General features: G+C 72.2%; 108 protein-coding genes, 1 tRNA gene and 3 pseudogenes (1 of these 112 only partly in view). 56 read left to right on the top strand and 56 right to left on the bottom strand.

Annotated elements, in window-relative coordinates; genetic code table 11:
- A protein-coding gene (locus SM418_RS15560; RefSeq protein WP_371941393.1) for a serine/threonine-protein kinase crosses the window boundary here: on the top strand, positions 1–1,159 show its 3' portion. Its footprint begins 65 nt before the window's first position; the window shows 1,159 of its 1,224 coding nt (coding positions 66–1,224); its start codon lies off the left edge, out of view; it ends in the stop codon at positions 1,157–1,159.
- 13 nt (positions 1,160–1,172) lie between these two features.
- Here the strand turns inward: SM418_RS15560 and SM418_RS15555 are convergent, their stop codons facing one another.
- Positions 1,173–2,291 (bottom strand): PP2C family protein-serine/threonine phosphatase, encoded by a 1,119-nt coding sequence (locus SM418_RS15555; protein ID WP_371941395.1) that lies wholly within the window; start codon positions 2,289–2,291, stop codon positions 1,173–1,175.
- Positions 2,292–2,453: 162 nt separating this feature from the next.
- On the opposite strand from SM418_RS15555, the gene SM418_RS15550 reads away from it, so the two are divergent.
- Positions 2,454–2,672 carry a hypothetical protein gene (locus SM418_RS15550; RefSeq protein WP_371941397.1) on the top strand — a complete coding sequence of 73 codons (219 nt, stop codon included), beginning with the start codon at positions 2,454–2,456 and terminating at the stop codon, positions 2,670–2,672.
- Positions 2,673–2,684: 12 nt separating this feature from the next.
- Here SM418_RS15550 and SM418_RS15545 read toward each other — a convergent pair whose 3' ends face one another.
- From SM418_RS15545 to SM418_RS15510, 8 genes are all read right to left on the bottom strand, one after another.
- On the bottom strand, positions 2,685–3,161 hold the full coding sequence (locus SM418_RS15545) for a ribose-5-phosphate isomerase (RefSeq protein WP_371941399.1): 477 nt from the start codon (positions 3,159–3,161) through the stop codon (positions 2,685–2,687).
- A 54-nt stretch (positions 3,162–3,215) separates the two neighbouring features.
- Positions 3,216–4,181: a hypothetical protein gene (locus SM418_RS15540; RefSeq protein ID WP_371941401.1), complete on the bottom strand. Its 966-nt coding sequence runs from the start codon at positions 4,179–4,181 to the stop codon at positions 3,216–3,218.
- A gap of 45 nt (positions 4,182–4,226) precedes the next feature.
- Positions 4,227–5,186 carry an ATP-binding protein gene (locus tag SM418_RS15535; RefSeq protein WP_371941403.1) on the bottom strand — a complete coding sequence of 320 codons (960 nt, stop codon included), beginning with the start codon at positions 5,184–5,186 and terminating at the stop codon, positions 4,227–4,229.
- 263 nt (positions 5,187–5,449) lie between these two features.
- Positions 5,450–6,238: an energy-coupling factor ABC transporter ATP-binding protein gene (locus SM418_RS15530; protein ID WP_371941405.1), complete on the bottom strand. Its 789-nt coding sequence runs from the start codon at positions 6,236–6,238 to the stop codon at positions 5,450–5,452.
- Entirely contained in the window at positions 6,223–6,987 is a 765-nt protein-coding gene (gene cbiQ, locus SM418_RS15525; protein WP_371941407.1) for a cobalt ECF transporter T component CbiQ, read from the bottom strand. The genes SM418_RS15530 and cbiQ overlap by 16 nt, the downstream gene beginning before the upstream one ends.
- Positions 6,987–7,376, bottom strand: a complete 390-nt coding sequence (locus SM418_RS15520) for a PDGLE domain-containing protein (RefSeq protein WP_371941409.1) — start codon at positions 7,374–7,376, stop codon at positions 6,987–6,989. Before SM418_RS15520 ends, cbiQ begins: the two co-directional genes overlap by 1 nt.
- Before the next feature lie 11 nt (positions 7,377–7,387).
- Complete coding sequence (locus SM418_RS15515; protein ID WP_371941410.1) at positions 7,388–8,104, bottom strand: energy-coupling factor ABC transporter permease; 717 nt, start codon at positions 8,102–8,104, stop codon at positions 7,388–7,390.
- Positions 8,105–8,330: 226 nt separating this feature from the next.
- The gene (locus tag SM418_RS15510; protein ID WP_371941411.1) at positions 8,331–8,945 is read right to left on the bottom strand and encodes a mycothiol-dependent nitroreductase Rv2466c family protein; all 615 of its coding nucleotides are present in this window, start codon (positions 8,943–8,945) and stop codon (positions 8,331–8,333) included.
- A gap of 180 nt (positions 8,946–9,125) precedes the next feature.
- On the opposite strand from SM418_RS15510, the gene pepN reads away from it, so the two are divergent.
- Both pepN and SM418_RS15500 read left to right on the top strand, forming a co-directional pair.
- Entirely contained in the window at positions 9,126–11,660 is a 2,535-nt protein-coding gene (pepN, locus tag SM418_RS15505; RefSeq protein WP_371941412.1) for an aminopeptidase N, read from the top strand.
- 90 nt (positions 11,661–11,750) lie between these two features.
- Positions 11,751–12,818, top strand: a complete 1,068-nt coding sequence (locus SM418_RS15500) for a hypothetical protein (protein ID WP_371941413.1) — start codon at positions 11,751–11,753, stop codon at positions 12,816–12,818.
- Here SM418_RS15500 and malQ read toward each other — a convergent pair whose 3' ends face one another.
- Complete coding sequence (gene malQ / locus SM418_RS15495) at positions 12,819–14,834, bottom strand: 4-alpha-glucanotransferase (protein WP_371941415.1); 2,016 nt, start codon at positions 14,832–14,834, stop codon at positions 12,819–12,821.
- A gap of 28 nt (positions 14,835–14,862) precedes the next feature.
- Entirely contained in the window at positions 14,863–16,287 is a 1,425-nt protein-coding gene (locus tag SM418_RS15490; protein ID WP_371941417.1) for an amidase, read from the bottom strand.
- Between the two features lie 224 nt (positions 16,288–16,511).
- On the opposite strand from SM418_RS15490, the gene SM418_RS15485 reads away from it, so the two are divergent.
- The 3 genes from SM418_RS15485 to SM418_RS15475 all read left to right on the top strand — a co-directional run bounded on the left by SM418_RS15485 (position 16,512) and on the right by SM418_RS15475 (position 19,943).
- On the top strand, positions 16,512–17,369 hold the full coding sequence (locus SM418_RS15485) for a nuclease-related domain-containing protein (RefSeq protein ID WP_371941419.1): 858 nt from the start codon (positions 16,512–16,514) through the stop codon (positions 17,367–17,369).
- 268 nt (positions 17,370–17,637) lie between these two features.
- Entirely contained in the window at positions 17,638–19,500 is a 1,863-nt protein-coding gene (gene ilvD / locus SM418_RS15480; RefSeq protein WP_371941424.1) for a dihydroxy-acid dehydratase, read from the top strand.
- A 95-nt stretch (positions 19,501–19,595) separates the two neighbouring features.
- Positions 19,596–19,943 carry a DUF1330 domain-containing protein gene (locus SM418_RS15475; protein ID WP_371941425.1) on the top strand — a complete coding sequence of 116 codons (348 nt, stop codon included), beginning with the start codon at positions 19,596–19,598 and terminating at the stop codon, positions 19,941–19,943.
- On the opposite strand, the gene SM418_RS15470 is transcribed toward SM418_RS15475, so the two are convergent.
- Positions 19,940–20,158, bottom strand: a complete 219-nt coding sequence (locus SM418_RS15470; RefSeq protein WP_371941426.1) for an FmdB family zinc ribbon protein — start codon at positions 20,156–20,158, stop codon at positions 19,940–19,942. The genes SM418_RS15475 and SM418_RS15470 overlap by 4 nt on opposite strands.
- 22 nt (positions 20,159–20,180) lie before the next feature.
- Positions 20,181–20,690, bottom strand: a complete 510-nt coding sequence (locus SM418_RS15465) for an HNH endonuclease (protein WP_371941428.1) — start codon at positions 20,688–20,690, stop codon at positions 20,181–20,183.
- Positions 20,691–20,964: 274 nt separating this feature from the next.
- On the opposite strand from SM418_RS15465, the gene SM418_RS15460 reads away from it, so the two are divergent.
- Together SM418_RS15460 and SM418_RS15455 are read left to right on the top strand one after the other, a co-directional pair.
- Positions 20,965–23,070 (top strand): prolyl oligopeptidase family serine peptidase, encoded by a 2,106-nt coding sequence (locus SM418_RS15460; protein WP_371941429.1) that lies wholly within the window; start codon positions 20,965–20,967, stop codon positions 23,068–23,070.
- Positions 23,067–23,834: a class I SAM-dependent methyltransferase gene (locus SM418_RS15455; RefSeq protein WP_371941430.1), complete on the top strand. Its 768-nt coding sequence runs from the start codon at positions 23,067–23,069 to the stop codon at positions 23,832–23,834. Before SM418_RS15460 ends, SM418_RS15455 begins: the two co-directional genes overlap by 4 nt.
- 38 nt (positions 23,835–23,872) lie before the next feature.
- Here the strand turns inward: SM418_RS15455 and SM418_RS15450 are convergent, their stop codons facing one another.
- Both SM418_RS15450 and SM418_RS15445 read right to left on the bottom strand, forming a co-directional pair.
- Positions 23,873–24,463 carry a GNAT family N-acetyltransferase gene (locus SM418_RS15450; RefSeq protein ID WP_371941432.1) on the bottom strand — a complete coding sequence of 197 codons (591 nt, stop codon included), beginning with the start codon at positions 24,461–24,463 and terminating at the stop codon, positions 23,873–23,875.
- A 6-nt stretch (positions 24,464–24,469) separates the two neighbouring features.
- Positions 24,470–26,107, bottom strand: coding sequence for an NsdA family TPR-like regulatory protein (locus SM418_RS15445; RefSeq protein WP_371941434.1), 1,638 nt, complete (start codon positions 26,105–26,107; stop codon positions 24,470–24,472).
- A gap of 382 nt (positions 26,108–26,489) precedes the next feature.
- Between SM418_RS15445 and SM418_RS15440 the strand changes: the two genes are divergently transcribed.
- The 4 genes and pseudogenes from SM418_RS15440 (at position 26,490) to SM418_RS15425 (ending at position 30,168) form a co-directional block, all read left to right on the top strand.
- A complete protein-coding gene (locus SM418_RS15440; protein WP_371941436.1) occupies positions 26,490–26,789 on the top strand; it encodes a hypothetical protein in 300 nt (99 codons plus the stop codon).
- 284 nt (positions 26,790–27,073) lie between these two features.
- Positions 27,074–28,120, top strand: coding sequence for a mechanosensitive ion channel family protein (locus SM418_RS15435; RefSeq protein ID WP_371941438.1), 1,047 nt, complete (start codon positions 27,074–27,076; stop codon positions 28,118–28,120).
- A gap of 61 nt (positions 28,121–28,181) precedes the next feature.
- Positions 28,182–28,547: pseudogene (locus tag SM418_RS15430) on the top strand (globin); the annotation flags it as partial.
- A gap of 37 nt (positions 28,548–28,584) precedes the next feature.
- Positions 28,585–30,168, top strand: a complete 1,584-nt coding sequence (locus SM418_RS15425; protein WP_371941440.1) for a glycoside hydrolase family 13 protein — start codon at positions 28,585–28,587, stop codon at positions 30,166–30,168.
- Between the two features lie 75 nt (positions 30,169–30,243).
- On the opposite strand, the gene SM418_RS15420 is transcribed toward SM418_RS15425, so the two are convergent.
- From SM418_RS15420 to SM418_RS15345, 15 genes are all read right to left on the bottom strand, one after another.
- Entirely contained in the window at positions 30,244–31,653 is a 1,410-nt protein-coding gene (locus SM418_RS15420) for a S28 family serine protease (RefSeq protein ID WP_371941442.1), read from the bottom strand.
- A gap of 230 nt (positions 31,654–31,883) precedes the next feature.
- Positions 31,884–32,195, bottom strand: coding sequence for a GNAT family N-acetyltransferase (locus SM418_RS15415; RefSeq protein ID WP_371941565.1), 312 nt, complete (start codon positions 32,193–32,195; stop codon positions 31,884–31,886).
- A complete protein-coding gene (locus SM418_RS15410; protein ID WP_371941444.1) occupies positions 32,188–32,619 on the bottom strand; it encodes an acyl-CoA thioesterase in 432 nt (143 codons plus the stop codon). Before SM418_RS15410 ends, SM418_RS15415 begins: the two co-directional genes overlap by 8 nt.
- 448 nt (positions 32,620–33,067) lie before the next feature.
- On the bottom strand, positions 33,068–34,732 hold the full coding sequence (gene ettA, locus SM418_RS15405) for an energy-dependent translational throttle protein EttA (protein WP_371941446.1): 1,665 nt from the start codon (positions 34,730–34,732) through the stop codon (positions 33,068–33,070).
- A gap of 147 nt (positions 34,733–34,879) precedes the next feature.
- Complete coding sequence (locus SM418_RS15400) at positions 34,880–36,169, bottom strand: sensor domain-containing diguanylate cyclase (RefSeq protein WP_371941448.1); 1,290 nt, start codon at positions 36,167–36,169, stop codon at positions 34,880–34,882.
- 386 nt (positions 36,170–36,555) lie between these two features.
- Positions 36,556–37,020, bottom strand: coding sequence for a single-stranded DNA-binding protein (locus tag SM418_RS15395; protein WP_371941450.1), 465 nt, complete (start codon positions 37,018–37,020; stop codon positions 36,556–36,558).
- Between the two features lie 84 nt (positions 37,021–37,104).
- Positions 37,105–38,814: a P-loop NTPase family protein gene (locus tag SM418_RS15390; protein ID WP_371941452.1), complete on the bottom strand. Its 1,710-nt coding sequence runs from the start codon at positions 38,812–38,814 to the stop codon at positions 37,105–37,107.
- Positions 38,811–40,805 carry a GTPase family protein gene (locus SM418_RS15385; RefSeq protein WP_371941454.1) on the bottom strand — a complete coding sequence of 665 codons (1,995 nt, stop codon included), beginning with the start codon at positions 40,803–40,805 and terminating at the stop codon, positions 38,811–38,813. The genes SM418_RS15390 and SM418_RS15385 overlap by 4 nt, the downstream gene beginning before the upstream one ends.
- Positions 40,802–42,040, bottom strand: coding sequence for a uroporphyrinogen-III C-methyltransferase (gene cobA, locus SM418_RS15380; protein ID WP_371941456.1), 1,239 nt, complete (start codon positions 42,038–42,040; stop codon positions 40,802–40,804). Before cobA ends, SM418_RS15385 begins: the two co-directional genes overlap by 4 nt.
- Positions 42,041–42,221: 181 nt before the next feature.
- Positions 42,222–43,382, bottom strand: a complete 1,161-nt coding sequence (gene cobT / locus SM418_RS15375) for a nicotinate-nucleotide--dimethylbenzimidazole phosphoribosyltransferase (RefSeq protein WP_371941458.1) — start codon at positions 43,380–43,382, stop codon at positions 42,222–42,224.
- A gap of 16 nt (positions 43,383–43,398) precedes the next feature.
- Positions 43,399–44,412: an Rv2231c family histidinol phosphate aminotransferase CobC gene (cobC, locus tag SM418_RS15370; RefSeq protein WP_371941460.1), complete on the bottom strand. Its 1,014-nt coding sequence runs from the start codon at positions 44,410–44,412 to the stop codon at positions 43,399–43,401.
- The gene (locus tag SM418_RS15365; protein WP_371941462.1) at positions 44,409–45,005 is read right to left on the bottom strand and encodes a precorrin-8X methylmutase; all 597 of its coding nucleotides are present in this window, start codon (positions 45,003–45,005) and stop codon (positions 44,409–44,411) included. Before SM418_RS15365 ends, cobC begins: the two co-directional genes overlap by 4 nt.
- A 52-nt stretch (positions 45,006–45,057) precedes the next feature.
- Positions 45,058–46,311, bottom strand: a complete 1,254-nt coding sequence (locus tag SM418_RS38025) for a bifunctional cobalt-precorrin-7 (C(5))-methyltransferase/cobalt-precorrin-6B (C(15))-methyltransferase (RefSeq protein WP_504230345.1) — start codon at positions 46,309–46,311, stop codon at positions 45,058–45,060.
- A 59-nt stretch (positions 46,312–46,370) separates the two neighbouring features.
- Positions 46,371–46,862: a hypothetical protein gene (locus SM418_RS15350; protein ID WP_371941463.1), complete on the bottom strand. Its 492-nt coding sequence runs from the start codon at positions 46,860–46,862 to the stop codon at positions 46,371–46,373.
- Positions 46,859–47,494: a GNAT family N-acetyltransferase gene (locus SM418_RS15345; RefSeq protein ID WP_371941464.1), complete on the bottom strand. Its 636-nt coding sequence runs from the start codon at positions 47,492–47,494 to the stop codon at positions 46,859–46,861. The genes SM418_RS15350 and SM418_RS15345 overlap by 4 nt, the downstream gene beginning before the upstream one ends.
- A gap of 60 nt (positions 47,495–47,554) precedes the next feature.
- Here SM418_RS15345 and SM418_RS15340 point away from each other — a divergent pair, with 60 nt between their 5' ends.
- Positions 47,555–48,193 carry a TetR/AcrR family transcriptional regulator gene (locus tag SM418_RS15340; RefSeq protein WP_371941466.1) on the top strand — a complete coding sequence of 213 codons (639 nt, stop codon included), beginning with the start codon at positions 47,555–47,557 and terminating at the stop codon, positions 48,191–48,193.
- A 42-nt stretch (positions 48,194–48,235) separates the two neighbouring features.
- On the opposite strand, the gene SM418_RS15335 is transcribed toward SM418_RS15340, so the two are convergent.
- Positions 48,236–48,823 (bottom strand): ATP-binding protein, encoded by a 588-nt coding sequence (locus SM418_RS15335; protein ID WP_371941467.1) that lies wholly within the window; start codon positions 48,821–48,823, stop codon positions 48,236–48,238.
- Positions 48,824–49,054: 231 nt separating this feature from the next.
- Between SM418_RS15335 and SM418_RS15330 the strand changes: the two genes are divergently transcribed.
- From SM418_RS15330 to SM418_RS15315, 4 genes are all read left to right on the top strand, one after another.
- Positions 49,055–49,900 (top strand): helix-turn-helix domain-containing protein, encoded by an 846-nt coding sequence (locus SM418_RS15330; RefSeq protein ID WP_371941468.1) that lies wholly within the window; start codon positions 49,055–49,057, stop codon positions 49,898–49,900.
- Positions 49,897–50,097 carry a DUF397 domain-containing protein gene (locus tag SM418_RS15325; RefSeq protein ID WP_371941470.1) on the top strand — a complete coding sequence of 67 codons (201 nt, stop codon included), beginning with the start codon at positions 49,897–49,899 and terminating at the stop codon, positions 50,095–50,097. Before SM418_RS15330 ends, SM418_RS15325 begins: the two co-directional genes overlap by 4 nt.
- A gap of 168 nt (positions 50,098–50,265) precedes the next feature.
- Positions 50,266–51,285 (top strand): LLM class F420-dependent oxidoreductase, encoded by a 1,020-nt coding sequence (locus SM418_RS15320; RefSeq protein WP_371941471.1) that lies wholly within the window; start codon positions 50,266–50,268, stop codon positions 51,283–51,285.
- A gap of 127 nt (positions 51,286–51,412) precedes the next feature.
- A complete protein-coding gene (locus SM418_RS15315) occupies positions 51,413–52,594 on the top strand; it encodes a cytochrome P450 (protein WP_371941472.1) in 1,182 nt (393 codons plus the stop codon).
- A gap of 23 nt (positions 52,595–52,617) precedes the next feature.
- Here SM418_RS15315 and SM418_RS15310 read toward each other — a convergent pair whose 3' ends face one another.
- From SM418_RS15310 to SM418_RS15300, 3 genes are all read right to left on the bottom strand, one after another.
- Complete coding sequence (locus tag SM418_RS15310) at positions 52,618–53,430, bottom strand: SAM-dependent methyltransferase (RefSeq protein ID WP_371941473.1); 813 nt, start codon at positions 53,428–53,430, stop codon at positions 52,618–52,620.
- Between the two features lie 21 nt (positions 53,431–53,451).
- Positions 53,452–54,243, bottom strand: coding sequence for a methyltransferase domain-containing protein (locus tag SM418_RS15305; protein ID WP_371941474.1), 792 nt, complete (start codon positions 54,241–54,243; stop codon positions 53,452–53,454).
- Positions 54,244–54,358: 115 nt separating this feature from the next.
- Positions 54,359–54,571 (bottom strand): hypothetical protein, encoded by a 213-nt coding sequence (locus tag SM418_RS15300; protein WP_371941476.1) that lies wholly within the window; start codon positions 54,569–54,571, stop codon positions 54,359–54,361.
- Between the two features lie 401 nt (positions 54,572–54,972).
- Here SM418_RS15300 and SM418_RS15295 point away from each other — a divergent pair, with 401 nt between their 5' ends.
- The 5 genes from SM418_RS15295 (at position 54,973) to SM418_RS15275 (ending at position 58,771) form a co-directional block, all read left to right on the top strand.
- Positions 54,973–55,929 (top strand): aliphatic sulfonate ABC transporter substrate-binding protein, encoded by a 957-nt coding sequence (locus tag SM418_RS15295; RefSeq protein ID WP_371941478.1) that lies wholly within the window; start codon positions 54,973–54,975, stop codon positions 55,927–55,929.
- On the top strand, positions 55,926–56,783 hold the full coding sequence (locus SM418_RS15290) for an ABC transporter permease (RefSeq protein WP_371941480.1): 858 nt from the start codon (positions 55,926–55,928) through the stop codon (positions 56,781–56,783). The genes SM418_RS15295 and SM418_RS15290 overlap by 4 nt, the downstream gene beginning before the upstream one ends.
- A complete protein-coding gene (locus SM418_RS15285; protein ID WP_371941482.1) occupies positions 56,756–57,481 on the top strand; it encodes an ABC transporter ATP-binding protein in 726 nt (241 codons plus the stop codon). The genes SM418_RS15290 and SM418_RS15285 overlap by 28 nt, the downstream gene beginning before the upstream one ends.
- Before the next feature lie 176 nt (positions 57,482–57,657).
- Complete coding sequence (locus SM418_RS15280) at positions 57,658–57,990, top strand: hypothetical protein (RefSeq protein WP_371941484.1); 333 nt, start codon at positions 57,658–57,660, stop codon at positions 57,988–57,990.
- Positions 57,991–58,090: 100 nt separating this feature from the next.
- On the top strand, positions 58,091–58,771 hold the full coding sequence (locus tag SM418_RS15275) for a DUF4328 domain-containing protein (protein WP_371941486.1): 681 nt from the start codon (positions 58,091–58,093) through the stop codon (positions 58,769–58,771).
- Here the strand turns inward: SM418_RS15275 and SM418_RS15270 are convergent.
- The 3 genes from SM418_RS15270 to SM418_RS15260 all read right to left on the bottom strand — a co-directional run bounded on the left by SM418_RS15270 (position 58,768) and on the right by SM418_RS15260 (position 62,762).
- On the bottom strand, positions 58,768–62,112 hold the full coding sequence (locus SM418_RS15270) for a DNA polymerase III subunit alpha (RefSeq protein ID WP_371941488.1): 3,345 nt from the start codon (positions 62,110–62,112) through the stop codon (positions 58,768–58,770). The two genes, SM418_RS15275 and SM418_RS15270, sit on opposite strands and share 4 nt — an antisense overlap.
- 1 nt (position 62,113) lies before the next feature.
- Positions 62,114–62,389 carry a DUF6504 family protein gene (locus SM418_RS15265; protein ID WP_371941490.1) on the bottom strand — a complete coding sequence of 92 codons (276 nt, stop codon included), beginning with the start codon at positions 62,387–62,389 and terminating at the stop codon, positions 62,114–62,116.
- Between the two features lie 106 nt (positions 62,390–62,495).
- The gene (locus SM418_RS15260; RefSeq protein ID WP_371941492.1) at positions 62,496–62,762 is read right to left on the bottom strand and encodes a hypothetical protein; all 267 of its coding nucleotides are present in this window, start codon (positions 62,760–62,762) and stop codon (positions 62,496–62,498) included.
- A 318-nt stretch (positions 62,763–63,080) separates the two neighbouring features.
- On the opposite strand from SM418_RS15260, the gene SM418_RS15255 reads away from it, so the two are divergent.
- The 4 genes from SM418_RS15255 (at position 63,081) to SM418_RS15240 (ending at position 68,097) form a co-directional block, all read left to right on the top strand.
- Positions 63,081–63,761, top strand: coding sequence for a TetR family transcriptional regulator (locus SM418_RS15255; protein WP_371941494.1), 681 nt, complete (start codon positions 63,081–63,083; stop codon positions 63,759–63,761).
- A 68-nt stretch (positions 63,762–63,829) separates the two neighbouring features.
- Positions 63,830–64,792 (top strand): quinone oxidoreductase family protein, encoded by a 963-nt coding sequence (locus SM418_RS15250; RefSeq protein ID WP_371941496.1) that lies wholly within the window; start codon positions 63,830–63,832, stop codon positions 64,790–64,792.
- Between the two features lie 70 nt (positions 64,793–64,862).
- Positions 64,863–66,194 carry a DUF4389 domain-containing protein gene (locus SM418_RS15245; RefSeq protein WP_371941498.1) on the top strand — a complete coding sequence of 444 codons (1,332 nt, stop codon included), beginning with the start codon at positions 64,863–64,865 and terminating at the stop codon, positions 66,192–66,194.
- Positions 66,195–66,315: 121 nt separating this feature from the next.
- Positions 66,316–68,097, top strand: a complete 1,782-nt coding sequence (locus SM418_RS15240; RefSeq protein WP_371941500.1) for a serine/threonine-protein kinase — start codon at positions 66,316–66,318, stop codon at positions 68,095–68,097.
- Between the two features lie 3 nt (positions 68,098–68,100).
- Here SM418_RS15240 and SM418_RS15235 read toward each other — a convergent pair whose 3' ends face one another.
- Complete coding sequence (locus SM418_RS15235; protein WP_371941502.1) at positions 68,101–69,063, bottom strand: alpha/beta hydrolase; 963 nt, start codon at positions 69,061–69,063, stop codon at positions 68,101–68,103.
- A gap of 137 nt (positions 69,064–69,200) precedes the next feature.
- Between SM418_RS15235 and SM418_RS15230 the strand changes: the two genes are divergently transcribed.
- Positions 69,201–70,958 (top strand): serine/threonine-protein kinase, encoded by a 1,758-nt coding sequence (locus tag SM418_RS15230; protein WP_371941504.1) that lies wholly within the window; start codon positions 69,201–69,203, stop codon positions 70,956–70,958.
- Between the two features lie 13 nt (positions 70,959–70,971).
- Here SM418_RS15230 and SM418_RS15225 read toward each other — a convergent pair whose 3' ends face one another.
- Positions 70,972–71,610 (bottom strand): LysE family translocator, encoded by a 639-nt coding sequence (locus tag SM418_RS15225; RefSeq protein ID WP_371941506.1) that lies wholly within the window; start codon positions 71,608–71,610, stop codon positions 70,972–70,974.
- Positions 71,611–71,798: 188 nt separating this feature from the next.
- On the opposite strand from SM418_RS15225, the gene SM418_RS15220 reads away from it, so the two are divergent.
- On the top strand, positions 71,799–71,984 hold the full coding sequence (locus SM418_RS15220; protein ID WP_371966075.1) for a hypothetical protein: 186 nt from the start codon (positions 71,799–71,801) through the stop codon (positions 71,982–71,984).
- Positions 71,985–72,035: 51 nt separating this feature from the next.
- Here SM418_RS15220 and SM418_RS15215 read toward each other — a convergent pair whose 3' ends face one another.
- The 4 genes and pseudogenes from SM418_RS15215 to SM418_RS15200 all read right to left on the bottom strand — a co-directional run bounded on the left by SM418_RS15215 (position 72,036) and on the right by SM418_RS15200 (position 75,909).
- Entirely contained in the window at positions 72,036–72,662 is a 627-nt protein-coding gene (locus SM418_RS15215) for a DUF1444 domain-containing protein (RefSeq protein ID WP_371941510.1), read from the bottom strand.
- Positions 72,663–72,700: 38 nt separating this feature from the next.
- A pseudogene (locus SM418_RS15210) lies at positions 72,701–74,250 on the bottom strand (cobyric acid synthase).
- Entirely contained in the window at positions 74,247–75,152 is a 906-nt protein-coding gene (locus SM418_RS15205) for a cobalamin biosynthesis protein (protein WP_371941512.1), read from the bottom strand. The pseudogene SM418_RS15210 and the gene SM418_RS15205 overlap by 4 nt, the downstream one beginning before the upstream one ends.
- Positions 75,127–75,909 carry a phosphotransferase gene (locus SM418_RS15200; RefSeq protein WP_371941514.1) on the bottom strand — a complete coding sequence of 261 codons (783 nt, stop codon included), beginning with the start codon at positions 75,907–75,909 and terminating at the stop codon, positions 75,127–75,129. Before SM418_RS15200 ends, SM418_RS15205 begins: the two co-directional genes overlap by 26 nt.
- Before the next feature lie 131 nt (positions 75,910–76,040).
- Between SM418_RS15200 and SM418_RS15195 the strand changes: the two genes are divergently transcribed.
- Positions 76,041–76,117, top strand: a tRNA-Arg gene (locus tag SM418_RS15195).
- Positions 76,118–76,532: 415 nt separating this feature from the next.
- Here SM418_RS15195 and SM418_RS15190 read toward each other — a convergent pair.
- Positions 76,533–77,285, bottom strand: coding sequence for a class I SAM-dependent methyltransferase (locus SM418_RS15190; RefSeq protein WP_371941516.1), 753 nt, complete (start codon positions 77,283–77,285; stop codon positions 76,533–76,535).
- A gap of 122 nt (positions 77,286–77,407) precedes the next feature.
- On the opposite strand from SM418_RS15190, the gene SM418_RS15185 reads away from it, so the two are divergent.
- Both SM418_RS15185 and zwf read left to right on the top strand, forming a co-directional pair.
- Positions 77,408–78,337, top strand: a complete 930-nt coding sequence (locus SM418_RS15185) for an AraC family transcriptional regulator (RefSeq protein ID WP_371941518.1) — start codon at positions 77,408–77,410, stop codon at positions 78,335–78,337.
- Between the two features lie 536 nt (positions 78,338–78,873).
- On the top strand, positions 78,874–80,244 hold the full coding sequence (gene zwf, locus SM418_RS15180; protein ID WP_371941520.1) for a glucose-6-phosphate dehydrogenase: 1,371 nt from the start codon (positions 78,874–78,876) through the stop codon (positions 80,242–80,244).
- 198 nt (positions 80,245–80,442) lie between these two features.
- On the opposite strand, the gene SM418_RS15175 is transcribed toward zwf, so the two are convergent.
- The 4 genes from SM418_RS15175 to SM418_RS15160 form a co-directional block, all read right to left on the bottom strand.
- A complete protein-coding gene (locus SM418_RS15175; RefSeq protein ID WP_371941522.1) occupies positions 80,443–82,086 on the bottom strand; it encodes an ABC transporter permease in 1,644 nt (547 codons plus the stop codon).
- A gap of 81 nt (positions 82,087–82,167) precedes the next feature.
- Entirely contained in the window at positions 82,168–83,106 is a 939-nt protein-coding gene (locus SM418_RS15170) for an ABC transporter ATP-binding protein (protein WP_371941524.1), read from the bottom strand.
- A 66-nt stretch (positions 83,107–83,172) separates the two neighbouring features.
- Positions 83,173–83,307, bottom strand: a complete 135-nt coding sequence (locus SM418_RS15165; RefSeq protein WP_371941526.1) for a hypothetical protein — start codon at positions 83,305–83,307, stop codon at positions 83,173–83,175.
- Complete coding sequence (locus SM418_RS15160; protein WP_371941528.1) at positions 83,304–84,080, bottom strand: TetR/AcrR family transcriptional regulator; 777 nt, start codon at positions 84,078–84,080, stop codon at positions 83,304–83,306. The genes SM418_RS15165 and SM418_RS15160 overlap by 4 nt, the downstream gene beginning before the upstream one ends.
- 261 nt (positions 84,081–84,341) lie before the next feature.
- Between SM418_RS15160 and SM418_RS15155 the strand changes: the two genes are divergently transcribed.
- The 6 genes from SM418_RS15155 to SM418_RS15130 are packed head-to-tail and all read left to right on the top strand — an operon-like array spanning position 84,342 to position 87,070.
- Positions 84,342–84,821 (top strand): Asp23/Gls24 family envelope stress response protein, encoded by a 480-nt coding sequence (locus tag SM418_RS15155; protein ID WP_371941529.1) that lies wholly within the window; start codon positions 84,342–84,344, stop codon positions 84,819–84,821.
- Complete coding sequence (locus SM418_RS15150; protein WP_371941530.1) at positions 84,818–85,327, top strand: hypothetical protein; 510 nt, start codon at positions 84,818–84,820, stop codon at positions 85,325–85,327. Before SM418_RS15155 ends, SM418_RS15150 begins: the two co-directional genes overlap by 4 nt.
- Before the next feature lie 18 nt (positions 85,328–85,345).
- The gene (locus SM418_RS15145; RefSeq protein ID WP_371941531.1) at positions 85,346–85,537 is read left to right on the top strand and encodes a hypothetical protein; all 192 of its coding nucleotides are present in this window, start codon (positions 85,346–85,348) and stop codon (positions 85,535–85,537) included.
- The gene (locus tag SM418_RS15140; RefSeq protein ID WP_371941532.1) at positions 85,534–85,887 is read left to right on the top strand and encodes an Asp23/Gls24 family envelope stress response protein; all 354 of its coding nucleotides are present in this window, start codon (positions 85,534–85,536) and stop codon (positions 85,885–85,887) included. The genes SM418_RS15145 and SM418_RS15140 overlap by 4 nt, the downstream gene beginning before the upstream one ends.
- Entirely contained in the window at positions 85,884–86,492 is a 609-nt protein-coding gene (locus tag SM418_RS15135; protein WP_371941533.1) for a DUF6286 domain-containing protein, read from the top strand. Before SM418_RS15140 ends, SM418_RS15135 begins: the two co-directional genes overlap by 4 nt.
- Positions 86,489–87,070: an alkaline shock response membrane anchor protein AmaP gene (locus SM418_RS15130; protein WP_371941534.1), complete on the top strand. Its 582-nt coding sequence runs from the start codon at positions 86,489–86,491 to the stop codon at positions 87,068–87,070. The genes SM418_RS15135 and SM418_RS15130 overlap by 4 nt, the downstream gene beginning before the upstream one ends.
- Here the strand turns inward: SM418_RS15130 and SM418_RS15125 are convergent.
- A complete protein-coding gene (locus SM418_RS15125) occupies positions 87,063–88,511 on the bottom strand; it encodes a serine/threonine-protein kinase (RefSeq protein ID WP_371941535.1) in 1,449 nt (482 codons plus the stop codon). The two genes, SM418_RS15130 and SM418_RS15125, sit on opposite strands and share 8 nt — an antisense overlap.
- Before the next feature lie 332 nt (positions 88,512–88,843).
- Here SM418_RS15125 and SM418_RS15120 point away from each other — a divergent pair, with 332 nt between their 5' ends.
- Positions 88,844–90,448, top strand: a complete 1,605-nt coding sequence (locus tag SM418_RS15120; protein ID WP_371941536.1) for a GMC oxidoreductase — start codon at positions 88,844–88,846, stop codon at positions 90,446–90,448.
- 346 nt (positions 90,449–90,794) lie between these two features.
- Here SM418_RS15120 and SM418_RS15115 read toward each other — a convergent pair whose 3' ends face one another.
- Positions 90,795–92,375, bottom strand: a complete 1,581-nt coding sequence (locus tag SM418_RS15115) for a hypothetical protein (protein ID WP_371941537.1) — start codon at positions 92,373–92,375, stop codon at positions 90,795–90,797.
- Positions 92,376–92,613: 238 nt separating this feature from the next.
- Here SM418_RS15115 and SM418_RS15110 point away from each other — a divergent pair.
- Positions 92,614–93,180: pseudogene (locus tag SM418_RS15110) on the top strand (MFS transporter); the annotation flags it as partial.
- A gap of 28 nt (positions 93,181–93,208) precedes the next feature.
- Here the strand turns inward: SM418_RS15110 and SM418_RS15105 are convergent.
- Both SM418_RS15105 and SM418_RS15100 read right to left on the bottom strand, forming a co-directional pair.
- Positions 93,209–94,051, bottom strand: coding sequence for a glycosyltransferase family 2 protein (locus tag SM418_RS15105; RefSeq protein ID WP_371941538.1), 843 nt, complete (start codon positions 94,049–94,051; stop codon positions 93,209–93,211).
- A gap of 13 nt (positions 94,052–94,064) precedes the next feature.
- Positions 94,065–94,952, bottom strand: a complete 888-nt coding sequence (locus tag SM418_RS15100) for a glycosyltransferase family 2 protein (protein WP_371941539.1) — start codon at positions 94,950–94,952, stop codon at positions 94,065–94,067.
- A gap of 238 nt (positions 94,953–95,190) precedes the next feature.
- Between SM418_RS15100 and SM418_RS15095 the strand changes: the two genes are divergently transcribed.
- From SM418_RS15095 to SM418_RS15050, 10 genes are read left to right on the top strand one after another with little or no spacing between them, the layout of a single operon-like run.
- The gene (locus SM418_RS15095) at positions 95,191–96,831 is read left to right on the top strand and encodes a carbamoyltransferase family protein (protein WP_371941540.1); all 1,641 of its coding nucleotides are present in this window, start codon (positions 95,191–95,193) and stop codon (positions 96,829–96,831) included.
- Positions 96,828–98,345, top strand: coding sequence for an HAD-IIIA family hydrolase (locus SM418_RS15090; RefSeq protein ID WP_371941541.1), 1,518 nt, complete (start codon positions 96,828–96,830; stop codon positions 98,343–98,345). The genes SM418_RS15095 and SM418_RS15090 overlap by 4 nt, the downstream gene beginning before the upstream one ends.
- Positions 98,342–99,361 carry a glycosyltransferase family 9 protein gene (locus SM418_RS15085; protein ID WP_371941542.1) on the top strand — a complete coding sequence of 340 codons (1,020 nt, stop codon included), beginning with the start codon at positions 98,342–98,344 and terminating at the stop codon, positions 99,359–99,361. Before SM418_RS15090 ends, SM418_RS15085 begins: the two co-directional genes overlap by 4 nt.
- Positions 99,358–100,353 carry a glycosyltransferase gene (locus SM418_RS15080; protein ID WP_371941543.1) on the top strand — a complete coding sequence of 332 codons (996 nt, stop codon included), beginning with the start codon at positions 99,358–99,360 and terminating at the stop codon, positions 100,351–100,353. Before SM418_RS15085 ends, SM418_RS15080 begins: the two co-directional genes overlap by 4 nt.
- Positions 100,350–101,582 (top strand): glycosyltransferase, encoded by a 1,233-nt coding sequence (locus tag SM418_RS15075; RefSeq protein WP_371941544.1) that lies wholly within the window; start codon positions 100,350–100,352, stop codon positions 101,580–101,582. Before SM418_RS15080 ends, SM418_RS15075 begins: the two co-directional genes overlap by 4 nt.
- Positions 101,583–101,632: 50 nt before the next feature.
- A complete protein-coding gene (locus SM418_RS15070) occupies positions 101,633–102,181 on the top strand; it encodes a D-sedoheptulose-7-phosphate isomerase (RefSeq protein ID WP_371941567.1) in 549 nt (182 codons plus the stop codon).
- Complete coding sequence (gene rfaE2 / locus SM418_RS15065; RefSeq protein WP_371941545.1) at positions 102,178–103,578, top strand: D-glycero-beta-D-manno-heptose 1-phosphate adenylyltransferase; 1,401 nt, start codon at positions 102,178–102,180, stop codon at positions 103,576–103,578. The genes SM418_RS15070 and rfaE2 overlap by 4 nt, the downstream gene beginning before the upstream one ends.
- Positions 103,575–104,252 carry an SDR family oxidoreductase gene (locus SM418_RS15060; protein WP_371941546.1) on the top strand — a complete coding sequence of 226 codons (678 nt, stop codon included), beginning with the start codon at positions 103,575–103,577 and terminating at the stop codon, positions 104,250–104,252. The genes rfaE2 and SM418_RS15060 overlap by 4 nt, the downstream gene beginning before the upstream one ends.
- Positions 104,243–105,184, top strand: a complete 942-nt coding sequence (locus SM418_RS15055) for a glycosyltransferase family 9 protein (RefSeq protein ID WP_371941547.1) — start codon at positions 104,243–104,245, stop codon at positions 105,182–105,184. Before SM418_RS15060 ends, SM418_RS15055 begins: the two co-directional genes overlap by 10 nt.
- A 10-nt stretch (positions 105,185–105,194) precedes the next feature.
- Complete coding sequence (locus SM418_RS15050) at positions 105,195–106,151, top strand: NAD-dependent epimerase/dehydratase family protein (RefSeq protein WP_371941568.1); 957 nt, start codon at positions 105,195–105,197, stop codon at positions 106,149–106,151.
- Between the two features lie 40 nt (positions 106,152–106,191).
- On the opposite strand, the gene SM418_RS15045 is transcribed toward SM418_RS15050, so the two are convergent.
- Positions 106,192–107,133, bottom strand: coding sequence for a polysaccharide pyruvyl transferase family protein (locus SM418_RS15045; protein WP_371941548.1), 942 nt, complete (start codon positions 107,131–107,133; stop codon positions 106,192–106,194).
- Between the two features lie 183 nt (positions 107,134–107,316).
- On the opposite strand from SM418_RS15045, the gene SM418_RS15040 reads away from it, so the two are divergent.
- The gene (locus SM418_RS15040; RefSeq protein ID WP_371941549.1) at positions 107,317–107,718 is read left to right on the top strand and encodes a DUF4240 domain-containing protein; all 402 of its coding nucleotides are present in this window, start codon (positions 107,317–107,319) and stop codon (positions 107,716–107,718) included.
- Between the two features lie 42 nt (positions 107,719–107,760).
- Here the strand turns inward: SM418_RS15040 and soxR are convergent, their stop codons facing one another.
- Entirely contained in the window at positions 107,761–108,249 is a 489-nt protein-coding gene (gene soxR / locus SM418_RS15035; RefSeq protein ID WP_371941551.1) for a redox-sensitive transcriptional activator SoxR, read from the bottom strand.
- Between the two features lie 72 nt (positions 108,250–108,321).
- Between soxR and SM418_RS15030 the strand changes: the two genes are divergently transcribed.
- Positions 108,322–109,836 carry an MFS transporter gene (locus SM418_RS15030; protein ID WP_371941569.1) on the top strand — a complete coding sequence of 505 codons (1,515 nt, stop codon included), beginning with the start codon at positions 108,322–108,324 and terminating at the stop codon, positions 109,834–109,836.
- A 52-nt stretch (positions 109,837–109,888) separates the two neighbouring features.
- Complete coding sequence (locus SM418_RS15025) at positions 109,889–110,482, top strand: NADPH-dependent FMN reductase (protein WP_371941553.1); 594 nt, start codon at positions 109,889–109,891, stop codon at positions 110,480–110,482.
- 131 nt (positions 110,483–110,613) lie between these two features.
- Here SM418_RS15025 and SM418_RS15020 read toward each other — a convergent pair whose 3' ends face one another.
- Entirely contained in the window at positions 110,614–111,327 is a 714-nt protein-coding gene (locus SM418_RS15020) for a transposase family protein (protein WP_371941554.1), read from the bottom strand.
- A 186-nt stretch (positions 111,328–111,513) separates the two neighbouring features.
- Here SM418_RS15020 and SM418_RS15015 point away from each other — a divergent pair, with 186 nt between their 5' ends.
- From SM418_RS15015 to SM418_RS15005, 3 genes are all read left to right on the top strand, one after another.
- A complete protein-coding gene (locus SM418_RS15015; protein WP_371941555.1) occupies positions 111,514–111,930 on the top strand; it encodes a VOC family protein in 417 nt (138 codons plus the stop codon).
- A 161-nt stretch (positions 111,931–112,091) separates the two neighbouring features.
- On the top strand, positions 112,092–112,313 hold the full coding sequence (locus tag SM418_RS15010) for a transposase (protein WP_371941557.1): 222 nt from the start codon (positions 112,092–112,094) through the stop codon (positions 112,311–112,313).
- Positions 112,314–112,337: 24 nt separating this feature from the next.
- Positions 112,338–112,556, top strand: coding sequence for a hypothetical protein (locus SM418_RS15005; protein WP_371941558.1), 219 nt, complete (start codon positions 112,338–112,340; stop codon positions 112,554–112,556).
- Here SM418_RS15005 and SM418_RS15000 read toward each other — a convergent pair.
- The gene (locus tag SM418_RS15000; protein ID WP_371941560.1) at positions 112,534–113,493 is read right to left on the bottom strand and encodes a DUF222 domain-containing protein; all 960 of its coding nucleotides are present in this window, start codon (positions 113,491–113,493) and stop codon (positions 112,534–112,536) included. The genes SM418_RS15005 and SM418_RS15000 overlap by 23 nt on opposite strands.
- Positions 113,494–113,790: the final 297 nt, after the last annotated feature.

Genomic DNA, 113,790 nt, shown 5'->3' with positions numbered 1-113,790 from the left:
GGGCCGGCTCGGATCGGGCGGCATGGGAACGGTCTACCTCGGCGCCGACCCGGTGTCCGGCGGGCGCGTCGCGGTGAAGACGATCCACCCGCACCTGGCGGGCGACCCCGTCTACCGCCGCCGGTTCAGGGACGAGGCGTACCTCGCGAGCCGGGTCGCGTCGTTCTGCACCGCGCGGGTCCTCGCGCACGGCGAGGAGAACGGCCGCCCCTACCTCGTCACCGAGTACGTCGGCGGCATCTCGCTGCACGACCGGCTGGTCGGCGAGGGTCCGCTGCCGCCCGCCGACCTGCACGGCGTCGCCGTCGGCGTCGCGTCCGCGCTCGCCGCGATCCACGCGGCGGGGCTCGTGCACCGCGACCTCAAGCCCGCCAACGTGATGCTGACGCTGTCCGGCTGCCGGGTGATCGACTTCGGCATCGCCAGCGGCCAGGACTCCCCGGACACGGTCGAGATGTCCGGCAAAGTGCTCGGCACGCCCGGCTGGATGGCCCCGGAGGTGCTCGTCGGCGGCCCCGCGACCCCGGCCGCCGACATCTTCGCCTGGGGCTGCCTCATCGCCCACGCCGGGACGGGCCAGATGCCGATCGGCGGCGACCCCGCGACGCTGCGCACCGGGGACGCCGATCTGTCCGGGCTGCCGGAGTCGCTCGTCTCCGCTGTCCGGGCCGCGCTCTCGCCCGACCCGGCCGACCGGCCCACCGCCTCCAGCCTCCTGCTCTCCCTGGTCGAGCAGCCGCCGCCCTACGTCGGCGAACGGCCCGGGGCGGGCCCGGTGCCGCGGACCCGGCGGATCCCCAGCGTCCCGGCGCCGTCCGTCCCGGCGGGTCCGGCCGACCGGACGGGGGCCGACACCAGGGCGTTCACACCGCTCGGCATGGCCGGCGCCGTGTCCTCCACCCGGACCCGGCTGCTCGCGGGCGTCGCCGCCGCCGGCACGATCCTGATCGGCGCGATCATCGCCGGGCTCGCGCAGGACAGGACCGACCCGCCGTCCGCGCCCCTCCCGTGGACGCCGCAGGCGTCGGCGACGCCGGCCAAGCGGGCGAGCGTCGTCAAGCCGGGTGCGCTCAAGCGGCCGCAGGCGAAGCCGCAGAAGTCGAAGCACAAGCAGAAGCAGAAGCACGGCGAGCACAAGGGCGGCCGCAAGCGCGGCTGAATCGGCCGCCCGGTCAGATGCGCCAGATCAGCACGAGGGCGCAGTCGTCGTCGCGGGCCGCCGCCATCGTCTCGACCAGTTCCCGCGCGCCGTGCCCGAAGCCCTGCGGGACGAGCCGCTCCGCCTCGCCGAGCAGCCGGTCGATCCCGGCGTCCAGGTCGCTGCCGGGAGACTCCACCAGCCCGTCGGTGTAGAGGAGCAGCGCGTCGCCGGGCCGCAGCGTCCCCCGCTCGGGGACGCAGTTCAGGTCGGGCACCACGCCCAGCACCACGCCCTTGGCGGAGCTGACCCGCCAGGCGCCGCTGCCCGCGTCGAACTGCACCGCCGGCGGATGCCCCGCCGACTCGACCGTGTACTCCCCCGTCTTCAGGTCGACGACGACGTGCACGGCCGTGACGAACCCCTCGTCCCAGCGCTGGCGCTGGAGGTAGTCGTTGCAGGCGGGCAGGAAGCGGTCGGACTGGATCGATCCAAGCAGGCCACCGAACGCGCCCGACAGCATCAACGCCCGGGTTCCGGCGTCGGTGCCCTTTCCGGAGACGTCGACGAGCGCCACCTCCAGCACGTCGCCCGCGCAGGACGAGACCACGAAGTCGCCGCCGAACGACGACCCGCCCGCCTGGAGCATCACGACCTGCGAGGCCCAGCCGTCCGGCAGTTCTGGCATCTCGCCCTGCCGGCGCAGCCGGTCGCGCAGCTCCAGCAGCATCGAGTCGCCGCGCAGGCCCTGCACGCCGAGCTGCTGGCGCGTCCGGGCCAGGGTGAGCGCGAGCACCGCCGTGATCATCAGCGTGGCGATCATGCCGGGGCCGATGGCGGCCACGTCCTGCCAGGCGTTGTAGGCCACCATCACGACCACGACGCCGAGCAGCGCGACCAGGCTGCGCACCCTCAGCAGCAGCCCGCCGCCGAGCACGATCAGGACCAGCGCGCCGGACGGGGCCAGGCCGCGCGAGTCGCCGCCGGTCGCGAGCCCGATCGCGATCGCGAGGATCGCGAGGGCCGCGAAGACGTACCGCTCCCGGGTCAGCTTCCCCTGCCTGGCCCACCGGTACAGCGCCACGAGCAGCGGAATCCGGCGCAGCACGGCACGCACCCGCGGCGGAAGGAGCTGCACCAGTCGTTGAAGCATGACTCCGGCACTGTATCGAGCAATGACCCCGGGCGGTCGGTATCCGCGCCAGCCATGACCCGTTGCAACGGTCCAGCTCCGTTTTATATGGGCATGTATCTATCACCGATAGGACACATGGTGTTCTGGTGAGATCGGTGTTCCGGCGAGAGGAGACGGCGCATGGTCCAGCCCGGCATGCGGATCACGGTGGATGCGGCGATGCGTGCGCGGGACGTCTCCCGCCCCAGGCCCGACGGCGCGGAACCGCCGGCCGCCTCCGGCCCCGGCCCCGGCAAGACCGCCGAGCCCGCGAAGCGGACGAAGGCCGCCAAGAACGAACGGCGCCGCCAGGGCAAGCGCGGCGCCGCCGCCCGCAAACCCCCGGAGAACGGCCTCTGATCCGGCCCGCGGTCAGCTCTCGCGCGGCAGCGGGGGAAGCTCGCCGGTGCGCTCGTAGGCGCCGAGCATCCTGATCCGGCGGGTGTGGCGCGGCTCCTTGGAGTAGGGCGTGTCGATGAACAGTTCGAGGAACCGGGTCGCGGTGGCCAGGTCGTGCTGGCGGGCGCCGAGCGCGATGACGTTGGCGTCGTTGTGCTCGCGGGCGAGCTTCGCGATGTCGTCGTTCCACACCAGCGCGGCCCGCACGCCCTTGACCTTGTTGGCCGCGATCGCCTCGCCGTTGCCGGAGCCTCCGATCACCACACCGAGCGTTCCCGGCTCAGCGGCCGTCCGCTGGGCGGCCCGCAGGACGAACGGCGGGTAGTCGTCCACGGCGTCATAGACGAACGCGCCGCAGTCGACGGCCTCGTGCCCGTTCTCCTTCAGCCAGGAGACCAGGTGCTCCTTCAGCTCGAAGCCGGCGTGGTCGGATCCAAGAAAAACGCGCATGGACGAATTCTCGCAGGCCGGTGGGCGTTGTGCGCGCGCGGGTCAGGTCAGGAGTCAGGCGTCCTCGCCGTTCCGCTTGCGGTCGATGACCGTCCGGCCGTCGAGGTCGAGATCGTCGGCCTCGGATGTGTCGCCCTTGTCCGCGTCTCCCTCGGCCTTGGCCGGCGCCCGGGGGGCCTGCTCGGGGGTCTGCTCGGGGACCTGCTCGGGCGCCGGGGCGGACGGCTGCTGCGGGACGGGCGGCTGCTGCGGCACCGGCGCCGCGCCGAACTGCTGCGGCGCGGCCTGCGGCTGCGGGTACGGCTGCTGAACGGGCTGCTGCGGCATGGGTTGCTGGACGGGCTGCTGGGGCATGGCGCCCCAGGCCTGCTGCGGCTGGCCCTGCGGCGGAACGTACGGGACGGCCTGCTGCTGCATCGGCTGCTGGGCCATCGGCTGCCCGTAGGGCGGCTGCTGCATCGGCATCCCGGGCCGCTGCGGCGCGTACTGCCCTGGCTGCTGCGCGACCGCGCCACGGGAACGGCTCAGGAGGTAGCCGAGCAGCATGCCGAGACCGGCGAGCCAGCCGTAGGCGAAGCCGAAGGACGCCCCGTGGGAGACCGAGTTGAAGACGTTGGGGCCGCGGTCACTGGACAGGTCGAATGCCCAGCTGAACAGGACGCCCTGGATGAAGCCCGCGACGCCGCCCGCGACCGTCGTGGCCCACCAGCCGGTCGCCATGGCGCCGAGCGCGCCGCGGTTCGGGTCGACGGCGCGGGCGCCCGCCAGTGCGAGCAGGATCAGCAGGACGAAGAACAGCACGGTGCTGAGGTCCATCGCGACGACGATCTTCCACGGGGGGCCGGTCAGCCCCCACCTCGGGAACAGCGCCCACCACAGCGGCGGCGCGATCCCCTCGTCGTAGCGGATCCCCGTGTCGTTGATCGCCTCGACGACCCACTGGTTGCCGAAGAGGATCGAGATGAGGGCGATCGGAACGACCGCGCCGCCCGCCATGACCAGCATCCGCCGCATCGTCATGGCGGGCAGAGTAGTGGGGATCACTGCCCTCCGGTAGGCCCGGTATCACCCCGCGTAGGCGGGGCCGGCGGCGGCCGGGAAGCGGAAGTCCGGGTCGACCTGCGTTTCCAGGTCCTCCCCGGCCGCGCGGCTGGCCCAGCTCCGCGCGTTCTTCACGTGGAACTCGACGGCCTGGCGCTGGAACTTGTCCCAGTCCTTGACGCGCGCGTCGACCTCGGCGCGCATGCGGTCGAGCGCGGCGGTGTTGCCGTCCTCCAGCGCGACGCCGTGCCGGCCCTGCTCCAGCGCCCGGACGGCGGCGGACTGGCCGAGCCACGTCAGCAGGTCGTCGCCGACGTGCTCGCGCAGGTAGGCGACGTCCTCCTCGCACTGGACCTTGTTGCCGACGACCCGGATCGCGACGTCGTAGTCGCGCGCGTACTCGGTGTACTGCCGGTAGACGCCGACGCCCTTGCGGGTGGGCTCGGCGACCAGGAACATCAGGTCGAACCGCGTGAACAGCCCGGAGGCGAACGTGTCGGCGCCCGCGGTCATGTCGACGACGACGTACTCCCCCGGACCGTCCACGAGGTGGTTGAGGTAGAGCTCCACCGCGCCGGTCTTGGAGTGGTAGCAGGCCACGCCGAGGTCGTCGTCGTTGAACGGGCCGGTGGCGAGGAGCGTGACGCCGTCGACCTCCTGGCCGGCTTCGTGGAACGGGTCGTCGCCGCGGAACCGCAGCAGCCGCGAGCCCGCCCCGGGCGGGGTGGTCTTGACCATGGCGGACGCGGAGGAGACCCGCGGGTTGTCGCCGCGCAGGTGCTCCTTGATCTCGGTGAGCCGGTCGCCCAGCGCGGGGAGCTTGGCGGCGCGGGCCTCGTCCAGGCCGAGCGCGACGCCGAGGTGCTGGTTGATGTCGGCGTCGATGGCCACCACCGGCAGCCCGCGCCCGGCCAGGTGCCGGACGAACAGCGACGACAGGGTGGTCTTGCCGCTGCCGCCCTTCCCGACGAACGCAACCTTCACGAATGCCTCATTTCGGAGATGAAAACCGTTACCAGTGTCGAGACATCCGAGTCTTGCGAAGGGCGGACGGCGAGGCAAGCGGAACGGCCGAAGACGCCGCGACTCACCGAACCGCGAGCTCCGGACCACGACTCACCGGACCGCGAGCTCCGGACCACGACTCACCGGACCGCGAGCTCCGGACCACGACTCACCGAACCGCGAGGTCCGGACCGCGAGGTCCGGACCGCGAGGTCCGGACCGCGATGAGGCGGATCAGGTCGTCAGCGGACCGCGGCGGCCGGGTCGAACCCGAACGGGAGCTCCAGGCGGTGGGCGGCCAGCAGACCGGCGTCCAGGAGGAGGTCGCGGGTGGGACGGTCCGCCGTGACGACGCCGCCGGAAAGGATCACCGAGCGCGGGCACAGCTCCGCCGCGTACGGGAGATCGTGCGTGACCATCAGGACCGTCACGTCCAGGCTGCGCAGGATCTCGGCCAGCTCGCGGCGGCTCGCCGGATCCAGGTTGGAGGACGGCTCGTCCAGCACGAGGATCTCCGGCTCCATCGCGAGGACGGTGGCGACGGCGACGCGGCGGCGCTGCCCGAAGCTGAGGTGCTGCGGCGGGCGGTCGGCGACGTCCAGCATGCCGACGCGGGCCAGCGCGTCCCTGACCCGGCGGTCCAGCTCGGCGCCGCGCAGGCCGAGGTTGGCGGGCCCGAACGCGACGTCCTCGCGGACGGTCGGCATGAACAGCTGGTCGTCGGGGTCCTGGAAGACGATGCCGACGCGGCGGCGGATCTCCCGCAGCGCCTTCTTGTCCTTCGGATCGACCGCGAGGCCGCCGACCCTGACCTCGCCCATGCCGCCGTGCAAGATGCCGTTCAGGTGCAGGACGAGCGTCGTCTTCCCGGCGCCGTTCGGCCCGAGCAGCGCGACCCGCTCGCCGCGCCCGATCGCCAGGTCGACGCCGAAGAGGGCCTGCGTGCCGTCCGGATAGGCGTAGGCGAGGCCCTGCACGTCCAGGGACCGGACTTCCGGGGACGGCTCTTCCACGATCATGACGTCATCCATGCGACCAGGGTTACCAGGGCGGCGGTCAGGGGCAGGACGGCGGCCGTCGTCCACTGCGCGCCCGTCGCGCCCACGTCGTGCATCACGGGCATCCGGCCGTCGTATCCGCGGCTCACCATCGCCAGGTGGACGCGCTCACCGCGCTCGTAGGAGCGCAGGAACAGCGCGCCGACCGACTTGGCGAGCACGCTCGTCGCACGGATGTCACGCGCCTCGAAGCCGCGGGACGCGCGCGCCACCTTCATCCGTCCGAGCTCCGCCGTGACGACGTCCCCGTAGCGCAGCATGAACGTGGCGATCTGCGTGATGAGCGACGGCATCCGCAGCCGCTCGATGCCGAGCAGCAGCAGCCGCGGCTCGGTCGTCGCGGCCAGCAGGATCGACGCGACGACGCCGAGGGTGCCCTTGGCGAGGACGTTCCAGGCGCCCCACAGCCCGCTCTCGCTCAGCCGCAGCCCCAGCACGGTGATCTTCTCGCCCTCGGCGACGAACGGCATGAGGAACGCGAACGCGACGAACGGCACCTCGATGACGATCCGCCGCGCCACCGTCCGGAACGGGATCCGGGCGGCGGCCGTGACGGCCGCGAGCAGCAGCGCGTACACGCCGAACGCCCAGATCCGCTCGCGCGGCGTGGCGACGACGAGCAGCACGAACGCCAGAACGGCGACGAGCTTGCACTGCGGCGGCAGCCGGTGCACCGGCGACGCGCCCGGCACGTAGAGCCGGTGCGCGTGCCCCGCGCCCATCAGCCCTTCCGCGCCGGCTCGGACGGCGCCTTCTCGTCCTGCCCGGGAGCCTGCCCGGAGCCGGACCCGGACCCGGACTCCGACTCGGTCCCGGGCTCGGGGCCGCGCCGCCGGACGGCCCAGAACAGCCCGCCGCCGACGAGCAGCACGAGGCCGACGCCGACGACCCCGGACAGCCCGCCCGACAGCCGGGCGTTGTCGACGCCCTTGACCCCGTAGTCGCCGAACGGGGAGTCCTTGAGCGAGTGGTCCTTCTCCTTGGCGCTGATGCCCTTGTCCTCGGCGACCTTCTCCAGCCCGTCGGGGTGGCCGGACGCGTAGTAGCTGACGATCCCGGCGAGGACGAGCGAGACGAGCAGGAACCCGGCGAAGAAACGCTTGGTGTTCATGTGGATTCCTCTCAGGCGCGGGACGGCTCGACCGGGCCGTCCGACCTCTGCTCGGCGGCGGTGCGCAGCTTCAGCGGCTGCATCAGCCCGCGCGCCCCGTGCACGAGGTCGGGACGGACGGCGAGGACGCTCGAAACGGTCACGGCGGTGATCAGCGCCTCACCGATCCCGATCAGCACGTGGACACCGATCATCGCGGTGGCGACTTTGCCGATCGACACGTCCGCCGTGCCGCCCAGCGCGTAGACGGCCGTGAACGCGAGGGCAGCGGCGGGCACCGACACGACGGCGGCGACGAACGACGCCCCGGAAACCGATGCCCTGCTCTTGGGCAGCACCCGCAGCAGCAGCCGGAACAGCCCGTAACCCACGACGACCGTGACGAGAGCCATCGTGGTGATGTTGACGCCGAGCGCGGTCAGGCCGCCGTCCGCGAACAGGAGCGCCTGCATGAGCAGGACGACGGACACGCACAGGATGCCCGTGTACGGCCCGACGAGGATGGCCGCGAGCGTCCCGCCGAGCAGGTGCCCGCTCGTCCCGGACGCGACCGGGAAGTTGAGCATCTGCGCGGCGAACACGAACGCGGCGGTCAGCCCGGCGAGCGGCGCGGTGCGGTCGTCCAGTTCCCGCCGGGCTCCCCGCAGCGCGACCGCGACCCCGGCCACCGCGACCGCACCGGCCGCGACGGACACCGGGGCGTCGATGAAACCATCCGGTACGTGCACGTCCTCACCATCCTGCCTGCTTGGTCAGCGAGACCAGTTTGGCGGCACATACCCCGTAATTGCAACATGCTCGCAATAGCAAGTCATATGTGACTCACGGGCGAGCACACCGATCGTCACCCTTCGATCACCCGTAGCCGCCCGTGCTCTCCCGCACCCGAGGCGCGGCCCGGCCGACTCGCGAGCGAGTTCGCCGAGCCCGAGCCGGGCGGCCGCGGGCTCGGGCTCAGTCGAAGATCGGGTCGCGGGTCCTGGTGCGCTTGAGCTCGAAGAAACCGTCGGTGCTCGCGACCGCGACAACGCCGTCCCAGAGCTTGGCGGCCGCTTCGCCGCGCGGGATCGGGGAGACGACGGGGCCGAAGAAGGCACTGCCCTCGACCTCGATGACCGGGGTGCCGACCTCCTGGCCGACGCGGTCGATGCCGTCCTTGTGGGAGACCCGCACGGCCTCGTCGTAGTCGGTGGAGTCGGCCGCGGCCGCGAGCGCCGGGTCCAGCCCGGCCGCGGTCAGCGCCGCCTCGTAGTAGGCGCGGTCGAACTTCTGCCTCTCGTGGTGGCGGCGGGTGCCGAGCTCGGTGTAGAGCCGTCCGAGCACCTCGGGCCCGTACTTCTGCTCGGCGGCGATGCACACGCGCACCGGCCCCCAGGCTTCGGCGAGCATCTTCCGGTAGTCCTCCGGGATGTCCTTGTCCGCGTTGAGGACGGCGAGGCTCATCACGTGCCAGCGCACCTCGATCGGGCGCAGCTTCTCCACTTCCAGGATCCAGCGGGACGTTATCCACGCCCAGGGGCACAGTGGGTCGAACCAAAAGTCCACCGGCGTGGGTGCGTTCTCAGTCAACGTCGCCTCCTAGAGCGTGGAAAACAGGCATGCGTAGTGCGACAACCAGGACACCCCCGTCCCGATTCCCGGAACGCGGGGCCGCCTAAGCCCATGCTTAGGCCGTGGCGGACGTACCGGGACGCCGTCCGGTTGGTAGACATGACTTCACCAAACGAATAGGCCGACCAAGGAGTACATGTGGCAGGCAACCTCACGCGCGACGAGGCGCGGGAACGGGCCCGGCTGCTCACCGTCGAGTCGTACACGGTCGAGCTGGACCTCACCACCGGCGTGGAGCGTTTCGGGTCCACCACGATCGTCAGGTTCGGCAGTGCCCAGGCGGGTGCGGACACGTTCATCGACCTGCACGGCGCCGTCGTGCGGGAGGTGACGCTGAACGGGAGGGCGCTCGACCCCTCGTCCTACGACGCCGAGAAGGGGCGCGTCCCGCTGCCCGGCCTCGCGGCGGAGAACGAGCTCCGCGTCGTGGCCGACTGCGAGTACTCACGGTCGGGTGAGGGCCTGCACCGGTTCGTGGACCCCGTGGACGACAGCATCTACCTCTACACGCAGTTCGAGACCGCCGACGCGCACCGCATGTACACCTGCTTCGACCAGCCCGACCTGAAGGCCGTCTTCGAGCTGACGGTCAAGGCGCCGGAGAACTGGGAGGTCGTCACCAACGAGCCGGCCGAGTCCGCCGGGGGCGGAACCTGGACGTTCCTGCCGACGCCGCAGATCTCCACCTACATCACCGCGCTCATCGCCGGGCCATACCACGTCGTCCGGGACGAGTACCGCCGCGACGACGGCACCGTCGTCCCGCTCGGGGTGTACTGCCGGGCGTCGCTGGCCGACCACCTCGACGCCGCCGCGATCGTGGACGTGACCCGCCAGGGCTTCGCCTACTTCGAGAAGGTCTTCGGCCGCCCGTACCCGTTCACCAAGTACGACCAGCTGTTCGTCCCCGAGTTCAACGCCGGCGCGATGGAGAACGCCGGCGCCGTCACCTTCCTGGAGGACTACGTCTTCCGGTCGCGGGTCACCGACGCCGCCTACGAGCGGCGCGCCGAGACGATCCTGCACGAGATGGCGCACATGTGGTTCGGCGACCTCGTCACCATGCGCTGGTGGGACGACCTGTGGCTGAACGAGTCGTTCGCCACCTACATGAGCGTCCTGTGCCAGGCCGAGGCGACGAAGTGGAAGGGCTCGTGGACGACGTTCGCGAACCTGGAGAAGGCCTGGGCGTACCGGCAGGACCAGCTGCCGTCCACGCACCCGATCGCCGCCGACATCCCCGACATCCGCGCCGTCGAGGTGAACTTCGACGGGATCACCTACGCCAAGGGCGCGTCCGTCCTGAAGCAGCTCGTGGCCTATGTCGGCCTCGACAACTTCCTGGAGGGCGTGCGGCGCTACTTCGACCGGCACGCGTGGGGCAACACCGTCCTGACGGACCTGCTGGGCGCGCTGGAGGAGAGGTCCGGCCGCGACCTCGGGTCGTGGTCGAAGGAGTGGCTGGAGACGGCCGGCGTCAACACGATGCGGCCCGAGTACGAGGTCGACGGCGACGGCGACTTCACGTCGTTCGCCGTCTTGCAGGAGGCCAAGGCCGACTACCCGACGCTGCGTTCGCATCGCCTCGCGATCGGGCTCTACGACCTGACGGCGGAAGGGCTCGTCCGGCGCGAGCGGGTCGAGCTGGACGTCGTCGGCGCGAGGACCGAGGTTCCGCAGCTCGTCGGACAGAAGCGGCCCGACCTCGTCCTCGTCAACGACGACGACCTCACCTACGCCAAGATCCGGCTGGACGAGCACTCGCAGAAGACGCTGATCGAGCACATCGGCGACATCAAGGACAGCCTGCCGCGCGCGCTGTGCTGGTCGGCGGCGTGGGACATGACGCGCGACGCCGAGATGGCCACCCGCGACTACGTCCGGCTGGTCGCGAAGGGCATCCGCGGCGTCACCGACATCTCGGTCACGCAGACGCTGCTGCGGCAGGCGCGCACCGCCGTCCAGCAGTACGCGGACCCGGCCTGGCGCAAGCAGGGCCTCGCCCTGCTCGCCGACACGCTGTCGGAACTGGCGCGCGAGGCCGAGGCGGGCTCGGACCTCCAGCTCGCCTACACGCAGGCGTTCACCGCGTCGGCCGTGTCCGAAGAGCACCAGGCGTTCGTCCAGGGCCTGCTGGACGGCTCGCAGACGCTCGACGGCCTCACCGTCGACACCGACCTGCGCTGGGCGCTGCTGCGCCGCCTCGTCATCACCGGCAAGGCGGGCGAGGCGAAGATCGACGCCGAGCACGAGCGGGACCGCACCGCCGCCGGCGAGCGGCACGCGGCCGCCTGCAAGGCCGCGATCCCGACCGCGGCCGCGAAGGCCGCCGCGTGGGAGCGGATCGTGTCCGGCGAGCTGCCGAACGCCGTCTACCGGTCGACGCTGGGCGGCTTCGTCGAACCCGACCAGGCCGAACTGCTGCTCCCCTACGTCGACCGGTACTTCGCCGAGGTGGGGCGCATCTGGAAGGAGTGGACGAGCGACATGTCGCAGACGTTCGCCGAGGGCGCCTACCCGTTCCTCGTGATCGAGCAGTCCACGATCGACCGCACCGAGGCCTACATCGCCGAGCAGAACCCGCCGGCCGCCCTCGCCCGGCTGCTGTCGGAGGGACGCGACGGCGTCGCCCGCGCGCTGCGCGCCCGCGCGAAGGACGCCGCGTCCTCCTGACGGCGCCCGGCCCGCAGTGTCCATTTGCCCCGCGCTGTCCATTCGCCCCGTGACCGTGCGATCGTTGCATGGTCACGGGGAGGGGGCGGTATGGAGACGGCCGGAGACGTGCTGGCGGCACTCGCGCGGCGGTACGCGTTCGGTGACCTGGAGGCGCTGATCGCCCAGGGCACGCTGATCGAACAGAGCGGTCCGATCACGCAGGGCGGTCCGATCGCACAGGGCGGTCCGATCACGCAGGGCGCGCCGGCCGCGGACGGCCGCTCGACGGCGGTCGCGGCGCTGTGCGCGTTCGGGCAGCGCGTCCTCGACCTGGACGCCGAGGACTTCGGCATGCCCGAGGCCGTCGGCGAGGTCCCCCGCGACCTCCTGGACCGCGCCCGCGCCAGCCGGATGCCGCAGACGCCCCGGGAGCGTCCGCGCGGCGCCCTCGCCAGCCTGCGCCCCGCCTACTCCCTCCTGCTGGAGGTCATCGCGATCCGCTGGTACCGGCGCGACATGGCGGCGCTGGTCGCGGCCGTGCACATCGCGAGCGAGTACCTGCCGATGCTGGCCTGGGAGCCCGTCCTCGGCCACGCCGGCGACCCCGCCCTCATCGCCGCCTCGGTGAGCGGCGAGGGCAGCCGGTTCGGGGTGCCCGTCGAGCCGGGGACGGCCCGGATGTGCGACCACACGCGTCCGGAGCGTTCCGCCTGCGAGCGGACCCTCCGCGTCGCGAGGGAGCCGGGGCCCGGCTGGCGCGCCTACCTCGACCGGCAGCACAGCCAGGTCGCCTCCGCCCTCGGCGACTGCGCCGCCCGCTGCCGGACGCCCTGCACCGTCATGACGCGGCTGGACGACCTGGTCCGCGCCGACCTCGTCGAGCGGTGCAGGCTCGCCGCCGACTTCACCGACGGCGCCCTCGTCAAGCTCCGCCACGCGGCTCCGGTCGGCCACGGTTTCGGTGTCCCGTCGCCGGAAGAGGTGCAGACGGCCTGGACGCGCGCCCGCAGGTCGCTCTCCCACCATCCGCTGGGCAAGAAGGCCCTGGCGGACGCCGACGACTCCTACCCGCTCCGGGGCCTGCCCGCCCTGTTCTCGGCGGTCGCGGCCGCCGACCTGCGTCCCGACACCCTGCTGCACGCCGTGACCGAGCGCATCACGTCATCGCTCGCCTGATCAGGACGGGCGGGAGCGCTGCCGCAGGACGGCGTGGCGGTCGACGATGGCAGGGAGCTCGTCGAGAAGGACGGGCATGCCGTCGGAGTCCGCCAGGGGGACCCGCCAGTTGGGGTACTCGTCGACGGTACCCGGCTGGTTCTGGGTGCGGCGTTCGCCCACGGCGTCGGCCAGGGAGATACCGGTGAGCCGGGCCGGGGTGCGGTCCAGAAAGGCGTGCAGGGCGGCCACGATCTGCTCGTCGTAGGCGGTGGAGCCTTCGGCCAGGGCCTTCATGACCTCGGCCGGCGAGGCGGGCAGCAGGTCTTCCTCGTGCAGGAGAACCAGCCAGTCGTTCAGCTGGCGGCGGTGATCGGCCTCCTCGTCGGCGCGAGGACGGGTCAGCAGGTCCAGCCGGTCGCGGAGTGCGATGTGGTCGCCGTGGACGAAACCGGTGATCGGCGGCATGTCGTGCGTGCCGACCGTGGCCAGGGAGAGTCCGCGCCACTGGGCCGGGGGCTTGGGACGTCCCCCGGCGCCGCGTTCGAACCACAGGAGGGACGTGCCGAGGATTCCGCGGGCGGCCAGGCCGTCCCGGAACTCGGGTTCGACCGTGCCGAGGTCCTCGCCGACCACGACGGCGCCGACGCGTTCGGCCTCCCAGGCGAGGCAGCCGAGGAGCGCGTCACGGTCGTACCGGACGTAGGTTCCGTCGGCTGGTGACCCGCCCTCGGGGACCCACCACAGGCGCGACACCTGCATGGCGTGGTCGAGGCGCAGCCCGCCGCCGTGCCGGAACGCGGTGGCCAGCATCTCCCGGAACGGGACGTAGGCGGCGCCGGCGAGGCGGTGCGGGTGCCAGGGCGGCTGGCCCCAGTCCTGGCCGCGCTGGTTGAACTCGTCCGGCGGCGCCCCGACGCTCATGCCGGGCGCGAACAGGTCCCGGTAGATCCAGGCGTCGGCGCTGCCGTGCGCGACCCCGACCGCCAGGTCGTGGACGATCCCGACCGGCATCCCGGCGTCGCGGGCCGCGCGCTGGGCGGCCGTCAACTGGCCGTCCAGGCGCCACTGCAGCCAGGCGTGGAAGTCGACGCGCCCGGCGAGGCGGGCGGCCTCGTCCGCGACGGCGCGGCTCCCGGCGTCGTGGAGTTCCGCCGGCCAGCGCCGCCAGTCCGGGCCGTGCTCCTCGGTGAGCGCGCACCAGGTCGCGAACGCGGTGAGCGCCTCCCCTTCGCGTGCCCGGAACGCGTCGTAGTCGCGCTGCGCCTCGGTGCCGCGCGGGAGGCGGTGAAGGGGGCGCAGGGCCTGGAGCTTGGCCGTCCAGACCGCGTCCCGGTCGATGGCGCCGCCGGGGATGCGCAGCGGCTCGGCGAGGGCGGCGAGGCGCTCGCGGTCCCCCGGCGGCAGCGCCGCGTACTCGGGGAGGTCCTCGACGCGCAGGTAGATCGGGGCGGCGAAGCGGCGGCTCATCGGCGAGTACGGGGACGGCCCGACCGGCGGGACGGGCTCGGCCGCGTGCAGCGGGTTGATCAGCGTGAAGCCGGCACCCAGCTCGCGGGCGCTCCAGGCGGCGAGACCGGCCAGGTCGCGCAGGTCGCCGATCCCCCAGGACGCGCGGGACCGCACCGAGTACAGCTGGACGGTGAACCCCCACAGCCGCTCCGGCGTGCGCAGCCTGCGCGGCGCGACCAGCAGCGGCGCGCTCTCCGGCCCGGCCCGCAGCCGGTGCCAGCCGAGCGGAAGCTCCGCCGTCGCCGGGACGGTCTCGCCGGTCGCCAGCTCGACGCTCGACCCCGGGAAGGCCGGCGGGTCGTCGCCGTGCCGGACGATGACGACCGGCGGCAGCGTGCGCTCGGGCTCCCGGGCGCGTTCCAGCTCCGCCAGGACGGCGCTCGGGGACGAGGCGTCGACTCCGAGCGCCGTCAGCACCGCGACGAGCGTGTCCGGCGAGACCGCCGCCTCACGGCCGCGCCAGTCGGTGTATCGGGTCGCGACCCCGTGCCGCCCGGCCAGCCTGATCAGTTCGTCGTCGCCCACGCCTGCACCATTCCCGGTGCGGGCGGGGTCACGCCGTCCAGATCTCCGGCTTGCGGCCGGCCCACGGGCGGGCCTCCTCCAGCTGCGCGGACAGCGAGATCAGCGTGCCCTCGCCGCCGAGACGTCCCGCCAGCATGACGCCGATCGGCAGGCCGTCGCCGTTCCAGTGCAGGGGGACGTTCACCGCCGGCTGCCCCGAGATGTTGTACATCGCGCAGAACGGGGTGAACTGGGTCTGGCGCCGGAAGTTCTCCTCCGGCTCCTGCTCGTGGAAGTGGCCGACGGGGACGGGCGGCATCGCGAGCGTCGGGTGCAGGATCGCGTCGAACTCCTCCATCACCGGGAACGCCGCGCGCAGCGCCCCCTGCAGCGCGGCGTGCGCCTGGAAGAGCCGCGGCGCGGTGGTGGCCTCGCCGAGGCCCCGGAGCCAGCGGCTCAGCGGCTGCAGCAGGTGTTCGCTCTCCTCCGGGACCGGCGTCATCGTCGCCATCACGCCCCACAGCGTCGCGAAGTGCGGGACCATGTCCGCGCCGAGCGTCTGCGGCAGCTCCACGACCTCGTGGCCCAACTCCTCCAGCAGCGCCGAGGCTTCGTCGTAGGCGGCGACGCAGTCCGGGTGGACCTCGACCCCGGGCACCGGCGACTCCTTGCTCCGCGCGATGCGCAGCCGGCCCGGCGCCCGGCCGGCGTGGTCGAGGAAGGGGCCGCCCGCCTCGGGCGCCCGGTACAGGTCGCCGGGCATGTGACCGGCGATCACGTCCAGCAGCAGGGCCGCGTCGCGGACGGTGCGGGCGATCGGGCCGTTCGTGGACAGCCCGAACAGGTCGGGGACGATCGGGCCCGCCGAGACCCGGCCGCGGGTCGGTTTGATCCCGAACAGCCCGCACACGCTGCTCGGGATGCGGATCGAGCCGCCGCCGTCACTGCCCTGCGCGACCGGAGCCAGCCCGGACGCGACCGCCGCCGCGGCGCCGCCGCTGGACCCGCCCGCCGACCTGGTGAGATCCCACGGCGTCCGGGCCGGAGGCGCGACGTCACTCTCGGTGTAGCAGGGCAGCCCGAACTCCGGGGCCGTCGTCTTGCCCAGCAGCACAGAACCCGCTTGCGCCAGCTTGGTCACCACATGGTCGTTCGCGAAGCCGGTCAGATCGGAGTACACGGCCGACCCGAAGGTCGTCCGGACGCCCTCCACCATGTTGAGGTCCTTGATCGGGACCGGGACACCGTGCAGCGGCGGCAGGTCGGCGGGGCCGGCCGCCTCCAGCACCGCCTTCTCGGCCCGCCGCGCCTCCTCGCGGGCCCGGTCGCCGGTGACCGTCGCATAGGCGCCGACCTGGTCGTTCAGCCGTTCTATGCGAGCGAGGTAGTGATCGGCGAGCTCGACCGGAGATATCTCCCCGGTGCGGACGGCCGCGGCCATCCGGGTGGCGCTGAGGTCATGGATTTGTGTCACGAATCGGAACGCTAGACCCCGTGTGCGCGGGCATCAAAGGGGGCAAAGAGGAGTAAAACGGAAAGGAGAAGAGTGTCGGCCCACCCCTCCGTCGCGTAAGTTGCTCACTGACCCCAGGGCGACAAAACTATTAACCCCGCATGCCTAGTCGCCGACCGGCCGGATGATTACTCTGCGCTCGGAGGATCATGCCCCCGAGGGGAAAGGGATACGGAGCGTCACTCATGGCGATCACGGAGCGGGGCGATACCCAGGGAGCCAGGGGCCAGCCCCAGGCCCGGTCCGAGGAGACGGGGCCGGAGGAAGCGTCGGAGGAAACGCGTGAGCACCATCACCAGGCTCCGGTGAAGGAGCGTCCCGAGGAAGACCCCGGCGAGCGCACCGCCACGGCGCTGCTCGACGACCCCCAGATCCGCCGCTGGATGTGGCGGGTCGGCGCGGCCGTCGTCGCGGGCATCGCCGCCCTGGTCCTGCTCGGCTGGCGGATCGGCGCCGCCGTCGCGATCCTGGTGGTCGTCGGCGACCTCGTCCGGAGCTCCCGCAAGAGCTCCTCCGTCACCGCCTGGCAGAAGTCCTCGGCCGCCGAGCGGCGCACCGAGAAGCAGCTGAAGTCCCTCAGGCGCAACGGGTACCTCGTGCTCCACGCACGCGCCGTGCCCCGCGACGACGAGGGCGTCAGCGACGGCCGGATCGACCACCTGGTGATCGGTCCGAGCGGCGTCTACGCCATCGACTCCGAGAAGTGGGACAAGCGTCTCCCCGTGCGCACCATGTCCCACCTCAAGCTCTTCCACGGCCCCTTCAACAAGAAGGAGAGGCTGGACGAGGCGCGCTGGGAGGCCCAGATGGCCAGCAGCATCCTCGCCGAGCGGGTCGGATTCGAGGTGCCGGTGCAGCCGTCCGTGGCGATCTACGGCCCGTCCATCCCGTGGAAGGTCATGCGGGTGCGGGACGTCGACGTCTACGCGGGCAACCGGGCCCGCGCCTACCTGCGGCGCCGCCCGAAGATCCTCACCGACGGCGACGTGCAGCGCATCTTCCAGGCGGCCGAGAAGGCCCTGCCGCCGAAGTACCCCGACTGAGGCCGAGGGCGGCCTGCTTCCCGGGCCGCCCGCTCAAAGCGGCCCCGAGGGCTCAACGGCGAGCCCCACCGGGATGCCGTCCTGCCGAGACACCGCCTGCCGGGACCTCCGCGTCCCGGCTTTCTCGTGCCCTCCCGCAGATTGGTACCATCAAGGGTCACGAGCCGGCCCGCGCGACCTCCGCTGAGCCGGCGGCAGCGCCGCGATCCGCCGCTGCGGGAACGTTCTCAGAACACGGCTCGGCACGTCACACGTTGGAGAGGTCTCAATGCCACCGCTCAGGTCACGCACGGTCACGCACGGCAGGAACATGGCGGGCGCCCGCGCTCTCATGCGGGCCAGCGGCGTCGAACGCGAGGACTTCGGCAAGCCGATCGTCGCGGTGGCCAACAGCTTCACCCAGTTCGTGCCCGGCCACGTCCACCTGGACGAGGTCGGCAAGGTCGTCGCGGGCGCGGTCCGGGAGGCCGGCGGCGTGCCCCGCGAGTTCAACACCATCGCCGTGGACGACGGCATCGCGATGGGCCACCACGGCATGCTGTACTCGCTGCCGTCCCGCGAGCTGATCGCCGACGCGATCGAGTACATGGTGAACGCGCACTGCGCCGACGCCCTGGTCTGCGTGTCCAACTGCGACAAGATCACCCCGGGGATGCTGCTGGCCGCGCTGCGGCTCAACATCCCGACCGTGTTCGTGTCCGGCGGCCCGATGGAGGCCGGCAAGCCGGTCGAGGGCGTCATGGGCGGCAACAAGCTCGACCTGATCGACCCGATGATCGCCTCGGCGGACGACTCGATCACCGAGGACAAGCTCCTGGAGATGGAGGAGAGCGCCTGCCCGACCTGCGGGTCCTGCTCCGGCATGTTCACCGCCAACTCGATGAACTGCCTCACCGAGGCGATCGGGCTGGCGCTGCCCGGCAACGGCACCGTCCTCGCCACCCACACCGCCCGCCGCCGCCTCTACGAGGACGCCGGCCGCACGGTCGTCGAGGTCGCCAAGCGGTACTACGAGGGCGACGACGAGTCCGTCCTGCCGCTGAACATCGCCACCCGCGAGGCGTTCGAGAACGCCATGGTCCTGGACGTGGCCATGGGCGGCTCCACCAACACGATCCTGCACCTGCTCGCCGCCGCGACCGAGGCCGGCGTCGGCTTCGGGCTCGACGAGATCGACGCGGTCTCCCGCCGCGTCCCGTGCGTCTGCAAGCTGGCCCCGGCGACCGCCAAGTACCACGTCGAGGACTGCCACCGCGCCGGCGGAATCCCCGCCCTGCTCGGCGAGCTGAACCGGGGCGGGCTGCTGAACAGCTCCGCGCACTCGATCCACTCCGCCTCGCTGGACGAGTTCGTCGCCAAGTGGGACGTCCGCTCCCCCGGCGTCCTGCCCGAGGCGGTCGAGCTGTTCCACGCGGCGCCCGGCGGCGTCCGCAGCTCCTCGGCGTTCTCGCAGAGCGCCCGCTGGGAGTCGCTCGACCTCGACCGGGAGAACGGCTGCATCCGCTCCGTCGAGCACGCCTACACCGCCGACGGCGGCCTCGCCGTCCTGCGCGGCAACATCGCGCCCGACGGCGCGATCGTGAAGACCGCCGGCGTCGACGAGGAGCTCTGGACGTTCACCGGCCCCGCCGTCGTCTTCGAGTCGGAGGAGAGCGCCGTCGAGGGCATCCTCAGCGACAGGGTCAAGCCCGGCGACGTCGTCGTGATCCGCTACGAGGGCCCGAAGGGCGGCCCCGGCATGCAGGAGATGCTCTACCCGACGAGCTTCCTCAAGGGCCGCGGGCTCGGCAAGGCGTGCGCGCTGATCACCGACGGCCGGTTCTCCGGCGGGACGTCCGGCCTGTCCATCGGGCACGCCTCCCCGGAGGCGGCGGGCGGCGGGGTCATCGCCCTCGTCGAGGACGGCGACCGCGTCGTGATCGACATCCCGAACCGCGTCCTGGAACTCGACGTCCCGGACGACGAGCTGGACGTCCGCCGCGAGAAGCTGCTCGCCGACCTCGGCGGCTACCGCCCCCGCGACCGGCACCGCCCGATCAGCGCCGCCCTGCGCGCCTACGCGGCGATGGCCACCTCCGCCTCGACCGGCGCCGCCCGCGACGTCTCCCAACTCGACCGTCTCAACGGCTGATCATTACCTGGCGGGTAATCGCCACCGTTCCCCTTCGCGGGCAGAGTGGTGGGTGTCGGGCCAAGCGCCCGGCCCCATCACCGAAGGAGACCGCGATGACCGCCTACGCCCTCGCCCACCTGCGTCCGCAGCCGCCGCTGCACGACGACGTGTTCACCTACATCGAGCGCGTCCAGACCACCATGGACCCGTTCGGCGGCCGCTTCCTCGTGCACGCCACCGACGCGGTGGTGCTCGAAGGCCCGTTCGAGGGCGGCTACGTCCTGATCGAGTTCCCCGACATGGACAAGGCCCGCGCCTGGTACGACTCGGAGGCATACCAGGCGATCCTCGCCATGCGGACCGACAACATGGAGGGCACCGCCGTCCTCCTGCAGGGCGTCCCGCAGGGCTACGACGCCGCCGCGACCGGCCGCGCCATGCGCGCGGCCCAGAACGCCTAGGAGCAGCAGCCTCCGCCGCAACAGCCGCCTCCGCCGGCGGGCTTGGGCGGGGGCGCGGTGGCCCGGGACGTGCCGGTGACGGCGATCGTGGACAGCAGCTTGACCGTGTCGTCGTGGCCGTCCGGGCACGGCGCCGGGTCGGACGCGTTGATCATCGGGCGGGAGACCTCGAAGGTCGATCCGCACGCGCGGCAGCGATAGTCATAACGAGGCACGTCCCCAGGATAAGGCCCAGGGCTATGCCGCGGGTTCGGTGACGTAGGCGGCCCACTGCGGATCGCCGTCGTGGACAAGGCCGATGAGGCGCCAGTGGGCGCCGCGGGGGACGGCGGGCGTGATGCTGAGCGTCCAGCCGAGCTCGGAGAGGAGACGGTCGGCCTTGCGGTGGTTGCAGGTCATGCAGGAGGCGACGCAGTTCTCCCACACGTGCTTCCCGCCGCGGCTGCGCGGATGGACGTGGTCGATGGTCTCGGCGCGGCGCCCGCAGTAGACGCAGCGGAAGTGGTCGCGGCGCATCAGCGCGGCGCGGGTCAGCGGGACCCGGGTGCGGAACGGGATGCGGACGTAGCGGCGCAGCCGGATGACGGACGGCACCTCGACCGTCATCGTGGCCGAGTGCAGCACCGCGCCCGAGGTGTCATGGTGGACGATCTCCGCCTTCTCCCGGAGCACGAGGCAGACCGCCCGCCGCAGCGGCAGCGTGGTGAGTGGTTCGTACGTCGCGTTCAGGAGGAGGACCTGCCGCATCAGACGGCCTCCGCCGGGCAGTGCCGTTCATTCGCCTCGGCGGGCGCGGCGAGCCGCGCCCCGGACCGAGGCCCGATTATCGTCTCCGGTTCCTGCGCACTCGCCATGAGGACCTCCCCAGGGGCGAACCGACCTTCATCAGTGTGGCGTCTGATGGAGCCCCTCCGCTACCCCAATAATCCCCCTTCGGAGTCCGGATCGAACGCCGGGCCGCGTTCAAGGCGATTCGGAGTGTGCCGGACGGGCAGCCCGTAAAGGCCAATACAGTGCATTCATGACGCCGTATCCGCCCGCGCAGCGCCAGGACATCGTCGAGGACATCCACGGTCACCGGGTCGCCGACCCGTACCGGTGGCTGGAGGACGCCGACAGCGACGAGACGCGGGAATGGCTCGCCGCGCAGGACCGGCTCTTCCACGATGTCGTGGACGTGCTGCCGGGCCGGGACGGGCTGCGCGAACGGCTCGGCGAGCTGCTCGGCGCGGGCAGCGTCGGCTCCCCCGTGTGGCGGGGCGAGCGCCGCTTCTTCACCCGCCGCGCCGCCGAGCAGGAGCACCCCGTCCTCTACACGGTCGGCCCGGACGGCGCCGAACGCGTCCTCATCGACCCCATGGCCCTCGACCCGGACGGGACGACGACGCTCGACGGCTGGCAGCCCGACAAGGAGGGCCGCCTCCTCGCGTACAAGATCTCGACCGGCGGGGACGAGGAGTCCCTGCTGTACGTCGTGGACGTCGCGACCGGCGAGCGGGTCGAGGGGCCGATCGACCGGGCGCGCTACTCCGCGGTCGCCTGGCTGCCGGGCGGCGAGGCGTACTACTACGCGCGGCGGCTGCACGCACGGGACGTCCCGGAGGGCGAGGAGCAGTACCACCGGCGCGTCTACCTGCACCGGGTCGGCACCGAACCCGACACCGAGGACGTGCTGATCTTCGGCGAGGGGATGGACAAGACCAACTACTACGGCGTGGGGGTCAGCCGGGACGGGCGCTGGCTGACGGTCTCCTCGTCGCAGGGCACGGCGCCGCGCAACGACCTGTGGATCGCGGACCTGTCCGCGTCGCCCCTGGAGGCGCCGGCCCTCCGCGCGGTCCAGGAGGGCGTCGACGCCGGCACCGGCCTGCACGTCGGACGCGACGGCCGCGCCTACATCTTCACCGACCGGGACGCCCCCCGCTCCCGCCTCTGCGTCGCCGACCCGTCCGACCCGTCCTACGACCGGTGGCGGGACCTCGTCCCGGAGGACCCGGAGGCCGTCCTCACCGACTTCGCCCTCCTCGACGGCCTGGACCGGCCCGTCCTCCTCGCCGGGTGGACGCGGCACGCGATCAGCGAGATCACCGTCCACGACCTGGAGACCGGCGAGCGGATCGGGGCCGTCCCCACACCGGGCCTCGGCTCGATCGGCGGGATCATCGAGCGGCCCGAGGGCGGGCACGAGGCGTGGTTCGGCTACACCGACAGCGTCACGCCGTCCTCGGTGATGCGCTACGACGCGCGCACCGGCGAGACGACACTGTGGGCCTCCGCGCCGGGCACGGTCGCGGTCCCCGAGATCGAGACGCGGCAGGTCGCCTACACCTCGCGCGACGGGACCGAGGTGCGGATGCTGGTCGCGTCCCGTCCCGGCCTCTCCGGCCCGCGGCCGACGATCCTTTACGGGTACGGCGGCTTCAACATCTCGCTGACGCCGTCCTACTCGGCGAGCATCCTGGCCTGGGTGGAGGCGGGCGGCGTCTACGCGGTCGCGAACCTGCGCGGCGGGTCCGAGGAGGGCGAGGAGTGGCACCGCGCGGGCATGCGCGAGCGCAAGCAGAACGTGTTCGACGACTTCCACGCCGCCGCCGAGAAGCTGATCGCCGACGGCCTGACCACGCCCGGCCAGCTGGCGATCTCGGGGGGCTCCAACGGCGGCCTGCTCGTGGGCGCGGCCCTCACCCAGCGCCCCGACCTGTACCGCGCGGTGGTCTGCTCGGCCCCCCTGCTCGACATGGTGCGCTACGAGAGGTTCGGCCTGGGGCAGACCTGGAACGACGAGTACGGAACGGCGGAAGACCCCGAGGAGTTCGGCTGGCTGATCGGCTACTCCCCCTACCACTGCGTCCGCGCGGGCACCGCCTACCCGGCCGTCCTGTTCACGACGTTCGGCAGCGACACCCGGGTGGACCCGCTGCACGCCCGCAAGCTGTGCGCCGCCCTCCAGCACGCGACGGCGTCGGACGCCCCCGTCCTCCTGCGCAACGAGGCGGAGGTCGGCCACGCCGCCCGGTCGGTGAGCCGCTCCGTCGACCTCATGACCGACACCCTCTCGTTCATGGCCGCGCAGACCGGGCTGGCCTTTCCCGCCGACGAATTGACTCATGGTCTAATAGCGGGGTGAGCGAGGCGACGGTGCAGACCACCACGGAACGGGTCCTCGACCTGCTCCGCGAACCACCCGAGGCGCCGGACACGTCGGCCGGCTACCTCGACCTGCTCGGACCGCCCGGCAAGCCGTCCCTCGCCCAGTCCGCCATGGAGTCGACCTTCCTGCCGCGGATCTACGAGAAGATCTGGCGGCCCATCGGCTTCAACGTCGCCAAGGGCTGGCCCTTCGGCCCCGACACCGCCGCCGAGCACGCGCTGGCCCGCGACTGGCTCGGTCTCACCGCCCGCCCGCCCGCGACGGTGCTCGACGTGGCATGCGGCCCCGGCAACATCACCCGCGCGCTCGCCGAAGGCGTCGCCCCGGACGGCCTGGTCGTCGGCCTCGACGCGTCCGAGACCATGCTGGCCCAAGCGGTCGACGACGCCAGGGACAACACGACCTACGTCCGCGGCGACGCCGTCGACCTGCCGTTCGACGACGGCGTGTTCGACGCCGTCTGCTGCTTCGGCGCCCTCTACCTGTTCGAGGACCCCTGGACGGCCCTGGACGGCATGACCCGCGTCCTCAAACCCGGCGGACGCCTGATCATCCTCACGTCCCGCCGCCCGCACCCGCTCCCCAGCGCCCGGCTCGCCGGCGAGCTGATCCGCCGCACCACCGGCTTCACCGTCTTCGGCGACCGCGAAGTGACCCGGGCCCTCACCGCCCGAGGCTTCACCGGCATCCGCCGGCACCGCTACCCCCTGATGCAGCTCGTCGGCGGCAGGCGTCCCTGAGAGCCCGCGGCGCGGTGACCCGCAAGCGCCACCCCTTGTCAGCGGAGCGGTTTCTCCAGGTAGATGTTGATCATGCCGCCGATCGTCTCGCGGCGGATCTCCTGCCAGCCGAACTTGCGGTAGAGGGCAAGGGCGGGGACCTGTAGTTCGGTCGTGTCGGCACGGAGGACGCGGTAGCCGTACTCGGCGGCGCGTTCCTCCAGGGCCCGGACGACGGCGGAACCGTAGCCGCGGCGCTGGAGGGCGGGCAGGACGCGCAGGCGGACCATCTCGACCGCGTCCAGCACCGGGGCGCCCGGGGCGTAGCCGCCGAACGCGCGGGCGTGTCCGCCGGGGATGAGGTCGGCGCGGCGCAGGCCGCCCATCGCGACGATGCGGCCGCCGAGTTCGCCGACGAGGAACTCACCGTCGTTGCGGAGATAGACGTCCTCCATCCGGAAGAAGTCGTGGTCGTAGTAGACGCCGTCGCCGGGGCGCAGGCCGACCTGGGCGAGGCCCTCGCGGTGCAGGGCCAGGACGGTGCCGTGGTCGGCGGCGTGGTAGCGGCGGATCCGCAGATCGCCGAAGCTCCATACGGGGGGCTCGTCATGCAGCCGGACGAGGTGGCTTTGCGAGGAGGCGCTGCCCATGCCGGGTCAGACCTGCTCGGCCGGGGTGACGGAGACGGGGCTCTTGATCGAGGGGCCGGCGAGCGCCTCGTAGAAGCCCTTCAGGGCGGGGATCTCGCCGTGCTTGGACGACACGGCCGCGCCGATCTGGCGGGCGCGGTGCACGAGGATGTCGGACCGGTGGTCGGACGGCAGGTCGAGGATGGCCTCCTGGCCCGCCGTCAGCGCGGCCTCCGGATGGCCCGCGTGGAGTCTGCACATCGCGCGGTCGAGCCGCACCAGGGTGAGGTCGACGCGGTCGGTGGGCGAGTAGAGGGTGAGGGCGTGGCTGAGCACCTCGTCGCCGTGCTTGTGGTCGCCGAGGTTGGTGAACGTGTCGCCCTCGTAGAAGGCCATCTGCCGGTCGGTGAACCCGAACACCAGATCGCCGGTGTCGGTCTTGGAAAGCTGGTCGAAGACCGACCGCCCGCGGACGAGGGCGCGGCGGGCGCTCGGGGCGGCGTCACCGCGTCCGCGCATCGCGAGCATGCCGAGCGCGCGGGCCTCCACGGCGGGGGCCATGGCGGCGGCGACGCCGGGTGTCCGGCCGGCGAGGTCCTGGGCCTTGCGGGCCAGGTGCAACGCCTCGCGCGGGTCGCCGTAGTACATCGGCACGAGGGACTCGCGGACGGTCACCCAGGCGCGCAGCTGCCGGTCGCCGGTCTCGTCGGCCGCGGTGCGCGCGGTGCGGAAGAACGAGCGGGCCAGCCGGTGGTCGCCCAGATTGATCATGATCAGCCCGGACAGGCCGGACAGCTGCGCCGCGATCCGGCACAGCCGTTCCTGCAGTTCGACCGGCTGCCGCTTGTCGCACATGCGCCGCACCTCGCTGAAGTCCAGCAGGACGTCGCAGAGCATCCGGAGCGAGGGGGTCGCCTGGTACTGCCGGCCGTAGCCGTAGGTCGTCTCCTCCCACTGGTCGAGCATCGTCGGCGAGACGGTCGCGCCGACGAGCGTGTCGTCCATCTTGCGGCGCAGGTTGTCGACGGCCCCAAGGAACTGCCCGTCCAGCGCCACGCCCGCTCCGGCCAGCAGCTGCAGAAGGGTTCTGCGAAGCACGATGTCCTCCTCTCCCACATCAATGGTCAGGGGGCCGTCGGCGCGGTCGAGGCCCCGTAAGTCGTTGGCCGTCGTCCAGGGACGTTCCTCGGCCCTGGGGACGATCGCCCCGACGATCGCGCCGGGGACCGGTGCCGGGCGCCGCTCCGCCGGGGCGCGGGGCTGGGGGACGCTCGGAGCGCCCGTACGGGCCGCGTGGCCGCGGCCGCAGATGCAGGGACTCCGGTAGTCGAGCGCGTCGGGCTCCACCCGGTACACGGCGCAGAGGTAGTGCAGGTACTCGGGACCGGGTCTCTTGTACCCGCTCTCGTAGGCCGACAGCAGCGTCTCCCCGAGCCGGGGCTGCGGCTTGCCGTCCACCTCGTAGAGCGCCCTGACCTGCGCCACGATGTCGGACAGCGCGACGCCGTGGGCGAGGCGGTGCGCCTTGATCCGGCTGGTGCCGAACAACGGCCCGCACTGCTCGTGGATCTCCTGCGCGATCTGGACCGGGCCGTGACCTCGGGCCAGAGCGTGCGCGCGGATCCGGCGCGCCACGTCCGTCTCTTTCCGAGGGGGGTCCGACATCCGGCCTCCTCACCGTCGTGCCGGGACGCCGTTCTCCGGGGGGAGGGCGATCGTCCCTGCCACGGCGACCGGTCACTTGATGGCCACGACAGATAATCTCTCGCGCACGCAGCGTAACCCCCGGCACGTGGGCCGCCAAGCGGTTTCGGAGAAGACGCGCTGTCCCGGAGGCCTCCGGACCCCTGCGGGTAGAGATTCTTCCTCCGGGGGAGGAGACCCTTCCTCTGAGATGGGGTAATCCGGTACTTCGCCGGACGGCCGCCCACTTGACCCGCCACTGTGAGAGTTGCAATTCTCGCCGCGAGTGACCGGACGGATCCAGAGAGTGGATCATCCGCCCGGTCCGCCAACGCCCGGTGCTCGCCCAGGAGGGGGTGTCAAGGTGGTCAGCGACAGCCGCGTCGGCTACCTCGAAGAGCTGGAGAACGAACTCGACACGCAGGGGCTCGTCGCCCGCGTCGTCCGGACCCGCTCGGGGCCGGCCTTCCTGCGCGTCGTGAACCCCGAGGCCGCGAGCCTCGCCGAGGACGTCACCTGCGCGCCCGCCCCCGAGACGAAGGACCACTACTTCTGGTGGTCGTGGGGCGAGCGCATGCACCGGGTGGACGACGTGGGCGGCGCCGCGATGAAGCTGGCGCACGTCCTGCAGCCCCTCCGTCGCGGCGTGAGCGGCCGCCCCTGAGACGAACCTCACCCTGGGAGCGGCTCGCTCCGGCCGGCTCCCCCGGAGCAGCGCAGCCCCCCGCCCCGTCAGACCGAGCGTGTCCCGCGGGCCGTGGCCGGAACGGCGCGGCAGCCGCGGACCCGCGGGACACGCTCGCCGGAACAGTCCCTCCCCGGCCTGCTCGCCGTACCTCGACGGCGTCGTGCGAACCGGTCGGATCCGTCCCCTACGATCGGGGCGTACCCGCCGCGGGTCCACGGTGAGGTGCCGAGGCACCACAATGGCCGGGGAGGGTCTGCACCATGTCGTTCATCGCACCGTCGCTCGCAGCGCACGTCACGGCGTCGCCCGCCGTGCCGCTCGTGGCCGGGCGGCTGCTGCCCTGGGCCGACAAGGGATCCCCGGAGTCGGCCTGCGGCGACCCGAAGCCCACCACGGCGTGCCGCCTGGTCTGGAACGTCTCGCACAACACCGGCTTCACCAAGTTCTTCGCGACCTGGCTCGACCGGCCGCTCACCACCCTCCTCCTGATCGTCGTCACCTTCGTGGTCGCGCTGATCGTGAAGAACATCGCGCACCGGATGATCACCAAGGTCACGCTGCGGATGGCCGAGGGGACGATGTCGGAGCGGGCCCGCGAACGGTCCCGGACGATCTTCGACGGCAGCCCCGCGCTGCTGAACCAGCGGCGGGCCCAGCGCGCCCAGACGCTCGGCTCGGTGCTGCGCTCCATCGCGTCCGTCCTGATCATGGGGACGGCGGCGTTCAGCATCCTCGGCTCGCTCGGCCTCAACCTCGCGCCCATCCTGGCCAGCGCGAGCGTCATCGGCGTCGCGGTCGGCTTCGGCGCGCAGAACATCGTCAAGGACCTGCTCGCCGGGCTGTTCATGCTGCTGGAGGACCAGTACGGCGTCGGCGACTTCATCGACGTGGGAACCGCGAAGGGGACGGTCGAGGCCGTCACGCTGCGGGTCACCCGGATGCGGGACGTGAACGGCATCGTCTGGTACGTCCCGAACGGCGAGATCAAGAAGGTCGGGAACGAGTCGCAGAACTGGGGCCGGGCCGTCCTCGACATCCCGGTCGACATCCAGGAGGACACCGAGAAGGTCAAGGAGATCCTCCAGACCACCGCCGACGAGATGGCCGCGGACGAGTCGTGGAAGAACCTCATCCTGGAGGAGCCGTCGGTGTGGGGCGTGCAGGCGCTCGCCGGCGACGCCGTCGTGATCAGGGTGGTGCTGAAGACCGCGCCGGGCAAGCAGGGTGACATCGCCCGCGAGCTGCGCGAACGGGTCAAGCGGGCATTCGACCGGGCGGGCGTGACGGTGGCCACCCCGGCGCCGTAGCCGATCAAGGTGAGGATTGGGACGCGTCTCACATATGGTGGGGAGCGCTATGGCTGAACAGGTGACTTTCTACGAGGCGGTCGGCGGTGAGGAGACCTTCCATCGGCTGGTGCACCGCTTCTACGAGGGCGTCGCGGACGACCCCGGCCTCCGCGCCCTCTACCCGGAGCAGGATCTCGGCCCGGCCGAGGAGCGGCTGCGGCTGTTCCTGATCCAGTACTGGGGCGGCCCGAACACCTACAGTCAGCGGCGCGGCCATCCGCGGCTGCGGATGCGGCACGTGCCCTTCGTCATCGACGAGGCCCAGCGGGACGCCTGGCTGCGGCACATGCGGGTGGCCGTGGAGGAGCTGGAGCTGCCCGAGCCGCTGGAGAAGCAGCTCTGGGACTACTTCACGATGGCGGCGCGCAGCCTGGTCAACGCCCCCACGTGACCGATCGCCGCGATCGGGTAGATCGTCGTGTATGACGCGAATCCCGTGGTGGTGCAACGCCGTCGTGTACGAGGTCTACGTCCGCAGCTTCGCCGACTCCGACGGGGACGGTGAGGGCGACCTCCAGGGGATCCGCTCCCGGCTCGGCCATCTGCGCGACCTCGGCGTCGACGCGCTGTGGCTGACGCCGTTCTACACGTCCCCGCTGGCCGACGGCGGCTACGACGTGGCCGACTACCGCGACGTCGACCCCCGGTTCGGCACGCTGGACGACTTCGACGCCCTCATCGCGGACGTCCACGCGCACGGGCTGCGGCTGATCGTCGACATCGTCCCGAACCACTCGTCCGACCGGCATCGCTGGTTCCGGGAGGCACTGGCCGCACCACCCGGGTCACCCGAGCGTTCGCGCTATATCTTCCGTCCCGGGAAGCCCGGGGTACGTCCCGGCGAGGAGAGCCCGCCGAACGACTGGCCGTCCGCGTTCGGCGGCCCGGCGTGGACGCGGGTGGACGACCACCGCTCGCCGGGCGAGTGGTACCTGCACCTGTACGCGCGCGAGCAGCCGGACTTCAACTGGCGCAACCCGGAGGTCCGGGACGAGTTCGAGGAGATCCTGCGGTTCTGGCTCGACCGCGGTGTGGACGGGTTCCGCATCGACGTGGCCGCCGGCCTGTTCAAGGACGAGTCGTTCGGCGACCTCGGGGGGCGGGAGCGGCGCGTCCTCAACGGCCCGATCTACAGCCGTCCGGAGGTCCACGAGGTGTACCGCAGGTGGCGGCAGATCCTGGAGGAGTACGGCGACGACCGCATGGCCATAGGCGAGGTCTGGACGGACGGCCCCGAAGACCTGGCGCTCTATCTGCGTCCAGACGAACTGCATCAGGTGTTCCAGTTCGACCTGCAGCTGGCATCGTGGTCGGCGGCGGCGTTCCGCGATGTGGTGGTCGCCGCGTTGAAGGCCGTCGCGCCTACCGGTTCCGCGCCCACGTGGGTGCTGTCCAGTCACGACTCCATCCGTCATTTGACCCGGTACGAGCACCCGGTGGGCGTCCCTGGGATCGAGCGTGCCAGAGCCAGGGCGGCACTGCTGCTCCTCTTGGGGCTCCCAGGGTCGGCGTACTTGTATCAGGGTGAGGAACTCGGCCTGCCCGAGGTCAGGGACCTTCCGGACGCCGCCCGGCAAGACCCGATCTTCGAGCGCACCGGCGGGGAGCTCGCCGGGCGGGACGGCTGCCGCGTCCCGTTGCCCTGGTCGGGCGACGCCGAACCGTACGGGTTCTCCCCGAACGGCGTCCGGCCGTGGCTGCCGATGCCGCGGCAGTGGGCGTCCATGACGGCAGAGGCGCAGGCGTCCGACCCGTCCTCGATGCTGTCGTGGTACCGCGACGCGCTGGCGCTGCGCCGCCGCCTGGTGGACGACCTGCCGGAGGACCTGGAGTTGCTCGACTCCCCCGACACCGCCCTCTTCTTCCGGCGCGGCCCGCTCACCTGCGCGCTCAACTGCGGCGAGAACCCGGTGCGCCTGCCGCCCGGCAGCCCGCTCCTGGCCAGCGCCCCGCTCTACGGCGACCTGCTCCCCGGCAACACCGCCGTCTGGCTCCAGAACTCCTGAACGGGCCGCGCGGTGCGCCGGACGCGTCAGGGTCGACGCACGTCCGGCGCACTGCGGGCCTGCGCTACAGGAGCGCTACAGCGGCGGGCGCTGGAGCTGCAGCGGGTCGTCGGCGCGCGGAGCCGCCTTGAATGCCTGGACGCCGGCCTCCACGCCTGCCCAGCGCCTGACGTCCGCGATCGCCTTGGCCTGCTCGTCGGCGGGCAGCCTGGCGATGAGGCGGCCGCTGTGGTTCATGCCGGGCGCGACGTAGACGGCCGAGTCTCGGCTGCCCCGTCCGAGCGTGAACGGCTCGGCGCCCCACGGGTCGTTGGCGCCGTACAGGAACAGCATGCTGTCGGAGTTGTGCCGCACCCAGCGGTCGATGTCGCGCATGGCGAGCCCGTTGTCGAACCGCATCGGGATGTCACGCGGGACGTAGGTGCGCGGCTGGTAGCTGCTCTCGTAGCGCAGCAGCGGCCGCAGGTGCTTGAACTTCGGCGACGGCCAGCCGAGCTGCGTGCCCGCCTGGTAGTAGTACGGGATGTAGGGCGCGAGGCCCTGGTCGCTGTAGAAGGACAGCCCGGAGATGTTGTCGAGCGTCTGGTAGATCTCGTCGTCGGAGGCGTCCACCGCCGGCAGGGACGCGCAGTCGGACTGCAGGCTGTACTGCCAGAACGCCCACTCGTAGTCCATCACCGAGTTCTCGAACGCGCGGTCCTGCGTCCGGAGGATGTCGAACGTGAGGCCCTGCTCGTCCGCCGCGGCCTTGAAGCGCGCGAGCATGGCGGGCCGGCGCTCGAGGAACTCGCGCGCGAGCGCCTTGACGTGGGCGCGGCATTCGGGGTCGTCGCCGACGGTCTTGAAGAACTGGTCGTAGGCGCGGTCGTCGTTGTTCTCGACGTCGTTGGGCGCGACGTACACGACGCTGCCGTCCACGTCGTCCGGGTAGAAGCGCTTGTGGTAGACGGCCGTCATGCCGCCCTTGCTGGCGCCCGTCGAGATCCACTTGCCCTTGTAGATGGTCTTGAGGGCGCCGATGAGCCGGTGCTCGTCGGTGGCGGCCTGCCAGATCGTGTCCTTCTTCCAGTCCGTCGGCTCGGGACGGGACGGGGTGAAGTAGCGGTACTCGACCGAGATCTGGTTGCCGCCGACCAGCGCCGTCGGCTCGGACGTGAACATCACTTCCGGCGTGTTGTAGCCGCTGGTGTAGAGCACCATCGGCTTGTCCGCCGACTTGTGCTGCAGCATGATGCGCTGCTCGAACCACTGCCCGTCGGGCTTGCGGTGGTCGACGGGCTGCCGGTACTCCAGCAAGAACCAGCGGTAGCCGGAGATCGTCGAGGTCTTCTCCGTCACCCGCATGCCGGGGATCGCCGTGAGCTGGGCGAGAATGTCCCCCGCCTCGGCCGCACCCGCCTGAGCCGCACCCGCCCGGCTCGTGATCGCCGCCTGCGCCGCCGTGGCGCCCGCCCCGGTCATCCCCGCGGCGAGCAGCAGTGCCATTGCTCCTCGTGAGACGCGCCGCATTGTGCCCCTTTCACGTGGGTTCTCCACATTCGCGTCGCGACCCTAGAGGGAGAAGCGGGCCCAAAACGGATTGCTGTGGCGCTTGTTACCTATCCGTGACGGCCCGGTTGTCACCGGCCCGGACGGGAAGGAGCGCGGCGCGCACCGGCGGGTTCAGGCGCGGTTCAGGCGGTCGGAGGCGGCTCGGGAGCGGTTCAGCGGCGGGGTCAGCGCCACGCCGTCGTCCCATGGGCCAGGCACTCGAAAAGGCGCTCGTCGTGCCAGCGGCCGTCCAGGTGGATGTGACGGCGGGACGTCCCGACCGCCGTGAAACCGTTCTTCCGCAGGACGCGCTGGGACGCATGGTTGTCGACCCGCGTGAACGCCTCGACACGGTGCAGCCGAAGCGCGCCGAACGCCACGTCCAGCGCCTGCCTCAGCGCCTCTGTGGCGACACCGCCATCTGGAGAACGCGGAGCCGCACACCGGGCTGGAGCCGCTCCAGTGCGGGCGGCGGCCCGGCGAGCGCCGTCATGCAGTGGGCGCCACGTAGCGCCCGATGAACTCGCGCTCCTCCGGTGTGAAACGCCGCAGCCGGTTCGCCTCCACGTCGAACGCGACGAGCGTCGAGGTCGCCTCCGCGTACACGTTCTCGTCGTCGCGCACCTCGTAGGCGAGCTTGAACGAGGCGGCGCGGGCCTCGGTCACCCACGTCTCGACCCGGATCGGATAGACGGTCGGCAGCAGCGGCAGGCGGTAGTCGACTTCGTGCCGCGAGATCACCATGCCGCGGACGGGCTCCTCGCCCTTGCGCACCGGGTCGCCGTGGAACATCTCCAGGCGCGCGTCCTCCAGGTAGCCGAGGAACTTGACGTTGTTCACATGGCCCTGGGAGTCGATGTCGCCGAACCGGATGTTGAACTCGTACACGTGACGGTATTCGGCCGGAGGCGTCCGCTGCATGTCCTCGCCTGGGGGTTCGGGAACCGGGGTCGGCCCCGATGTTACCCGCAGCAGGTTCAGTCCCGGTCGAGGCAGGGTCGCATCCAGTCGAGGCAGGGTCGTTTCGGGTCGAGGCAGGGTCGTTTCGGGTCGGACGTCCAGCCGGGGATCGGGTACCGCATGGCCACCCGGCTGGCCAACTCGGCGTCGTCGACTTTTCGAGCCGGGCATGCGCCCCCGCTGCCTCCAGGCAGAACGCGGGCGGGCAGAGGAACGGCTGTACAAGCCCCAAGGCAAGATCCCTGATCGGGACGTTCGGGTAGGAGCCCGGCGCTCACCCCACCTTCCGGCCGGACGGTGGGGCTGGAGCAGGCGCCGCGTACAAGGCGCCTTCAGGAACGCGACGGCCGCGTGACCCTGGGGATCACGCGGCCGGTGGCGCGTCTACCGGCGGTGCGTCTACCGGTGATCAGTCGCGGGTCAGCTTGCGGTGGGTCACCCGGTGGGGGCGGGCGGCGTCCGCGCCCAGGCGCTCGATCTTGTTCTTCTCGTAGTCGGCGAAGTTGCCCTCGAACCAGAACCAGTTCGAGCCCTCCTCCCACGCGAGAATGTGGGTGGCGATGCGGTCCAGGAACCAGCGGTCGTGCGAGGTGATCACGGCGCAGCCGGGGAATTCGAGGAGCGCGTTCTCCAGGCTGGACAGGGTCTCGGTGTCCAGGTCGTTGGTCGGCTCGTCCAGCAGGAGGACGTTGCCGCCCTGCTTGAGGGTCAGCGCCAGGTTGAGGCGGTTGCGCTCACCGCCGGAGAGGACGCCCGACGGCTTCTGCTGGTCGGGGCCCTTGAAGCCGAACGCGGCGACATAGGCACGGGACGGCATCTCGACCTGGCCGACGTTGATGTGGTCGAGACCGTCCGAGACGACCTGCCACACCGTCTTCTTGGGGTCGATGCCGCCGCGGCCCTGGTCGACGTAGGAGACCTTGACCGTCTCACCGATCCGCAGCTCGCCCGCGTCGGGCTGCTCCTCGCCGACGACCATGCGGAAGAGCGTGGTCTTGCCGACGCCGTTCGGGCCGATGACGCCGACGATGCCGTTGGGGGGCAGGTTGAACGTCAGGTCGTCCATCAGGACGCGGTCGTCGAAGCCCTTCGTGAGCTTGTTCGCGACGATCACCGTGGTGCCGAGACGGGGGCCCGGCGGGATCTGGATCTCCTCGAAGTCCAGCTTGCGGGTCTTGTCGGCCTCGGCGGCCATCTCCTCGTAGCGCTCCAGGCGGGCCTTGCTCTTGGTCTGCCGCGCCTTCGGGTTCGAGCGGACCCACTCCAGCTCTTCCTGGAGGCGCTTCTTGCGCTTGGCGTCCTTGTTGCCCTCGACCTTGAGGCGCTCGGCCTTCTTCTCCAGGTAGACGGAGTAGTTGCCCTCGTACGGGTAGCAGCGTCCCCGGTCCAGCTCCAGGATCCAGGTGGCGACGTTGTCGAGGAAGTACCGGTCGTGGGTGACGGCCAGAACGGTGCCCTCGTACTTGGCGAGGAACTGCTCAAGCCACTGCACGCTCTCCGCGTCCAGGTGGTTGGTGGGCTCGTCCAGCAGCAGCAGGTCGGGCGCTTCGAGCAGGAGCTTGCAGAGCGCGACGCGCCGGCGCTCACCACCCGACAGCTTCGTCACGTCGGCGTCCGGGGGCGGGCAGCGCAGCGCGTCCATCGCCTGCTCGAGCTGGCTGTCGAGGTCCCACGCGTTGCGGTGGTCGAGCTGCTCCTGGAGCTTGCCCATCTCCTCCATCAGCTCGTCGGAGTAGTCCGTCGCCATCTTCTCGGCGATCTCGTTGAACCGGTCGACCATCGCCTTGGTCTCGGCGACGCCCTCCTGCACGTTCCCGAGGACGTCCTTCTCCTCGTTCAGCGGCGGCTCCTGCTGCAGCATGCCGACGGTGAAGCCCGGCATGAGGCGCGCGTCGCCGTTGGACGGCTGCTCCAGACCGGCCATCATCCGCAGCAGCGTCGACTTACCGGTGCCGTTCGGCCCCAGGACGCCGATCTTCGCGCCCGGGAGGAAATGCAGGGTGACGTCGTCCAGGACGACCTTGTCGCCATGCGCCTTGCGCACACGCTGCATCGTGTAGATGTACTCGGCCATATCCTCAAGCCTAGAGGGTCCCGGGCACCGCTTCGTCGCCTACGGCCGCGCACGAGCGTGTTCCTCGCGGAGCAAACGAGGCCGCCCCACGCCGAGCCTCCCGGCCCTTCCAGCGACCGGACGACCCGGAGGCTCACCGGCGGAGGCTCAACGGCCGGACGTCCTCGGGCCTTCCAGCGCCGGCAGGCAGACTCTGTCGCGGCCGGACGACTTGGCACGGTACAAGGCCAGGTCGGCCACGGCGAGGAGTTCCAGGAGGTCCTGGCCGTGGGTGCGGAACAGGGCGACCCCGACGGAGACGGTGACGGTGACGGTGCCCTCCTCGGCCGGTACGGCGAGCCTGCGGACGCGGCCGCGGAGGCGCTCGGCGACGCGGCACGCCTCCACGGTGTCGGCGCCCGGCAGGAGGACCACGAACTCCTCGCCGCCGAACCTGCCCACCACGTCGTAGTCGCGCAACTGGTGGCACAGGGTGGTCGCCACCCCCACGAGGACCTGGTCGCCGATCAGGTGGCCATGGGTGTCGTTGACCCTCTTGAAGTGGTCGATGTCGATCAGGAGCAGGGCGACGGCGTCGTGGGTGCGCTGCGCTCTGGACAGCTCGGTGTCGGCCTCGCGCTGCCACGCCGACGCGTTCAGGAGGCCCGTTTTGGCGTCCGTGCGCGCGGCGGCCTGCAACTGCTGGTGCATCAGGCTGCGCTGCAGCAGCATCACGGGGGGCAGCGCCAGGAGCAGCAGGCCGAGCGACACCGCGCTGGTGATCGCCACGAGGATGCCCACGCACAGCTCCACCACGTCCAGCAGCAGGCTCTCGCGGGTCCACAGGACGTCCCGCCAGCGGCTCTCGGGGTTCGCCGCGTGCGCCGCGACCGCGACGATCGCCGCGTTCACCACCGTGAACAGGGCCGCGCATCCGGCCGCCGCCGGGATGCCCGGGCAGGCCTCGACGACCCACTGCGGCGCCCCCTCCAGCGGCTCGGCCACCACCAGGTGGAACACCGTGGACGCGCAGGCGCCCGCGATCCCGAGCGCCGCGGCGACCACCGCCCGCCGGTAGATCAGCGTCCGGCGCACGCGGAACTGCAGCAGCGCCTGCACCGGCAGCGGGATCAGCAGCGCGTACACCGGCGGCAGCAGCAGCGCGACCGGCAGCCACCAGGCCGACAGCAGGTCGCGGGCGACGCCCGCCGGCATGCCGAGCCGCCGGGTCGCCTCGATGCACATCCCCCCGCACGCCAGCAGGGCCGCGAACGTCATCAGATCACCGCCCCGGAACGGGGTGTTCAGCAGCCCCGCGACCGTGAGCCCGAGATGGACGGCGACGACCACCGGGACGTAGACCACGAGCAGGGACGTACGCCCCGGTCTTGACCGGCGCCCCGGCCTGCCGGCCAGCTCCCCACCACGATCCTCGGCGGACGACTGCACTGCCGTCATCCTTCCCCCTTACATGCATCACGTTGTGTAACACGATAGTTGCAACGTGTGCGGAACGGGCGTGAAACAGGTACGTTCGGGAAGGCACATGCGGGTGACGTTCCGGCCACCGCATCCGGGCCCGCGGCATCCGCGGCGCTCAGCGCATCCTGAGGGGGATATCGCCATGCGCGGCATTTCCTGGATCTGACCAGGCCGCCGAACCCCGACGGTGAGGGGGCGCAGACCGGCGACCTCGTCGGCCCCGCCCCCGCTCCCCCCGACCGCCCCGCGGGGGGCCGCCCCCGCGAAGACGCCTCCACGTCACCTCGCCGGAGATGATGCTCCGCCTCACCGCCGCCGCGACCCAGCGCCCCGGCGCCCGCGAGAGGCGAGGCACCCGAAGATCAGGCGGCTTTGGGTTCCTCCTCCTCTACGGGGGCCGTCAGGGCCCACTGGTCGGCGGTGTCGCGGGCCAGTTGGCGGTCTTCGTCGGTGAGAGGGCCGCTGCGCTGGGCGGGACGGTAGTCGACGGTGCCCCGGTTCAGGTCGGGGCCGACGGTGATGGCCTCGATCTCGGCGGAGAAGCGCCACTGGTCGTCGCGCTCGTACTGGCGGATCCGAAGGCGGCCGGTGAGCAGGACCGGCGTTCCGCGCTGCAGTTCGGACGCGTTGACGTTCTCGGCGAGGTTCCGCCAGCAGTTGACGGTCACGAACAGGGACTCGTCGTCCTGCCACTGGTTGGTCTGGCGGTCGAAGCGGCGGGGCGTGCAGCCGACCCTTAACGACAGGAAAGGGGTTCCGTTGGCCGTTACGGCGTAGCGGGGCTCCGCGGCGACCCAGCCGGTGATGGTGACATGCGCCTCGTTCACTGCGACCTCCGTTGTCTCGCTTACGAGATCAACGGTGACGCAGCCGCGACCCGCCCGGCGGCGGGTCGCGGAACTGTGGATAACTCAGCCGAGGGCCACGTCCACGTCCGCGCGGAAGCGGGCGTAGACCTCCAGGTCGTCCTCGATGGGCTCGACGACCTTCTCGAACGCGACGCGCTCGATGCCCTGCCGCATGTGGTGCTCCATCTTGTCGCCGTGTTTGGCCGACGAGAGCGCGACCAGGTTGCGGCAGGCGGACGCGGTGAGCCACCCCATCCCGAGGGTGCACACGACCAGGACGGCCACGTACGGGATCAGGCCCGCCTGCCCGACCAGGCCGCCCGGGTCGTCGCCGCCGACGTCCAGTACGCCGTAGGCGACGAGGAAGCCGATCCACACGATGCTGAGGACGGCGACCAGGACGAGGAAGTACTGCCACGTCTTGACCAGCCACCACCAGCGCGGAACCGTGTTGAAGGTGGGCAGGGCCTCCTTGAGGGACTCGCCGAGCGCCTCGGGGATCTCGGTCGCGTGGGAGCGGGCCGCCGCGCGGAGGGAGCGCCCCCAGTGGGTCGGGAGCTCGGGGGTCAGGCCCTCGGTGACGCCCTGGAGCGCGTTGTCGACGTCGCCCTGCTGGGCGCCGATCGGACCGGTGAAGGCGTTGCGGAGTTCCTCGCGCAGCTCGGTGAGGCGCATCCGGCGCAGCGGGTCCGAGCGCAGCCGGTTGACGATGGCGGCGATGGGCCAGCCGACGAAGTCGGCCGCGCGCAGCTCGTAGGCGCTCTCCATGGCCTCGGCGACGGCGGGCGCGCCGGCGGCGTCGGTCAGGGCCTGGATCAGCTCGGCGCGGTGGCCGTCGTCGACGGTGGTCGGCGGCTCGGCCTCGAAGCGGTAGGCGGTGAACCGCTCGGCGACCCGGTCGACGTCGGCCGACAGCCGCTCGGTGCGGGCGCGGCGGGCCGCGACGGTGTCGATGAGGATGTCGCGGAAGCCGTGCACGCCGTCCTCGGCGACGGCGGACGCGGTCACGATCCGCGGGTCGGCGAGGCCCTCGGCCTCCAGGAGGCGGCGCAGGTCGGCGACGCAGTCGTCGATCTCGTGCGGGGCGAGCCGGTCGACCTGGTTGAGGACGATCAGGGTGACGCCGGTGTGCCGGGCGAACGGGACGATGTAGTTGCGGTGCAGCGCGGCGTCGGCGTACTTCTGCGGGTCGACGACCCACACCAGCAGGTCGGCGATGGTGACGAACCGGTCGACCTCGGCCCGGTGGACGGCCTGGATGGAGTCGTGGTCGGGCAGGTCGATCAGGACGAGGCCCTGCAGGCCGGCGTCGGCGCGCTCCATGTCGAGGGCGCTGGCGCGGGCGTACCGGTGCCGCTTGTCGACGTCGAGCCAGTCGAGCAGCGGCCCGGCGCCGTCCAGCCCCCAGACGCAGGAGTGGGCCTTGGACGTCATCGGGCGGCGCAGGCCGGTGGGCGACAGTTCGAGCCCGCAGATGGCGTTGAACAGGGAGGACTTGCCGCTCCCCGTGCCGCCGGCGAGGGTCACGATGGTGTGGTCGCCGGACAGCCGGAGCCGCTGGCCGGCCCGGTCGAGCAGCGCCCCGGCGTCGTCGAGGACGGGCTCGTCGAGCCGCCCGAAGCCGGCCTGGACGAGCCGGTCGAGCGCGTCGAGCCGGTCGACCAGCGCGGGCGGGCCGGCGGGCTCGGCGGCGGCGCCGGGCAAGGGCTCGCCGACGGCCGGGATCCCGCCGGTTCCCGTCGGCGGGTTCGCGGGGATGGCCGAGGTGGTCATCGGGCGACCTCGAGGTTGTAGGTGGCCTGGTACAGCTGGACGGGGACGGTCTCGTCCGGGATGCCCGCCGAGTCGAGCACCTGCCCGAACCGGATGGCCTCCTCGTCGAACAGCATCCCGATGCGGCTGCGCAGGTCGGCGCGGGCCTTGGCGCCCATGCCGCGCAGCGACTCGGCGCCGAACAGCGCCTTCAGCAGCCGCTGCGGGACGGCGCTCGTGCCGCCCTCGACGGCCACGTCGGACGTGCCGTAGCCGAGCAGGCCGATCATCAGGACGAGCGAGACCGCCTCGGTGTCGAACGAGACCAGCTTCGCGACCGAGCGCTTGGTGACGCCCTCGGTGCGGATCAGCTCCTGGACGTGGTCCTGCCAGGAGCTGACGGCCCGGGTGACGCGGCGCGACAGCTCCGGGGAGACGTGCGCGAGGTCGGCGTCCACCCCGGCGAGGACCTGCCGTCCGGCCGGGTGGGCGCGCCAGCGCGCGATGACGTCCTCGGCGCCGTGCTCGGCGGACGCCATGATCAGTGATTCGAGCCCGCTGCGCAGCGCCGCCTTGAGCGCGCGGACGCGGGCGGGGCTGCGCCGGCCCGCGCGGCGGCCCGCGGCCCGGCGCCGGGACCGCTGGACGTGCAGGGCCTTCAGCAGGTCGCCGGTGCCGGCGAAGTCCTGCCAGCGGGCGAGGACCTCGCCGCGCAGCAGCGAGCCGTTGCGGGTGGCCTCGTCCAGCTCGGCGAGGGCGGTGCCGTACCCGGCCTCGACCTCGCGGGCCAGCTCGGCGCGCTGCTCGACCTGCGCCTCGACCTGCCGGGCGAGTTCGGGGACGCGGGTGCGGAGGCTGTCCAGGACGGCGGCGAGGGTGTCGCTGATGACGATCTCGCGGTCCTCGACGTCCTCGGCGACGCCGGTCAGCCAGTCGCGGATGTTCTCGACGGTCTCCTCGGGGAGCCGGCTGTTCTCGATGCGGGTCTCGGGGATGGTGAAGCGCTGGGCGTCGCCGACCTCGTGCTCGTCCAGCATCTCGCCGAAGTGCTCGACGACCTCCTCGCCGGCGCCGTCCGGGACGCGGGACAGGATGACGCCGATCGTGGCGCCGTTCTCCTTGGCGCGCTGGAGCATCTGCCACACCTGGGCGTCGGCGTACCGGGCGGCGGTGGTGACGCACAGCCACAGGTCGGCGGCGGCCATGAGCTTGGTGGCGAACTCGTAGTGGTCTTCGAAGACGGAGTCGAAGTCGGGGCTGTCGAGCAGGGCGAGGCCGGGCGGGAGGACGTCGCTGTCGATGATGACCAACTGGTCGCCGGCGATGGCGTCGGGCGCGGGGCCGCGGACCCGTCCCATGCCGGGCAGCATCGGCCCGTCCATGAACCACTCCGTGTGGTCGGGGTGGCAGACCAGGATGGGGCTGCTGGTGGTCGGGCGGAGCACCCCGGTGGCGCTCACCCGGGCGCCCACGAGCGTGTTGACCAGCGTGGACTTGCCCGCGCCGGTCGACCCGCCGAGCACCACGAGCATCGGGGCCCCGGCGGCCTGGATGCGCGGGAGGACGTAGTCCTCCAGCTGGCCGCGCAGCTCGTCGCGGGCCTCGCGGGCCTCCTGGACGCCGGGAACGTCCAGTAGCAGGTCGAACGCGCCGAGCTGCTCGCGGAGCGCGGTCAGGGCCCGGATCAGCTCGCCCTGCCGGATCGTCGCGGCGCCGGGCCCGCCGCCGGTGCGCGGGGCGCGCCGCCGGCCGGTCCTGGCCTTGGTCTCAGCCTTGGCCTCGGTCTTGGTCTCAGCCCTGGTCTTGGCCTTGCCGGACGCGGCGCCCTGCTCGGGCGGGTCCGGGGTCTCGGGAGTTCCGGGGGTGTCGGGGGTGTCGGGGGTGTCCTTGTCGGGCACGGCGCCCCTCTCGGGCATGGCCTCCTGGCCGGGTGCTGCGGAGTCCTCGATCCCGCGTCCCCGGCCGGCGGCCTCCTCGTCGTGGACCGCGCTTCGCTCTGCCGGGGGTGTCACGGATCCCGTCCCATGTCCGCTCGAATCATGTCGATCTCTCGTGCAACGTCGACCACGTCGCCGACGACCACGATCGCCGGGGGCCGGACCTCGTCGGCGGCCATCGCTCCGGCCACCGTGCCCAGCGTCGCCGTCAGCGCCCGCTGGCCGGGCAGAGTGCCGTCCTGTACCACCGCCACCGGCGTGTCGGACGATCGACCATAGCGCATGAGGGCCGATGCGATGAGTTCCATCCGCTCCACCGCCATGAGCAGGACGATCGTGCCGCTCGCGCGCCCCAGCGCCGCCCAGTCGACGGTCGAGCCGGGGTGGCCCGGCGGGACGTGCGCGGAGACGACGTGGAACTCCTGCGACACGCCCCGGTGCGTGACCGGGATGCCCGCGGCGGACGGGACGGCGACCGCACTGGTGATGCCGGGGACGACCGTGACGGGGACGCCGTGGCGAGCGCAGTACAGGGCCTCCTCGCCGCCGCGCCCGAACACGAACGGGTCGCCGCCCTTGAGCCGGACGACGAAGCGGCCCTGCCGCGCGTGTTCGACCAGGTACTCGTTGATGCGGTCCTGGGTGACCGTCCGCCCGTAGGGGATCTTGGCGGCGTCGATCACCTCGACGTCGGCGGCCAGCTCGTCCAGCAGGCCGCCGGGGGCGAGCCGGTCGGTGACGACGACGTCGGCCATGGCGAGCAGCTGCCGGCCGCGCACGGTGATCAGGCCGGGGTCGCCCGGCCCGCCGCCGACGAGCGCGACACCGGCGGGCTTGCGCCGCGAGTGCCGGGATTCGAGGGCGCCGTCGCGGATGCCCTCCACCACGGCGTCGCGGATGCCGGCGGCGCGCCGGGGGTCGCCGCCGAGCAGCACGCCGACGGTCGCGTCGCCCGCGTGCCCGCTCGCGGGCGTCCAGGCGGGGGACGACTCGGCGTCGTCGGCCCGGACCGACCAGATCCGCGCGGCGTCGGCCTCCGCGACCACGTCGCCGTTGACCTTGGCGTCGTCGGTGACGGCCTGCACCAGCCAGGCGCCCGCGCAGTCGCCGCGCTCGTAGGGCCGCCGGTGCCAGGTGATCCGGCCGCGTTCGGCGAGGCCCTGCAGGGTGGCGGTGACCTCGGGCGACACCAGCACGACGTCGGCGCCCGCGTCCAGCAGCGCGGGCACGCGGCGCTGGGCGACCCGGCCCCCGCCGACGACGAGGACGCGTCGCCCGCCGAGTCGCAGGCCTAGCAGGTACGGGGGCACGTGGTGGTTCTCTCGGTCGGTGGCGGTGGACGGCGACGTGCGGTTGTTCGCGGGCTGGGATCTTCTGGACGACGGTGACCGGCAAGTCTCTTTGTGGAACAAAGGTACTCGGGTTATGGAGTCCGTGGAGAGGGGCTCCGCCCAGTCGATAGCCGAGCGGGCTCAAGCCGTGATCGCGTTGTTACGGCCGTCCGGATCCGTCCTCTTCGGCCCCGCCGGACTTCTCGCTCACGCCGGCCGAGTCGAACGTCGCGACCTCGTGCAGGACCCGCACCGCGCCCTGGACCAGCGGCAACGCCAGCAGCGCGCCGGTCCCCTCGCCGAGCCGGAGCTCCAGGTCGACGAGCGGCCGCAGGCCGAGGGCCCGCAGGGCGGCGGCGTGGCCGGGCTCGGCCGAGCGGTGCCCGGCGACGCACCCGCCGAGGGCGTCCGGGCACAGCGCGGCGGCCGCCAGAGCGGCGGCGCCGGCGATCACCCCGTCGAGGACGACCGGGACGCGCAGCGCGGCCGCGCCGAGGACGAATCCGGCGATCGCGGCGTGCTCCAGCCCGCCGACCGCGGCGAGGGTCTCCATCGGCGCCGCGCCGTGCCCGGCCGCCAGGCCGTGCCGGGCGAGGGCCGCGCGGACGATCTCGACCTTGTGCGCGTGGGTGGCGTCGTCGATGCCGGTGCCGCGGCCGGTGACGTCCTCCGGGGGCAGGCCCGTGAACGCGGCGATCAGCGCGGCGGACGCGGTGGTGTTGGCGATCCCCATGTCCCCGGCGATCAGGCACCCGGCGCCGTCCGCGGCCAGTTCGCGCGCGACCTCGATACCGGTCTCGACCGCGCGGCGGGCCTCGCCGGCGGTCATCGCGGGCCCGGCCGTCATGTCCGCGGTGCCGGCCGCGATCTTGCGCCGGAGCAGACCGGGGGCGTCGCCCGCCCCCGTGCCGTCCGGTTCGGTGCCGTCCGGTTCGGTGCCGTCCGGTTCGGTGCCGTCCAGTTCGGTGGCGACACCGACGTCGACCACGCTGACCCGGGCGCCGACCTGGGCGGCGAACGCGTTGACCACGGCTCCGCCGGCGAGGAAGTTGGCCACCATCTGCGCGGTGACCTCTTGCGGCCACGGGGTGACGCCCTGGGCGTGGACGCCGTGGTCGGCGGCGAAGACCGCGACGGCGGCGGGCTCGGGCAGCGGCGGCGGGCACTGCCCTGCCAGCCCGGCGAGCCTGACCGACACCTCTTCCAGGACGCCGAGGGAACCGGGCGGCTTGGTGAGCCGCGCCTGGTGGTCGCGGGCGTCCCGCATGGCCGCCCCGTCCAGCGGGCGGATGGCGGCGATGGTCTCGTCGATCAGGTCCACAGCGTCCTTTCCAAGGTCAGATACCGAGCTCGCCGAGCACTTCCAGCAGCTGGTCATTGGCCGGACGGTCGCGCACGGCGATGCGCAGCCAGTCGGAGCCGAGCCCTGGGAACGTGTCACCGCGCCTTACGGCGTAACCACGCTGCCTTAGCAGGGCCCTGATGCCGAGGGCGTCCGGTACGCGCAGGCAGAGGAACGAGGCTCGCGCTTCAGGGACGATATAGAGGCCACGTCCGCTGAACTCTGCCGCCAGCCGGTCACGTTCGATGCCGAGTTCGACTGCCCATTCCTCGGCCTCGGCGAGGGCCTCTGGTGCGGAGCAGGCTTCGACGGCGACGAGCGCGGGCGTGGACACCGCCCAGAGCGGCTGTGCTGCTGCGAGCCGTCCCACCAGATGGGGGTCGGCCAAGATGTAGCCCGCGCGGAGCCCAGCGAGCCCCCATGTCTTGGTAAGGGACCGGATGACCACGATCCCGGCGGGGAGCCGGCTGGCGAGGGACTCCGGTTCGCCTGGGACGCAGTCCATGAACGCTTCGTCCACGACGACCGTCCGGCCGGGCCTGGCGAGGGCGACGACAGCGTCGGCCGGATGAAGCACCGAGGTGGGATTGGTCGGGTTGCCGACCACGACGAGGTCGGCCTCGTCCGGGACGAGTCCGGGATCGAGGGTGAAGTCCTTGCCGAGGATCACCCGCTCCACCTCGTGCCCGGCGACCCGCAGCGCGGCCTCGGGCTCGGTGAACTGGGGATGGACCACCACCGCCCGCTGCGGCGCGAGGACCCGCGCGAGCAGGACGAACGCCTCCGCGGCGCCGGCGGTCAGCAGCACCTCCTCGACGGACCTGCCGTGCCGCCGCGCGACCGCCCGGCGGGCCGGACGCGGGTCGGGGTAGGCGGCGAGGTCCGCGACGGACGCCCGGATCCGGGCGGCGAGCCACTCCGGGGGCGTGCCCGTCCGGACGTTGACGGCGAAGTCGGCGAGCCCCTCGCCGACCTCCGCGTCCCCATGATGGCGCAGGTCGACGTTCATGGGCGGCCCGCCTCGTAGTACAGGAGCGCGTTGACGGCGGCCGCCGCGACCGCGGACCCGCCCTTCTCCGAGGCGTTGCTGAGCTGCGGCAGCCCGCTGGCGCGCAGCGCCTCCTTGGCCTCGCGGGCGCCGACGAACCCGACCGGCATGCCGATGACCAGCGCGGGGCTCACCCGCCGGGCGATGATCTCGAAGATCGCCTCGGGGGCGGAGCCGACCACCCAGACCGCGCCCGGCCCGACCTCGGAGTACGACAGCCGGACGGCGGCGGCCGACCGGGTGATGGCGGCGGCGCGCGCCATCCGGGCGGCGGCCGGGTCGGCGGCGTGGCAGACGGTCTCGCGGGCGGTGATCCCGGCGGCGACCATGCCCTCGTCGGTGACGATCGGCGCCCCGCCGCGCAGCGCGGCCCAGCCCTGGTCGAGGTGCTCCTCCCTGGTCAGCAGGTCCACCGCGTACTCCAGGTCGGCGGTCGCGTGGATCACCCGCTCGGCGACGGCCCGCCACAGCGGCGGCATCGGCGACAGGTCGACGCGGGACCGCAGGATCTCATACGACCGGACCTCGATCGGGTGGGGCTGACGGACGGTCAACTGCGCTCCTCCAGTGCTCCGGACACGTGCCTCCGGACGGACTACCAGGGTTTCACGCCTTGCGGTGAGATACGTCCAGGCGGGTAGGTATGCCCGGCTCACCGGGTGGAGGCGAGATGGTCTCGATGGGGCGATTAGTCCCGGACGGACGTCGTACGAGCGGCCGGGCGTCCCGTTCACCCCAGACGATGATCACCGGGTCTCCGGACCGCTCCGACGGCTCCGGCGGGTTCGGCTGTTCCGGTGGGCCCAGCCGGGTCGCCTGGAGCCGGACGGCGTCGGGGCGGTAGCCCTGCTCGTCCAGGATGTCCAGTATGGCCTGGGCGTCGGCGGGCGCGGCGACAGCGACGATACGGGCCGGCTTGAGCGCGGCGCAGGCCCGGATTGCCTCCGGCCCGCCCTGCCCGAGGAACACGGCGTCGGGCCTGGGCAGATGGCCGGCGCTGGACCGGACGTCCCCGGACGCCATCGCGACCTTGACCCCATGCAGGCGCACGTTCTGCCGGACGCGCTCGCAGGCCGCGTAGTCGCGGTCGACGGCGACGACGGCCGCGCCGAAGCGTGCGCACTCGATGCCCACCGACCCGTCGCCGGACTCCACGTCCCACACCATGTCGCCTATCCCGGGGCCGAGCTTGGCCAGCACGAACGCCCGCACGTCCGGACGCAGGCCGTGGCCGTCCCCGAAGGCGTCCGCCGGCAACGCCCAACCGGCCGGAGCACGCACAGGCCCCGAAACCCAACCCGCTTCACCCAGGGCTTGACGATTGTCCAGTACGAGCACCACGCCGGGGTCGTTCCATGGACGGGTGGTCGCCTCCGCCGGACGGACGTAGACGACCCGCTCTCTGGGGCCTCCCAAGTCTTCACAGACCACAAACGAACGTGGAGTGACGGGGAACAGCGCGCGCGCCAGTTCTGCCGGGCCGGCCCCAGGCCCGGTCAGCACGGCGACCTTCGGATGGGCACGGCACGCGTTCACGGCCTGCCTCAGATGCCCGTCCTTGGCTGAGACGACGAGAGCGTCCTCCCAGGGCAGCCCCGCTTGAGCAAAAGCCCGCGCCACCAGCGGCATCGCAGGGAAGGTTTCCGGCGCGTGCCCCTGTTCGAGGAGTTCACGGACGATCCCGAAGTAGCCGGGATCTCCGTCCACCACGAGCGCGACGTCCTGCTCAGCGACGTCGACTCCTTGCAGCGCCGCTACCGGATCCCTTGTGGCGATCTGGCGAACGTCCTGCGCCAACGGCAGGCCCTCCAGAAGACGAGCTTGACCCACCACCAGCGCAGCGTTCTGCAACGCCGCCATGGCCGCCTCTGAAAGAGGCGAACCATCGCAGCCGACGACCGTGAGCACGCCTTACTCGCTCATCGGGCCATTCGCCCGTACATGCCGAGCATGCGTTCGCCTGCCGCGTCCAGCAGGACGACCTGGGCGGCGATCGGGCTGACCGGTGCGCCGGCGGCCGCGGCGGCGATGCGTTCCAGTTCACCGGCGGTCCGGCGGCACAGCTCTCGCCCGCACGGGCCGAGTTTCCCGGCGGCCTCCCACAGCGCGTAGGCGTCCTGGACCGTCGCCGCCCGCGCCACCTTCCCGGCCAGCGCGACCCCGCAGTCCATGTCGAGCGTGATCGACTCCAGCAGGCCCGCCGCGCCGCCCAGCACGGCGACCTGCTCGTCCATGCGCGCGACCAGGACGATCTGCGCGAGGCCGTCCTTGACCGCGGCCCCGACCGCCTCGCGGACCGGCTCCGCTCCGGCCGGGACGAAGCACGCCTCCGGCAGCTCCGGCAGCATCCGGCGTGCGGCCTCGCGCGCGGCCTCCCCGTACATCACGAGCGTCTGCTCCGTAGCGGTCACTGGTACCGTCCCTCCTCGTCGCCGGCGACGAGCCTCGCGGAGGCGCCGTCCCGATGCGGGCACGGCGCGCCGGAAAGCGGCGGATCGGTCGCGATCCGGCTGAAGACGATCATGTCGCGGTTGGCGCCGTCCCGGTCGCGTTCGGCGCCGCGCGCGACACCCTCGCGCAGGTAACCGGACTTCTCGGCGACGCGGATCGAGGCGTGGTTGGTGACCATCGCGCGAAGTTCCACACGGAACAGCTTGCAGACGTGCAGCGCCCAGTCGGACACCAGGCAGAGCGCCTCGGTGGCGTAGCCGCGCCCGCGCGCGCTTGGCCGCATCCCGTAGCCGACCTCGGACGTCAGATGCGTCCAGTCCACCTTGAAGAGCCCTATGGTGCCGACGAGGTCACCGGTGTCACGCTCTGTCACCGCGAGATGGACGCCCAGGCCGAAATGCTGGACCTTGTGGACGCCCTCCTGGAGGAACCAGGCGATGGGCTCGGCCTCCAGCGCGGTCGGGAAGTTGGGCGGCAGGAAGTCCTCCTTGGCCCGGATGACCTCGATCAACGCGGCGGCGTCGTCCAGGCCGAACGGGCGGAGGACGAGCCGTTCGCCCGCCAGGCGCACGGTCCCCGCGAAGCCGTTCACGCGCGCCCCCCTCGAACCGCCCGCACAGCGCGGGCCGCCCGCACAGAATAGGCTGTCGCGGTGAGCTACCAGCGCCTGTCCCCGGACGAACGGCGTGCCCAGATCCTGGATATCGCTCGGCGGATGTTCACCGAGCTGCCCTACGCCGAGGTGTCCACGGCCGCGATCGCCCGCGAGACAGGCGTGCAGCGCGGCCTGATCCACTACTACTTCGGGACCAAGCGGGAACTGTTCCTCAAGGTCGTCCAGGGGCTGACGGCGTCCGCCGCGATGCAGGCCCCGCCGCCGGACGACCGGCTGACGCTGCCCGAGTCCGTCGAGCTGCTGGTGAACCTCTTCCTTGACACGGCCGAGCAGAACGCGACGACCTGGTTCGCGGCGCTGGACGCCGAGGGCTTCGGGCAGGACCCGGAGCTCCTGCGGATCGTGAACCGGTTCAAGGACGAGGCGGTCAAGCACATGCTGGCCGTGCTGCGGGTGCCGGAGCCGACCGAGACGCTGCGCGCCGTCCTGCGGACCTACTCCGGGCTGGTGGACGCGGCGACGCGGCAGTGGCTGCAGGAGAAGACGCTCGACCGCGAGCAGGTGCACACGCTGCTCGCCCGCTCCCTGCTGACGATGGTCAGCGACATCGGCCCCGCCCTGGAGAAGGACCCCGCCCTGAAGCTGGAGAAGGACCCCGCCCTGAATCAGGACTGACCTCACCCTGCGGCGCCCCGAAGGGCCGCACCGGGGAAAGGGTCAGCCGGGCAGCGCGTCGGCGTCGCCCCGGAGCGCGAACCAGACGGCCTTGCCGCGGATGGGCGGGCCGAGCCGGGAGAGCGTGCGCCGCGTGCCCCAGCGCCCGCCGGACAGCTCCCGCACGATGCTCAGCCCGCGCCCGCAGTCGCCGGACGTCCACGAGTAGACGGGCAGCGCGGCGTCGGCGAACGCGTCGAAGACCGCGCAGCGGACCTCGTCCACGGCCCGCCCCTCGCCGCGGTAGAGCCACAGCTCGTGCGGGCCGTGCTCGCCCGCGTGCTGGTGGGCGTTCGTCGCCAGCTCGCTCACCATGAGCTGCGCGTCCGAGATCAGGCCCGGCGAGGCGCCGAGCGAGGCGAGCGCGTCCCGCAGGACGCGCCGGGCGTGGCCGGCGCACCCCGGGCCGCCCGGCAACGCCCACACCCAGCCGGGCATGCCGTCGCCTGGGGGGCGCTCACCGTCTCCCGCCGGGTCGGGGATCGCCGCCGCGCCGGCCACGGTCTTCGCGTCGGCCACGGTCTTCGCGTCGGCCACGGTCTTCGCGTCGGCCACGGTCTTCCCTTCGGCCATGGTCAGGGCGTCGGTCATGGTGTCCGCCGTAAGGTCGGCCGAGGTGCTCTTCACGGGTCCTCCCGCGGGTCTACGTGCCCGGTCGCGCGACCGCCTGTCCGGTCACTGTCGGTTTCCAGTCGGTCACGCATTCAAGAGTCTCGTGAGATTCTCACGATCGCAACCGTCTTCCCGGAATTTCTCCGCCCTGCCCGCGGGGTTCGCCAATCGCGTTGTGAGGGGCGTCAAGAGTCGCAAGACTCCACTCCCATGACCTACCGCCCCACCGTCCGTGGCCGCCGCCTCGCGCGGGAGCTCCGCAAGCTGCGCGAGAAGCAGGGCTTGACCCTGCAGGAGGTCGCGGACCGGCTGGACTGGTCGCGAGCCACCGTCTCCCGCCTCGAAACCAGCCAGACCCGCCCGAAACCCGGCGACATCGCCGACATCCTCGATCTCTACGGCGTCCCGAGCCCGGACCGCGACGCGCTCATCACCCTCGCCCGGCAGGCCGGCCAGCGCGGCTGGTGGACGGCCTACCAGGACGTCTTCGCCGGCAGCTACGTCGCCCTGGAGGACGAGGCGTCCCACATCCGCACCTGGGACCCCCAGCTCGTCCACGGGCTGCTGCAGACCGAGCCGTACTCCCGCGCCGTGATCACCGCGGGCCGGCTGCTGCCCGCCCAGGAGGACATCGAGCGCCGCATCGCCGCCCGCAAGATCAGGCAGGCGCTGCTGGACCGCACCGACGCGCCGCGCCTGCAGGTCATCTTCGACGAGGCGGTGCTGCACCGCCCGATCGGCGGCGAGGAGGTGATGCGCGCCCAGCTGGACGCGCTCGCGACCGCAGCGCGGAATCGCCCAACCGTGACGATCCAGGTACTTCCATATACAGCAGCAGCACATGCGGGGCTCGACGGACGTTTCACCATATTGTCGTATCCGGACTCCGCCGACCCCGATATCGCCTATGTCGAGGGCACAATGGGCGACGTTTACCTTGAGAGCGCCGAGGAAATAGCGAAGCATAGGGACCGCTTCGATCGGATCGAGGCGGCCGCATTGTCCCCCGAGGATTCCGCGCACCTCATAGCCGAGGCAGCAAGGAGCAGCCCGTGACCGATTTGCAGCGCGAACTCACCGGTGCCGTCTGGCGCAAGTCTTCCCGCAGTGGAAGCGGCGACCAGTGCGTCGAGGTGACCCCCCTGTCCAGCGATCTTCGCGCGGTGCGCGACTCCAAGGACCCCTCCGGACCGGCACTGGTGCTGACGCCGTCCGCCTGGCGGGGTCTGCTGGGCGCCATCAAGGAGAGCTAGGCGTGAACCGGGGGCCGCGGCGAGCCACGCCGCGGCCCCCCTTCATGCCCGCCCCCCTTCATGCCCGCCCCCCTTCATGCCCGCCCCCTCGTCCGAGCACGGCCGCCCCTTCCGGGAAACTAGAACCTGTTCTAGTATCGCCGTGCGTCGACAACCGGAGGGTGCAACGTGACCGCGGAACTCAAGCTCGGCATCAACGTCGGCTACTGGCAGCGCGACCCCGACGACCAGACCGAGACGGTGCTGGCCGCCGAGCGCTGCGGCTACGACTCGGTGTTCACCGCCGAGGCGTACGGCTCGGACGCGTTCACCCCGCTGGCCTGGTACGCCGCCCGCACGTCCCGGATCAAGCTCGGCACCGCCGTCGTGCAGATCTCCGCGCGGACCCCGGCGGCCACCGCGATGCACGCGCTCACCCTGGACGCGCTGTCGGGCGGGCGGGTGATCCTCGGCCTCGGCGCGTCCGGCCCGCAGGTCGTGGAGGGCTGGTACGGGCAGCCGTTCCCGAAGCCGCTCGCCCGCACCCGCGAGTACCTCGACATCGTCCGGCAGGTGTGGCGCCGCGAGGCCCCGGTGACCAGCGAGGGCCCGTACTACCCGCTGCCCTTCCCCGGCGGGACGGGCCTCGGCAAGCCGCTGAAGTCGATCGCCCACCCCGTCCGGCCGGAGATCCCCGTCTACCTCGGCGCCGAGGGCCCGAAGAACGTGGCGCTGTCCGCCGAGGTCGCGCAGGGCTGGCTGCCGCTGTTCGTCGACCCGCAGCAGCTCGACTCCGTCTTCGGCGCGTCCCTGGCCGGCCGTCCGGACGGCTTCGAGATCGCCGCGACCGTCACCACGATCGTCACCGACGACCTCGAGTCCGCCCTGGGGTTCGCCAAGATCCCGCTCGCGTTCTACATCGGCGGGATGGGCGCCAAGGACCGCAACTTCCATCTCGACCTGATCGGCCGGCTCGGCTACGCGGAGCAGGCCGAACGCGTCCAGGAACTGTTCCTCGCCGGCCGCCGCGACGAGGCGGTCAAGGCCGTCCCGGACGAGCTGGCCGATGCGATCTCCCTGCTCGGCCCGCTCGGGCGCATCAAGGAGCGGCTCCAGCTCTGGCGCGACAGCCCCGTCACCACCGTCCTGATCGCCGGCGTGCGGGACGAGCCGACCCTGCGCGCCATCAAGGACCTGGCCGACTCCTGAGCCGGCTCCTGACCGGAGCCCCGCGGCCCGGGGTGGCCGCTTCCGGCCCGAAAGGATCTTGGTCTGGTACGGGGCGGACGGTCCAGGCGAGACTGTACAGGAACGCGAGCATGGCGGGAGACCACAAGTGGGCGTTGCGTTCGATCCGTACGGCTTCCATGAGGTCGACGCGGACCCCTACCCGGTGTACGCGCGGCTGCGCGAGGAGGCGCCGGTCCACCGCAACGAGGAGCTGGACTTCTGGGCGCTGTCCCGCCACGCCGACGTGGTGAGCGCCTTCCGCGACCCGGCCCGCTTCTCCAGCGCCAACGGGCCGCTGCTGGAGCGGCGCGCCTGGGGGCCGCAGGCCCAGGAGGCGATGTCGTTCATCGCGATGGACGCGCCCCGGCACACCCGGATGCGCCGGCTCGTGTCCCGCGTGTTCACCCCCCGGCGGATCGCCGACCTGGAGCCGCGCATCCGGGTGATCGCCCGGCGCCATGTCGAGGCCGCGCTGGAGCGCGGCGCGTTCGACCTGGTCACCGCGATCGCCGCGCCGCTGCCCACCGACGTCATCTCCGAGCTGGTCGGCGTCCCCGAGGCGGACCGCGCCGAGGTCCGCCGCCTGGCGGACGCGGCGCTGCACCGCGAGCCGGGGACGCGGGAGATCGGCCCGGAGGGCATCGCGGCGCTGCTCGAACTGGTCGGGCACTTCGCCGAGATCGTCGCCGACCGGCGCCGGACGCGCCGCGACGACCTCGCCTCCGCGCTGCTCGACGCCGCGGTGGACGAGGAGCCGCTGACCGACGACGAGATCATCGCGTTCCTGCATCTGCTGGTCGGGGCGGGCAACGAGACCACGGCCAACCTCATCGGCAACGCCTGGTACTGGGCGTGGCGCCGTCCCGAGCAGGGCGCCAAGGCGTTCGCGGGCCGGATCCCCGACTGGATCGAGGAGACGCTGCGCTACGACACCGCCGCCCCGCTCCAGCTGCGCACGCTCACCGAGGACGTCGAGATGCACGGGGTCCGGCTCCCGCGGGGCGCGCGGATCGTGCTGCTCCCGGGGGCGGCCAACCGCGACCCGCGCGTCTTCGAGCGGCCCGACGAGTACGACCTCGACCGGGACACGAGCCAGATGGCCACCTTCGGCAGCGGCCCGCACTACTGCCTGGGCGCCTCGCTGGCCAGGCTGGAGACGAGGATCGTCCTGGAGGAGATGGTGGGCCGGCTGGCCGGTTTCGACCTCGACCCGGCCGCCGGGCGGCGGCCGCATTCGGCCTACGTCCGCGGCTTCGCGTCCCTGCCGATGACGGTGACGCCCCGTTGAGGGCGCCGGGCGGCGCGGATTGATCAGGGCTTGCGCGCCACGGCCGCGAGCCAGACGTCGCGCAGGTCGGCGGGGATGACCGCGGGATTCGTCGCCCGCCAGCGGGTGATGCACACGAGGCCGGGGTCGCGCGGTTCGAGGCCGTCCAGGAACCGTTCGATGTCGGCGCGATTGCGCGGCCGCATCGGAGCGTTGCTCTTCGCGAACACCGCCAGCCCGGACTGGTTGTCGGACGGCCGTGTTCTGCGCGCCTCTTCGTCGGTGATGTGAGAAATGGCCAGATGACCGCCGGAGCACATCGCCTCGGTCAGGACGCCGATCGCCCGGTGAGGATCGTCGTCGTCCGGGATGAAATGCAGGACCCCGGTGATCAGAATGCCGAGCGGCTCGTCGAAGTCGATCAGCCGGCGGGTGTCGCGGTGGGCCAGGATCCGCTCGGGGTTGCGGAGGTCCTCCTGGATGACCGCGACCGTTCCGGGGTCGCCGGCCAGCAGCGCGCGGGCGTGGGCGCAGACCGCCGGGTCGTTGTCGACGTACACGACGTGCGAACCGGGCGCGTGCCGGTGCGCGATCTGATGGACGTTGTCCATGGTGGGCAGGCCGGTGCCGATGTCGAGGAACTGGCGGACCCCGCATTCGGCCATGAGCCGCACGGCCCGGCCGATGTACGCACGATGCTGCCGTGCGTACAGGCCCGACATCGGCTCGACCTCGAGCAAACGGTCGGCGGCTTCCCGGTCGGCGGCGAAATTGTCCTTGCCGCCGAGCATCGCGTCATAGATACGGGCGATATTGGGAACGCTGACGTCTAAATTCGATGCCATAAGAAGCTCCATCGGCCGACCGGGACGACCACCTTATCCCCGGCAGACGATTTCGGCGTGGGTTACCGAATACCAGCCGTCTTCGGCGGCGGCCCAGGCCTTCCAGCCCGCGTAGACGCGCCGGAGTTCCTCGCGGGTCGCGTGGCCGCCGGCCACGGCCTGGTCGGCGACGGAGGAGTCGAGCATGCGGCCGCCCCAGGACTCGCTCCACCATTCGCGTTCCTCCGGGGTGGCGTAGCACCAGGCCGAGGCGGACGCGGTGACGTCGGTGAATCCGGCGGCGCGGGCCCAGGAGACCAGGCGGCGTCCGGCGTCGGGTTCGCCGCCGTTGCCGCGCGCCACCCTGTAGTAGATCGGCAGCCAGGAGTCCATGCCGGGCGGGTCCGGGTACCAGATCATGGTGCCGAAGTCGGCGTCGCGGGCGGCGACGATGCCGCCGGGCTTCGCGACGCGCCGCATCTCCCGCAGGGCTCGGACGGGGTCGGCGACGTGCTGCAGGACCTGGTGGGCGTGGACGACGTCGAAGGTGCCGTCCGGGTAGTCCAGGTCGTGGACGTCGGCGACGGCGAACTCGACGTTGCCGAGGTCGGCGGTGTTCTTTCGGGCCTCGTCCAGGACGGTCTCGGCGGCGTCGGCGGCGACGACGCGGCCCGGTGCGACGCGCTCGGCCAGCCCGGCGGTGATCGTGCCGGGGCCGCAGCCGACGTCCAGGACGGTCTGCCCCGGACGCAGGTGCTCGATCAGGTAGGCGGCGGAGTTCTCGACCGTGCGCCACTGGTGCGCGCTCAGGACGGTCTCGTGGTGTCCGTGGGTGTATGCGGGCATGCCCCGACACTACGCCCGCTTCTCATACTTTGAGAAGCGGATATCAATATATGAGACGCGAGGACGTGGAAAAAGGGGATCGAGATTCCGCCTCGATCCCCTTTCCGGCGACCTGTCAGGCCGCCACGGCGATGCGGCGGGCGGGCACGGGCCGCGGCCGCACAGGCAGGGTCTCGACCGCGGCGAGCGCGGGCGCGGGCGCGGGCGCGGCATAGGCGTTCAGCGACGCGTGCGGAAGCTCGGTGAGCCACGGCTCCACGACGGTCCGCTCGGCGGGCCCGTCCAGCCGCGGGCGGGAGAGATGGAACGTGCCGGTCGCTGCGCTCATGCCAACGCCCCTTCCTTGAACCCGGTGGACCGCTCCTGTGCGGGTGCCACCGGGTTGCCACATACCCCTAGTACGCCGTTACAAGCCACCCGGTTCGACGCCTGTTCCCAGGTGTCTCCCAGATCACGCGGTCAACGCTACGGGGCGCCTCGGACATTTTCGAATGTGCATTCGACCGGCCGAGCCCGGAGCGGGGACCGCCGGACCCGCGCCCCACCCCTCGCCCCCTTCGCCCCACCCCCTCGTCCCGCCCTCGACCAAACCGTCGATCCGGCAGTCCGGCACCGGTCGCGGCCGACGGATCGGCGGCCGCCGGGTGATCTACCTCATAATTCCCTATTAAATTGGTAGCTTTAGTTCTATAGTGGGGCGGCACCACCCACACCCCCACTGGAGCACTGATGATGCGCCGTTACACAGCCGCCCTCGCCTGCGCCCTCGCCCTGACCGTTACCGCGCTGACGGCCGGCTGCGGCGACGGCGGCAAGGCGGGCGCCTCCGAGAGCAAGGAGCTGCGGGTCGGCTACCAGCGGTTCGCCTCGCTCAGCCTCGTCAAGGCCCGGCACGCCGAGGCGCCCGGGACGACCTGGTCGCTGTTCGAGAGCGGGCCGGCGCTGACGGAGGGCCTCAAGGCGGGCGCGATCGACATCGGCGAGGTCGGCGAGGCACCGCCGATCTTCGCGGCCGCGGGGAAGACCGACTTCAAGATCGTCGCCACCTCGGCGCCCGTCCCCAAGGGCGAGGCGGTCCTCGTCAAGGACAAGAGCGGCTTCCGGTCCTTCAAGGACCTCAAGGGCAAGAAGGTCGGGCTCAACAAGGGCTCCAACGTCAACTGGCTGCTGGTCAAGCTGCTGGAGGCCAACGGCATGACGATCGACGACATCGACGTCAAGTACCTCAAGCCCGCCGAGGCCCGCCCGGCCTTCGACAACGACCAGATCGACGCGTGGATCATCTGGGACCCCTACTTCGCGCTCGCCGAGACGCCCGGCGTCAGGGTCCTCGTGGACGCGAGCGGGCTGGCCAACAACCGCGAGTACGTGCTGGTGTCGCCGGAGGCGCTGGAGAAGAAGCCCGAGCAGGTCAGGAAGTTCCTGGAGACCCTCCGCCAGACCACCGCCTGGGGCATCGCGAACCCCGACGAGCGAGGGCGGCTGCTGTCCCCCGAGCTCAAGATCCCGCTGGACACGACCCTGCGCGCCCAGGCCCGCAGCGCGCAGCCGATCGAGCCGGTGACCGCGGAGATCGGCAACGAGATCCAGGAGATCGCCGACGGGTTCGCCGAGCTGAAGCTGATCCCCGGCAGGGTCGACATGAAGAGCCGCATCGACGACCGCTTCACGGACGTCCTCAAATGAGCGTGGCGGAGACGGACGCGGCGGCGCCGGCCACGCGGGACGAGCCCGCCGGAAGGCCGGGCGCGAAGCCGGGCGGGAGGCCGTCCGGGAAGTGGGCGGGCTTCCGCAAGAGGCGGCTGATCACCCCGCTGGCGCTGCTGGCGCTGTGGCAGGTCACGGCGCAGACGGGCGTCCTCGACCCGGAGAAGCTCCCGCCGCCCACCGACGTGCTGGCGGCGGGCCGTCGGCTCGCCGCCGACGGCGCCCTCGGCGGCTACCTCGTGGACTCGCTGCAGCGCGCCGTGATCGGCCTGCTCATCGGCGGGCTGCTCGCCCTGGCCCTCGGCACCGTCGCCGGGCTGCTGCGGATCGGGGACGACCTGGTCGACCCGACCGTGCAGATGGCCCGGATGCTGCCTCACCTCGGGCTCGTCCCGCTGCTCATCATCTGGCTCGGCATCGGCGAGTCCACGAAGATCACGCTCGTCGCGCTGGGCGCGTTCTTCCCGATCTACCTCAACACCTACGCGGGCATCCGCGACATCGACGAGAGGCTGGTCGAGGCGGCGAGGACCTGCGGGCTGACGGCGCTGGAACGGATCCGGCACGTCGTGCTGCCCGGCGCGCTGCCGTCGGTGTTCATCGGGCTGCGGCTGGCGTTCGCCGCCGGCTGGCTGAGCCTCGTCGTCGGCGAGCAGGTCAACGGCCAGGGCGGGCTCGGCTTCATGATGATGGAGGCCCGCGAGTTCAGCCAGACCGACGTCGTCGTGCTCGGCCTGGTCGTGTACGCGGCGCTGGGCCTGCTGTCCGACCTCGTCCTGCGGACCGCGGAAAGGAGGCTCCTCGGATGGCGCCGCGGACTGCAGGCCACGTAGCGCAGGCGAGCGGCGTGCGCCGGTCCTTCGCGGGCACGGTCGTCCTGGACGGCGTCGACCTGACCGTCGAGCGCGGCCAGGTGATCGCCCTGCTGGGCGCGAGCGGCTCGGGCAAGAGCACCCTGCTGCGCATCCTCGCCGGGCTGGACGACGAGGCCACCGGCGAGTTCACCACCACGTCCTCGCAGGCCGTGGTCTTCCAGGAGCACCGGCTGCTGCCGTGGAAGCGGGTCGCCGACAACGTGGCGCTCGGCGTCCGGAGCCCGGACGCCGGGGAGCGCACGGCGCGGGCGCTCGCCGAGGTCGGCCTGGCCGACCGGGGACGCGCCTGGCCGGCCGAGCTGTCCGGCGGGCAGTCGCAGCGAGTGGCGATCGCCCGCGCCCTCATCCGCGAGCCCGAGCTACTGCTGCTGGACGAGCCGTTCGGCGCCCTCGACGCGCTGAACCGGCTGAAGATGCAGGCCCTGTTCGGGCGGCTGCAGGCCGCGCACGGCTTCGCCGCCCTGCTGGTGACCCACGACGTCGAGGAGGCGATCCTGCTCGCCGACCGGCTGCTCGTCCTGGACGGCGGACGGATCGCCGAGTCGATCGACGTCGACCTCGATCGTCCGCGGGCCGTCGACTCGCCGGGCTTCGGCGCGCTCCGGCGCCGGCTGCTCGCGCTGCTCCACGTACCGGCCGGACCGGACGAGCCGTAGCGGCCTGCCCGATCGGACCGCCGGATCGAACGGCGGATCGGCCGGACGGCCGATCCGCCAGTCCGGCGCTCAGGCCGTACCCTGTCTGGACGTCGAGGTGGCGGCGCGGGCCGCCCCGGGCGGACATTCGGGGGAAGGACACGGCACTGGCACCGGAGTCACTGAACGGGCTGCCCGTGACCGTCCTGGTCATCTGGGTGCTGGGCGCCGTCGGCTGGGGCGCCGTTCTCGCCGGGCTGCTCCGCGGCCTGCCCCGGCCGGCCCGCGGGCCCGCGCTGTTCGCGCACGTGGCGACCCCGGCCGGGATCGTCCTGCTCTTCTCCCTCATCGGCTTCGGGTCGCTGCACGCCTCGATCGCGCTCACCGCCGAGTGGTGGGCGCTGCTCGCCGTGACCGGCCTGCGCCCCGAGCGGCTGGTGGCCACGGGCGGCCCCGGCCGGCTCGCCGCGTGGGCCGCCGGCGCCGCCGCCGCGACCTGCGCCGCTCACTGGTTCGTGTTCCACCCGTGACGTTTCCACGGGCGTGTCGCGCGAACCCGCATTGGGCCGGGCATGTCAAACGTACGTAGTATCCAAAGCAACCGAACGCAAAGGCCGAGGGAGGTGGATCATGCCGTGCGCGCTGTGCGGCGACATCATCCCGACCGAGGTCGACCGGTGCCCGGCGTGCGGCGCGTGGGCGCGGCGCCGCGACTTCCGCGCCGTCGGCGTGGCCGTGTTCATGCTGCTCGGCTTCAACGCGTTCGTCGCCCTCGGCTCGGGGATCAGCCTGCTCAGGATCGCGCATCCGCTGCGCGGGGCGACGCACGACAGCTATGACGCGGTGGCCACCGGCCGGGCTCTCGCCCCCTACACGGACGTGTTCACGATCGGCGCGATCATGGCCACGGTCACCGGGCTGCTCTACCTGGTCTGGCTGTGGCGGGCGTTCCGGCAGTCCCCCGGACCGCACCGCCACCACCGCGCCTGGGTGCTGCTCGGCTGGTTCCTGCCCGTCGTCAACCTTTGGGTGCCGCCCCGGATGGTCTACGAAGTCTGGGTGAACAGTGGCCGGTACCGGACGGCCGAGCGCCAGGCGGCCGGGCTGGTCGTGGCGGGCTGGTGGGTCTGCGCCCTCCTCGGCCTGCTCCTCGGCCGCGCGTTCACGCACGGCAGCGTCGACACCCTCGCCGAGGCGCGCTTCGACGTCCACCTCGGCGTGGCCGCCGCCGCCTTCCAGTCCCTCGCCGCCGCCCTCTGCATGGCCACCGTCTTCCAGATCACCCGCCTCCAGGTCACCCGCGAGGGTTAGGCGCCCGAGCTGCCCGGGCTCGAATGCCACAGGGCGGACCGCGGAGGGCGCTTGACGGCCGGGCCCGCGTGGCCGATGTCCGAGTACGGCGACATCGCCAAGCCCGTTGGCTGGACGATGCGGCGGCCCACCGGGCGGCCGTGCGGGGCCGGGCTCCGCCCTATGGCATCCGAGATGGCGTCGCGGACGGCGTCCGGGCCGCCGCGGCACCACTCCTCGTGCAGGACGTTCAGGTCCCAGCAGGCGTTCGCGGTGATCGAGACGGCGCGGTCCCCGGCATGGCGGACGCGGCCGCGGGCGACCAGGAGCCAGGAGCCGAACACGGTGGCGGCGCACCGGTCCTGCACGGACTCGAAGAACGTGAGGTCGACGGGCCCGGTCGCGTCGTCCAGCGTGGCGAAGATGACGCGCTGCCCGGACCGGACCGCCGGGGTCTGGGTGGCGACCTTGACGCCGGCGACCAGGACCTCGCTTCCGGCGGGACGTCCCGGCAGGTCGGCGGCACGGACGACGCCGAGCCCGGCGAGCAGCCCGTCGTAGAAGGTCAGGACGTGGCGGCTCACGTCCATGCCGAGGATGTCCAGCTCCGCCTCGACGATCTCGGCCGGCGTCATCGGCGGCAGCTCGCCCGCCGGGATGTCGTCGGCGACGTCGACCTCCAGGCCGGCGTCGTCGGCGAGGGGCAGCTGCCCCTGGACCAGGGGGGCGCGGGCGGTGACGCGGTCCAGGGCGCCGACGCGGCAGAGCAGGTCGCGGCGCGGCACGGCGTCGTGGACGGCGTCGAACGCGCCGGCCAGCACGAGCCGCTCGGCGGTCGGGCGGGACACGCGGGCACGGCGCCAGAAGTCGGTGAGCGACGCGTACGGCCGCGCGTCGACGATCTTGTCGACCTCGGCGTCGGAGATGCCCCTGACCTCGTTCAGCGCGACCCGGATCCCGGTCGGGCCGCCGGCCGAGACCGGTTCGGCGTGCCAGCCGGCGGCCGAGCGGTTGACGTCCAGCGGCAGGATCGGGACGCCGAAATGGCGGGCGTCGTCCAGGATGACCCGCTTGGGGTACATGCCGGGATCGTGGGTGAGGACGCCCGCGTAGAAGGCGGCCGTGTGGTGCCGTTTCAGCCACGCCGACTGGTAGGTGGGCAGCGCGAACGACGCCGCGTGGGCCTTGCAGAAGCCGAACGCGCCGAACGCGGTCAGCGTCCGCCAGACACGGTCGACGGTCGGCTCGCCGTAGCCGCGCGCCAGGGCCCGCTCGCGGAACCAGGCGCCGACCACGGCCTGGCCCCGCTCGTGGCCGAGGCTCCGCCGGGCCGCCTCCGCCTTCGACAGGCCGCATCCGGTCATCGCGTCGATCACGCGGAGCACCTGCTCGTGGAAGACGACCACGCCGAGGCTCTCGCGCAGCGCCGGTTCGAGATCGGGATGCGGGTAGTCGGGCTCCCGGGCCCCGGCGCGCGCCTCCAGGAACGGCGACACCATGTCGGAGTTGACCGGGCCCGGCCGGAACAGCGAGATGTCGATGACCAGGTCGTCCAGGTCGCGCGGCTGGAGCCGGCCGATCAGGTCCCGCTGGCCGGGCGACTCGATCTGGAAGCAGCCGAGCGTCCGGGACGTGCGGATCAGCGCGAACGTCGCCGGATCGTCGCGCGGGACGTCCTCCAGCGCGATCGTCTCCCCCGACACCCGCGCGACCTCCGCCACCGCGTGCGCCATCGCCGACTGCATCCGCACGCCGATGACGTCGAGCTTGAGCAGGCCCATCGTCTCGACGTCGTCCTTGTCGAACTGGCTCATCGGGAACCCGGCGGCGGCCCGCTCGATCGGCGTCCGGTCCCGCAGGGACGGGTTCGACAGCAGGACGCCGCACGGGTGCATGGCGATGTGCCGGGGCAGGCCGTCCAGGCGCTCGGCGATCCGGAACAGCACCTGCAGGCGGCCCGCCGCCAGGTTGCTCTGCCGCAGTTCGGGCAGGTCGTGCAGCGCGGTGCGGATCTGGCTCGCCCGGATCCGCGGGAACGCCTTGGCGATCGCGTCGATCTCCGCCGGCGGGAGCCCGACCGCGTTGCCGACGTCGCGCAGCGCGCTGCGCGCCCGGTAGGTCTCCATCATCGACACGCACGCCGTGCTCTCCGCGCCGAACCGCTCGAACAGCGCCTCGTACGCCTCCAGCCGCCGCGCCGACTCCACGTCCAGGTCGATGTCGGGCAGCCCCTCGCGGCTGTCGGCGAGGAACCGCTCCATGAGCAGGCCGTGCCGCAGCGGGTCGAGGTCGCCGATGCCGAGCAGGTAGTTGACCAGGCTGCCCGCGCCCGACCCGCGGATCGCGCAGCGGATGCCGCGCTCCCTGATCAGCGCGGCGGCATCGGCGACCGTGAGGAAGTACGACGCCAGCCCCTTCCGGGCGATGACCCCGAGTTCCTCGTCGAGCCGGCCGGCGGCCCTCCTCCCGTCGAGCCCGCGCCGCGCCATCCCGTCCGCGCACCGGGCGACGAGCCGCGCGTAAGGGTCGCCCTCCGCTGCGGGCAGGTGGACGTCGTCCATGCCGAGATCGCGCCCCGGCTCCAGGACGCAGCGCTCGGAAAGCCTCCGCGTCGCCTCGACCAGCACGCCGGCCTCGTCGAGCCCGCAGCTCAGCTCCGCGACCCGCCGCATCTCCGGGATCGACTTCAGGTAGGCCTGCCCGGTCCGGTCCTCCAGGTGGCGCCGGTCCAGCGGGACGAGCTTGCGCGTCACGTCCAGCACCTGCGCGACCGGATGATCGGCCGGTTCCAGGTAGCGGACGGCGTTGCCGAGCACGGCCGGCACCCCGGCCGCGCGGGCGAGCGCCAGCATCCGGGCGGCCCGCGGCCCATCGCCCCTGCCGTAGTGGTTCACGATCTCGATCATGGTTTCGGCCGTCGCCCGCCAGCCGTCCAGCCGGGCGGCGGCGACGTCCGGACGCCGCCCCGTGACGGCGCGTCCCACATCGGACGCCGGGCCGAGCAGCACGATCAGCCCCTCGGGGTGGGCGCCGACCATCTCCCGCGTCACCACGGGGTTCCCGCGCTCGCCCGCCGCGTGCGCCGCCGACACGAGTCGGCACAGCGACCGCCATCCGGCCCGCCCCTCGGCGAGGACCACGATGCGTTCCTCACCCGTCGAGACGACCCGCAGATCGGCGCCGACGACGGGCCCGATCCCCGCGCCCGTGCATGACCGGACGTGACGGACGGCCCCGTACAGCCCGTCCCGGTCGGTCAGGGCGAGCGTCTCCATGCCGAGGTCCGCCGCGCGCTCGGCCAGCGCCGCCGGCGAGGCGACGCCGTGCCGGAGCGAATAGCCCGAAGCGACATGAAGGTGCACGTCAATCCCATACCCGGGAAAGCAGCCAGCTGTCGGCGGCCACGTCATAACGCAGCTCGTAGACGCCGATCTCCCGGTCCGGGGTCGCCTCGACCCGCCAGAACTCCCGCTCCCCGGTGGCCTCGCCGTCGGGCTGCTGCTCCCGCCACCAGTCACGGGTCGTGACCCAGTGCTCCAGCACCCGCCGGACGGCGTAGAGCCGGCCACGCCAGACGAACCGGACCGGACGGCCGTCGCTCACCCAGACGTCCACCGGATCGCCGAACACGCGTGTCATCTGCCTCCCCCTCGCGCTCACCGCACGGGGGAAGGAGCATGCGGCATTTCGAACAAACGTTCGCAATGGAGTCTAGGGAAGCCGCGGCCCCGGGAGCAAGGCGGGATCAGGTCAGGAGGCGGGCCAGCTGGTCGGCGGCGGCGGTCAGGTCGGTCACGTCGGCCATGCCGCCGCCCGGCCACAGGTAGGACCAGCCGTCGCCGGCGGGGGTCGCGACGACCATGAGCCGGCGCCGCGTCCGCGGGCCGTAGACGGCCAGCAGCGACTCCTCGGGCCCGGCGAACCTCCAGGCGAGGCCGCGGGCCTCGACCTCGCGCGCGAGCGCGGCGAGGTGGCGCCGGCGCACCTCGGCGATCCCTCCGACTACAGACACATCAGCCGCCTCACCATGGTTCGAGTCGCTCGATGACCTTGGGCGATCATCCGGCGACGAATGGTGACCAACCTCAGCATGACCCGAAACCCGCGATGGCGCAGGGGGAATCCGGAGAGTGGAACGGCTGTTTCCCACTGTGACGGGAAATGGTCCCCGGGGAGGGACGCGCCGCGCCGCGCCCACGTGCGCCAATCCCGGGACGGGCGCCTTCCGGCGACCGGAACCCGCGCGCATCCGGAGGGCCCGTCCGTGATAGAAGCCTCTGTGAGACGGGCAGGCCGTGCCCGCGTCAGGCAGATCAGAAGGAGTGAGCCGATGAGCGCCGTCCCCGCCGGCGACCCGTCAGGCCACCCGCCCGGTCGCGCTCCGGCGGAGGAGCCCGCGCTGGCCGGGCTCCGCGAGCGCAAGAAGCAGCGGACCCGGCTCGCGCTCATCGACGCGGCCCTGGACCTGTTCCTCGCCAAAGGCTACGAGGCCACGACGATCGACGAGATCGTGGCGGCGGTGGAGGTCTCGCAGCGGACGTTCTTCCGCTACTTCGCCACCAAGGAGGACGTCGTCACCAGCTTCCTGACCGAGCACGACCAGGTGCTCGGGGAGGCGCTCGCGACCCGTCCGCCCGGGGAGCGGCCGTTCACCGCCCTGTTCGAGTCGCTGCGCGTGGTGCTGCGGACCATCGCCGAGGGCGATCCGGCCGAAGGCGCCCGGTTCCGCCGCGTCCGGAAGATCGTCGAGTCGACGCCGTCGCTGATGGCCGCGCAGATGGCGCGGTACGCGGAGTCGACGGAGTGCCTCGCCGCCGAGATCGCGCGGCGCGAGAACGTGGAGCTGGAGCACGACCTCCGGCCCCGGATCGTCGTCGCGTTCTACCTGGCGGCGGTCAAGGTCGCGTTCGAGGAGTGCGCCCGCCAGGAGATCTGGGACGCCGGGACGGTCGCGGCCCGGGTGGAGGAGGCCGTGACCCTCGCGGGACGGACGATGCGCGACTGGGTTTGACCGCACGGTGGAATAGCCCCCGGAGGCGACGGGTTTCCGTGGTCGCCGGCCACCGACCAGGAGGACACATGCGCGCGATCGTCATCACCGAGAACGGCGGACCCGAGGTCCTGGAGCCGGCGGAGCGCCCCGCCCCCGAACCGGGCCCCGGCGAGGTGCTGATCGACGTGGCGGCGGCCGGCGTCAACTTCATCGACGTGTACTACCGGAAGGGCGCGTACGCGCAGGAGCTTCCGTACACGCCGGGTGTGGAGGCGGCGGGGACGGTCGCGGCGGTCGGCGACGGGGTCCGCGGGTTCTCGGCGGGCGACCGTGTCGCCTGGGCCAACGTGCAGGGCGCCTACGCGGAGAAGGCCGTCGTCCCGGCGGAGAGGGTCGTTCCGGTGCCGGACGGCGTCGGGCTGGAGGACGCGGCGGCCGCGCTGCTGCAGGGCATGACCGCGCACTACCTGACCCGGTCGACGTATCCGATCCAGGCGGGCGACACCGTGCTCGTCCACGCGGCGGCGGGCGGGATGGGGCTGCTGCTCACCCAGACGGCCAAGGCGCTCGGCGCCCGCGTCATCGGCACGGCGTCCACCCCGGAGAAGGAGAAGCTCGCCAAGGACGCGGGCGCTGACGTCACGATGGGGTACGACGGTTTCGCCGACCGGGTCAGGGAGCTGACCGGCGGCGAAGGCGTCGCCGCCGTGTACGACGGCGTCGGGGCGCCCACGTTCGACGGGAGCCTGGCGAGCCTGCGGCGCCGCGGCGTCCTGGCGCTGTACGGGGCGGCCGGGGGCGCGGTGCCGCCGTTCGATCCGCAGCGTCTCAACCAGGCCGGCTCGGTGTACCTGACCAGGCCGACCCTCGCCCACTACGTGGAGCGGCGCGAGGAACTGCTGGAGCGCGCCGCCGACGTCTACGGCTGGGTGGCGTCGGGCGATGTGAAGGTGCATGTCGGGCGGCGCTACGACCTCGCGGAGGCCCGCGCCGCGCACGCCGATCTGGAGGCGCGGCGCAGCACCGGCAAGCTCCTGCTGATTCCCTGACCGTCCAGCCGGGCTCCCCGGCTCCCCTTAGGGTGGGCCGAAAGACGATCATCCGAGGAGCCCGCCGCCCATGACGACGACCGCCGGACCCCTGGACCAGGACGAGCCCCGCGTCCTCGGCCCCTACCGCCTGCTCGGGCGGCTCGGGCGCGGCGGCATGGGCACCGTCTACCTGGGCGCCGAGCCCGACGGGCGGCGGGTCGCGGTGAAGGTCGTCAACCGGGACCTCGCCGGGGAGCCGGCGTTCCTCGCCCGGTTCCGGCGCGAGGTGACCGCGGCGCGCCGCGTCCACCGGTTCTGCACCGCGCCCGTCCTGGACGCCGAACTCGACCAGGACCCGCCCTACATCGTCACCGAGTACATCGACGGGCCGAGCCTGGAGAAGGCCGTCCGGGAGAAGGGGCCGCTGCCCGGCTCCGACCTGGAGGGCATCGCGGTCGGCGTCGCCACCGCGCTCGCCGCCATCCACGGCGCCGGGATCGTGCACCGCGACCTCAAGCCCGCGAACGTGCTGCTGTCGTCCACCGGGCCCCGCGTCATCGACTTCGGCATCGCCCGCGCCCTCGACACACCCGACGGGCCGACCCGAACCGGCCAGTTCGTCGGGACGCCGTCCTACATCGCGCCCGAGGTGCTGCGGGGCGCCCCGGTCGGGCAGGCGTCGGACGTGTTCGCGTGGGGCTGCGTCGTCGCCTACGCCGGGACGGGACGTCCCCCGTTCCAGGGCGGGACGGTCGCGGAGACCTTCCACCGCATCGGCCACGAGGAGCCCGACCTCGCCGGCCTCGACCCGCGCCTGCGCGAGGTCGTCGCCGCCGCGCTCAGCAAGGACCCCGGGGCCCGTCCGACCGCGCGGCAGCTGCTCACCCGGCTCGTCGGGCAGGAGAGGGCCGACCCGGAGCGCGCCGCCGAGACGATCTCGATGTCGTGGCGGGAGCCGGCTCCCGCCCCGGGACAGGCCCCGGAGCCGGTTTCCGAACCCGCCTCCGAGCCCGCGCCGGCGACCGGATCCGTCCGGGACGGCGCGGAGGCCGCGCGGCCGTTGCCCATGCCGGTGCCCGCGCCCGCGCGGGAACCGGAGCCGGACGGCGAGCGGACCGTCACCGTCGACCTGCCGTTCCCGGACGCGTGGCGGGGCCCGAGGCGCTGGTTCACCCTGCTGAGGGGCCTGCTCGTCATCCCCCACCTGGCCGTGATGCTGGTCATGTACGCGCTGCTCGTGGTCCTGATGGTGCTCAGCTGGCTGGTGATCCCCTTCACCGGCCGCTACCCGCGCCCGCTGTACGGGCTGGTCGTCGGCTGCCAGCGCTGGTCGAGCCGCGTCGTGGCCTACGCGTTCGGGCTCACCGGCGAGAAACTCCCGCCGTTCCGCACTCTTCCGCGTGCGCGCCGGACCCGCTGACCGGACGAGCCCCGCCCACCGCCGTCCAGCGCCGTCCAGAAGACCAAGCTTCCCTCGACGAGTGACGGCGGGCCGCTAGGGTACTACGAAACACTCCCCCGACTCCCCCTTCAGGATCACGATGACCACGCACGCAGGAGAGAACGGTGAGGCCCTGCGCCCCGAGGACCCCAAGGAGCTCGGCCCCTACCGGCTGATCGGACGGCTCGGCCGGGGCGGCATGGGGACGGTCTACCTCGGCGAGGACTCCGCCGGGCGGCGCGTCGCGGTGAAGGTGATCAACCGGGAGCTGGCCGGGGAGGGCGCGTTCCGGGAGCGGTTCCGGCGCGAGGTGACGGCGGCCCGGCAGGTCCGCCGGTTCTGCACCGCCCCGGTGATCGACGCCGAACTCGACCGCGACCCGCTGTACGTCGTGACCGAGTACATCGAGGGCCCGAGCCTGGAACGGGCCGTCGCCGAACGCGGCCCGCTGCCCGGCTCCGACCTGGAGAGCCTCGCCGTCGGCGTCGCCACCGCGCTCGCCGCCATCCACGGCGCCGGGATCGTGCACCGCGACCTCAAGCCCGCGAACGTGCTGCTGTCGTCCACCGGGCCCCGCGTCATCGACTTCGGCATCGCCCGCGCCCTCGACGCCTCCGACGGGCCGACCCGCACCGGCCAGTTCGTCGGGACGCCGAACTACCTGCCGCCCGAACTGCTGCGCGGGGAGCAGGTGTCCTCGGCGTCCGACGTGTTCTCGTGGGGCTGCGTCGTCGCCTACGCGGGGACGGGGGCCGCGCCGTTCGCGGGCAACACCGTCCCGGAGATCTTCTACCGCGTCGTGCACGAGGAGCCGAAGCTCGACGGGCTCGACCCCGGCCTGCGGGACGTGGTCGCCGCCGCCCTCGACAAGGACCCGCGGCGCCGGCCGTCCGTCCAGGACGTGCTCGGACGGCTCGTCGGCAACGGGACGACGGACCCGGCGACGCTCGCCGAGACCGTCCAGGCGGGCTGGCACCAGCCCGGCACCGGACCCGCCGGCGCGACGCCGGGCGGGGTGCCCGGCGCGACGCCGGGCGGGGTGCCGGGCGGGGTGCCCGCCGGGGCGGCCGCGCAGCCGTCCGCCCCGGCGGCAGGCCCGGCGGCGCAGCCGAACAACGTGTACGGCGCCGACGCCACCCGCCGCGACGCGCGCCCCGGCCCCCGTCCGGGCGGCGGGCTTCCCCGCCGCGCGCTGCTCATCGGGGGCGCGGCCGTCGTCGCGGTGGTGCTGCTCGTCGCCATCGCCCTCACCGCCCTGCGCCCGGACGGCCCGCCCGACAACCTCGCGACCGCGTTCAGCGACGCGTTCTCCAACGCCGACTCCGGCTGGGGCGACGACTACAACAAGACCTACACGTACGCGAACGGCAAGTACCGGATGCAGACCGCCGACATGACCGGAGCGGTCACGCGCTACGTGCCGAAGGACAAGGCCGAGGACTTCCCCGACCCGATGCTCGCGACCGTCACGGTGTCGGTCGAACAGGGCCCCGAAGACGGCACGTTCGGCCTGATCTGCCGGGCGAACGAGGACGCCAAGAGGCAGTACGTGTTCCTCGTCCGCCACGACGGCAAGGGCGCGGTGCTCCGCAAGTTCAACGGGGACGCCGGCACGAAGGACCTCGCGAGCCCCGACTCCGTCCCCGGCTTCGACTCCAAGGGGCCGAACAAGGTGCAGGTCGCCTGCGCGGGACAGGAGAAGGACGGCCCGAAGGTCAGGCTCCGGCTCTGGGTGAACGGCGAGCAGGTCATCGACGAGACCGACACCGACCAGCCGCTCCCCAACGGCTGGGTCGGGCTCCATGTCGAGCGGGGCGGCAACGCCGCCCAGCAGATCGTCGCCGACTTCGACGACTTCGACATGTCGAAGATCCGCGATTAGGCGTCAGCGGCCCGGCAGGTAGCCGTTCGTCCAGCGGGTCAGCTCCTCGAACACCAGCGTCCGGGCGGGCTCGGCGGACAGCACCAGGTCGTGCAGGCCCCCCTCGATCCGGACGAGCGTGACGTGCCGCCCGATCCGGGGCGCGTACCGGGCCATGTGCTCGACGTCCAGGACGGCGTCGGCGCCCGTCACGTCCAGCACCTTGCGGGTCGGGCGGACGCTGCGCGCCGACGCCATGACGAGGACCGGCACGTCGACGTCCAGCCCCTTGTGCAGGCGGAGCTGCCCGCGGCGGACGGCCGCGAGCCACGCCGCCCGCACCGGGAACCCGATGAGCGGCTTCCAGGCGAGGTCGAAGTCCCACTCGCCCTCGTGCTCGCGGTGGATGCTGCGCGGGTACCGCTCGGACACGCCCGCCGGCAGCTTCGCCTTCGGGAACCGGGAGCGCAGCGCCCGCGCCAGCCCCGCCCCGGCCTTGCGCATGACGAGCGGCTCGGCCAGCTCCAGGAACGGGCTGTTGAGGAAGAGGCCGTCCACGAGGCCCTTTCCCTTCACCCGGTCGGCCCAGAGCGCGGCGATCAGGCCGCCGGTGGAGTGGCCGTTCAGCAGGAGCGTGTCGTGACCGTCCACGTCCCGGACGATCCGGACGGCCTCGCCGATCTCCGGGAAGTAGTCCGAGAGGCTCTCGATGTAGTTCGGCGTCTGGTGCGGGCGCAGCGACCGCCCGTACTTGCGAAGGTCCAGCGCGTAGAAGTCGAAGCCGAGGTCGACGTAGAAGTCGGCCAGGTGCCGCTGGAAGAAGTAGTCGACGAACCCGTGCAGGTACAGCACCGCCCGGCGGGACGGGTCGGCGCCGGCGCCGCGCCGCCGCACGAGCGTCGCCACGACGTCGCCCTCGGCGTCCCGGCCCATCGGCAGCTCGATCGCCTCGTAGCCGGGGCCGAGCACGTCGTCCGTCACGTCCACGCTTCCTCCCAGGAACCCTTTCGCAGGGTCTCAGCGTACGGGCGGAACAGCCGGTGCCCGCGCAATGGAACGGATGCGCCCCGTCCGGACGTCCGAAAGACCGAGTGCACCTACCTCCGGCCCCCGGGAGAAGCTCCATGCAGGCCCCCCTTCGTGACCGCGACCCCCGGCTGCTCGGCCCGTACCGGCTCACCGGACGGCTCGGCCGGGGCGGCATGGGCACCGTCTTCCTCGGCGAGGACGGCGCGGGACGGCGGGTCGCGGTCAAGGTCATCAACGCGGAGCTGGCCGACGACGAGGCGTTCCACGACCGGTTCCGCCGCGAGGTCACGGCCGCGCGGCAGGTCCGGCGGTTCTGCACCGCGGCGGTGCTGGACGCACGCCTCGACGGCGACCCGCTGTACGTGGTGACCGAGTACGTCGCGGGCCCCTCCCTCGACGAGGCCGTCAAGGCGAGCGGGCCGCTGCGCGGCGGCGACCTGGAGGCGCTCGCGGTCAACATCGCGACCGCGCTGAGCGCGGTCCACGGCGCCGGGATCGTGCACCGCGATCTCAAGCCGTCCAACGTGCTGCTGTCCCCGACCGGGCCGCGCGTGATCGACTTCGGTATCGCGCGGGCGCTCGACACCCCGGACGGGCCGACCAGGACCGGCCAGTTCATCGGGACGCCCGCCTACGTCGCGCCGGAGCTGATGCACGGCGAGGAGACCACCCCCGCCGCGGACGTGTTCTCCTGGGGCTGCGTCGTCGCCTACGCGGGCACGGGCCGCGTCCCGTTCGCCGGCGAGACGCTCCCGGAGATCATCAACCGGGTGACGTCGGCCGAACCCGACCTCGACGGGCTCGACCCCGCCCTGCACGACCTCGTGGCGCGGGCGCTGGCGAAGGACCCTGCCGGACGTCCGGCGGTCAAGCAGCTCATCCAGGCGCTGACCGGCGAAGACACTCCTCCCGGGACACCGCTCACACTTCCGCTGGCCGGGGCGGCGCCGTCCACGCGACAGCCGCCGCCTCCACCCCGGCCGTCTTCGCCTTCGTCTTCGGCTCAGCCTTCGTCTTCGCGGGAGCGGCCGACCGTCCACGCCTCCGTCCCGCCCACGCAGCCGGTGGGCGCGGCGCCGCCTCCCGTCCCGCCGGCTCCCGTCCCGCCGTCCTCCGCCCCGGCGGCGAAGGCGCGGCGCCCCTACCGCAACCACGGGATCGTCGTCGCCGCGATCGCGGCCGTCGTCGGCATCTCCGCGCTGATCGGGCTGAGCGGCCCTCCCGGCGAAGGCGGAGGGCACGGCGACGACGGCACCACGACGGCCGCGGACCTCGGCGAGCGGCCCCCGGACACCGAGGACGAGGTCTTCGACGACAAGTTCAGCGACGAGGACTCGGGCTGGCCGAAGTCCGGGGACGGGGCGTACCGGGACCGGGTCTACGAGATCCGGCTCGTCCCCTCGCTGAGCCACACGATCGTGGCCGCCCCCGTCCGGGGCTTCCCCGACTCGCAGCTCATGGAGGTCAAGGTCCGGCCCGGTGGCGCCGACGCGGAGGCCGGGGTGTTCTGCCGCAGCGAGGAGGGCACGGGGTACGCGTTCCTGGTCCGGGGCAACGGCCAGGCCCGCATCGTCTGGATGGCGCCCGACAGGTTGGAGGAAGTCCAGACGGGTTTCGTCTCCGGTTTCCGCAAGGACGGCGACAACCGCGTCCAGGCGGCCTGCCGGCCCGACACTTTCGGCATGCGGCTGGGCTTGTGGGTCAACGGCGAGCCCGTGGCGAACGCCACCGACGAAGAGCACCCCGACTCTTTCGGGAAGCCAGGGCAGAGCGGCCTGATCGTCGCCCGCGCCGGTGACCCGTCCCTGGAGCAGCGGGCGACCTTCGACAACTTCTCCCTCTGCTCGGTCTGAACCGGGCCGGGCGTCAGTCCTTGCGACCGGTCGCCGCGACGGTGACGCCGAGGCCGATCATCATCAGGCCGCCGGTGCCGCCGATCGCCGCGAGCCGGCGCGGCGAGTTGGCGAACCAGTCGCGGGCGGTCCCGGCGGCGATCCCCCACACGCTGTCGCAGAGCAGCGCGATGACCGCGAACACCGCGCCGAAGACCATCATCTGCAGGGCCGCGTTGCCGTGCTCGCGCTCGACGAACTGCGGCAGGACGGCCGCGAAGAACACCGTGGTCTTCGGGTTCGTGATGCCGACGATGAATCCCTGGACGAGCGCGCGGCTGCCCGATCGGCCGGTCTCGTCCGCGCCGATCGCCTCCTGGAGCGAGCGCCGGTGCCGGATGGCCTGCACGCCGAGGTAGGCGATGTAGACCGCGCCCACGATCTTCAGCACGGTGAACACGACCGCGGAACGTTCCACGATCGACCCGATGCCGACGGCGACGGCGACGGTCAGCACGAGCGCGGCGAGGACACCGCCGAGGACCCCGGCGAGCGCCGTCCGGCGGCCGTGCGCCAGCGCCCGTCCGACGACGAACAGCACGGACGGCCCGGGAATGAGAATGATCGCGAGCGCCATCACCGAGAACGCCAGCAGTTGATGCAACGACACCATGGGCGGAACATTACGCAGGATTCCCGATATCTCCCATTGAATATCCACGCCGTCGGCTTGCGGCTCGCCGGGCCTGATCAGGGCCGCCGGTTGTCCGGGGCCGGCTCGGCCTGCCGCGCGCGTACAGCGGGCACAGCGGCTACTGGTACTTCGGACATCCGCCGGACACGGGCGGCCCCACCATCGTGGTGGGCCCGGACACCGTCGCCGAGGGCGCCGGGCTACGGCGGTTCTGGTCGGACGTGCGTCCGGTGGCGCGCATCGACAACGCCGTCGGCCTCGACAACCAGGAACAGGGCAAACCGGTATGGGTCTGCCGCGGGCAGCGCGCCGCGTGGACGCGGCTGTGGCCCGAGTTCAAGCGGCTGTCGTGACCTTCAGGCGGGTTCGGGTTCGGGTTCGAACGGGTTCGGGTTCGAACGGGTTCAGGCGGGCAGGATGTCCCAGACGCCGCCTCGGCGCACCATCAGGTTGTGCGTGAGCAGGCTCCCCGCCGGGACGTCCCACGTGGGGTCGGCGTTGTCGCGGTCCTCGGCCCACACCTGGGTGACCGCCCAGCGCAGCTTGTCGACGCCGTCGGGATGGCCGGTCCCGGACGCCACGAACACGTCCCGCGCGGGAGCCGCCACCACGAGGTCGCCCTCCACGTCCTGCGCCAGCTTCTCCAGGAACCCCTCGTCGAGCAGCAGGCCCGACTCCAGGGTGCCGCGCCCGGCCGTCCCGCCGAGCGACACCGTCACGGCGCGGACGTCCGGGTACCAGCTGAGGCTCAGCTCGGGGCGCAGGTCGCGCAGGTTGATCACCGCGCGGCGGCGCAGCTCGGCCGGCGCGATGCCCAGCTCGGCGCAGTGCCGGCGCGCCACGTGCTCGTAGCGGCGGCCGGACGGGGCGCCCTCGTCGGCGATCTCCAGCGCGTACGTGGCGTACAGGTCGCCCGCGAACGGGTCGCGGACCGGCTCCTCGTCCGCGGGCAGCGGGAACTCCAGCTGGACCTCCGCCGGCACCCGCGCCTTCATCAGCGGGACGATCAGACTGGACCGCGGGTCGGTCACGGGACGTTCCTCCTGGCACCTGGTGCGGTCTGAGTGGATCACCTTACCGCCGCGCGGGGCGGTTCCGGAGCGTCTCCGGGCGGTTCCGGAGCGCTCCGGGGTTCGGGAGCGCCGCCGGGCGGGACGACGGGCAGGCCGCCCGGCGCGCCGTTCTCGATGATCCGCCACACGGCGTCGGTGTCCAGGTGCTCCTCGACGAGGTCGCCGAGCGCGTCCAGGGTCTCCTCCCTCAATTCCGCGAACGACACGTCGGGGGCGGCTGTGAAATCCCTTCGGGCATGCCGGGCCACGTCTTCGAGGAAAGCCCTTCTGAAACCGTCGTTCTCCATGGCGCCGTGCCAGGTCGTCCCCCAGACGGCGCCTTTCCGGCAGCCGTCCAGGAAAGGTTCTCCTTCTGCCGTCATGACCCGTGGTGGATCTCATACGCATGGACATCGTGGCCGTAAGCACGTCCGGTGGGCCGTCCGAGGGTCTTCTCCTCGCCGAATCGGACCCTCGCCGGCAGGAGATCGAGGCCCCGCGTCGTTCCGGTCTTGGACTCGACGTCGTCCACGATCTCTTCGGCGAGCATCTGGTAGCCGCCGCAGATGCCGAGCACAGGCTGCCCTTCCTTGGCCCGCTTCCGGATCTCCTCGGCCATTCCCCTGTCACGCAGCCATTCCAGATCGCTCACCGTGGCCCTGGTCCCCGGCAGGACGACGAGATCGGCCTCGGCCAGATCGCCGACGCTCGCCGCATACCGGACGATGACGCCCGGCTCGCACGCCAGAGCGTCCATGTCCGTGAAATTCGAGATGCGCGGGAACCTGACGACGGCTATCCGCAGCATCTCCTTCCCCTGGGCGGCTCGCGCATCGGGCCTGGGCACGTCCAATGCCAGGGTGTCCTCGGAGTCGAGATACAGGCCCAGCTTCCACGGCAGCACACCCAGCGTCGGCCGCCCCGTGAGGATTTCGAGCTGCTCAAGCCCCGGCTCCAGCAACTCGTACGCACCGCGGAACTTATTGATGACGAACCCGACGACGAGGGCCTGATCCTCTTCGTCCAGCAGGGCGACCGTTCCGTACAGCGACGCGAAGACACCGCCCCGGTCGATATCGCCGACGACCACGACCGGCAGATCGGCCGCCCGCGCCAGCCCCATGTTCACGATGTCGCCGGCCCGCAGATTGATCTCGTCCGGGCTCCCCGCGCCCTCGCACACCACGACGTCGTACTCGGCCCGCAACTCGGCGAGGCCGTCCAGCACCACACCCTTGAGCCATTCCTTATGCCGCCCGTATTGCAGCGCGTCGACCTCCGCCACAGGCCGTCCCATCACCACGACCTGACTGCGCCGATCGCTCCCCGGCTTCAGCAGCACCGGATTCATCGCGGCCCGCGGCTCCACCCCCGCGGCCTGGGCCTGCATGTACTGCGCCCGCCCGATCTCCGCCCCATCAATCGTCACCATCGAGTTCAGCGACATGTTCTGGGCCTTGAACGGCGCGACCTTCACCCCTCGCCTGGCCAGCCACCTGCACAACCCCGCAGTGACGACGCTCTTCCCGGCATCCGACGTCGTCCCCGCCACCAGCAGGCCGCTCACCGCAACACGCCTATGACGGCCGCCGCCGCGAACGTCACCGCCGCCGAAAGCCGGACGGCCCGCCTGATGTCCTTCACCTCGGGCGCCCTGCCGTCCCCCATTTCGGGACGCCGTTCGACACGCCCCCCATAGGCGTTGACACCGCCCAGCCGCACACCGAGCGCCCCGGCGAACGCCGCCTCGACCCGTCCGGCATTGGGACTCGGATGCTCCTTCCCGTCCCGCCGCAGAACCCGCCAAGCCTCGGACCCGCCGCACAGCACGACCAATCCACCGGTCACCCTGGCCGGAACCCAATTGGCGACGTCGTCCAGCCGAGCCGCCGCCCACCCGAACCGCTCGTACCTCGGACTCCGATACCCGACCATCGCATCCAGCGTGTTGACGGCCCGATACATCAACAGCCCCGGAATGCCCGCGACCGCTCCCCACACCAAAGGAGCCACCGAGGCGTCCGAGGTGTTCTCCGCGACCGATTCCACAACGGCCCTGCTCAACCCGCGCGCGTCCAATCCCCTGGGATCCCGCGCGCACAGATGAGAGAGCCGTTCCCTGGCCGCGTCCAAATCCTCCCGCTCCAACAGGCGGGCCATGACGAGCCCCTCGCGCCCCAGCGACGTCCCGCCGAGCACCGCCCACGTGACCCCGGCAGTGGCGAGAGCATGCACCCCCAACCGCCGGCTGGCCCGCTCGACCACGACCCCGGCCGCACCCGCCGCACCGACGAGCACCCCGGCGTAGACGGCCCCACGCCACCGAGAGTCCCCATAAACACGACGCTCGACGGCCGAGGCCGCACGTCCGAAACCCGCGACCGGATGCCACCGCCGGGGATCCCCCAGAAAGGCATCGAGGACGACACCCAGCACGAGCCCCTCAGCAGAGCCGCGCGTCGAGCTCATCCCAATGCCTCTCCAACCAGTCCTGCGCCCGCCGGATCCTCGGTCCGGCGCCGCCGTCCCAGATCCGCGCCCATCCCCCACCACGCTCAGCTCTCGCCCGCATCGCCCGATAAGACCGCTCGAACCTCACCCGAGCCGTCGGCAGGACATCCCGCCGCAACTCACGCTCCAACCCATAGGCGTCACAGAACACCCTGATCCTGCGCCCGACATCAGCCCGGTAAAGCAACGCGTCCCGATCGGCCGGATCCGCGATAGGACCCCAATGCCGCAAGGCCGTGACGACATCGAACAACCGCGTGGTAGGCCGCGCCAGATCGAAATCGATCAGAGCCTTCGGCCGGCCACCTTGAAAAACCACATTCTCCGGCGTGACATCACAGTGCCCGATGACTTCGGGTTCCCCGTCCAGATTGGAGGTCTCTGCGTCCCAAGCCGCCTTCGGCACACCGTACGACGCCACCGCGTCGTGATACCGCCGCAACAGCCGCCCGACGCCCCGAAGCGCGTCCTCCGAAACCACATACGCCGCCAACGGCCGATGCGGCACCACCCCGGGCACCCAGCTGAGCACCTCCCGCCCCCGCTCATCGACCCCCAGCACCCGCGGCGCTCCGTCGAACCCCACCGCCTCCAGGTGCCGCAACACCCCGTGCACAGCCGGACTGTGCGCCCCCACCGGCCTCCGCACCGTCTCCCCGACCCGCACCACGCCCTCCGACACGTCCCCACCGGAGAGCGGCACCTCAAAGTCCACTGCCACAGCACCCCAAGATAGATCCTCGAACAACCCCGTCGCCCCCACTCTCCCGTGGTACCGGTGCTATAGATGTGGAGCTGAACGACCCGCACCCTTACACTGTGTCCCGGCGTCCCGCCGGGCGCCGGGCGCCCGTAGCTCAGCTGGACAGAGCATCGGACTTCTAATCCGACGGTCGCGGGTTCGAATCCTGCCGGGCGCGCCACCCCTGAACTGCGATTTTGCCGTCGCCAAGATCCAAAAATTGCGCCCGACATGCCGGGCAGCCGGAGCCGGGGGTGTTCGCGATCCCCGAACTGTCCCGCCTGCTGCTGACCGGGCAGCGCAACGGGGGCATGACCCCTCGGCTGGACAGTGAGGGCGGGCTGGGGCGTTCGGACGTGGCGCTGGGCCGGCTGCTCCAGGTCGTGCGCACCGGGCGGCCCGCGTACGAGGACCTGTTCGGGCGGGCGTTCTGGGAGGACCTGGAGGCCGACCCCGAGCACGGCAATGGCCACCGCGCGCAAGGCCACCCACCAGGTGCCGATCTCGCTGGGCACCGACGGCTCGGCCGCCGCGAAGGGGTGAGCCCGGTGGCCGCCCGACGTCGACGGCGGCCGGCGGTGCGCGCCCGCCCCGGGTCAGGGACGGGTCGCCCGCACGAAGGTGATCCGGCCGAACCTCATGTCGGCCTCCCCGACCGCCCGGGCGTCGTCGAACCCGGCCTCGGTGAGCAGCGTGACGATCCCCTCGCCGTGGCCGCTGGCCACGTCCACGACGTGCGCCGGGCGGGACCTCCTGAGGCGCAGGTGCGGGCGTGCGTGGCCGCCGCCGCGTCCGTGACCGCCGCCGCGGCCATGGCCGTGCGCCGAGTGGCCGGCGTCCTCGGCATCGGACGAGGGACCGCTGAAGTCGGCGATGGTGACCTGCCCTCCCGGCCGGAGGGCGCGCATCGCCTCCCGTGCGAACCCGCTCCGGCCCTCCTCGTCGATGTGGTGCAGGGCCAGCGACGAGACCACATGGTCGAGCGAGCCGTCCTCGGCGGGGATCCGGTCGGCGAAGCCCCGGACGAGGGTGAGTTCGAGGCCGCGGCGGCGCGCCTTGCGCGCGGCCTTGCGCAGGGCGTCCGGGTCGGGGTCCAGACCGGTCAGCCGCGCTTGCGGCTGGGCCGCGAGAACGGCGAACGTCAGGTTGCCGGTGCCGCAGCCGACGTCGGCCACCGTCTGGCCGGGCTCGACGCTGGCGAGCGCGGCCGCGCGCTCGTGCAGCGCGCGGACGCCGACCGCCCTGGAGAAGAGGTCATAGAACGGGAGGAGCCAGGTCTTGCCCGTACCCGGCAGGAACGAGCGGTCCCGCTCCTGCGGGGTTCGGTGGTCGAGGATGCGTACGTCCATGGATCGCCCCTTCGCGCGTTCGTGGCGGGCCCGACCGTCGACGGGCCCGTGACGGACGTGGCGCCGTCACCTCCGAGTCTTGGACATTCCGCGGCCGCGCAGCAGGACATACGTTGGGGGCCGTGGGACATTCTTCGGTCGAGACCTCACCGGGCCCTCCGTCGAGGCTGCGCACGATACGAGTCGACGGGACGCCCGTCTACCGCTACCAGCAGCGCCCCGGGCTGCCCCCGGTCTCGGTGACCCGTTTCGACTCCGCGGGCGCCCACGCCGACCTGCCGCCGGACCACCGGCACGCCCACGACTTCCTCGTCCTGGTCTACGTCGAGGAGGGCGCCGGCTCGGTGACCATCGACGGGGCCGAGCGGCTGCTGCGCGCAGGCGAGGTCCATGCCGTGTCGCCCGGCCAGGTCATCGGCGTCACGGCCTTCACCGAGCTCGCCCGCACCCGCGCGTGGGCGGTCGCGTTCACTGCGGACGCCGTCCCCGCCCTGGCCTCGGTCTCCCCGCTGGCCCGGACGCACCACCCCCTCCTCGCCCTGTTCGCCGCGGGACACGAGCGGGTCGCCGAACCCGACCGGGCGGCCTGGTCGTCGCTGCTGGCGGACCTGGCGGAGGAACTCGCCGACCCGAGCCGCCTCGGGGCCCGCGAGGCCATCGCCGCCACGCTGACCCGGCTCCTGGTCGCAGCCGCAAGGCTGGCCCCCTCCGCCCCGGGCGCCCCCGACCCGCTCGTCGAGCAGGTCTTCGCCGAGATCGAGGCGACGTTCCGCGAACCGGTCTCCGCCGCGGACGTCGCCCGCGCCCTCGGCTACACCCCCGGCCACCTCACGACGCTCGTCCGCAAGCGCACCGGCCGCCCCCTCCTCGAATGGATCACCGAGCGGCGCATGATCGAGGTCCGGCGGATGCTGCGCGAGACGGACCTGCCGCTCGACGCCGTGGCGGCCCGGACCGGCCTGCGCGACGCCGCCTACCTCGTCCGCCGCTTCCGCAACCGCTACGGCGTCACCCCGGAGCGATGGCGCCGCGCCGAACGAGCCCGGCCCTGACGACGACCCGTGCCGCCGAGCCGGCTTGCACGCAGGACGTCTCGGTGCGGACGCGCCGGCGCGACACCGAGCACAGCCGACCGAACCGAACATCGGGGCGGACGGCGGTCGTGCCGCTCCTCGTGCGGCGATGGGGCCACAATGCCGGGGTGACGGGGCTGCTCGATGATGCCGCACTGGCGAGATCGCCGGTCGTGGCGAACTGCGCGATGAACCGCGAACGGTCGCTCGGCGGCTTCAATGGTCACGGCAGGGAACTCGGCATCACTCCACCCGCAGCGGATAGCGGCCTGGCTGCGCATCGCCTACCCTGCCCGGCCCGAGTGGCATGTCTGCCACGAGACCATCTACCAGACCGTCCGCCTCGGTGAGCACGGTCAGGGTGAGGTCGCACGGCCGGAACGACACGCGAACCGGGGTCGATGGAGACGAGGCGACACCTTTTGACCGTGGCCGAGCGCTATGCAACCCGCGGGGACGCTTGTTCTTCGGATGGCCGAAGCGGCAAGCTGTGAGCCGAGGAGAGGTGGCCGGCGATGGAGCGAGCCGACGCGATGGTCCTGTTCGGGATCACCGGGAATCTTGCGTACAAGATGCTTCTGCCGGCGTTGTACCAACTGACGGCGGACGGGGTGCTTGACCAGCCGATCGTGGGGGTCGCCAAGACCGACCTCGACCTGGCCGCGCTGCGAAGTCGGGCCCGTGAGGCCTGCAAGGCCAAGCACGACAAGGTGGACGACGCGGCGTTCGAGAAGTTCGCCGGGAACCTCCGGCTCGTCGCGGGCGATTACACCGACGGCGCCACCTTCGATGCGATCCGCAGCGAGGTCGGCGGCGCGGGATTCCTCACCCACTATCTTGCGGTTCCTCCTTCGCTGTTCGCGACGGTCGCCGAGGGCCTGGCCAAGGTCGACCTGAACAGGAACGCCCGGATGGTCGTCGAAAAACCATTCGGGAAGGACCTGGAGTCGGCGCGGGCGTTGAACGCCGAGTTGCTGAAGTTCTTCGACGAGGACCATCTCAGGCGCGTCGACCACTTCCTCGGCAAGGAGCCGATCGAGGACCTGCTGATGTTCCGGTTCGAGAACATGCTCCTGGAGCCGATCTGGAACCGTCACTACGTCGACAACGTGCAGATCACGATGGCCGAGGACTTCGACGTCGCCGACCGTGGCTCGTTCTACGACGCCAACGGCACGATCCGCGATGTCGTCCAGAACCACCTTCTGCAGATCCTCGCGCTCCTGGCCATGGACACGCCGCCGTCGACCGACGCACGCGCTTTCATCGACGAGAAGTGGCGGGTGCTGCGCGCCGTCGAGGCCGTCGCGCCCGGCGATGTCCTCCGCGGCCAGTACGACGGCTACCTCGCCACCGAAGGCGTCCGTGAAGGTTCGACCACCGAGACCTACGCTGCGCTGCGCCTGCGCATCAACAACTGGCGCTGGGCCGACGTCCCGTTCTACATCCGCTCCGGTAAGGCACTGGGCACCACCGACCTGGAAGTGGTCGCCCAACTCCGCACCCCGCCCATCAGCTTCTTCGACGGCGCCCCAGCGCCCAATCTGATCCGCTTCCGCATCCAGCCCGATGCGGGGGTCACATTCGAGCTGCTCGCCAAGGTCCCCGGGCGCGGCAGCACCCGGCAAGTCCCGCTCAGCGTGGACTTCACCAAGGTCCTGGGCCCGATGGAAGCGGCCTACCAGCGCATCCTCACCGACGCGATGACCGGCGACCCCCGCCGCTTCGTCCGCTTCGACCTGGCCGAAGAATCCTGGCGCATCATCCAGCCCGTTCTCGACCTCCCCGCCCGGCCCCTCCCCTACGCCAAAGGAACCTGGGGGCCGGACGCAGCCACCAACTTCGTTCCCGGCGGCTGGCACGAAATCTCCACGACCTTCGGCTGATGCGCACGGGCCCGGACATGGGCCCGGACATGGGCCCGGGGGTGGCGACAGCGACGATGCAGAAAAGTTGCAAGACCGCCTCCCTCACCCGCGCCCAGTCAAGACAAATTTTCGCAGGGACAACGTGGCCGCCGATCCCGGCGACTACCGCGACCGCCATACCGTAAAGTGCGACCCGCCGGCGGCCGTCTCCACCGGTCAGTAGCCGAGATCGCGGCGCCGCAGGCCCAGATAGCCGCCGGCCAGGAGTGCCACGGCCACCGCCGCGAGGACGAGCACCGGGGCGGCGGTGAAGGCGTCCATGGGAACCTGGGGAGCGTTCTCCAGCGGGGACACCTTCGCGGTCCAGCCAGGCAGCTCGACCGCGTCGGCGAACATCGCCATGAACGTGCTGTAACCGACCAGGACCCAGGCCGCGACGGCGGCGATCCGGGGAAGCCAGCCCAGGCACAGCACCGCGAGGCCGACGAACAGCCAGACCGCCGGCAGGTAGGCGAGCGCCATCGCCGTCATGCGTGGTACCTCACCGAAGTCGGAGACCGCCAGCGCGTACCCGAGCCCGGTCCCGAGCCCGGTCGCGACCATCATCACCGCCGTCCCGCCCAGCGGCACGGTGAGGTTGCCGAACAGCCAGGACCACCGGCTGACGCCGGTCGCGAAGACGGGCTCGGCCCGTCCGGACGTCTCCTCGGCGCGCAGCCGCAGCGTGCTGATGACCCCGAACGCCGCGGCCAGCAGACCGTTGATCACGAAGGCGAGGGCCAGGAACGAGTCGATGATGTTCGCGCCGCCGCCGAGCACGTCGGCGATCTCCGGGTTGTCGGCGGCGAACTCCTCCATGGTCTCCACCATCGAGCCGAAGGCCAGGCCCATCAGCAGCACCCCGGCGGCCCAGGCGACGAGCATCCACCGCTGCAGCCGCCAGGCCAGCCCGGCGGGCGTGCCGAGGGTCCGGGACGCGGCGGCCCGACCGGCGCGGGCGGGCAGCAGCCCGGCGGCGAAGTCGCGCCGTTCCAGCAGCGCGAACGCGACCGCGGCGAGCACCGCGGCGGCCAGCAGCGGGAACAGCAGCGGCCACCACCGGTTCTGCGAGTAGGGGAAGGTGCGCTGGGCCCAGCCGATCGGAGAGGCCCATGACAGCGTCCCGTCCCCGACGTCCCCGATGGCGCGCAGCACGAACGCGGCGCCGAGCGTCGCCGTGACGATCCCGTAAGCGGCCCGGACGCCCTCGAAGACCTGGACCGCGGCGGCCGTCAGCGCGGCGAAGAGCAGCCCGTACGCCGTCATGGCGGCGCCCACCAGCAGCGATCCATCTGCCGGGAGCCCCGTCGCCAGACCGGTGACGAACAGCAGGACGCCCACGATGACGTTGACCAGCAACGCCAGGTACAGCGCGGCGGCTACCGGGGCACGCCGCCCGATCCGCGCCGACCGGATCAGCTCGGCCCGGCCGGTCTCCTCCTCGGTCCGGGTGTGCCGGCCGACCAGGAACATGTTCATCAGCGCGACCACGATCGCCACGAAGGCGAGGATCTCGAAGAGGACCTCGCCGCCGATGCTCTCGATCAGCTCGGTCGGCCCGCTCATCGCGACGACCGCCGCGTTGCCGCCCATCGTCCGGCGCAGGTTCGCCAGGTCTTGCGGAGTGTCGTACAGGCTCTGGCTGCCCACGGACTGGTAGCCGAACAGGAACACGATGCCGAGCAGCCACCAGGGCAGCGCGAACCGCTCGCGGCGCAGCAGAAAGCGCAGCAGCGTGCGCGTGCCGGCGGTGGCCCCCGCCGCGGATCGGGGCCGTGTCTCCTTGTTCGAGGGATGCTCTCGTGTACTGGTAGTGGTCACTGGTCCTTCTCCGTCCGGTTCTGGCGCGTGCAACGCCAGGGAGGCGGGTTGTCGTCGGTCCCCGGTGCGGCGGTCATCGGGTCATCGCTCGGCCTTCGCCTTCTCCGGGCTCCGCGCGGGAAGCACGTCCTGGTAGTGGCGCAGGAACAGTTGCTCGAGCGTCGGCGGGCGGCTGACCAGGCTGCGGACGCCGGACTCGGTGAGTCGCCGAAGCACCTCGTCGAGCCGGCCAGTGTCGACCTCGAAGCGGACCCGGTTGCCGTCCGTCTCAAGGCCGTGGACGAACGGCAGGTCGGACAGCCCGTTGGGCGGGCCGGCCAGCTCGGCGTCGATGGAGGTGCGGGTCAGGTGGCGCAGCTCGTCGAGGGTGCCGGACTCGACCGCGCGGCCGTTGCGGATGATGGTCACGCGGTCGCAGAGCGCCTCGACCTCGGACAGGATGTGGCTGGACAGCAGCACGGTGCGCCCGTCGCCGCGCTCCTCGCGAATGCACTCCTGGAAGACCTCCTCCATGAGGGGGTCGAGGCCGGAGGTGGGCTCGTCCAGGATGAGCAGCTCGGCGTCGGAGGCCAGCGCGGCGACCAGCCCGACCTTCTGCCGGTTGCCCTTGGAGTAGGCCCGGCCCTTCTTCTTCGGGTCGAGCTCGAAGCGGTCGAGCAGGTCGGCCTTGCGGTGCGGGTCCAGGCCGCCGCGCATCCGGCCGAGCAGGTCGATGACCTCGCCGCCGGACAGGTTCGGCCACAGCGTGACATCGCCGGGAACGTAGGCGAGCCGGCGGTGCAGCTCGGTCGCGTCCCGCCAGGGATCGCCCCCGAGCAGCCGGACGGTGCCGGCGTCAGCCCGCAGCAGGCCCAGCAGGACGCGGATGGCGGTGGACTTGCCCGCGCCATTGGGGCCGAGGAAGCCGTGCACCTCGCCAGTGCGGACGGTCAGGTCGAGCCCGTCCAGGGCGCGGGTCCGGCCGAACGTCTTGACCAGGCCGGATACGGAGATGGGGGCGTTGTGCGCCGGGGCAGCCATGGTGAACACCTCGTCTTGGGGGTCGGTCTGAGGGCATGCGGCGGCCTGCCCCTGGAGACCCGCCGTTCAGCGAGGCGGGAGGGGACGGTCGTCCGGCCGCGTGCCGGGTGGGAAGAGGGCGCGGAACGGCGCCGGCGGGTCCGGGTCGGCCTTGCGCACCGCCGCGTTCGTGGTGGAGATGCGGGGGCCGTGACCGTTCATCGGATCGGTCCGCTCTCCGGCGGCGCGTTCGGCCCGTCCTGCTCGTTCGGCCCGTCCTGCTCGTTCGGGCCGTCCTGCTCGTCCGGGCCGTCCGGGCCGTTCTCCGTCCTGGCCTGCTCCGCGCCCTCCGCCTGGAGCCTGCGCGTCTCGGACGGCAGCCGGTCGATCGACGTCCGGGCATTCTGGACCAGCTCGGGGTCGAGCAGGTCGTCGGCGAGGATGTCGAACATCGCCCGGGCGACCCTCGGATAGCCCTCCACCGACAGCGGCTCGACGCCGAGCCGGCGGGTCAGGTGGTCGTGCAGCACCACCACCCCCATCACCATCGCGACCATGACCGAGGAGTAGGCGGGCAGATCGTCGGTGGTGGCCTTCTTGAGACCGGGCATGGGTTCGGCCAGCATCTCCTCGCTGAGCGTCACGGCCTCGTCGAAGAACTTGGCGGCGGCCGGGGAACCGTCCACCAGGGCGCGGGCCAGGTAGCGCTGGATCGGGACCCCGGTGCGCATGGCGATCGCGAGGAAGCCGGGATCGCCCATCCCGCCCTCCAGTGCCTTCCTCTTGTTGCTCGCCAGGGCCTCGATGGCGTACTCGTCGCAGGCCTGGCGCAGCCCTTCCTTGGAGCCGAAGTGGTGCTGGACGAGGCCGGGGGAGACGCCCGCGGCCTCGGCCACCCCGCGGATCGTCGTGCCCTTGACGCCGTGCTCGGCGAACAGGGCGAGCGCCGCATCGCGGATGCGCGCCCTGGCCGTCAGATCCTCGTCCGTGGCCACCCCTCGGCCCTCCCCCGCATGAATCCAATACAACTGTTCAGCTTCCAATACACATGTATACCCAGCCGGACGCCGAGGCAAGCCCTGGGCCATCCGAAACGGGAGTTCGTACCTTCCGGAAGTGCGCCACAGCCACCGCCCCCAGCAGGGTTATGACGTCTTATACCGACGTTGACCCACTCTTTGACTGTATGGCTGTTTTGAGTAACGCTCCGTGAGCATCATTGGCGCAGGTCAGCCGACGCATGGCAGGGAGGCATCGTGAGTCAGGACGACAGGCGAGGAGCCGAGCACGGTGCGGTCGGGACGAGGCGCAAGAGGGGCGCGGACGGCGGGTCGAGCGAACTCGTCACGCCCGGCGGCAGCACCAGGATCGCCGACGACGTCGTGGCGAAGATCGCCACGATGGCCGCCCGGCAGGTCGGCGGCGTGTACGAGATGGGCGCGGGCATGTCCCGGACGATCGGGTCGGTTCGCGAGCGCCTGCCGGGCATGACGGCAGACAGCACGCAGGGCGTGGCCGTGCAGGTCGGTGAGCGTCAGGCGGCCGTCGACATCGATCTCGTCGTGGAGTACGGGCTGTCCATCCCGGACCTGGCCACCGCCGTGCGCACCAACGTCGTCAACGAGATCGAGCACATGTGCGGCCTGGAGGTCGTCGAGGTGAACATCACCGTGGACGACGTCCATGTGGACGGCGAAGAGCCGGAGGCGCGGCCCGAGGAGTCCCGAGTTCGATGATCTCCTGGACCGACGTGGTGGGCGCGTCCCACCAGCCTCCGTCCGTCCCGTCCGGTGGACCGGATCCGACCGGCGCGAAGGCGCCGGGTGAACCCGAGTTCGCCGCGGGAGCGGGGCGTCCGGAGGTCCGGTCAGGCGGGAGACCGCTCGGCGGAACCGGCACGGCGGCCGCCCGGCCGAGCGCGGCGCCCGGCGGTCGGCAGCCACTCGCCGAACTCGCGGAGCGGGTCGGTGAAATGGCCATGAGGTGCCCCGACGTGCTGGGGCTGACGGCCGGTCCGCGCGGGTGGATCGAGACCTACCGCGCCGGGCCTCCTTACCCGGGGGTCGCAGTGCACGACACGGTCGTCGAGGTGGGGGTGGTCGTCCGGTACGGACGGCCCTTCGCCGAGATCGCCGAGGATGTACGGCGTCTGGTACGCCCGCTGGCCGGCCGGCGGACGGTGGACGTCCTGATCGGGAACGTGGCCGACGGCGGTGAGGGACGCGCAGAGCCGAGAGGGTGATCGGGAATGGATGTGAGAGTGCCGTGGCCCGTGATCGGCCTGATCTTCGGGCTGGCACTGGGGTTCGCGGGGGCGTTCGGCGGCGTCGGCCCGTTCTTCCTCGTCCTGTTCCTCGGCGCGCTCGGCTACGTGGTCGGCCGTGTCATCGAGGGCAGTGTCGATCTCGGGCAGATCTTCTCGACGGACCGCACGAGACGGCGGCCGCGATGACGAACGCCGAGCGGGGCAGGACGACGATCAGTGAACGGACCGTCGCGCGCATCGTCGCCGAGGCGGCGCAGGACGTCGAGGAATCCGGCGGGCTCGGCCGGACCGTCGCAGGCGTGCCGATCCCGGGGCGGCGTTCGACGCGCACGGAGGTGCGGGTGAACGGGGAGATCGTCACGGCCAAGGTGGGCCTGTCGGTGACCTACCCGATGCCGGTCCGCGCGGTCGCCCGCCAGGTGCGCCGGCGAGTGCGCGAGCGGGTGACGGAGTTGACCGGTCTCACCGTCCAGCAGGTGGACGTCGAGGTGGCCGAACTGGGACTTCCCACCGCGGGTGAGAGGACCGTGCTGTGACCGCCCAGGCCGGTGCACGGGTCGCCAAGGAGCCGGACTCAGAGGCGACCGACGCGCGAAAGGCCGATCGGGCGGCCAGGCGCACGTTCCGTTCGCGCCGGGTGCGGCCGGCCCTTGCCGGTGCGCTGTTGATGACGGCCGCCGGCGTGCTGACGGCGATCGAGGTCATCTCGACGGCACTGGGCCACCCGGCCCACGTCTTTCCCTACGGGTGGGTACGGGACGCGCACTGGGACAGCTGGTACGTCCTCGCGATCTTCGCTGCCCTGGCGCTGATCGGGGTCTGCTTCGTGCTGGCCGCCGTGCTGCCGGGCAAATCCCGGATCGTCCCTCTGCACGGGCAGGATCCGAGCCTGCTGATGGGCGTGAGCAAGCGGGGACTCAAGCGCACCGTCGCGGCCGCGGCCGGTGGAGCGCCGGGAGTGTCCGATGTCCGGAGAGTCCGGCTGGGCCGTCGGCGGGTGCGGGTGGTCGCGGAGACCCCCGTTCGCGAGCCCGCGGGTCTGGACGCCGAGGTCACCGAGGCCGTGCGCGATCGGCTCGACCGGCTCGGGCCGGTACCCGCCCGCACCGTGCAGGTACGGATGAAACACCGGGAGCCATGATGGACCGCCCTCACGCGCGCATCAACCGCACCGGCCTGCTCCTCCTCGGCGTCATCCTCGCCGCCGCAGGTGGCGCCGGCCTCGCACGCGGCGTGGGCGCCTTCGGCGACGGACGGGCCTCCGCGCCCGTGCTCACCGGGCAGGCGCGCCGCTTCGCCGACGACCACGCCTGGTTCTGGCCGGCCGTCGCCGCGGTGGCCGTCGTCCTGGCGCTGCTGGGACTGGCGTGGATGCTCACGCAGCTGCGTTCGAGCCGGTTGCAGGGCCTCTCTCTGGAGCCGGACGACGAGCCCGGCGAGACGCGGGTCGAGGCCAAGGCCATCACGGACGCGCTGGAAGCCGAGATCGGCGAGTACCCGGGCGTGCGCCGGGCGCGGGCCCTGCTGATCGGCTCGTCCAAGGGGGCCGGACTGCGGCTGAGCATCGCCTACGGGCAGGACGCCGACCCCGCCGAACTGCGGCGCCGCATCCAGGACGATGCCGTCCCGCGACTCTGCGCCGCGCTGGAGCGCGAGTCGATCCCCACCGTGGTGCGGCTGCGGCTGACATCGGGAGAGCGGGCCGCGACCGTCATCTGAGGTGGTCGAGCCTCTCCTTGAGCGCCCTTTCGATGATTTCGGCGATCTGGAGGACCCACGTCCGCCGTTCGGCGTCCGTGCGGTTGTCGGGATCCTCGCTGAGGTAAACGCCTATCTCGGCGTTCCGCAGGGTGAAGATGACCATCTCGCGGTGGTCGTCGCCGTATCCGTCGTTCTGGACCTCCGATCGCCGGACCGCGGCATCTCCAAGGCCGGGAACCTTGGTCCAGTGCAGCAGGTCGGCCACCGCCGATCTCTGGGGAAGGCTGGCCCGGATCGCGAGCCTGCCGTCGACGATCAGGGACGCTTCGTCGCGGCTGACGACGTTGGTCCACGTGCAGGCGTCGGCGTCGTAATGGTCTCGGTAGGGGCTCCAGTCGAGAGGCTCTGCATCCTCTTCGGGGTCGGACATGAGTTCCTTGAGGACGGGACCGTTCCTGACGACGGCGCAAGCATCCGGGACGGACTTGAACTTGCCCTCCGAGTCCGCGGAGGACGACCTCAGCAAAGGGATGCTCACCCCGATACCGGCGGGGATGAGGAGGGCGAGTAGGCCCGCCATGACCAGCACGCCTTTCCCAGGTTTCCTGGGTGCTGCCCTTCGCGCCAGCGGCTTGGTCGGAGTCTGTCCGTCCTGGACGGCCTTCAGCCCTTGTGCGGCGTGCCGCGAGTCCCAGCGCTTGCCGGGGTCTCGGTCCAGGAGTCCTCTGAGAACCGGCTCCAGCGCACCGGATCGGACGAAGACGGGGTCGTCTCCCATGAGGAGCCGGCCGATCAGGACTTCCAGTTCATCGGCCTGAAACGGCGGATGGCCCTCCACCGCCATGTAAAGAGTCGCCCCCAGCGACCACAGATCCGAGGCCGGGCCCGCCGTGCCCGTCCGGAACCGCTCGGGAGCCATGAACACGGGCGTTCCGACGAAACCGCCGGTCCTGGTGTAGGTGGTGGCGTTGGACACCGCCGCGATCCCGAAGTCGGTGAGGACGACGCGCCCGTCATCGGCGATCAGAATGTTGGCGGGCTTGACGTCGCGGTGCAGGATGCCCGCGCCGTGTGCGCTGTCCAGCGCGCCCAGCAAGGCGAGCCCGATCTGGGCGGCCCGGGCGACGGGCAGCGGTCCGTCAGTGCGGACGATCTGCTCCAGGGAGCGGCCCCGGACGTGCTGCATGACGATCCACGGGCCGTCGTCGTCCTCGATGACGTCATGGACGTTGATGATCGAAGGGTGGTCCAGCCTCGCGGCGGCGCGGGCCTCCCGCAGGAACCGGCCTTTGAGGCCGTCCCGATCCTCCTCGGCCAGGTCATCGGGGATCCTCAGCCGCTTCATCGCCACCTGGCGTTCCAGGGACTCGTCGTGCGCCTTCCACACGATCCCCATCCCGCCCCGGCCGATCTCCTCATCGAGCCGGTACCGGCCGACGATCAGGTCCCCTCTCGCCACGGGGCGACCCTATCCCATGCGAACGCAAATGTTCTTTTGAGCATCGGCCAGGCGGCCCGCCGGCAAGCGACCGCCGCCGCAGGCTGTGACCGACTGAGCGATTTGTCACTGAGGTCGGCCATTGACAAGATCAAAAACTGGCCTCAAGGTGAGAACGTAATTTTCGCGCACTGAAAAGTGCCCTACCCACCAAGCCCGCGCCCACCTGAGGTTACCGGCCCCGCCGCCCCCTGGATGACCCCGCCCCGCCCCTTCGGACCCCGCCTCCGAACCCCGGATCGACCCCGCCAGGCCCGTCGATCGCTCACTCCCACCCTGGATCGAGGAGCGCCATGTCAGCATCACCCAAGCCGTCCGTCAGCCGCCGTTCCCTGCTCGGCGGGGTCGCGGGCGCCGCAGGAGCGGTCGCTCTCGGCACACCGTCGAGCGCGTCGGCCGCGTCCAGGCGCAGGATCCCCCTGACCCGCGAGGAGCACCGTGTCGTCATCGTCGGCTCGGGCTTCGGGGGCGGGGTGACGGCGTTGCGCTTCGCGCAGGCCGGAGTGCCCTCCCTGGTCCTGGAGCGCGGGATCCGCTGGCCGACCGGGCCGAACGCCGAGACCTTCCCCCATGCCACGTCCCCGGACAAGCGGATGTTCTGGCTCGGCTCGCGGGTGTCGATCTTCGGGATCCCGGTCCCGGGGTTCGAGGAGTCCTACACCGGCCTGCTGCAGGTCATCGGCGGCGACGGGATGGACATGATCTGCGCCGCCGGAGTCGGCGGCGGATCGCTGGTCTACCAGGGCATGACCCTGCAGCCCACGGAGGCGCTGTTCAACGCCTCCATGCCCGCCCAACTCGACTACGCACGGATGAACAGCGTCTACTACCCCCGGGTCGCGAGCATGCTCAAGCTCCAGGCCGCCCCGGACGAGCTGATCAACAGCAAGACCTACAACCCGTCGCGGATCTTCGCCCGCAACGTCGGGCGCGCGGGCTGCGAACTGTCGAAGATCCCGATGCCGATCGACTGGGACTTCGCACTGCGCGAACTCAAGGGCGAGATGAAGCCGTCCTACACCAACGGCGACTGCTCGCTGGGAGTGAACAACGGCGGCAAGCACACGGTGGACGTCACCTACATCGCCGCCGCCGAAGCCACCGGGCTGGCCAAGGTCGCGACCCAGCACAACGTCACCGACGTCGCCCTGGCCCCCGACGGCCGCTGGGAAGTCCGCGTCGACCGCATCAACACCGACGGCACCGTGGCGGAGCACAAGATCATCACCGCCCAGGCCCTGGTCATGGCCGCCGGGACCGCCAACACGACACGGCTGCTGATGCGGGCCCAGGCCAAGAACCTGATCCCCGACCTGCCCGACGGGCTGGGCACCAACTGGGGGTCCAACGGCGACCGCATCTACGTCTGGACCGACTTCTGGGACGACTTCGGCACCCCCCAGGGCGGACCGGTGGTCTACGGAAGCAAGGAATGGGGCGACCCCGCCGCCGCCAACACCGTCATCCAGGCATCCCTCCCGCCGCTGCCGGCCAACCTGCGCTCCACCATGCTCGTCGGCTACGGCATCAGCCAGGGACGCGGCCAGTTCCGCTACGACTCGGCCAAGGACGACGCGATCCTGCACTGGGCCGCCGGCTCCGACGACGCGCTCTACCGGAAGATCGACGCCCGCGTGCGGAAGATCGCGGGTCCCCTGTCCACCCTCACCGACACCACCGCCGCCTACCCGTCCACCTGGCACCCGCTCGGCGGCGCCTCGATGGGGATCGTGTGCGACCTGGCCGGCCGCGTCCAGGGGCACCGCGGCCTGTACGTGCTCGACGGAGCGCTCATGCCCGGAACCACGGCGGCGTGCAACCCGTCCATGACGATCGCCGCGGTCGCCGAGCGGGCGACCGACGAGCTGATCGCCCAGGACGCCGGCACCGTGTTCTGATCCACTCCTCGCCGCTCGTCCGCGCATCGGTCTGTCACACCGTCTCACCGTTCGCGCGGACGAGCGCTTCCGGCCGGATGTCAGGCTGCGCTGTATCTCTTCTCCCTGGCCGTCGCGGCGAAAGCCGTCGACCACAGGTTCGCCGCCTACACCTCGATTCCCGGCGGCCTGTGCTTCCTGGCGATCGTGCAACGGGGCATCGCCATCCACATCGACGTCGTCGAGTCCTTCGGCTGGGGTTACTGGGTCGCCGCGGCCTCGGCAACGGCGGTCCTCGGGCTCGGCCTGGCGGCCTTGCCGTGCAGGTCTTTTCGGTCGTAGTGGCCGCGTGCGGTGACGCGGCGGCTCAGGCCAGAGCCGCTCCGAAGCGCACTGCGTCCGCGGGAATTCCGTCCTGGCCCGGAACGAGGAGCAGTGGCGTTCCGGAGGTGCCCGGCCACGAGATTCCGTGCACGGCGCCGCTGCCGTAGGTCACGTCATCGGGGACACCGACGAGCAGATGACTGTAACGAATGGACACTGCGGCGCCCAAGTGGTCTGCGGCCTGCGGAGTCTGCCCCATGTCCGACTGGGTGAGGAAGATGTCGCCGTTCCCGGGCGCGCTCGCCGCCTCGCCGAAGACCTGTACCCCGCCGGCGTCTGTGGCGGCGCCGACGTCTTCGTGGGGAACGCCGACCACCAGCGGCTCGCCGAGGCCGTCCCGCCACGGACCGCCGACTTCGAGAACGGTCCCGAACCGGTCGCCGGTCTCCGCGGTCCCGGCGACACCGGCGCTGTCCTGGGTGACGCTCCACCGCTGAGGCAGCGGAAGTTCGTCGTCATCGGTAGCGAACAGGTGCACCATCCCGGCGTCGCCGGCCGTGCCGATGTCCTCGAACGGGGTGCCGACCGCCAGCCTGACGTGTGACGGGCCGTCGTGCTCGCAGAACGAACTGAGTGCGAGGCTGGCGCCGAACTGGTCACCGGACTCCGTGGCGCCGTCCACTCCGGCGGAGTCCTGCGACAGTGGTGTGTCATTGGCGAGATTCCTTGCCAGGTGGACCATGCCGGCGTTCTGGTGGCCGCCCAGATCCTCGCCCGGCGCCCCCACGACCAGCGTGAAGCCCTGGATGCCGGTGACGCTGCAGCCGAAACCGCCGGGCCCCTGGAACAGTTCGACCGCGGCGCCGAACCTGTCACCCGCCTCCGCTCCCCCGCCGATGCCGGGACTGTCCTGCGTGATCGTGGCGACGGTCGCGACTCCGCCGGTCTCACCGTCGAACGTCACGACACCCGCGGCGCCGGCGTCCGCAACGCCGCCCAGGTCCTCGCCGGGAACGCCGAATGCCAGCGCGGGAGCCGGTCCTGACTCGTCGCCGGTCCTGTTGACCGCGACTGCGGCTCCGAACCGGTCCCCTGCCTCGGGACCGCCGGATATGCCGTTGGCGCCTTGCCGGAGCACGATTCCCGGACGGCCGCCGCCCAGCCCATCGGCCGACCCGAAGATCACGTGGACGACACCCGCGTCCTCGGCGCCGCCCACGGACTCCGAGGGCACGCCCACCACCAGATCGGTGTAGCCGTCGTGGTCGGCGTCCATCGCCCGGGTGACGGCGCCGAACCCGTCGCCGGACTCGGGAGTTTCACCGACACCCGGCTGCCCCTGTGTCAGCAGGCCTCGACCACCGGCCCCCGCGCCGCCTTCCGCGCCGTAGAGCACGTTGATCCGCCCGGCCCGCGGCGTTCCCGCCACAGCCGCGTCGGGATCACCGACCACGACGTCGCCGCAGCGGTCTCCGTTGAAATCGGGACCCTGCGGAGTGCACGCCGCCGCCCGTCCGGACGCTCCCGCGTCCGCCACCCCGGGTGCCGCCACCACCGAAACCGCCGCGGCCGCCACCACCGCGGTCACCACTACGAGCCCGTCGAGTTTCAAGTCGATCCCCATCCACTCGGCGACATTCGCCACAAACGATGACGGGCCAAGGAGTGATGAGGTTTACCCGACGTCGGGATTTCAGCGAGCGTGAGGGCTTGGGCGTGATCTCTCACTCGCGAACCCGCCTTTTCCCACAACGGCGAGTAAAGCCGGGGACAGATCCGGTCGATGGCCAGATCGAGACCCGCCGGATGGCGCGACTTCACCGTACGGGTCGTTCCGGTACACAGATCAGGCGCCGGACTATGCGTTCCTGCTCGGAACGCGCGTGGTGGCGGCGCTGGGCGCCGCGTTGTACACGCCCGCCGCGATGGCGACGGCAGCCGCCATCGCGCCCGAGGGCATGACCGGACGGGCGCTCGGCCTGGTGACGGCGGGGTTCTCGGCGGCCGCGATCCTGGGCGTGCCGGTCGGCACCCTCGTGGCGTCGGCGACGAGCTGGCGCGCCGCGTTCGTGATGATCGCCGGGCTGGCCGCACTCGCCGGCGCCGGTCTGGCCGCAGGGCTGCGGGAGGTCCCCGGGACCCAGGTGGCCGGGCTCGCCGACCGGGTCAGGGTCCTGCGCGACCCGGGGGTCCTGCGGATCCTGCTCGTCAGCGCCGTCGTCCAGTGCGCCGGATTCACCGTGCTGCTCGGCGGCGCGATCCTGACGAGCTGGGACGCCAAGGCTCTGCCCGTGGTCGGGGCCGGTCTCACCGTGGCGGCCGCAGCCGTGTTCGCCGTCGAATACCTCATGGCACGGACAGCCAGAGCCCGCATCGCCGTCACCGACGCCCCCGGGATGACCGGGCGCCCCGCCTCCGCTCCAGCCTGAATCCCACCGGCGAGTACCCGGGGAACTCTCAGTACTCGCTCAGCCGGGCGCGGGCGGCCTCGACGGCGGGCGGGACGGGGCGGCGGGCGCGGGCGAGCGCGGGCAGGGTGCGAGCGGCGTCGACGAGCCCGGCCCGGCCGTCCCGGCTGCCGAGGGCGGACGCGGCGATCCGCGCGACCGCCGGGAGGGGGCGCCGCAGCCACGCGGTCAGCAGCCTGTTGCGGATCTGCCGGCGACGGCGGGCGGCCGGATCGCGCCCCGCCTTCGACGGGTGGTGGTGGACCACCAGCTCCGGCACGTAGGCGAGGCCCCATCCGGCGGCGGCCAGGTCGAGGGCGAGAAGCTCCTCCTCGCCGCCGAAGTGCAGGACGTCGGAGAAGCCGCCGGCGTCGAGGAACGCGTCCCGGCGCACGACGACCGAACAGGCGAGGAAGCCGAGGACGGCCGGCCCCGGGAGATCGTCCGGACGGCCGAGCGGCGCGCGGGCCATCTCCTCGGAGACGGGCTCCAGCCGTTCCCCCTCGCCGATGAGGACCCGGGCGGCGAGGAGCGCGGTCCGGGGGTGGGCGTCGAGGATCTCCACGGCCCGTCGCAGGGCTCCCGGCGCCCACCAGGAGTCGTCGTCGGCGAAGGCGACGTAACGGGTGCCGGTGTGCTGGGCGCCCGCGTTGCGGGCGGCGGCGGCGCGGTTGCGCGGCAGCCGCAGCACGGTGGCGCCGGCCGCCTCGGCGACGGCGGGGGTGTCGTCGGTGGAGGCGTTGTCCACCACGATCACCGGGGCGGCGTGGTGGCGGAGGCTGCCGCGCAGTTCCGGGGCGCGGTCCCGGGTCGCGACCACGATCGTGACGTCAGAGCGAGCCTCGCCGGGCATGCGTTCCGCTCCCCTAGCTGACATAGCGGCGGGCCTTGGACGCACGTTGGGACGTCTCCAGGCGGCGGAGCCGGGTCTCGACGTCGCGGGGCAGCGTCCTGCGCTCGCGGGCCACCCAGGCGAACCCGGCGGCGGCCTCAGCGAGCGCCGCGGCGGTCACCCGGTCGCGCGGCAGGGTGCGCAGCAGTCCGGCCGTGCGGCGGACGGCGACGGGCAGCGGACGTCGCAGCCAGGTGAACCACAGCGTGTTGCGGATGCCGCGGCGGCGCCGCAGATGCGCCTCGCGGAGCGGGGACGGCTCGTGGTGCACCACGACGTTCTCGGCGAAGCACAGCTGCCAGCCGAGCGTCATCAGGTCGGCGCTGAGGAGTTCCTCCTCCCCGCCGAGCCACAGCCGCGGGGAGAACCCGCCGACCTCGCGGAACGCCTCCGTCCTGGCCATGGACGCCCCCGCCAGGAACGACCCGAGCGCGGGGCCCGGGAGCCACGCCGGCCCGGGGACGGGCGAGTTCCGCAGCTCGGGCACGATCGGGTCCTCGCGCTCTCCGGGTTCCACGAGGATCCGCCCGGTGACCACGGCGAGCCGCGGGTGCGCGTCGAGCAGGTCGGCGGCGCGGGACGGCGCGTCCGGGTCCCACCAGGTGTCGTCGTCCCAGAACGCCAGATACGGGGTGCGGACGTGGTCGGCGGCGAGGTTGCGGGCGACGGCGCCGAGGTTGCGCGGCGACCGGATCAGCGTCACCTCCGGGAACCGGTCCGCGACGGCCTCGGCGGACCCGTCCCGCGACGCGTTGTCCACCACGATGACCGGCGCCCGCTCCGCGAGTTCACGCGCGCGGGCGAGGACGGCGAGCAGGGACCGCCTGCGGTCGCGAGTGATGACGACGACGCTGAAGCGCATGGAGTGGCCGGTACCCCGCGCCTTCCGCGCCATGTCCGTGAAGTGCACATTTCATAGCAATTCCACTATCCAGAGATTTTTCGAGCTTCGTCGTTTAGGTCGGCCCGGCTTCGGCTATGGCGAATCACCTATAGGAGATTCGCTCCCTCCCCGGGACCGCCGGGGAACGGTGTCCACGACGAGGACGCCGAGGACATCGCCATATCACCGAACGCCGAGCCGAGATGGGGGCTCTCGTATGCGCGTGCTCGGAATCAATGCGATATTCCATGACCCGGCCGCTGCGCTGGTGACGGACGGAGCCATCGTCGCCGCGGCCGAGGAGGAGCGCTTCACCCGCCGTAAGCACGGGAAGCGGCCGGTGCCGTTCTCCGGCTGGGAACTGCCGGAGAACGCGGCGAGGTGGTGCCTGGAGGAGACCGGGCTGGAGCCCGGCGATCTCGACGCGGTCGCGTACTCCTACGACCCGGCCCTCGTCGAGCCGGGGCTCGACGGGCATGACGCGCACTGGGAACGGCTGCGGACGCTGTACGCGCTCCGCGCGCCGAACTTCCTGTCGACGGCGCTGCCGGGGCTCGACCCGGGAATCGTCAGGTACGTCCCGCATCATGTCGCGCACGCCGCGTCCGCCGCGCTCGCCGCACCCGGCCCTGGTGACGGCGACGTCCTGGTCCTGGACGGCCGGGGCGAGTCGCATTCGCACCTTGCGGGGACCTACGAGGGCGGGGACCTGACGTCCCTGTACGCGCAGCGCCTTCCGCACTCCCTGGGGCTCATGTTCGAGGACCTCACCGAGCACCTCGGTTTCCTGCGCTCCAGCGACGAGTACAAGGTCATGGCCCTCGCGTCCTACGGCGAGCCGCGCTTTCTGCACGAGCTGCGCGAGTACGTCGCGGCGACCGGGGACGGCGGTTTCAGGGTGGCCCCGATCGACTGGGGTTCACTCGTCAAGGCGCGCAGGCCCGGCGGTGAATGGACCCGCGACCACGCCGACGTCGCCGCGAGCGCGCAGGCCCGTCTCGAAGAGGTGCTGCTGGACCTCGCGTCCTGGCTGCACGGCGAGACCGGCTCGCGCCGCCTGATGCTCGCCGGCGGCGTGGCCCTGAACTGCGTCGCGAACTCCCGGCTGGCCGAAGCGGGGCCGTACGACGACATCTGGGTGCAGCCGGCCGCGGGCGACGCGGGGACGGCGCTCGGCGCCGCGCTCCACGTGGCGCGGGACGGCGGCGACCCCCTGACGGCGATGCCCGGCGCCGGGCTCGGCCGCCGCTGGGACGACCACGAGATCGCCGGCCGGCTCGACACCGCCAAGATCCCCTACGAGCGTCCCGACGACCTGGCCGCGGTGGTGGCCGGCGCACTCGCCCGCAACGAGATCGTCGCGTGGTTCCAGGGGCCGTCGGAGTTCGGCCCGCGCGCGCTGGGGCACCGCTCGCTCCTCGCCCATCCCGGATACGCCGGCAACATCGAGCGGCTCAACGACGTCAAGGGGCGCGAGCAGTTTCGGCCGATCGCGCCGATGGTCGCGCTCGGACACGCGCCCGGCATCTTCGAGGGCCCGATGCCGAGCCCGTACATGCTCTTCGTTCACCGGGTGAAACCGGAGTGGCGCGCGCGGATCCCCGCCGTCGTGCACGTGGACGGCACCGCCCGCATCCAGACGGTCGACGCCGGTGACGAGCCGCTCGTGGCCCGCCTCCTGGAGGAGTTCCGCCGCCGCACCGGGGTGCCCGTCCTCGTCAACACCAGCCTGAACACCGCCGGCCGGCCCATGGTGGACGACCCGCGCGACGCGCTGGAGTGCTTCGGCTCCGCACCGGTCGACCTGCTCGCCATCGGACCGTACGTGGTGCGCCGCGAGGGGGTGGACGCCCGATGAACTGCACCGTGGTGATCCCCACGATCGGCAGGGAGAGCCTGCGGGTCACCCTGGACACGCTGCTCGCGGCCCTGGAGAACGGACCGGGCTGCGCACCGCGCGAGATCATCGTGGTGGACGATCGCCAGGCGCCGGGGGCGCCGCTGCCGCTGCCGCCGTCCGCCGGGCACGAGACCCGGGTGGTCCGTTCCGGGGGGCGCGGCCCCGCCGCCGCGCGGAACGCCGGCTGGCGCGCCGCCGCGACCGAGTGGGTCGCCTTCCTGGACGACGACATCGTGCCCGAGCCGGAGTGGCCGGCCAGGCTCGCCGCCGATCTCGCGGACCTGCCGCCCGAGGTCGGCGGATCCCAGGGCCGGGTCACCGTCCCCCTCCCGGACGACCGGCCGCCGACGGACTGGGAGCGGAACACCGCGGGGCTCGAGAGCGCCGCCTGGATCACCGCCGACATGGCCTACCGCCGCAGCGTCCTGGCCGAACTGGGCGGCTTCGACGAACGGTTCCGCCGCGCCTACCGTGAGGACGCCGACCTCGCGCTCCGTGCCCTGGACGCCGGCCACCGCCTCGCCCGCGGCGCCCGGAGGACGACGCACCCGGTGCGCCCGGCCGGGTTCTGGGCATCGGTGCGGGCCCAGTCCGGGAACGCCGACGACGTCCTCATGTGGCGCGTGCACGGCTCCTCGTGGCGCGACCGCGCGAGCGAGGGCCGCGGTCTGCTTCGCCGCCATGTCCTCACCACGGCAGCCGGGCTGCTGGCGCTGGCGGCAACGCCCGTGGCGCTTCGCGACAGGCGCGGCACGGCGGTGGTCCTCGCCGGCGCGGGCGCCTGGACGGCGCTGACCGCCCGGTTCGCCTACGAGCGGATCCGGCCGGGTCCCCGCACGCCCGGTGAGGTGGCGAAGATGCTGGTCACCAGCGCCGTCATCCCCTCGGCGGCGATCCGGCACCGGTTGCGGGGGCTCGCCGTCCACCGGCGGGCACGGGGCTGGGGCGGGCCGCAGGTGGTGTTGTTCGACCGCGACGACACGCTGATCAGAGACGTCCCCTACAACGGGGACCCCGCGCGCGTCGAACCCGTGCCGGGTGCGCGCGGCGCCCTCGACCGGCTCCGGCGGCACGGCGTGCGGATCGGAGTCGTGTCCAACCAGTCGGGGATCGCCAAGGGGCGCATCACGACCGGAGACGTGCGGCGCGTCAACGCCCGCGTCGAGGAGTTCCTCGGCCGCATCGACGTGTGGGAGTTCTGCCCGCACGACGGCGGCGACGCCTGCGAGTGCCGCAAGCCGCGCCCCGGGATGATCGAGCGCGCGGCGGAGCGGCTCGGCGTGCTGCCGTCCGACTGCGCCGTCATCGGCGACATCGGCGGCGACATCGAGGCGGCCGCCGCGGCGGGGGCGCGCGGCATCCTCGTCCCGACCGGCCGGACCCGGCGGTCGGAGATCGCGCTCGCGCCCGAGACGGCGCCGACGCTGAACGCCGCCGTCGACATGGTCCTCGGCGGGAGGCGGTTCCGATGAGGGTCCTCCTCGCCCGCCAGGACAACATCGGCGACGTGCTGCTCGCCGGACCCGCCGTGCGGGCGGTCGCCGAACGCGCCGACGAGGTCGTGTTCCTCTGCGGGCCGCGCGGACGCGCCGCCGCCGACCTGCTGCCGGGCGTCGACCGCGTCATCGAGTGGCGCGCCCCCTGGATCGATCCCGACCGCGTCCCCGTCGAGCAGGCCGCGATCACCCGGCTCACCAAAGACCTCGCGGGATTCGACCGGGCACTGATCCTGACCTCGTTCCACCAGTCGCCGCTGCCGCTGGCGCTGCTGCTGCGGCTCGCCGGCACGCCCTGGATCGGCGGCATCAGCGAGGACTACCCGGGGTCGCTGCTCGACCTGCGGCACCGGCCCGACCGAGACATCCCCGAGCTGCTGCGGATGCTCGCGCTGGCCGAGGACGCCGGATTCCCGTCCCCGGCCGACACCCGGCTGCGGCTGCGGGGCCCGCTCCCGGGCACGGGCCACCTCACCGGCGGGCCCGGGTACATCGCGGTGCATCCCGGAACCTCCGTCCCGGCACGGGCCTGGCCGCAGGAGAACTGCGCCGAGGCGGTCCGGCTGCTGGCCGCGGCGGGGCACCGGGTGGTCGTGACGGGCCACGCGGACGAGAAGGAACTGACCGCGCTCGTCGCCGGGCAGGACGGCCTCGACCTCGGCGGGCGCACCACCCTGCCGGAACTGGCGTCAGTGCTGGAGGGCGCGCGCGCCGTCGTGGTGGGCAACACCGGCCCGGCGCACCTGGCGGCGGCCGTGGGCACCCCGGTCGTGTCGCTGTTCGCGCCGACCGTCCCCGCGGCGCGGTGGGCGCCGTTCGGCGTCCCGATGGTGCTGCTGGGCGACCAGCGGGCGGCGTGCAAGGACAGCCGCGCCCGCGAGTGCCCCGTCAACGGGCATCCCTGCCTGTCGTCCGTCACCGCCGACGAGGTCGCCGCCGCCGTCGAGGTCGTCGCCGAGCCACCGCCGCGCACCGGGGAGGCCGAGCGATGAGAGTCCTGATGTGGCATGTGCACGGATCGTGGACGACGTCGTTCGTCCACGGGCCGCAGACCACCCTCGTCCCCGTCGTCCCCGGACGCGGGCCGGACGGCAGGGGACGCCCCGACACGTTCCACTGGCCGGAGCGCGCGATCGAGGTCCCGCCGGAAGCGCTTCGCGGCGAGGACGTCGACGTCGTCGTCCTGCAGCGCCCGCGCGAGCTGCGGCTCGCCGAGAGATGGCTCGGGCGCCGCCCCGGACGGGACGTCCCCGCCGTCTACGTCGAACACGACACGCCGCGCCGCACCCCGTCCGACATCGGGCTCCCGGAGGAGGTCGTCCCGGACAGCCGGCACCTCCTGCACGACCGCTCCGACATCCCCGTCGTGCATGTCACCCACTTCAACCAGCTGTTCTGGAACTGCGGCCGGGCGCCGACCACGGTCATCGAGCACGGCGTCGTCGACCCCGGCTACCGGTGCACCGCCGACATGCCGCGCGCCGGCGTCGTCATCAACGACCCGCTGCGCCGGGGACGCGTGTCCGGCACCGACCTGCTCGCCGAACTGGCCTCCGCCGTCCCCCTCGACCTGTTCGGCATGAACGTCTCCGGCGCCGCCGAGCACCTCGGCATCCCGCCCGAGTCGCTCTGGACGTTCGAGGATCTGCCGCAGGCGAGGATGCACGAGGAGCTGGCCCGCCGCCGGGTCTACCTCCACCCCTACCGGTGGACGTCGCTCGGCCTCGCGCTGATCGAGGCCATGATGCTCGGCCTGCCGGTGGTGGCGCTCGCCACCACCGAGGCGGTCGAGGCGGTGCCACCCGAGGCCGGGGTGCTGTCCACGCGCGTCGCGACCCTGGCGGCCGCGGCGCGGGCCCTGGCCGCCGACCCGCCGCACGCCCGCCAGATGGGCAAGGAGGCGCGGGCCTACGCCGCCGACCGGTACGGCCTTCCGCGCTTCCTGCGCGACTGGCGGCGAACTCTCCAGGAGGTTACGCGATGAAGATAGCCATGATCTCCGAGCACGCCAGCCCCCTGGCTGCCAAGGGCGGACCCGCGGACGCGGGTCTGGGCGGGGCGGACGGCGGCGGGCAGAACGTGTTCGTCGCGCATCTGGCCACCGAACTCGGCCACCAGGGGCACCACGTCACGGTCTACACGCGGCGGGACGCGCCCGCCCTGCCCGACCGGGTCCCGCTCGCGCCCGGCGTGACCGTCGAGCACGTCCCGGCGGGCCCGCCGGCGCCCGTCCCGAAGGACGATCTGCTGCCCTGGATGCGCGACTTCGGGGAGTATCTGGAGCGGCGCTGGGCGGCGCACCCTCCCGACGTCGCGCACGCCCACTTCTGGATGAGCGGCCTCGCCGCGCTCCAGGCCGCGCGGGCGCCGGGGACCCCGCGCGTGCCGGTGGTGCAGACCTACCACGCGCTCGGCACCGTCAAGCGCCGCCACCAGGGCGACACGGATTCGAGCCCCGCCTCCCGCGTCCGGCTGGAACGCACGATCGGGCGCGCCGCGGACGCCGTGATCGCCACCTGTTCCGACGAGATCGCCGAACTGAAGGCGATGGGCGTCCCCCGCGAGCACATCCGGGTGGTGCCGTGCGGGGTCGACTTGGGCCTGCTCACGCCCGACGGCCGCACCTCGGAGGGACGCGACCGGCACCGGCTCGTCGTCCTGTCCCGGCTCGTCGAGCGCAAGGGCGTCGACACCGCGATCCGCGCCCTCGCCCACCTGCCGGACGCCGGGCTCACGGTCGCGGGCGGGCCGCCGCGCGGCGACCTCGGCGGCGACCCCGAGGTGGGCAGGCTGCGGGAGGTCGCGCGGGTCTCCGGCGTCGCCGACCGGGTGGAGTTCCTCGGCCGCCTCGGCCGCGGCGAGGTGCCGCCGCTGCTGCGCTCGGCGAGCCTCGTCGTCACGCTGCCCTGGTACGAGCCGTTCGGCATGGTGCCGCTGGAGGCCATGGCCTGCGGTGTCCCGGTCGTGGCGACCGGCGTCGGCGGGCACCTCGACACCGTCGCGGACGGAGTCACCGGCGTGCTCGTCCGTCCCCGCGACCCGGAGAACGCGGCCGGAGCGATCCGGGCGCTGCTGGACGATCCGGCGCGGCGGGCGGCGATGGGGTTCGCCGGCATCGACCGGGCCCGCGAACGCTACTCATGGGCGCGCGTCGCCGCCGACACCGTCAGGGCCTACCGGCACGCCGCCGCCCTGCGCGAGGTGGCGGCGTGACCGCGCGGGCGAGCATCCGGGCCCGGCCGTCGGCGGTCCACGACCGGCGGCTGGAGGCGCTCGCCGAGGCCGCGCTGCGGTTCCGCGAGCAGGTGCCCACGATCGAGGACTGGGGCCGCCGGCTGGCCGGCGTGCTGCGCGCCGGCGGACGGCTGCTGGCCTGCGGCAACGGCGGCAGCGCCGCCGAGGCCCAGCACCTGACCGCCGAACTCGTCGGCCGGTTCGAGGACGAGCGGTGCCCGCTGTCGGCGATCGCCCTGCACGCCGACACCTCCTCGGTCACCGCCATCGGCAACGACTACGGCCCGGTCACCGTGTTCGAGCGGCAGGTGCGGGCGCACGGCCGCCCCGGGGACGTGCTGATCTGCCTGTCCACCAGCGGGCGCAGCCCGAACGTGATCGCGGCGGCGCGCCAGGCCCGGCGGCTCGGCCTGACCGCCTGGGCGGTCACCGGTCCGGGCCCGAACCCGCTCACCGAGGCGTGTGCGGACGCGGTGACCGTGCGGACGGGCGCCACCTCGACCGTCCAGGAGGTCCATCTCGCCGCGATCCACCTGCTGTGCGGGGTGGTCGACGAGACACTGGGGGTGACGCGATGACGGCGCCGCTCGTCGTCATCGGCGACGTCCTGCTCGACATCGACATCGTCGGCAGCAGCAGCCGGCTCTGCCCGGACGCGCCCGTACCCGTCGTCGAACAGGCCGAGGAGCGGCCCCGGCCCGGGGGCGCGGGCCTCGCGGCACTGCTGGCGGCGGCCGCCGGACGCCAGGTGGTGCTCGTCACCGCGCTCGCCGACGACGAGCCCGGCCGGCGGCTGCGCGCGATGCTGGAGCGGCACCTGGAGGTCGCCGCGTTCCACCTGCACGGCGGCACCCCGTGCAAGGTGCGCATCCGGGCCGATGGACAGTCGGTGGCGCGCCTGGACGCCGGGGAAGGGCGGGCCCTCGACGGGCCCGTCGGTCCGCGCGTCACCGACGCTGTCGCGGGAGCCGGCGCCGTGCTGGTCTCCGACTACGGCCGGGGCGTCGCCCGGCACCGCGCCGTCCGGTCCCTGGTCGAGGAGCTGTCCGGCGGCGTCCCCGTCGTGTGGGATCCGCATCCGCGCGGCGAGCGCCCCGTGCAGGGCGTCCGGTTGCTCACCCCCAACGAGGAGGAGGCGGCCCGGCTCGCCGCCGCCGACGGCGCCGACATCACCGGCTCCGGCCTGCCGGCCGCGGGGCGCCGTGGCCGGCATCTCGGCCGCACCCGGGACGTCGAAGGCGTCGCGATCACGCTCGGCGCCGACGGCGCCCTGCTCTGCGACGGCTCGCAGGCTCCGTTCCTCGCCCCCGCGCGGCCCGCGCGCGGCGACTCGTGCGGCGCGGGCGACAGCTTCGCCGCCGGCACGGCCGGAGCGCTCGCCGACGGCGCGAGCCTGGCCGCCGCCGTCACCGAGGGCGTCCACCACGCGTCGGAGTTCGTCCGCGCCGGGGCCGCGGCGGCCTTCGCGGACCGGCTCGCCGAGACCGGCACCGCCCGGCTCGTCCACGAGCGCGGCGAGGACGCCTGGGACATCGTCGAGCGGACGCGGCGGGCGGGCGGCACGGTCGTCGCCACCGGCGGCTGCTTCGACCTGCTGCACGCCGGGCACGTCAGCCTGCTGCAGCAGGCGCGGCGGCTCGGCGACTGCCTGATCGTCTGCCTCAACTCCGACGCGTCGGTGCGGCGCCGCAAGGGGCCCTCGCGCCCGGTGACGCCCGCGGCCGACCGCGTCCGGGTGCTGGAGGCGCTCAGCGACGTCGACGCCGCGGTGGTCTTCGACGACGACACCCCGGCGCCGCTGCTGGAGCGGCTGCGCCCCGACGTGTGGGTCAAGGGCGCCGACTACACCGGGGCGAACCTGCCCGAGGCCGAGACGGTCCGGGCCCACAACGGCGAAGTGGTCCTGTTGCCGCTGCTGGAAGGACGCTCCACCACGCGCCTGCTGTCCACCACCAGGAAGGGGAACGCGTCATGAACGTCCTCATCACCGGCGGCGCCTCCGGGCTCGGCGCGGCCGTCGCGCGCAGGGTCGCCGACGACGGCGGCAGGCCCCTCGTCCTCGACCGGCATCCGCCCGAGGACGGCGTCGAGCACATGCGGGCCGATCTCGCCGACCGTCGCGTCGCCGACCGCGCCGTACACGGCCTGGCGCGCGCCGCCGGCGGCCTCAACGCGGTCGTCTGCGCCGCGGGCGTCGACTCGTGCGGGACGCTCGAAGACGTTCCCGCCGAGGACTGGGAACGGGTCGTCCAGGTGAACCTGCTCGGAACCGCCGCCGTCGTCCGCTCCGCGCTCCCCTACCTGGAGAACGAGCCGCACGGCCGCGTCGTCACCGTCGCCTCCACGCTGGGCTTCAAGGCCGTGAGCGACGCGACCGCCTACTGCGCGTCCAAGTTCGGCGTCGTCGGGTTCACCCGGGCGCTCGCGGCCGAGCTGGCCGGGAAGGTCGGCGTCACGATGATCGTGCCCGGCGGCATGGACACCGCGTTCTTCGACGACCGCACCGAGCAGTACCGGCCGGGCCCGGACGCCGAGCTCAACCGCCCGGAGGACGTGGCGGCGACCGTCGCGTTCGCGCTCTCCCAGCCGGCCGGCTGCGAGGTGCGGGAAATGGTCGTCTGCCCCTCGCAAGAGCCGTCGTGGCCGTGACTCCCGGGCGGGTGCTCGTGCTGCGGGCACTCGGCCTCGGAGACCTGCTGACCGCCGTCCCCGCCTTACGGGCGCTGCGGCGCGGGACGCCCGGCGCGAGGATCACGCTCGCCGCGCCGGCCGTCCTCGGCCCGCTCGCCCACGCGACCGGTGCGGTCGACGGCGTCCTGCCCGCGGCCGGGCTGGGCCCGCTGCCGCCCGCGGGCCGCCCGGACGTGGCCGTCAACCTGCACGGGCGGGGCCCGCAGAGCCACCGGCTTCTCGCGACCACGGCGCCGCGCCGGCTCCTGGCGTTCGCCTGCGCCGAGGCGGAGCACGCCGACGGCCCCGAGTGGCGTCCCGGCGAGCACGAGGTGGCCCGCTGGTGCCGGCTCGTCGCGGCGCACGGGTTCGACGCCGACCCCGGCGACCTCGACCTGCCCGTCCCCGCCGCGGCCTCGCCCGCGCCGGGCGCGGTCGTCGTCCATCCGGGCGCGGCGTACCCGGCGCGCCGCTGGCCCGCCGAGCGGTTCGCCGCCGTCGCCGCGGCGCTGCGGCGGGGCGGCGAGCGCGTCGTCGTCACCGGCGGCCCCGGCGAGGCTCCGCTGGCGGGCCGCGTCGCGCGGCTCGCCGGACTGGACGAGACCGCCGACCTCTCCGGCCGCACCCCGCTTCCGGAACTGGCCGCGCTCGTCGCGCGAGCCCGGCTGGTGGTCTGCGGCGACACCGGAGTCGCGCACCTCGCGACCGCCTTCCGCACGCCGTCGGTGCTGCTGTTCGGCCCGACGCCGCCCGCCCGGTGGGGACCGCCCGACCGCGCCGAGCACCGCGTCCTCTGGGCTGGGGACCCCGGCGACCCGAACGGACACGAACCTTCCCCCGGGCTGCTGGAGATCTCGGCGGACGAGGCCGTGGAGGCCGCCGGGAAGGCGCTCACCCGTCGATACCGATGAGAGGGACATGATGAGACATCCACGTGCCGTCGTCACCGGAGGGTCCGGTTTTCTCGGCTCGCACCTGTGCGAGGCGCTGCTCGACCAGGGCATCGCGGTGCTGTGCCTGGACAACCTGCTGACCGGGACCACCCGCAACATCGTGCACCTGACGGAGCGGCGGGACTTCCGGTTCCTGAAGTGCGACCTCACCGCGCCGGTGAACGTCCCGGGCGAGGTCGGCTACGTGTTCCACCTGGCCTCGGCCGCGTCCCCCGCCGACTATCTGCAGCTGCCCATCCAGACTCTGGAAGTCGGCAGCCAGGGCACCCGCAACGCGCTCGAACTCGCCGAGGCCAAGGGCGCCAGGTTCGTCCTCGCCTCCACCTCCGAGGTGTACGGGGACCCGCTCGTCCATCCGCAGCCCGAGACCTACTGGGGCAACGTCAACCCGGTCGGCCCGCGCAGCGTGTACGACGAGGCCAAGCGGTTCGGCGAGGCGCTGACGGCGGCGTTCCGGCACTCCCGCCGCCTCGACGCCGCGATCGTCCGGATCTTCAACACCTACGGGCCGCGGATGCGCCCCGACGACGGCCGCGCGATCCCCACCTTCCTGCGGCAGGCCCTGACCGGCGAGGACCTCACGGTCACCGGGGACGGCTCGCAGACCCGCTCGATCTGCCATGTCGGCGACACCGTCCGCGGCATCATCGCGCTCGCGCTGTCCGGCCATCCGGGGCCGGTCAACATCGGCAGCCCGTACGAGATCACCATGGCCGACCTCGCGCGGCTGATCGGCGACCTGACCGGCTCGCGGTCCCGCGTCCGCTTCGTCGACCGTCCGCAGGACGACCCGCGCGTCCGGCGCCCCGACACCACGCTGGCCGAGGAGGAGCTCGGCTGGCGTCCGAGGATCACGGTCGAGGAGGGTCTCCGCGCCACGATCGAATGGTTCACGCGGGAACTGGTGTTCGCCCGGCCCGCCTGATCTCACCCCAGCCCGCCGATCGCGGACCGGCAGCCCGGCCCTAGATCTGGCCGACGCCCCCACGGCTCTGACGACCACCGAGGACGTCCATCAACTCGGTGAGCAGGGCGCCGTCCACGCGGGATGCGGCAGTACACCGGGCGCCCTCGGGTGACAGGCACCACTGCCACCAGCGGTCGAGTTCCGCCACATCCAGCACGGGCTCGTCCCGTCCCGCCTCGGGAACGGTCACCACGGCGGGCCACGACCATGCCCGCGCCTGCGCCGTCACCTTGGCGCCTCCGCCGACGGGATCCACCGCCAGCGCGGGCACGCTGTGCTTCAGAGCCAGGACGAGGCCGTGCAACCGCGTCGTGACCACCACGTCGACCCGTCGCAGCACCGACTCCAGCTCGGCCGCTGTGGTGAACAGGCGCCAGTCACGTGGGTCCAGACGTGTGTCCAGTGGCAGCCGGGCGCACTCGCGCGCGGCGAGCCACTCCGTCAGCTCCCGCTCGACCCGGTCGTGGCGCCGCCGCCCGCCGTACTCCGCCTGGCCGGGCGCGAGGACGACGCAGGCCACCGGCACCGACGGCACCGTGCGCAGCGCCGCCAGGTCGTGCCGCGGCGCCTCGCCGGGCGCGTCCCTCGGGAGGACGGCGTGGAACCCGGTCACCGCAGGGTCGTCCGGATGGATGACCGACACGCCGACGGCGACTCGGATGCACCGCGCGTACCGGCGATGCAGCTCCTCGATCTGCCGTCCGTGCAACGGGCCGCAAGCGAACACCAGATGCGTGTAGGAGTCGGGTCCGGCCTGGTCGAGGTTGAGCCCGTCCGGTCTGAAGACCGGGCTCCACGCAAGGTGACATTCGATCCGCGCCGAGGTCAGGGCCGCCTGCACGGCCTCCATCGCCAGGACGTCACCTGCCGTCGCCTCACCGTGCAGGAAGCTCGGCCACCCCACGACCAGCACGCGCACCCCGAGCCACCTACCCGCCATCGCCCGCACCATGTCAGTCCAAGGCGCCCCAGCATGCGGAGTTCGAGCCCCTGCCTGGGGCCGGCGAGCTGCAGTTATGCCCGCCATGCGCCGGGTAACGCGGGTTTGACGGCTGGGCCGGGGCGTCCGGTAAGCGACCGGTGGAGATGGGCTGGTCGGACGCGGAGGTGTGCTCTGACGCGCGTGACCGACTCGGCCTACCGGCGTCCGCTCTGGAACGCCGCCTACCTCATCGAGGGCGGCTGCGGCGACGACGGCTTCATGGACTTCCGCTCCGGGCTCGTCCTGCTGGGACGCGAGGTGTTCACCCGTGCCGTCGCCGACCCCGACTCGCTCGCCGCCGTGCCGACGGTGATCCGGATGAGCCGCGAGGAAAGCGGCTGGATCGGTTGCGAGGCCCTGCACTACGCCCCCAGGAACGCCTATCGCCAGGTCATGGGCGAAACGACGTCGTTCGACACGGCGATGGAGACCGCGGTGGGCTCGATGCGGCGCCCCGGAGCACCCACGGGAGCGGGCTGGGACGTCGAGGACGACGACGAGACCCGGCGGCGGCTCCCCCGCCTGGCCGAGCTCTTCCTCTGACCGCGTCCCTTCTCGCACGCGACGGTCAGGCGGCGCCGCCGCTTACGGAGTTGCGACGTGGCTCTCGTCCGCGAGGCGGTCGGTAAGGAGGCGGCGCGGACCGGCGCCTTCATCACCGAGCCGATCGTCGCGGTTGCGAAGGACGCACTTGTCGATCGACAGGCAGCCGCAGCCGATGCAGTCGGACAGGTCGTCCCGCAGGCGGACGAGCTGGTCGATGCGGGTGTCGAGTTCGGTGCGCCACCCCGCGGACAGGCGAGCCCAGTCCTCGCGGGTCGGGGTCCGCCCCTCGGGAAGCCCGTCCAGCGCCTCCCGTGCCATGCGCAGCGGGATCCCGACCCGCTGCGCCACCCGGATGAAGGCGACCCGGCGGAGCGTGTCCCGGGAGTAGCGGCGCTGGTTGCCCGTGGTCCTCCGGCTGTGGATGAGTCCCTTCTCCTCGTAGAAGTGCAGGGCGGTCACGGGGACGCCGGAGCGCGCCGCGAGCTGGCCGACGCTGAGTTCCTTGAGGTCGAAGGCAGGCTTCTTCATGGCGTCACCCTAGGACTTGACCTCGTCTATAGTCGAGGTTTCATCATTGCTCGGGTGACGAGAACCTCTTCGATAGCCCCGCCGCAATCGGCCTGCAGGGCGGGACCTCGGGAATGGCTCGGGCTCGCCGTCCTCGCCCTCCCCGCCGTCCTCGCCTCCCTCGAACTCACCGTGACCCACCTGGCGTTGCCGACCATCAGCGAGGATCTGGGCGCGCAGGGGGCCCAGCGGCTGTGGATCGTGGACATCTACGCGTTCCTGCTCGCCGGATCGCTGATCACGATGGGCACGCTGGGCGACCGGATCGGGCGCCGCCGACTGCTCCTCATCGGCGCCGGCGCGTACGGTGTCACCTCCGTGCTCGCCGCCTACGCGCCCACCGTCGAGGCGCTCATCGCGATCCGCGCTCTGATGGGCGTCGCCGGCTCGACCCTGATGCCGTCCGTCCTTTCCCTGGCCGCCACCATGTTCGGCGACCCGAGACAGCGCATGGTCGCCGTCGGAGTGATCGTCGCCAGCGTCTCGGGAGGCACCGCGGTCGGTCCGCTGGTCGGCGGGTGGCTGCTCGAACGCCTCTGGTGGGGCTCGGTGTTCCTCCTGGGCGTCCCGGTGATGTTGCTGCTGGCGGTGGCCGGGCCGCTGCTGCTGCCCGAGCGGCGCGACCCTCATGCGGGACGGCTGGACGTGGCGAGCGCGACACTGTCGATGGCCGCGGTATTGCCCGCCGTGTACGGGCTCAAGCGGCTCGCCGCCGACGGCCCCGGCTGGCTGCCCGTACTGTCGGTGGGGGCCGGTCTGGTGTTCGCCGCCGTGTTCGTACACAGGCAGCTCACGATGGCCCACCCGCTGATCGACCTGCGGCTGTTCACCGGCCCCGGGTTCAGCGCCGCGGCCGTCACGCTGGCACTCGGGATCTTCGTCCTGTGGGGAGCCAACTACGCCACCGCGCAGTACCTGCAACTCGTCTGCGGACTCTCCCCACTGGAGGCGGGCCTGTGGACGGCACCCTCGGCCGCCGGGGTCATCGCCGGATCGCTACTGGCCCCCAGGATCGCCGGCAGAATCGCACCTGGAACCGTCATCGGTGCCGGGCTGGCGCTCGCAGCCGTCGGTTTCGGGGTGCTCACACAGGCCGGCGGCCTCGCGGTTCTCGTGACCGGGTCCGTCATCGTCTCCGCCGGCCTCGGCCCGATGATGGCCCTGGCCACCGGCCTGATCATCGGGGCGGCCCCACCAGAAAAGACCGGCGCGGCCGCGGCGATCTCGTCAACGGCGCCGCAGTTGGGCGGGGCACTCGGCATCGCCGTCCTCGGCAGCGTCATCACCACGGTCTACCGGAGCGAGATGAGCGGCGCCGTCCCCACCGGTGTTCCCGGCGAAGCGGCGTCCGCCGCGCGGCACGACCTCGGCGGCGCCGTGACCGCGTCCACGCGGCTGCCCGAAGGACTAGCCACCGAACTGCTCGGCGCGGGCCGTGAGGCGTTCACCCAGGGATTCCACCTGAGCGCAGCCATCAGCGCCGCCCTTATGGGGTTTTTGGCCTTCCTGGTCGCGAGGCTGCTCCGCCACGTCCAAGCGGGCACGTGACCCACCACACGCCTCCCTCACTCGACGAACACAACACACGAGAAGGACACGCATGCGCGAAACACGACTCCGGCTGGCAGTAATAATCGGAAGCATCCGGGAAGGCCGGTTCGGCGCTACCGTGGCACATTGGTTCGTCGGCCAAGCTCAAAGCCGACAAGACCTAGAAATACAGGTCATCGACCTGGCCGAAACACCTCTGCCGATCAGCCAGCAAAGTCGTCCCGTACCCGAAGGTGTCTACGACTCGCCACAAGTACGGAGGTTGGCCGCCCAAATCGGCTCGATGGACGCCCTCGTCATAGTTACACCGGAGTATAACCACGGTTATCCAGGCCCGTTGAAGCTGGCAATAGACTCCATCAATCCAGAATGGCATGCGAAGCCGATCGGCTTCGTCTCCTACGGCGGGATCTCCGGTGGCCTGCGAGCCATCGAGCAACTCCGTCTGGTTTTCGCGGAACTTCACGCGGTCACCGTCCGGAACACCGTCAGTTTCCATTCAGCTCACGCCCAGTTCGACGCAGACGGAAACCCCAAGGATCCCCATGCCGTGAACGCCGCAGCGACCGCGATGCTCGACCAGTTGACCTGGTGGGCTCACGTCCTCCGCGATGCCCGCGCGGCTCACCCCTACCCGGCGTGACCATTCACCGATCCACCGCCGCCGCGCGCCCACGCGGCGGTCATCCAGACTGGCGCAGAAACAGTCGGAGACGGCCGGCTGCTGGTGGCCGGGCGCCGCCCCGACCGGCCGATACCGCCAATGAGGTTTTGTCAGTGACTTTCAGTTGATCCGGGTTCGAAAAGGGTGAGGACGCGGGCGGCGCGGACAAGGTCGCCGATTCTGCTGGGTGACAGGCTGGTGTGCTGGAGGGCCTGCCAGCGCTCGGTCAGTAGTGCGAAGCCGCGTTCGGCTCGGCAGCGCAGGAAGCGCTGCAGGTGGTTGCGGCAGCGGTTGTCGATTGCCAGGACGTTGCTGCCGGTGGGAGCGGCGATTGGGACGATGACGCCGTGACCTGCGCCTTGATACCCCGGGTCGGCCAGTACCGGCAATTGCCCGGTGTGCGGGTAGAGCATGGGCAGGATATGGACGCGGGCGGCGTCGATGGCGTGGATGTGGCCGGGTTCGACGTCGCTGGTGAAGATCGGGAATCCGTCCGCTTCGGACAATGCCTGGATGTTTCCGCCGTGTTGGTGGGCCTTTCCCGAGCACCATTCGTCGATGGGTTTTCCTTTAGTGCTGAGGATGGTGATGCGGCACCGGTCGGCGCTGAAGATCTTGCCGTCCAGTTCCAGGTGGGTCAGCCCGGTGTCGAGGGCGTGCTGGAGTGCCTGGTGAAGGTCGGGGGCTCGGGCGGCCAGAGCCCAGCAGGTCAGTGCGCGGGTGCCCTTCCGGGTGCCGCGTGCTTTGCGTTCGGTGCGCAGCAGGCCGGCGGTGAAGCGGATCAGTTCACGCGGGACGTCGAGCATGGCAGGATAGGCGATCACGTGGAGCCTTCCGGTGGCAGTCGATCTTGTGGTGAGACCTCTTCTACCGGGGCTCCACGCCTATTTTCTGGCGGCTGCGACCTGTCCGCGAGTCTGCCCGGGCGTGCTTGATCGTGCCTTGGAAAGCCCTACTGCCCGAATCGATCTTGCAGAGAAAACCTCACTGTCTCCCGTAGGGTTCGCGTCATGAACATGGTGCGTCAGGTGATCGTGTTCGACGCGGCCGATCTGCATGCCGAAAGCGCGTTCTGGGCTGGCGTTCTTGGCGGGCACGTCCTTGAGGACGCCGAGTGGCACAGCGTCATCGACGCCGCTGGAGAGTGGCGGATAGGCGTGCAACTGGCGCCGAACCATGTTCCGCCTGGCTGGCCGCATGGGATTCCCCAGCAGGTGCATCTCGATCTGCACGTCGACGACCCGCGAGCCGCGCACGATGAAGTGATGGCGTTGGGCGCCCGGCTGCTCCAAGCAGCTGCTGATTTCGATGCTGACGAGGGTCACCAGGTGTATGCGGACCCGGCCGGGCATCCGTTCTGCGTCGGTTGGGGACACCCGTCCCAAGAGGCGCTCGCGGCGTTCGTCACCAGCCGCCTGGGGCAGTGAGAGCCAAGCCAAGGCGCGTGGTGTGATCCGGCAGCCGCATGCAGCGATCTCGGGCGGCTCTCCGTCGGCAATGCGGCTGCCGTATTAGCGCGTGTTTGAGAAGTTGATCTCGGCCGGCGCGGCCACGTGATCTCGTGTTGCGGTCCGTGCAGGGTGGCCCGATGTCTCGGCAGTCGTGTTACCCCTCGGACCCAACCGACAATGAGTGGGCGCTGGTGGAGCAGCTGCTGCCACCGGACGGCGGCGGTGGCCGCCCGGAGAAACATCCACGGCGCAACATCGTGGACGCAGTGCTGTACGTGGTGCGCACCGGCTGCGCCTGGCGGCAGTCGCCCGCCGACTTCCCGCCCTGGCAGACCGTCTACTGGTATTTCGTGCGGTAAGAGCAGCAGCGGGTCACGCTGCGGATGCTGGATGCCCTGCGGCAGCAGGGCATCCAAGGCGAGGGCCGCGAAGCCGAGCCCAGCGCGGGCGTCATCGATTCCCACAGCGTCAAGGCCGCCGACACCCTCGGCCTGCTCATCACCCTCATCACCGTGACGGTGTGCGCGGCCGGTGTCCAGGACCGCGATGACGCCAAAGGCGCGCTGCCGGGCCTGTATCTCACCTCGCCCACCTGCCGGTAGGTGTTCGTCGACGCCGGGGTGCCGGGCACCTGCTGGGCTGGGCCGCCGACACCCTGCGCACCACGGCGGCCAGGGCGATGCGGCGGGCCTGCTGGGCTGGGATCGGTGTCCCGTCGGTCAGCCGCGCCGCAGCGGTGCCGCCGGTGAGGGTGTCCAGGTCGCAGATGAGGGTGACCTTGGTGGCCTTGTGCCCGCCCGACAGCACCGAGTTCAGGGCCGCCGCCGTCCGCTCGGGCAGGTCGCGGTGGTCGCTGGTCCCGGCGGGTTTGGCAAGTGGCGCAAGGGTGCCGTCCCACAGGGCGGCGTCTTCGGCGTTGAGCCAGCCCTTGATGTAGCGGCCGCCGTCCAGCGAGCGCGTCGAGTCGATCCAGGACCGCTCGTAGCCGTGCCGGGAGTCGCCATCGGGAGGTTCGGTGCCGTCGCGTTCGGCGATGACCTCGCGGATCCGTTTGCCGAACGAGGCGAGTTTCCCGGCTGAGAAGCCTTGCTCGGCCATGCCGAGCAGGATGTCTTCGGCGGCGGCGCAGTCGTGGTCGTCCAGCCGGGTGAGGGCGCAGGCGATGGTGGCGGCGTAGCCGTAGGACAGTCGGCCGTCGGCCCACCGTGCGGTGGTGTGGGGGAGGCGGTTTCGTTGCCGGGCCAGGGTGAGGCGTTCTTTGGCGCGGTTGTCGCGCATGCCCAGGTGGGAGCGCAGCCATGCCTGGGTGGAGGGCAGCCCCCACCGTCGTGGTTCCGCGGACCGGTCGGCCACGGAAACCAGAGCGGCGATGGCCGCTTCGGTCTGGTCGGTGGCGGCGGCGAGCGCTTCGACCAGTTCCATGCACACCGGAGCCGATTCCGGGGCGGGCTGGGCGGCGAGTTCCGCGGCGATCGCTGACAGGGCGTTCACCAATTCTGTGGTGGACGCCCCGTCCAGGTCGATCGCCGTGGAACACATATCCCGATTATATGAAATCGGGGCCGGACATATCCCCCGACCCGACAATCCGAGAGCGTCAATACTGACCCTTTTTCATCCTCGGGCGGGTCGGTTGATCACAGCATGATCGCGAGTTGATGGAGTTCCTTCGGACGTAGAGAAGCCCCTGGTAGACGGGTTGATCACCACAACCCACACCGTCTCACCAGGAGCTTCTGCATGCTGTTCTACCGTGCCGCCGTGGATTTGTCGCGTCCGACGCTGAACTACGTGGCGGGGATCGTCCGCCGCCATCGCCGGGCGATCAGGTCGCGG

Source organism: Actinomadura chokoriensis (assembly GCF_041463665.1).
Lineage (GTDB): Bacteria > Actinomycetota > Actinomycetes > Streptosporangiales > Streptosporangiaceae > Spirillospora > Spirillospora chokoriensis_A.
This window is presented reverse-complemented; position numbering and strand designations above follow the sequence as displayed.

Bases quoted from the DNA above. Each gene is read 5' to 3' on its own strand.
- SM418_RS15445 (WP_371941434.1), bottom strand. From the start codon at position 26,107: ATGTCGGACCCCCCTCGGAAAGAGACGGACGTGGCGCGCCGGATCCGC.
- SM418_RS15255 (WP_371941494.1), top strand. From the start codon at position 63,081: ATGAGCGCCGTCCCCGCCGGCGACCCGTCAGGCCACCCGCCCGGTCGC.
- SM418_RS15475 (WP_371941425.1), top strand. From the start codon at position 19,596: ATGACCGCCTACGCCCTCGCCCACCTGCGTCCGCAGCCGCCGCTGCAC.
- SM418_RS15545 (WP_371941399.1), bottom strand. From the start codon at position 3,161: ATGCGCGTTTTTCTTGGATCCGACCACGCCGGCTTCGAGCTGAAGGAG.
- ilvD (WP_371941424.1), top strand. From the start codon at position 17,638: ATGCCACCGCTCAGGTCACGCACGGTCACGCACGGCAGGAACATGGCG.
- SM418_RS15250 (WP_371941496.1), top strand. From the start codon at position 63,830: ATGCGCGCGATCGTCATCACCGAGAACGGCGGACCCGAGGTCCTGGAG.
- SM418_RS15205 (WP_371941512.1), bottom strand. From the start codon at position 75,152: ATGAGCTCGACGCGCGGCTCTGCTGAGGGGCTCGTGCTGGGTGTCGTC.
- soxR (WP_371941551.1), bottom strand. From the start codon at position 108,249: ATGAAGAAGCCTGCCTTCGACCTCAAGGAACTCAGCGTCGGCCAGCTC.
- SM418_RS15555 (WP_371941395.1), bottom strand. From the start codon at position 2,291: ATGCTTCAACGACTGGTGCAGCTCCTTCCGCCGCGGGTGCGTGCCGTG.
- SM418_RS15005 (WP_371941558.1), top strand. From the start codon at position 112,338: ATGCTGGATGCCCTGCGGCAGCAGGGCATCCAAGGCGAGGGCCGCGAA.
- SM418_RS15330 (WP_371941468.1), top strand. From the start codon at position 49,055: ATGACCTACCGCCCCACCGTCCGTGGCCGCCGCCTCGCGCGGGAGCTC.
- SM418_RS15460 (WP_371941429.1), top strand. From the start codon at position 20,965: ATGACGCCGTATCCGCCCGCGCAGCGCCAGGACATCGTCGAGGACATC.
- SM418_RS15450 (WP_371941432.1), bottom strand. From the start codon at position 24,463: ATGGGCAGCGCCTCCTCGCAAAGCCACCTCGTCCGGCTGCATGACGAG.
- SM418_RS15115 (WP_371941537.1), bottom strand. From the start codon at position 92,375: ATGGGGATCGACTTGAAACTCGACGGGCTCGTAGTGGTGACCGCGGTG.
- SM418_RS15090 (WP_371941541.1), top strand. From the start codon at position 96,828: ATGAACTGCACCGTGGTGATCCCCACGATCGGCAGGGAGAGCCTGCGG.
- SM418_RS15165 (WP_371941526.1), bottom strand. From the start codon at position 83,307: ATGAACGGTCACGGCCCCCGCATCTCCACCACGAACGCGGCGGTGCGC.
- SM418_RS15335 (WP_371941467.1), bottom strand. From the start codon at position 48,823: ATGACCGACGCCCTGACCATGGCCGAAGGGAAGACCGTGGCCGACGCG.
- SM418_RS15105 (WP_371941538.1), bottom strand. From the start codon at position 94,051: ATGCCCGGCGAGGCTCGCTCTGACGTCACGATCGTGGTCGCGACCCGG.
- rfaE2 (WP_371941545.1), top strand. From the start codon at position 102,178: ATGACGGCGCCGCTCGTCGTCATCGGCGACGTCCTGCTCGACATCGAC.
- SM418_RS15550 (WP_371941397.1), top strand. From the start codon at position 2,454: ATGGTCCAGCCCGGCATGCGGATCACGGTGGATGCGGCGATGCGTGCG.
- zwf (WP_371941520.1), top strand. From the start codon at position 78,874: ATGGAGCGAGCCGACGCGATGGTCCTGTTCGGGATCACCGGGAATCTT.
- SM418_RS15230 (WP_371941504.1), top strand. From the start codon at position 69,201: ATGCAGGCCCCCCTTCGTGACCGCGACCCCCGGCTGCTCGGCCCGTAC.
- SM418_RS15100 (WP_371941539.1), bottom strand. From the start codon at position 94,952: ATGCGCTTCAGCGTCGTCGTCATCACTCGCGACCGCAGGCGGTCCCTG.
- SM418_RS15245 (WP_371941498.1), top strand. From the start codon at position 64,863: ATGACGACGACCGCCGGACCCCTGGACCAGGACGAGCCCCGCGTCCTC.
- SM418_RS15420 (WP_371941442.1), bottom strand. From the start codon at position 31,653: ATGGCACTGCTGCTCGCCGCGGGGATGACCGGGGCGGGCGCCACGGCG.
- SM418_RS15275 (WP_371941486.1), top strand. From the start codon at position 58,091: ATGCCGTGCGCGCTGTGCGGCGACATCATCCCGACCGAGGTCGACCGG.
- SM418_RS15530 (WP_371941405.1), bottom strand. From the start codon at position 6,238: ATGGATGACGTCATGATCGTGGAAGAGCCGTCCCCGGAAGTCCGGTCC.
- SM418_RS15300 (WP_371941476.1), bottom strand. From the start codon at position 54,571: ATGAGCGCAGCGACCGGCACGTTCCATCTCTCCCGCCCGCGGCTGGAC.
- SM418_RS15265 (WP_371941490.1), bottom strand. From the start codon at position 62,389: ATGACACGCGTGTTCGGCGATCCGGTGGACGTCTGGGTGAGCGACGGC.
- SM418_RS15400 (WP_371941448.1), bottom strand. From the start codon at position 36,169: ATGACGGCAGTGCAGTCGTCCGCCGAGGATCGTGGTGGGGAGCTGGCC.
- SM418_RS15120 (WP_371941536.1), top strand. From the start codon at position 88,844: ATGTCAGCATCACCCAAGCCGTCCGTCAGCCGCCGTTCCCTGCTCGGC.
- SM418_RS15170 (WP_371941524.1), bottom strand. From the start codon at position 83,106: ATGGCTGCCCCGGCGCACAACGCCCCCATCTCCGTATCCGGCCTGGTC.
- SM418_RS15045 (WP_371941548.1), bottom strand. From the start codon at position 107,133: ATGGCGGGTAGGTGGCTCGGGGTGCGCGTGCTGGTCGTGGGGTGGCCG.
- cobC (WP_371941460.1), bottom strand. From the start codon at position 44,412: ATGAACGTCGACCTGCGCCATCATGGGGACGCGGAGGTCGGCGAGGGG.
- SM418_RS15050 (WP_371941568.1), top strand. From the start codon at position 105,195: ATGAGACATCCACGTGCCGTCGTCACCGGAGGGTCCGGTTTTCTCGGC.
- SM418_RS15390 (WP_371941452.1), bottom strand. From the start codon at position 38,814: ATGACCACCTCGGCCATCCCCGCGAACCCGCCGACGGGAACCGGCGGG.
- SM418_RS15290 (WP_371941480.1), top strand. From the start codon at position 55,926: ATGAGCGTGGCGGAGACGGACGCGGCGGCGCCGGCCACGCGGGACGAG.
- SM418_RS15485 (WP_371941419.1), top strand. From the start codon at position 16,512: ATGGCGATCACGGAGCGGGGCGATACCCAGGGAGCCAGGGGCCAGCCC.
- SM418_RS15130 (WP_371941534.1), top strand. From the start codon at position 86,489: ATGATGGACCGCCCTCACGCGCGCATCAACCGCACCGGCCTGCTCCTC.
- SM418_RS15425 (WP_371941440.1), top strand. From the start codon at position 28,585: ATGACGCGAATCCCGTGGTGGTGCAACGCCGTCGTGTACGAGGTCTAC.
- SM418_RS15540 (WP_371941401.1), bottom strand. From the start codon at position 4,181: ATGACGATGCGGCGGATGCTGGTCATGGCGGGCGGCGCGGTCGTTCCG.
- SM418_RS15435 (WP_371941438.1), top strand. From the start codon at position 27,074: ATGTCGTTCATCGCACCGTCGCTCGCAGCGCACGTCACGGCGTCGCCC.
- SM418_RS15500 (WP_371941413.1), top strand. From the start codon at position 11,751: ATGGAGACGGCCGGAGACGTGCTGGCGGCACTCGCGCGGCGGTACGCG.
- cbiQ (WP_371941407.1), bottom strand. From the start codon at position 6,987: ATGGGCGCGGGGCACGCGCACCGGCTCTACGTGCCGGGCGCGTCGCCG.
- SM418_RS15150 (WP_371941530.1), top strand. From the start codon at position 84,818: ATGATCTCCTGGACCGACGTGGTGGGCGCGTCCCACCAGCCTCCGTCC.
- SM418_RS15310 (WP_371941473.1), bottom strand. From the start codon at position 53,430: ATGGAGCTTCTTATGGCATCGAATTTAGACGTCAGCGTTCCCAATATC.
- SM418_RS15465 (WP_371941428.1), bottom strand. From the start codon at position 20,690: ATGCGGCAGGTCCTCCTCCTGAACGCGACGTACGAACCACTCACCACG.
- SM418_RS15085 (WP_371941542.1), top strand. From the start codon at position 98,342: ATGAGGGTCCTCCTCGCCCGCCAGGACAACATCGGCGACGTGCTGCTC.
- SM418_RS15285 (WP_371941482.1), top strand. From the start codon at position 56,756: ATGGCGCCGCGGACTGCAGGCCACGTAGCGCAGGCGAGCGGCGTGCGC.
- SM418_RS38025 (WP_504230345.1), bottom strand. From the start codon at position 46,311: ATGGCGGCGTTGCAGAACGCTGCGCTGGTGGTGGGTCAAGCTCGTCTT.
- SM418_RS15010 (WP_371941557.1), top strand. From the start codon at position 112,092: ATGTCTCGGCAGTCGTGTTACCCCTCGGACCCAACCGACAATGAGTGG.
- SM418_RS15060 (WP_371941546.1), top strand. From the start codon at position 103,575: ATGAACGTCCTCATCACCGGCGGCGCCTCCGGGCTCGGCGCGGCCGTC.
- SM418_RS15025 (WP_371941553.1), top strand. From the start codon at position 109,889: ATGCGCGAAACACGACTCCGGCTGGCAGTAATAATCGGAAGCATCCGG.
- SM418_RS15140 (WP_371941532.1), top strand. From the start codon at position 85,534: ATGACGAACGCCGAGCGGGGCAGGACGACGATCAGTGAACGGACCGTC.
- SM418_RS15190 (WP_371941516.1), bottom strand. From the start codon at position 77,285: ATGGACGTACGCATCCTCGACCACCGAACCCCGCAGGAGCGGGACCGC.
- SM418_RS15240 (WP_371941500.1), top strand. From the start codon at position 66,316: ATGACCACGCACGCAGGAGAGAACGGTGAGGCCCTGCGCCCCGAGGAC.
- SM418_RS15295 (WP_371941478.1), top strand. From the start codon at position 54,973: ATGATGCGCCGTTACACAGCCGCCCTCGCCTGCGCCCTCGCCCTGACC.
- SM418_RS15075 (WP_371941544.1), top strand. From the start codon at position 100,350: ATGAAGATAGCCATGATCTCCGAGCACGCCAGCCCCCTGGCTGCCAAG.
- SM418_RS15520 (WP_371941409.1), bottom strand. From the start codon at position 7,376: ATGAACACCAAGCGTTTCTTCGCCGGGTTCCTGCTCGTCTCGCTCGTC.
- SM418_RS15000 (WP_371941560.1), bottom strand. From the start codon at position 113,493: ATGTGTTCCACGGCGATCGACCTGGACGGGGCGTCCACCACAGAATTG.
- SM418_RS15095 (WP_371941540.1), top strand. From the start codon at position 95,191: ATGCGCGTGCTCGGAATCAATGCGATATTCCATGACCCGGCCGCTGCG.
- SM418_RS15225 (WP_371941506.1), bottom strand. From the start codon at position 71,610: ATGGTGTCGTTGCATCAACTGCTGGCGTTCTCGGTGATGGCGCTCGCG.
- SM418_RS15305 (WP_371941474.1), bottom strand. From the start codon at position 54,243: ATGCCCGCATACACCCACGGACACCACGAGACCGTCCTGAGCGCGCAC.
- SM418_RS15080 (WP_371941543.1), top strand. From the start codon at position 99,358: ATGAGAGTCCTGATGTGGCATGTGCACGGATCGTGGACGACGTCGTTC.
- SM418_RS15015 (WP_371941555.1), top strand. From the start codon at position 111,514: ATGAACATGGTGCGTCAGGTGATCGTGTTCGACGCGGCCGATCTGCAT.
- ettA (WP_371941446.1), bottom strand. From the start codon at position 34,732: ATGGCCGAGTACATCTACACGATGCAGCGTGTGCGCAAGGCGCATGGC.
- SM418_RS15410 (WP_371941444.1), bottom strand. From the start codon at position 32,619: ATGCAGCGGACGCCTCCGGCCGAATACCGTCACGTGTACGAGTTCAAC.